The sequence below is a fragment of the Nonomuraea aurantiaca genome (genome assembly GCF_020215705.1).
Taxonomy (GTDB): domain Bacteria; phylum Actinomycetota; class Actinomycetes; order Streptosporangiales; family Streptosporangiaceae; genus Nonomuraea; species Nonomuraea aurantiaca.
Window position 1 is genome coordinate 1 of sequence record NZ_JAIWNB010000003.1, and the last position, 113,945, is coordinate 113,945.

The 113,945-nt window shown below is 69.7% G+C and carries 101 protein-coding genes and 1 pseudogene (1 of these 102 running past the window's edge); 53 read left to right on the plus strand and 49 right to left on the minus strand.

Features of this window, described 5'->3' with window-relative positions; all coding sequences use genetic code 11:
- Window positions 1-330: 330 nt before the first annotated feature.
- From LDL49_RS09580 to LDL49_RS09590, 3 genes are all read left to right on the plus strand, one after another.
- Entirely contained in the window at window positions 331-1,914 is a 1,584-nt protein-coding gene (locus LDL49_RS09580; protein WP_225290605.1) for a sensor histidine kinase, read from the plus strand.
- Window positions 1,911-2,552: a response regulator gene (locus tag LDL49_RS09585; protein WP_225290606.1), complete on the plus strand. Its 642-nt coding sequence runs from the start codon at window positions 1,911-1,913 to the stop codon at window positions 2,550-2,552. Before LDL49_RS09580 ends, LDL49_RS09585 begins: the two co-directional genes overlap by 4 nt.
- A 153-nt stretch (window positions 2,553-2,705) precedes the next feature.
- Entirely contained in the window at window positions 2,706-3,218 is a 513-nt protein-coding gene (locus LDL49_RS09590) for a DUF402 domain-containing protein (RefSeq protein ID WP_225290607.1), read from the plus strand.
- 122 nt (window positions 3,219-3,340) lie between these two features.
- Here LDL49_RS09590 and LDL49_RS09595 read toward each other — a convergent pair whose 3' ends face one another.
- Together LDL49_RS09595 and LDL49_RS09600 are read right to left on the minus strand one after the other, a co-directional pair.
- Window positions 3,341-4,675, minus strand: a complete 1,335-nt coding sequence (locus tag LDL49_RS09595; RefSeq protein ID WP_225290608.1) for a hypothetical protein — start codon at window positions 4,673-4,675, stop codon at window positions 3,341-3,343.
- Window positions 4,672-5,928 (minus strand): glucarate dehydratase family protein, encoded by a 1,257-nt coding sequence (locus LDL49_RS09600; RefSeq protein ID WP_225290609.1) that lies wholly within the window; start codon window positions 5,926-5,928, stop codon window positions 4,672-4,674. Before LDL49_RS09600 ends, LDL49_RS09595 begins: the two co-directional genes overlap by 4 nt.
- A 104-nt stretch (window positions 5,929-6,032) precedes the next feature.
- Here LDL49_RS09600 and LDL49_RS09605 point away from each other — a divergent pair, with 104 nt between their 5' ends.
- Complete coding sequence (locus LDL49_RS09605) at window positions 6,033-7,505, plus strand: aldehyde dehydrogenase (NADP(+)) (protein WP_225290610.1); 1,473 nt, start codon at window positions 6,033-6,035, stop codon at window positions 7,503-7,505.
- 229 nt (window positions 7,506-7,734) lie between these two features.
- On the opposite strand, the gene LDL49_RS09610 is transcribed toward LDL49_RS09605, so the two are convergent.
- Window positions 7,735-8,382: a maleylpyruvate isomerase N-terminal domain-containing protein gene (locus LDL49_RS09610; RefSeq protein WP_225290611.1), complete on the minus strand. Its 648-nt coding sequence runs from the start codon at window positions 8,380-8,382 to the stop codon at window positions 7,735-7,737.
- A 428-nt stretch (window positions 8,383-8,810) separates the two neighbouring features.
- On the opposite strand from LDL49_RS09610, the gene LDL49_RS09615 reads away from it, so the two are divergent.
- The 4 genes from LDL49_RS09615 to LDL49_RS09625 all read left to right on the plus strand — a co-directional run bounded on the left by LDL49_RS09615 (window position 8,811) and on the right by LDL49_RS09625 (window position 11,114).
- Window positions 8,811-9,038, plus strand: coding sequence for a DUF4158 domain-containing protein (locus LDL49_RS09615; RefSeq protein WP_225290612.1), 228 nt, complete (start codon window positions 8,811-8,813; stop codon window positions 9,036-9,038).
- 503 nt (window positions 9,039-9,541) lie between these two features.
- Window positions 9,542-10,330 carry an ISAs1 family transposase gene (locus LDL49_RS09620; RefSeq protein WP_308016100.1) on the plus strand — a complete coding sequence of 263 codons (789 nt, stop codon included), beginning with the start codon at window positions 9,542-9,544 and terminating at the stop codon, window positions 10,328-10,330.
- Complete coding sequence (locus tag LDL49_RS56765) at window positions 10,234-10,725, plus strand: ISAs1 family transposase (RefSeq protein WP_263654857.1); 492 nt, start codon at window positions 10,234-10,236, stop codon at window positions 10,723-10,725. The genes LDL49_RS09620 and LDL49_RS56765 overlap by 97 nt, the downstream gene beginning before the upstream one ends.
- A gap of 92 nt (window positions 10,726-10,817) precedes the next feature.
- Window positions 10,818-11,114, plus strand: coding sequence for a hypothetical protein (locus tag LDL49_RS09625; RefSeq protein WP_225290613.1), 297 nt, complete (start codon window positions 10,818-10,820; stop codon window positions 11,112-11,114).
- Between the two features lie 113 nt (window positions 11,115-11,227).
- On the opposite strand, the gene LDL49_RS09630 is transcribed toward LDL49_RS09625, so the two are convergent.
- The 3 genes from LDL49_RS09630 to LDL49_RS58275 all read right to left on the minus strand — a co-directional run bounded on the left by LDL49_RS09630 (window position 11,228) and on the right by LDL49_RS58275 (window position 12,905).
- On the minus strand, window positions 11,228-11,551 hold the full coding sequence (locus LDL49_RS09630) for an SAM-dependent methyltransferase (protein ID WP_225291010.1): 324 nt from the start codon (window positions 11,549-11,551) through the stop codon (window positions 11,228-11,230).
- Window positions 11,523-11,657: a hypothetical protein gene (locus tag LDL49_RS56770; RefSeq protein ID WP_263654858.1), complete on the minus strand. Its 135-nt coding sequence runs from the start codon at window positions 11,655-11,657 to the stop codon at window positions 11,523-11,525. The genes LDL49_RS09630 and LDL49_RS56770 overlap by 29 nt, the downstream gene beginning before the upstream one ends.
- Before the next feature lie 276 nt (window positions 11,658-11,933).
- Entirely contained in the window at window positions 11,934-12,905 is a 972-nt protein-coding gene (locus tag LDL49_RS58275) for an ArsR/SmtB family transcription factor (protein ID WP_225290614.1), read from the minus strand.
- A 368-nt stretch (window positions 12,906-13,273) separates the two neighbouring features.
- On the opposite strand from LDL49_RS58275, the gene LDL49_RS09640 reads away from it, so the two are divergent.
- Window positions 13,274-13,636, plus strand: a complete 363-nt coding sequence (locus LDL49_RS09640) for a hypothetical protein (protein WP_225290615.1) — start codon at window positions 13,274-13,276, stop codon at window positions 13,634-13,636.
- A gap of 112 nt (window positions 13,637-13,748) precedes the next feature.
- Window positions 13,749-14,513: pseudogene (locus LDL49_RS09645) on the plus strand (IS5 family transposase).
- A gap of 302 nt (window positions 14,514-14,815) precedes the next feature.
- Here LDL49_RS09645 and LDL49_RS09650 read toward each other — a convergent pair.
- The 6 genes from LDL49_RS09650 to LDL49_RS09675 form a co-directional block, all read right to left on the minus strand.
- Window positions 14,816-15,751, minus strand: a complete 936-nt coding sequence (locus LDL49_RS09650) for a proline dehydrogenase family protein (protein WP_225290616.1) — start codon at window positions 15,749-15,751, stop codon at window positions 14,816-14,818.
- A 966-nt stretch (window positions 15,752-16,717) separates the two neighbouring features.
- A complete protein-coding gene (locus tag LDL49_RS09655) occupies window positions 16,718-17,623 on the minus strand; it encodes a 5-dehydro-4-deoxyglucarate dehydratase (RefSeq protein WP_225290617.1) in 906 nt (301 codons plus the stop codon).
- A 317-nt stretch (window positions 17,624-17,940) separates the two neighbouring features.
- Window positions 17,941-18,702, minus strand: a complete 762-nt coding sequence (locus LDL49_RS09660) for an IclR family transcriptional regulator (RefSeq protein WP_225290618.1) — start codon at window positions 18,700-18,702, stop codon at window positions 17,941-17,943.
- A 67-nt stretch (window positions 18,703-18,769) separates the two neighbouring features.
- Window positions 18,770-19,633, minus strand: a complete 864-nt coding sequence (locus LDL49_RS09665; RefSeq protein ID WP_225290619.1) for a carbohydrate ABC transporter permease — start codon at window positions 19,631-19,633, stop codon at window positions 18,770-18,772.
- Window positions 19,630-20,556 (minus strand): carbohydrate ABC transporter permease, encoded by a 927-nt coding sequence (locus tag LDL49_RS09670; protein WP_225290620.1) that lies wholly within the window; start codon window positions 20,554-20,556, stop codon window positions 19,630-19,632. The genes LDL49_RS09665 and LDL49_RS09670 overlap by 4 nt, the downstream gene beginning before the upstream one ends.
- Window positions 20,553-21,860, minus strand: coding sequence for a sugar ABC transporter substrate-binding protein (locus LDL49_RS09675; protein ID WP_225290621.1), 1,308 nt, complete (start codon window positions 21,858-21,860; stop codon window positions 20,553-20,555). The genes LDL49_RS09670 and LDL49_RS09675 overlap by 4 nt, the downstream gene beginning before the upstream one ends.
- A gap of 139 nt (window positions 21,861-21,999) precedes the next feature.
- Between LDL49_RS09675 and LDL49_RS09680 the strand changes: the two genes are divergently transcribed.
- The 6 genes from LDL49_RS09680 to LDL49_RS09705 all read left to right on the plus strand — a co-directional run bounded on the left by LDL49_RS09680 (window position 22,000) and on the right by LDL49_RS09705 (window position 28,648).
- Window positions 22,000-22,794 carry an NAD-dependent epimerase/dehydratase family protein gene (locus LDL49_RS09680; RefSeq protein ID WP_225290622.1) on the plus strand — a complete coding sequence of 265 codons (795 nt, stop codon included), beginning with the start codon at window positions 22,000-22,002 and terminating at the stop codon, window positions 22,792-22,794.
- Window positions 22,795-23,033: 239 nt separating this feature from the next.
- A complete protein-coding gene (locus LDL49_RS09685; protein ID WP_225290623.1) occupies window positions 23,034-24,008 on the plus strand; it encodes a carbohydrate ABC transporter permease in 975 nt (324 codons plus the stop codon).
- Window positions 23,992-24,861, plus strand: a complete 870-nt coding sequence (locus LDL49_RS09690) for a carbohydrate ABC transporter permease (protein WP_225290624.1) — start codon at window positions 23,992-23,994, stop codon at window positions 24,859-24,861. Before LDL49_RS09685 ends, LDL49_RS09690 begins: the two co-directional genes overlap by 17 nt.
- Window positions 24,862-24,895: 34 nt before the next feature.
- Window positions 24,896-26,170 (plus strand): ABC transporter substrate-binding protein, encoded by a 1,275-nt coding sequence (locus LDL49_RS09695; RefSeq protein WP_225290625.1) that lies wholly within the window; start codon window positions 24,896-24,898, stop codon window positions 26,168-26,170.
- Window positions 26,171-26,232: 62 nt separating this feature from the next.
- Window positions 26,233-27,513, plus strand: a complete 1,281-nt coding sequence (locus LDL49_RS09700) for a Gfo/Idh/MocA family protein (RefSeq protein WP_225290626.1) — start codon at window positions 26,233-26,235, stop codon at window positions 27,511-27,513.
- Window positions 27,514-27,559: 46 nt separating this feature from the next.
- Window positions 27,560-28,648, plus strand: a complete 1,089-nt coding sequence (locus LDL49_RS09705) for a dienelactone hydrolase family protein (RefSeq protein WP_225290627.1) — start codon at window positions 27,560-27,562, stop codon at window positions 28,646-28,648.
- Here LDL49_RS09705 and LDL49_RS09710 read toward each other — a convergent pair.
- From LDL49_RS09710 to LDL49_RS09725, 4 genes are read right to left on the minus strand one after another with little or no spacing between them, the layout of a single operon-like run.
- Window positions 28,625-30,517, minus strand: a complete 1,893-nt coding sequence (locus LDL49_RS09710) for a DUF6807 family protein (protein WP_225290628.1) — start codon at window positions 30,515-30,517, stop codon at window positions 28,625-28,627. The genes LDL49_RS09705 and LDL49_RS09710 overlap by 24 nt on opposite strands.
- Before the next feature lie 2 nt (window positions 30,518-30,519).
- Window positions 30,520-31,569, minus strand: coding sequence for a mandelate racemase/muconate lactonizing enzyme family protein (locus LDL49_RS09715; protein WP_225290629.1), 1,050 nt, complete (start codon window positions 31,567-31,569; stop codon window positions 30,520-30,522).
- Entirely contained in the window at window positions 31,566-32,444 is an 879-nt protein-coding gene (locus tag LDL49_RS09720) for a 5-dehydro-4-deoxyglucarate dehydratase (RefSeq protein WP_225290630.1), read from the minus strand. The genes LDL49_RS09715 and LDL49_RS09720 overlap by 4 nt, the downstream gene beginning before the upstream one ends.
- Window positions 32,441-33,331, minus strand: coding sequence for an NAD-dependent epimerase/dehydratase family protein (locus tag LDL49_RS09725; RefSeq protein ID WP_225290631.1), 891 nt, complete (start codon window positions 33,329-33,331; stop codon window positions 32,441-32,443). Before LDL49_RS09725 ends, LDL49_RS09720 begins: the two co-directional genes overlap by 4 nt.
- A gap of 221 nt (window positions 33,332-33,552) precedes the next feature.
- On the opposite strand from LDL49_RS09725, the gene LDL49_RS09730 reads away from it, so the two are divergent.
- Together LDL49_RS09730 and LDL49_RS09735 are read left to right on the plus strand one after the other, a co-directional pair.
- The gene (locus tag LDL49_RS09730; RefSeq protein ID WP_225290632.1) at window positions 33,553-34,524 is read left to right on the plus strand and encodes a LacI family DNA-binding transcriptional regulator; all 972 of its coding nucleotides are present in this window, start codon (window positions 33,553-33,555) and stop codon (window positions 34,522-34,524) included.
- The gene (locus LDL49_RS09735) at window positions 34,521-35,462 is read left to right on the plus strand and encodes an aldose epimerase family protein (RefSeq protein WP_225290633.1); all 942 of its coding nucleotides are present in this window, start codon (window positions 34,521-34,523) and stop codon (window positions 35,460-35,462) included. The genes LDL49_RS09730 and LDL49_RS09735 overlap by 4 nt, the downstream gene beginning before the upstream one ends.
- Here LDL49_RS09735 and LDL49_RS09740 read toward each other — a convergent pair.
- Complete coding sequence (locus LDL49_RS09740; protein WP_225290634.1) at window positions 35,444-37,915, minus strand: SpoIIE family protein phosphatase; 2,472 nt, start codon at window positions 37,913-37,915, stop codon at window positions 35,444-35,446. The two genes, LDL49_RS09735 and LDL49_RS09740, sit on opposite strands and share 19 nt — an antisense overlap.
- Window positions 37,916-38,106: 191 nt before the next feature.
- Between LDL49_RS09740 and LDL49_RS09745 the strand changes: the two genes are divergently transcribed.
- The 7 genes from LDL49_RS09745 (at window position 38,107) to LDL49_RS09775 (ending at window position 45,354) form a co-directional block, all read left to right on the plus strand.
- Entirely contained in the window at window positions 38,107-38,727 is a 621-nt protein-coding gene (locus LDL49_RS09745) for a response regulator (protein ID WP_225290635.1), read from the plus strand.
- A 69-nt stretch (window positions 38,728-38,796) separates the two neighbouring features.
- Window positions 38,797-41,304, plus strand: coding sequence for a DNA translocase FtsK (locus LDL49_RS09750; RefSeq protein ID WP_225290636.1), 2,508 nt, complete (start codon window positions 38,797-38,799; stop codon window positions 41,302-41,304).
- Window positions 41,305-41,382: 78 nt separating this feature from the next.
- Window positions 41,383-42,147, plus strand: coding sequence for a helix-turn-helix domain-containing protein (locus tag LDL49_RS09755; RefSeq protein WP_225290637.1), 765 nt, complete (start codon window positions 41,383-41,385; stop codon window positions 42,145-42,147).
- 46 nt (window positions 42,148-42,193) lie between these two features.
- The gene (rimO, locus tag LDL49_RS09760; protein WP_225290638.1) at window positions 42,194-43,603 is read left to right on the plus strand and encodes a 30S ribosomal protein S12 methylthiotransferase RimO; all 1,410 of its coding nucleotides are present in this window, start codon (window positions 42,194-42,196) and stop codon (window positions 43,601-43,603) included.
- Window positions 43,600-44,172 carry a CDP-diacylglycerol--glycerol-3-phosphate 3-phosphatidyltransferase gene (gene pgsA, locus LDL49_RS09765; protein WP_225290639.1) on the plus strand — a complete coding sequence of 191 codons (573 nt, stop codon included), beginning with the start codon at window positions 43,600-43,602 and terminating at the stop codon, window positions 44,170-44,172. Before rimO ends, pgsA begins: the two co-directional genes overlap by 4 nt.
- A 2-nt stretch (window positions 44,173-44,174) precedes the next feature.
- On the plus strand, window positions 44,175-44,666 hold the full coding sequence (locus tag LDL49_RS09770) for a CinA family protein (RefSeq protein WP_225290640.1): 492 nt from the start codon (window positions 44,175-44,177) through the stop codon (window positions 44,664-44,666).
- A gap of 331 nt (window positions 44,667-44,997) precedes the next feature.
- Window positions 44,998-45,354, plus strand: a complete 357-nt coding sequence (locus LDL49_RS09775) for a helix-turn-helix domain-containing protein (protein ID WP_225290641.1) — start codon at window positions 44,998-45,000, stop codon at window positions 45,352-45,354.
- On the opposite strand, the gene LDL49_RS09780 is transcribed toward LDL49_RS09775, so the two are convergent.
- Both LDL49_RS09780 and LDL49_RS09785 read right to left on the minus strand, forming a co-directional pair.
- Entirely contained in the window at window positions 45,351-46,130 is a 780-nt protein-coding gene (locus tag LDL49_RS09780) for a DNA-formamidopyrimidine glycosylase family protein (protein WP_225290642.1), read from the minus strand. The genes LDL49_RS09775 and LDL49_RS09780 overlap by 4 nt on opposite strands.
- 211 nt (window positions 46,131-46,341) lie before the next feature.
- The gene (locus LDL49_RS09785; RefSeq protein ID WP_214638527.1) at window positions 46,342-46,791 is read right to left on the minus strand and encodes an RrF2 family transcriptional regulator; all 450 of its coding nucleotides are present in this window, start codon (window positions 46,789-46,791) and stop codon (window positions 46,342-46,344) included.
- Between the two features lie 235 nt (window positions 46,792-47,026).
- Between LDL49_RS09785 and LDL49_RS09790 the strand changes: the two genes are divergently transcribed.
- Window positions 47,027-48,208: an ROK family transcriptional regulator gene (locus tag LDL49_RS09790; RefSeq protein WP_225290643.1), complete on the plus strand. Its 1,182-nt coding sequence runs from the start codon at window positions 47,027-47,029 to the stop codon at window positions 48,206-48,208.
- Window positions 48,209-48,281: 73 nt separating this feature from the next.
- Here LDL49_RS09790 and LDL49_RS09795 read toward each other — a convergent pair whose 3' ends face one another.
- The 4 genes from LDL49_RS09795 to LDL49_RS09810 form a co-directional block, all read right to left on the minus strand.
- A complete protein-coding gene (locus LDL49_RS09795; protein ID WP_225290644.1) occupies window positions 48,282-49,721 on the minus strand; it encodes a glycoside hydrolase family 3 protein in 1,440 nt (479 codons plus the stop codon).
- Window positions 49,722-49,820: 99 nt separating this feature from the next.
- Complete coding sequence (locus LDL49_RS09800; protein WP_225290645.1) at window positions 49,821-50,672, minus strand: carbohydrate ABC transporter permease; 852 nt, start codon at window positions 50,670-50,672, stop codon at window positions 49,821-49,823.
- On the minus strand, window positions 50,669-51,676 hold the full coding sequence (locus LDL49_RS09805) for a carbohydrate ABC transporter permease (RefSeq protein WP_225290646.1): 1,008 nt from the start codon (window positions 51,674-51,676) through the stop codon (window positions 50,669-50,671). Before LDL49_RS09805 ends, LDL49_RS09800 begins: the two co-directional genes overlap by 4 nt.
- 4 nt (window positions 51,677-51,680) lie before the next feature.
- Complete coding sequence (locus LDL49_RS09810; RefSeq protein ID WP_225290647.1) at window positions 51,681-53,012, minus strand: extracellular solute-binding protein; 1,332 nt, start codon at window positions 53,010-53,012, stop codon at window positions 51,681-51,683.
- A 138-nt stretch (window positions 53,013-53,150) separates the two neighbouring features.
- Here LDL49_RS09810 and LDL49_RS09815 point away from each other — a divergent pair, with 138 nt between their 5' ends.
- Genes LDL49_RS09815 through LDL49_RS09825 form a run of 3 tightly spaced genes read left to right on the plus strand, consistent with a single transcriptional unit; the run spans window position 53,151 to window position 56,077 of the window.
- On the plus strand, window positions 53,151-54,296 hold the full coding sequence (locus LDL49_RS09815; protein ID WP_225290648.1) for an ROK family transcriptional regulator: 1,146 nt from the start codon (window positions 53,151-53,153) through the stop codon (window positions 54,294-54,296).
- Window positions 54,297-54,308: 12 nt separating this feature from the next.
- Window positions 54,309-54,968, plus strand: coding sequence for a M15 family metallopeptidase (locus tag LDL49_RS09820; RefSeq protein ID WP_225290649.1), 660 nt, complete (start codon window positions 54,309-54,311; stop codon window positions 54,966-54,968).
- A 23-nt stretch (window positions 54,969-54,991) separates the two neighbouring features.
- A complete protein-coding gene (locus LDL49_RS09825) occupies window positions 54,992-56,077 on the plus strand; it encodes a carboxylate-amine ligase (protein WP_225290650.1) in 1,086 nt (361 codons plus the stop codon).
- A gap of 4 nt (window positions 56,078-56,081) precedes the next feature.
- Here the strand turns inward: LDL49_RS09825 and LDL49_RS09830 are convergent, their stop codons facing one another.
- From LDL49_RS09830 to LDL49_RS09870, 9 genes are all read right to left on the minus strand, one after another.
- The gene (locus LDL49_RS09830) at window positions 56,082-56,831 is read right to left on the minus strand and encodes a sulfite exporter TauE/SafE family protein (RefSeq protein ID WP_225290651.1); all 750 of its coding nucleotides are present in this window, start codon (window positions 56,829-56,831) and stop codon (window positions 56,082-56,084) included.
- Window positions 56,828-58,639 carry a gamma-glutamyltransferase family protein gene (locus LDL49_RS09835; protein WP_225290652.1) on the minus strand — a complete coding sequence of 604 codons (1,812 nt, stop codon included), beginning with the start codon at window positions 58,637-58,639 and terminating at the stop codon, window positions 56,828-56,830. Before LDL49_RS09835 ends, LDL49_RS09830 begins: the two co-directional genes overlap by 4 nt.
- Entirely contained in the window at window positions 58,636-59,604 is a 969-nt protein-coding gene (locus tag LDL49_RS09840; protein WP_225290653.1) for an ABC transporter ATP-binding protein, read from the minus strand. Before LDL49_RS09840 ends, LDL49_RS09835 begins: the two co-directional genes overlap by 4 nt.
- Window positions 59,601-60,569: an ABC transporter ATP-binding protein gene (locus tag LDL49_RS09845; RefSeq protein WP_225290654.1), complete on the minus strand. Its 969-nt coding sequence runs from the start codon at window positions 60,567-60,569 to the stop codon at window positions 59,601-59,603. The genes LDL49_RS09840 and LDL49_RS09845 overlap by 4 nt, the downstream gene beginning before the upstream one ends.
- On the minus strand, window positions 60,566-61,441 hold the full coding sequence (locus LDL49_RS09850) for an ABC transporter permease (RefSeq protein WP_225290655.1): 876 nt from the start codon (window positions 61,439-61,441) through the stop codon (window positions 60,566-60,568). The genes LDL49_RS09845 and LDL49_RS09850 overlap by 4 nt, the downstream gene beginning before the upstream one ends.
- Window positions 61,434-62,393, minus strand: a complete 960-nt coding sequence (locus tag LDL49_RS09855) for an ABC transporter permease (RefSeq protein WP_225290656.1) — start codon at window positions 62,391-62,393, stop codon at window positions 61,434-61,436. Before LDL49_RS09855 ends, LDL49_RS09850 begins: the two co-directional genes overlap by 8 nt.
- Window positions 62,393-64,000: an ABC transporter substrate-binding protein gene (locus tag LDL49_RS09860; protein ID WP_225290657.1), complete on the minus strand. Its 1,608-nt coding sequence runs from the start codon at window positions 63,998-64,000 to the stop codon at window positions 62,393-62,395. Before LDL49_RS09860 ends, LDL49_RS09855 begins: the two co-directional genes overlap by 1 nt.
- 78 nt (window positions 64,001-64,078) lie before the next feature.
- Window positions 64,079-64,768, minus strand: a complete 690-nt coding sequence (locus LDL49_RS09865; RefSeq protein WP_225290658.1) for a GntR family transcriptional regulator — start codon at window positions 64,766-64,768, stop codon at window positions 64,079-64,081.
- A 79-nt stretch (window positions 64,769-64,847) separates the two neighbouring features.
- Window positions 64,848-69,560, minus strand: coding sequence for an ATP-dependent helicase (locus tag LDL49_RS09870; protein ID WP_372470352.1), 4,713 nt, complete (start codon window positions 69,558-69,560; stop codon window positions 64,848-64,850).
- 83 nt (window positions 69,561-69,643) lie between these two features.
- Between LDL49_RS09870 and LDL49_RS09875 the strand changes: the two genes are divergently transcribed.
- Window positions 69,644-70,132 (plus strand): VOC family protein, encoded by a 489-nt coding sequence (locus LDL49_RS09875; RefSeq protein WP_225290660.1) that lies wholly within the window; start codon window positions 69,644-69,646, stop codon window positions 70,130-70,132.
- A gap of 239 nt (window positions 70,133-70,371) precedes the next feature.
- Window positions 70,372-70,566: a DUF3046 domain-containing protein gene (locus LDL49_RS09880; protein ID WP_225290661.1), complete on the plus strand. Its 195-nt coding sequence runs from the start codon at window positions 70,372-70,374 to the stop codon at window positions 70,564-70,566.
- A 45-nt stretch (window positions 70,567-70,611) separates the two neighbouring features.
- Here the strand turns inward: LDL49_RS09880 and LDL49_RS09885 are convergent, their stop codons facing one another.
- A complete protein-coding gene (locus tag LDL49_RS09885; RefSeq protein ID WP_225290662.1) occupies window positions 70,612-70,893 on the minus strand; it encodes a hypothetical protein in 282 nt (93 codons plus the stop codon).
- A gap of 577 nt (window positions 70,894-71,470) precedes the next feature.
- On the opposite strand from LDL49_RS09885, the gene recA reads away from it, so the two are divergent.
- The 3 genes from recA (at window position 71,471) to rny (ending at window position 76,744) form a co-directional block, all read left to right on the plus strand.
- Window positions 71,471-72,571, plus strand: coding sequence for a recombinase RecA (gene recA, locus LDL49_RS09890; protein ID WP_225290663.1), 1,101 nt, complete (start codon window positions 71,471-71,473; stop codon window positions 72,569-72,571).
- A 333-nt stretch (window positions 72,572-72,904) separates the two neighbouring features.
- Complete coding sequence (gene recX / locus LDL49_RS09895; RefSeq protein WP_225290664.1) at window positions 72,905-74,128, plus strand: recombination regulator RecX; 1,224 nt, start codon at window positions 72,905-72,907, stop codon at window positions 74,126-74,128.
- Window positions 74,129-75,127: 999 nt separating this feature from the next.
- A complete protein-coding gene (gene rny, locus LDL49_RS09900) occupies window positions 75,128-76,744 on the plus strand; it encodes a ribonuclease Y (protein WP_225290665.1) in 1,617 nt (538 codons plus the stop codon).
- A gap of 505 nt (window positions 76,745-77,249) precedes the next feature.
- On the opposite strand, the gene LDL49_RS09905 is transcribed toward rny, so the two are convergent.
- The 10 genes from LDL49_RS09905 to LDL49_RS09950 all read right to left on the minus strand — a co-directional run bounded on the left by LDL49_RS09905 (window position 77,250) and on the right by LDL49_RS09950 (window position 88,599).
- Window positions 77,250-78,212 carry an ABC transporter permease gene (locus tag LDL49_RS09905; protein WP_225290666.1) on the minus strand — a complete coding sequence of 321 codons (963 nt, stop codon included), beginning with the start codon at window positions 78,210-78,212 and terminating at the stop codon, window positions 77,250-77,252.
- Window positions 78,212-79,201 (minus strand): ABC transporter permease, encoded by a 990-nt coding sequence (locus tag LDL49_RS09910; protein WP_225290667.1) that lies wholly within the window; start codon window positions 79,199-79,201, stop codon window positions 78,212-78,214. Before LDL49_RS09910 ends, LDL49_RS09905 begins: the two co-directional genes overlap by 1 nt.
- A complete protein-coding gene (locus LDL49_RS09915) occupies window positions 79,198-80,208 on the minus strand; it encodes an ABC transporter ATP-binding protein (protein ID WP_225290668.1) in 1,011 nt (336 codons plus the stop codon). The genes LDL49_RS09910 and LDL49_RS09915 overlap by 4 nt, the downstream gene beginning before the upstream one ends.
- Entirely contained in the window at window positions 80,208-81,230 is a 1,023-nt protein-coding gene (locus LDL49_RS09920; RefSeq protein WP_225290669.1) for an ABC transporter ATP-binding protein, read from the minus strand. Before LDL49_RS09920 ends, LDL49_RS09915 begins: the two co-directional genes overlap by 1 nt.
- Before the next feature lie 47 nt (window positions 81,231-81,277).
- Window positions 81,278-83,104 (minus strand): ABC transporter substrate-binding protein, encoded by a 1,827-nt coding sequence (locus tag LDL49_RS09925; RefSeq protein ID WP_225290670.1) that lies wholly within the window; start codon window positions 83,102-83,104, stop codon window positions 81,278-81,280.
- Window positions 83,105-83,313: 209 nt separating this feature from the next.
- Window positions 83,314-85,182 carry a S9 family peptidase gene (locus tag LDL49_RS09930; RefSeq protein ID WP_225290671.1) on the minus strand — a complete coding sequence of 623 codons (1,869 nt, stop codon included), beginning with the start codon at window positions 85,180-85,182 and terminating at the stop codon, window positions 83,314-83,316.
- Window positions 85,183-85,324: 142 nt separating this feature from the next.
- Complete coding sequence (locus LDL49_RS09935; RefSeq protein ID WP_225290672.1) at window positions 85,325-86,221, minus strand: amino acid ABC transporter permease; 897 nt, start codon at window positions 86,219-86,221, stop codon at window positions 85,325-85,327.
- Complete coding sequence (locus LDL49_RS09940) at window positions 86,218-86,889, minus strand: amino acid ABC transporter permease (protein ID WP_225290673.1); 672 nt, start codon at window positions 86,887-86,889, stop codon at window positions 86,218-86,220. The genes LDL49_RS09935 and LDL49_RS09940 overlap by 4 nt, the downstream gene beginning before the upstream one ends.
- A 61-nt stretch (window positions 86,890-86,950) precedes the next feature.
- Entirely contained in the window at window positions 86,951-87,808 is an 858-nt protein-coding gene (locus LDL49_RS09945; RefSeq protein WP_225290674.1) for a glutamate ABC transporter substrate-binding protein, read from the minus strand.
- Window positions 87,809-87,843: 35 nt separating this feature from the next.
- A complete protein-coding gene (locus LDL49_RS09950) occupies window positions 87,844-88,599 on the minus strand; it encodes an amino acid ABC transporter ATP-binding protein (protein WP_225290675.1) in 756 nt (251 codons plus the stop codon).
- Window positions 88,600-88,733: 134 nt separating this feature from the next.
- Between LDL49_RS09950 and miaB the strand changes: the two genes are divergently transcribed.
- Entirely contained in the window at window positions 88,734-90,224 is a 1,491-nt protein-coding gene (gene miaB / locus LDL49_RS09955; RefSeq protein ID WP_225290676.1) for a tRNA (N6-isopentenyl adenosine(37)-C2)-methylthiotransferase MiaB, read from the plus strand.
- A gap of 217 nt (window positions 90,225-90,441) precedes the next feature.
- On the opposite strand, the gene LDL49_RS09960 is transcribed toward miaB, so the two are convergent.
- Window positions 90,442-91,164, minus strand: a complete 723-nt coding sequence (locus tag LDL49_RS09960) for a hypothetical protein (RefSeq protein WP_225290677.1) — start codon at window positions 91,162-91,164, stop codon at window positions 90,442-90,444.
- Between the two features lie 183 nt (window positions 91,165-91,347).
- Between LDL49_RS09960 and LDL49_RS09965 the strand changes: the two genes are divergently transcribed.
- On the plus strand, window positions 91,348-91,881 hold the full coding sequence (locus LDL49_RS09965) for a hypothetical protein (RefSeq protein ID WP_225290678.1): 534 nt from the start codon (window positions 91,348-91,350) through the stop codon (window positions 91,879-91,881).
- Window positions 91,882-91,955: 74 nt separating this feature from the next.
- Window positions 91,956-92,699 (plus strand): isocitrate lyase/PEP mutase family protein, encoded by a 744-nt coding sequence (locus tag LDL49_RS09970; RefSeq protein ID WP_225290679.1) that lies wholly within the window; start codon window positions 91,956-91,958, stop codon window positions 92,697-92,699.
- A 12-nt stretch (window positions 92,700-92,711) separates the two neighbouring features.
- Here LDL49_RS09970 and LDL49_RS09975 read toward each other — a convergent pair whose 3' ends face one another.
- Window positions 92,712-93,107, minus strand: a complete 396-nt coding sequence (locus LDL49_RS09975) for a VOC family protein (RefSeq protein WP_225290680.1) — start codon at window positions 93,105-93,107, stop codon at window positions 92,712-92,714.
- 62 nt (window positions 93,108-93,169) lie between these two features.
- Between LDL49_RS09975 and LDL49_RS09980 the strand changes: the two genes are divergently transcribed.
- Window positions 93,170-93,628 carry a MarR family winged helix-turn-helix transcriptional regulator gene (locus LDL49_RS09980; protein WP_225290681.1) on the plus strand — a complete coding sequence of 153 codons (459 nt, stop codon included), beginning with the start codon at window positions 93,170-93,172 and terminating at the stop codon, window positions 93,626-93,628.
- 10 nt (window positions 93,629-93,638) lie between these two features.
- The gene (locus LDL49_RS09985) at window positions 93,639-94,511 is read left to right on the plus strand and encodes an LLM class flavin-dependent oxidoreductase (protein WP_225290682.1); all 873 of its coding nucleotides are present in this window, start codon (window positions 93,639-93,641) and stop codon (window positions 94,509-94,511) included.
- 1 nt (window position 94,512) lies between these two features.
- Here the strand turns inward: LDL49_RS09985 and LDL49_RS09990 are convergent, their stop codons facing one another.
- Window positions 94,513-95,415 carry a ribonuclease Z gene (locus tag LDL49_RS09990; protein WP_225290683.1) on the minus strand — a complete coding sequence of 301 codons (903 nt, stop codon included), beginning with the start codon at window positions 95,413-95,415 and terminating at the stop codon, window positions 94,513-94,515.
- Between the two features lie 141 nt (window positions 95,416-95,556).
- Here LDL49_RS09990 and LDL49_RS09995 point away from each other — a divergent pair, with 141 nt between their 5' ends.
- The 13 genes from LDL49_RS09995 (at window position 95,557) to LDL49_RS10055 (ending at window position 110,715) form a co-directional block, all read left to right on the plus strand.
- The gene (locus LDL49_RS09995) at window positions 95,557-96,072 is read left to right on the plus strand and encodes a methylated-DNA--[protein]-cysteine S-methyltransferase (protein ID WP_225290684.1); all 516 of its coding nucleotides are present in this window, start codon (window positions 95,557-95,559) and stop codon (window positions 96,070-96,072) included.
- A 45-nt stretch (window positions 96,073-96,117) separates the two neighbouring features.
- A complete protein-coding gene (gene miaA, locus LDL49_RS10000) occupies window positions 96,118-97,023 on the plus strand; it encodes a tRNA (adenosine(37)-N6)-dimethylallyltransferase MiaA (RefSeq protein WP_225290685.1) in 906 nt (301 codons plus the stop codon).
- A 9-nt stretch (window positions 97,024-97,032) separates the two neighbouring features.
- Window positions 97,033-97,845, plus strand: coding sequence for a diaminopimelate epimerase (gene dapF / locus LDL49_RS10005; protein ID WP_225290686.1), 813 nt, complete (start codon window positions 97,033-97,035; stop codon window positions 97,843-97,845).
- Window positions 97,846-97,896: 51 nt separating this feature from the next.
- Window positions 97,897-98,652, plus strand: coding sequence for an SCO6745 family protein (locus LDL49_RS10010; RefSeq protein ID WP_225290687.1), 756 nt, complete (start codon window positions 97,897-97,899; stop codon window positions 98,650-98,652).
- A gap of 19 nt (window positions 98,653-98,671) precedes the next feature.
- Window positions 98,672-100,948, plus strand: a complete 2,277-nt coding sequence (locus tag LDL49_RS10015; protein ID WP_225290688.1) for a tetratricopeptide repeat protein — start codon at window positions 98,672-98,674, stop codon at window positions 100,946-100,948.
- A gap of 1 nt (window position 100,949) precedes the next feature.
- Window positions 100,950-101,708: an SDR family NAD(P)-dependent oxidoreductase gene (locus LDL49_RS10020; protein WP_225290689.1), complete on the plus strand. Its 759-nt coding sequence runs from the start codon at window positions 100,950-100,952 to the stop codon at window positions 101,706-101,708.
- 121 nt (window positions 101,709-101,829) lie between these two features.
- Window positions 101,830-102,192 (plus strand): phosphomannose isomerase type II C-terminal cupin domain, encoded by a 363-nt coding sequence (locus LDL49_RS10025; RefSeq protein ID WP_214638474.1) that lies wholly within the window; start codon window positions 101,830-101,832, stop codon window positions 102,190-102,192.
- 254 nt (window positions 102,193-102,446) lie between these two features.
- Window positions 102,447-102,677, plus strand: coding sequence for a hypothetical protein (locus LDL49_RS10030; RefSeq protein ID WP_225290690.1), 231 nt, complete (start codon window positions 102,447-102,449; stop codon window positions 102,675-102,677).
- 215 nt (window positions 102,678-102,892) lie between these two features.
- Window positions 102,893-105,340, plus strand: a complete 2,448-nt coding sequence (locus tag LDL49_RS10035) for a GcvT family protein (RefSeq protein ID WP_225290691.1) — start codon at window positions 102,893-102,895, stop codon at window positions 105,338-105,340.
- Window positions 105,337-106,539, plus strand: coding sequence for a sarcosine oxidase subunit beta family protein (locus tag LDL49_RS10040; RefSeq protein ID WP_225290692.1), 1,203 nt, complete (start codon window positions 105,337-105,339; stop codon window positions 106,537-106,539). The genes LDL49_RS10035 and LDL49_RS10040 overlap by 4 nt, the downstream gene beginning before the upstream one ends.
- Window positions 106,539-106,784, plus strand: coding sequence for a sarcosine oxidase subunit delta (locus LDL49_RS10045; protein ID WP_225290693.1), 246 nt, complete (start codon window positions 106,539-106,541; stop codon window positions 106,782-106,784). Before LDL49_RS10040 ends, LDL49_RS10045 begins: the two co-directional genes overlap by 1 nt.
- Window positions 106,785-106,800: 16 nt before the next feature.
- Entirely contained in the window at window positions 106,801-109,983 is a 3,183-nt protein-coding gene (locus tag LDL49_RS10050) for a 2Fe-2S iron-sulfur cluster-binding protein (protein WP_225290694.1), read from the plus strand.
- Window positions 109,984-110,082: 99 nt separating this feature from the next.
- A complete protein-coding gene (locus tag LDL49_RS10055; protein WP_225291011.1) occupies window positions 110,083-110,715 on the plus strand; it encodes an HNH endonuclease family protein in 633 nt (210 codons plus the stop codon).
- Window position 110,716: 1 nt separating this feature from the next.
- Here the strand turns inward: LDL49_RS10055 and LDL49_RS10060 are convergent, their stop codons facing one another.
- The 3 genes from LDL49_RS10060 to LDL49_RS10070 all read right to left on the minus strand — a co-directional run bounded on the left by LDL49_RS10060 (window position 110,717) and on the right by LDL49_RS10070 (window position 113,647).
- Window positions 110,717-112,630: a zinc metalloprotease gene (locus tag LDL49_RS10060; protein ID WP_225290695.1), complete on the minus strand. Its 1,914-nt coding sequence runs from the start codon at window positions 112,628-112,630 to the stop codon at window positions 110,717-110,719.
- A gap of 62 nt (window positions 112,631-112,692) precedes the next feature.
- The gene (locus LDL49_RS10065; RefSeq protein WP_225290696.1) at window positions 112,693-112,905 is read right to left on the minus strand and encodes a DUF2277 domain-containing protein; all 213 of its coding nucleotides are present in this window, start codon (window positions 112,903-112,905) and stop codon (window positions 112,693-112,695) included.
- A gap of 4 nt (window positions 112,906-112,909) precedes the next feature.
- Complete coding sequence (locus LDL49_RS10070) at window positions 112,910-113,647, minus strand: IclR family transcriptional regulator (protein ID WP_225290697.1); 738 nt, start codon at window positions 113,645-113,647, stop codon at window positions 112,910-112,912.
- 45 nt (window positions 113,648-113,692) lie between these two features.
- Between LDL49_RS10070 and LDL49_RS10075 the strand changes: the two genes are divergently transcribed.
- Window positions 113,693-113,945 carry the 5' end (the start) of a VOC family protein gene (locus LDL49_RS10075; protein WP_225290698.1) on the plus strand. It continues 485 nt past the right edge of the window, so 253 of the gene's 738 nt are visible here — the first part of the coding sequence; the start codon lies at window positions 113,693-113,695; its stop codon lies beyond the right edge, outside the window.

Below are 113,945 nucleotides of genomic sequence, written 5' to 3' on the forward strand. Positions count from 1 at the left end.
CATCTGCTCGGCCCGGTGCAACCGGCGGATCTCCGCCCAGTCTTCCACCTTGATCACCCTCCAGAGTGACTGAAGGGGGTCAGTTTTCACCCGTCGCCACGGGGTCAGTTTTCACCCGTCGTCGACACGGTCACGTGGCCGGGCTCTATCTTGAAGGACAGATCGTCGACGGCGAGCGTGTCGCCGTAGCGTTTGGTCAGGCGGTTGAGTTCGATCACGCGGTTAAGAATGAAGTGCGGCGGGCGCTCACCACATCGGACCACGGTCCGAACCTCAAGGTCAGACCCTGGTCTGACGTGCGGGCCCACCTTCAACCACTACGGTCAACGCGTGAACGAATCCCCCTCCCTCTTCACCGCTCGCTTGAGCCGTCGCCAGTTGATCGGGCTGGACCTGCTGGCAGGGTTGGGCTTCTGTCTCATGTTCCTCACAGCATCGACGAGTGGGTGGGCCCTGCCGCCGTGGGCGCGATTGGCTCTTCTCCTGGGGCTGAGTTTGCCGCTGGCGATGCGCAGGGTGTGGCCGTTGCCGGTCTTCTGCCTCGTGCTGACGGTCTCCATCGTGGTCGCAGCGGTGTTAGGGGTGTCATCCGCTTATATCTCGCCTGCCTACGCGCTCTATATCGTTGCCCTGGCCGATGACCGGGGTGCGTGGGTTCCGTCCTCGGCGATCGGTGTGCTCACGCTGGTCACCCTGGTCGGGATGGTGGTCGCCGGCGGTGTGCCACAGCCGGCGGGCCCCGCGTGGTTGACGAATCTCGACCAGCCGCTCATCGGCATCGCCGCACTGGGCGGCGCGTGGACGGTCGGGCGAGCCGTACGCGAACGAAGACACTATGCGGCGCGCGATGCCGAGCGCCTGGCTGGACAGGCCGTGACAGAGGAGCGGCTGCGCATCGCCCGCGAGCTGCACGATGTCGTCGCGCACAGCGTGGGATTGATCGCGGTAAAGGCGGGCGTGGCCAATCATGTGATGGCCACCAGACCGGAAGAAGCACACGATGCGTTGCGGGTGATCGAGACCGCCAGCCGGAGCGCGCTCGTCGAGATGCGCCACTTGCTCGGCGTCCTCCGCTCAGACGAGACGCCCGAGCGTGGCCCCGCACCGGACCTCAGCGGCCTCTCTGGCCTGGCCGACCAGGCCAGGTTGGCGGGAGTGGAGGTGGAGTTGGACCTTCGGTTGGCGCCAGGGGGAGGCCGCGACAGCGGAGATGATGTCGCACCGCATGCGCGGGCTGATCGTGAGGCCGCCAGGGGCAAGCGCACGGCTGGGGCAAGTAGCAATCGCGCAGACCGGGACAGTACGGCTATGGATGGTGCCGAGGGTGTGACCAGGGATGGTGGGGGAGGCCAGCAGTGGCCTGGTGGCCTGAATGATGCCCAGGGCGGGGCTGCTCAGAAAGCTACGGGTGGGGCTGATCAAACGGTCCAGGGTGGGGCCAGCCAGAGGACCGAGGGTGGGGCCGCTCAACGGACCCAAGAGGGAGCCGCTCAACGGGGCCGGGACGGGGGAGGTCAAAGAGGTCACGACAGAGCCAACCAGAGGGCTCGGGACACAGACGAGGGCCGTCTAGGCATGCGCGGGGGAGAAGAGATCTCGCGGCTGGGGGTGCGGCTGCCTGAGGGTGTGGAGTTGTCGGTCTATCGGATCGTCCAGGAAGCGCTCACCAACGTGGTGAAGCATGCGGCACCGGCCCGGTGCTGGATATCGGTGGTGGCCGATGTGATGGAGGTGCGGCTCGAGGTGATCGATGACGGTCCTGGCCGTCGCACCCTGCCGATCGAGGGAACAGGGCACGGGCTGATCGGAATGCGGGAGCGGGTCATGATGTACGACGGAGTGTTCGAGGCCGGGCGTCTACCTGGGCGAGGGTTTCGGGTGTCAGCCCGGTTGCCTTACGGGGGCATTTCGTGATTCGTGTCCTTGTTGCCGATGACCAGGCGCTGTTGAGGGGCAGCTTCAAGGTGTTGGTCGACTCGGAGCCCGACCTGACGGTCGTCGGTGAGGCCGCGACGGGGGCCGAGGCGGTGACCGTGGCTCTGGAGCAGCGGCCTGATGTGGTCCTCATGGACGTGCGTATGCCGGAGATGGATGGCATCGAGGCCACTAGGCGGATCGGTGATGTGGCTCGGGTCCTGATCGTGACCATGTTCGACCTCGACGCCTACGTTTACGACGCACTCCGTGCTGGAGCCAGCGGGTTCCTCCTCAAAGACACTCCGCCGGCTGATCTGGTCGCCGCCATTCGGGTGGTCGCGGCTGGTGAGGCGTTGCTGGCTCCGAGGGTGACGCGCAGGCTGATCGAGGAGTTCACCCGCACGCCTGCGTCGTTACAGGTCAAGGGGCTGCATGGAGTTACGGAGCGGGAACGGGAGGTTCTCACTCTGATCGCTCGGGGCCTGTCCAACAACGAGATCGCTGCCCATCTTCACCTCAGCCTTGCCACGGTCAAGACCCATATCGGTCGGCTCCTGGCCAAGCTCGATGCTCGGGACCGGGCGCAGCTGGTCATCATGGCGTACGAGAGCGGGCTCGTCTCTGCTGTTCGTTGATCAGAGAGTTGGTTCGTTGGTCGGCGGGTTAGGAACGGGCGGCCCAGGGCTTTGGTCTGGGGAGGGAGTGCAGGTGGCGTGGTGAGTTGGCGGATGTTGAGCGGTTGATTGGCGAGCGCAGGATCCGGGAGATGGTCCGGTAGCGTCCCGGGAGTGACCGATGTGAGGATTGTCTTCCGGAAGTACGGCGGGGCGTTGCACTGGAACCATTCCGCGAAGGTGCTCGGCGAGGATGAGCATGGCGTGTGGGTCGCGGTGCCAGGCGGGACGGTTGCTCGTAAAGGGGACGGGCCGCCGGTTGTGTGGGAGACCACGGCCATCATGTTGTTCCCGCGCGACGGGTGGTGGACGGCGTCGTTCAACTCCCCGCCGCATCGGGCTGAGGTGTATGTGGACGTCACTACCGTTCCCGAGTGGCGTGATGGTGAGGTGACCATGCTCGATCTCGACCTCGACGTGATCAGGATGCGTGACGGGCGGTTGATTCTGGACGATGAGGACGAGTTCGCCGAGCACCAGGTGTTGCTGGGATATCCGCAACAGATGATCGACCGGGCCGAGGAGACGGCCAGGTGGTTGATGGGCGCGGTGGGCGGGCGGCAAGGGCCGTTCGGGGGTGCGCATTCGAGGTGGCTTGATCAGGTGGGCGCCAGCGGCACGAGCTGAGTGGCGGACGGTCAGTGGAGATGACCTTCCGCTGAGCGATGTAGTTTCTCACTCGCTCAGCCCTGGCCGCCCACCTGGGAAGTACAACGAGATCGTTGATCCACCACTGGGTGGACGCCACCTCAGCGGATGAGGCGTAGGGCTTCGGCCATGGCAGCGAGACGGCGGGGGGAGGCGAGGCCGGCATGGTAGAGGTGGAAATCCGTGGCGCCTGCCTTGGCGTACGTTCTGAGCTGTTCGGCGAGTGCCTGGCCGTCGGCGGGGCGTGGGGGAAGGGCCAGGACATATGCGCCCACTCGCTGGCCGGGACCGCAGAGTTCGCCGAGTCTGGCGAGGCGGGCGGCGTCCGAGGTCGGGTCGCCCCAGCAGTTGCCTACCAGCACCTCCGCTCCGGGCTCACCGGCGGGGAGGGCGGCGAACGAGCTGGCAGCCCAGGGGTCGGGGTTGGCGTGCAGGGTGATGGGTACGTTCGGCGCGGTCTCGCGGGCCACGGTGATGAGGCGGGTGCGCAATGATGCCGACAGGTCTACGCGTACGTTTCGGACATCATCGGCGAATGGGCCGAGGGCGGCCTCCACAGTCCCGGGGGAAGATGGCGAGCCAGAAGCCGGCGACGCAGCCGCTGGTGAGGCAGCGGTTGGCGATGCGGCTGCTGACGAGCCGGAAGCCCGCGACGCACCTGCTTGTGCGGCGGCAGACGGCGATGCAGGCGCAGGTGCTGGCGAGGTGGCAAACGGTGCGGAAGAGGTCGGTGCGGGAGATGTCGGGTCGTGCTTGCTCGACGCGGGAGAGGTTACGGCGCTAGCGGTAGGGCCGTCGATGGCCGCGCGTACGCGTTCCCTGGTGCCCTCCGGGTAACGGGGAGCGCAGGCCGTACAGAAGCAGAGCGTCAGCAGGTCACTGTCTACGGATGTCCAGTCGGCGCCGGCCGTCTTCTCGTGCACGCTCTGGTGCCCGAAGCCCATGGGTCCGCACGCCTCGAGGATGAGGCCATCCGGTTCTCCGACGGTCAGGATCTCGCTGACCAGACGCTCGCAGTACTCGATCACGTCCTCGAAAGCCGGACACAGCGCATATGGATAAGGATCACCGAATGCGTTACGTACCACCAGGTCAGGGTGCATGCCGCCCAGGAAGGAGTTGTGTGTCAACACCGTCCATGCGTGTACCTGCAGTCCGACGGCCTTCAGGGCGTCCCGTGCCTGCAGGTAGGCGTCCGTGGGTGTCCAGGTTGGGGAGGCCGGTGTCAGGCGTCCCCACGAGGAGGGCCGCACTGGCAGGTAGAAAGCCGATTGTGGGACATCCAGCACCCGGTGGGCGGGGTGATACGGCGTTGCCGCGCGGGTGGAGTGATAGCTGGCCGCCAACGCGACGGCCTCGACGCCCAGCTCCGCGAGGCGCGAAGGGGCCGACGGGTCGCCGACGATGTCCCAGGGGTAGGCGTAGGCCACGTTCACCAGCGCGGTCTCCTCGCAGTGAAAGCAGGCTCGAAGCGCTGCATATAGGTGGTGTCGTCGCGTTCGGTGATTCCGCACGCGAGATATTGCTCATGCATCACGGCCAGGGCGTCACGGTCCAGTTCGATGCCGAGACCGGGCCCCTCGGGCACGGGTACGGCGCCGTCGACGAACCGCAATGCGCCCGGCGCGACTACGTCCTGCCCGTTCTGCCACGGCGTGTGGGTGTCGCAGGCGTGGGTGAGGTTCGGCGTGGCGGCGGCCAGGTGGGTCATCGCGGCCAGGCTGATCCCAAGGTGCGAGTTGGAGTGCATGGACAGCTCCAGCCCGAACGTGTCACACAGCGCGGCGATATGCGAGGAGCGTACGAGTCCGCCCCAGTAATGATGGTCGAGCAGCAGCACGCCGATCGCCTTGGTGGCGATGGCGGGCGGAAGGTGCTCGGGCGTCACCACGCACATGTTGGTGGCCAGCGGCATCGGGACTTCGGCGGCGACCTTCGACATCCCGGGGATTCCGGGCGTGGGGTCCTCCAGATACTGCAGGCTGCCTTCGAGGGCTTGTCCTACCTGGATCGAGGTCTCGACGGTCCAAGCGGCGTTCGGGTCGAGGCGGAGGGGCACGCCGGGGAAGGCCTCCCGCAGGGCTATGATTGCCTCGACTTCTTCCTGGGGCGCGAAGACGCCGCCTTTGAGCTTGATCGACGCGAAACCGTACTCCTTGATCAGCATCGATGCCTGCTCGACCAGCCCTGCCGGGTCGAGCGCCGCGCCGAACCTGTCCGGCTCGCCGTCCGGATGTCCCGCCCACTTGTAGAAGAGATAGGCGCTGTACGGCACGGCTTCGCGTGCTCGGCCGCCCAGCAGATCGACGACGGGCACGCCGGCTGCCTTGCCGCGAATGTCCAGACAAGCCACCTCGAAGGCCGCGAACACCCGATCGATGCTCTTCTCCTGGGTTGCGGCCCCAGTCAAGCCGTGCATGTCGGTCACTACGTCGCCGACGATCGCGCTGATCCTGGCATACATCTCATTCGTGGCATGCACATCCACGCCGACCAGTGCCTCGGCGCATTCGCGTACCTTGGTGAGATGTCCCAGGTCACCGTACGTCTCGCCGAGGCCGCTCAGCCCCTCATCGGTGACCACCTCGACGATCGTTCGCAGCGCCCAGGGTTCGTGCACGCCGGCGGCGTTCAAGAGCGGCGGATCCTTGAAAGCTACGGGGGTGACGTGGATCTGCCTGATGATCATATGACCGCCGTCCATATATGTGAACAAGTGCCAGGTTTGTGGACAGGTTGTCGCAACTGTAAGAATCAATATGAAGAAGTGTCAAGACTCCGAAGGGCCATTCGATGATCTACGGACACAACCCCAGGACCGGCGAGACCGTGGGCAGTGCCCTGCCTGAAACCGACCGCGCCGGGGTCGACATGGTTGTTTCCGCCGCGGCCGCCGCAGGTGCGGCCTGGCGGGCGACTCCCGCCGCCGAGCGGGCCGAAGCGCTGGAGGCCGTCGCCGACGCTCTCGCCGCGAAGGTGGACGAGCTGTGGCAGATCGCCGACAGTGAGACCGCGCTGGGAGAGGTACGACTGCGCGGCGAGGTCGCTCGTACGGCCGGCCAGTTCCGGCTGTTCGCCCAGGTGATCAGAGATGGTGGCTACCTCGACGCCATCGTCGACCACGCCGACCCCTCGGCCACCCCGCCCAGGCCCGACGTGCGCCGGATGAAGCAGCCGCTGGCCGGCGTGGTCGCGGTGTTCGCGGCGAGCAACTTCCCGTTCGCGTTCTCCGTGGCGGGTGGCGACACCGCATCGGCGCTGGCCGCCGGTTGCGCGGTCGTGGTGAAGGCGCATCCCGGCCACCCCAACACCTCCGAGCAGGTCGCTCGCATCGTCCGCAAGGCCCTGCCGTACCCCGACCTGCTGGGACTGGTGCAGGGCATGCAGGCGGGTGCCGACCTGGTGCAGCACCCGAGCGTGGTCGCGGCCGGGTTCACCGGGTCGGTCCCGGGCGGCAAGGCGATCCAGGGGCTGATCGACCAGCGAGAGGTGCCGATCCCGTTCTTCGGAGAGCTGGGCAGTGTCAACCCGGTCGTCGTGCTGCCGTCCGCGCCTGTGGCGGAGGTGGCCACCGGGTTCGCTGCGTCGCTGACGATGGGGGTCGGGCAGTTCTGTACGAATCCCGGGCTGATGTTCGTGCCCGCGGGCGACGAGCTGCGCAAGGCGCTGGCCGAGGCCGTGGAGGGCACCACCGGCGGGCCGATGCTGGCTGAGCGGATCAGGGACGGCTACCTGGGCGGGCTGGAGCGGCTCGGCGAGCTGCCGGTGCTGGCCGAGGGCAAGGCGGGAGAGGGTAGCTTGGCCGTCACGCCCACGGTGTTCACCACGGATCTCGACTCGTTCGCGGCGAAGTTGCCGGGCATCGGCGAAGAGTGCTTCGGCCCGGCGTCGATCGTCGTGACTTACCGCGAGATTTCGGACCTGCGGGCGGTGCTGGAGCGGCTGGATGGGTCGCTGACGGCCACCGTGCACGCGACCGACCCCAGCGAGGCCGGTGAGGTCGCCGAGGTGCTCGGGCGTAAGGCCGGGCGGCTGATCTGGAACGGCTGGCCCACCGGCGTGGCGGTGTGCTGGGCGATGCATCACGGCGGTCCGTGGCCGGCCTCGACGTCGGCAGCGCACACGTCGGTCGGCGCGACGGCCATCGACCGGTGGCTGGTGCCGACGGCGTACCAGGACTGGCCGGGTGAGCTGCTTCCGGAAGAGCTCAGGGACGACAACCCGCTGGGTGTGCCCCGACGGGTGGACGGCGCGCTGGGGCGTTAGTTAGGAATGGGATGCGGCAGAGACGCGCCCTGGTGCTGGGGTGGGAGGGCGCGTCTTGCTGTCTCGTGTCGCGCACGGCTGTCTGGCATGTCCAGCACCAGGACCTGGGCATTCTTCATGGAGAAACGCCCAGGTCGGCGGTTGAGGAAACTTCGGGCTTGGTGAAGCTTCTGCTTCTTCGTCGAGGTTTTTGCAGTGGCGCTGAAGCCGAGGAGGCGTGCCCTGCGGGTCAGAAGGCGGTGATCGTGGCGGGGGCGCGCTCGACCCGGGTCAGGGCGCGAAGGACGGCGACGGCGCCGTGCCGTCGCGCCGCCAGGGTGGCGAGGATGCCGATGACTGTGTCGGTGGCATCCGTGGGCAACGCGGGAGTCTCCATGCCGGCGCTGACCGCCAGGTCGTCTATGTGAACGACGAGTTCCATCATGCGGTTGATCAGAAGGTCGTCCAGGAGAAGCGAGGGCGGCCCCCAGGGGAACTGGACCACCCGGTTCTGCGGTTGCCGCGGCAGTTCCTTGTGCAGCCGGTCGAGGACCGCCGTGATCCCGGCCGCCAGCGCGTCGGGTCCCTTGGCGGCGTAGTCGGCGCCGCTGCGCCTGATTGCCAGGTGGACCTCGCCTTCGTGATCTGCGTTGAGCCAGCGGGCGCGCAGGAAGTAGTCGAGCAGGCAGATGGGCGGGGTGTCAGGGTCCTGGCCATCGAGCGCTGTGGCCACCACGTTGATCTGGCCCGCCAGGTGTCCGGCCAGCCCACTGACCGTGTAGTGCATCAGCGCGCTCGGCCGGTCCCATGCGGCCGCCACGGCAGGCTCGGCGAGAAGTTTCGCCGCCACGTCGGCGACGGCGAGGTACTGCTCGCTGATGGAGCTATGAGTGATCACCACCGTAACTCTGGGGCCCCCGCGCGATGTCCGCAATCATTTGGCTGATGCTGTCGGGAATCTTCGAAAGTCTCGTGATCACCTGATTTCGCGCCAGGATCGGGAGCGGGCGATGCGGTCGAGGAACAAGACCCCGCCAGTCGTGACGAACCCAAGGGTCCAAACGCCCTATGAAGCTGAAGACCCCATGAGTTCATCCTGAAGACCCCTCAGGTCGCCTGAACTCTGGGATTTCAGCGGGGTTGAGCAGCATACGAACGAAAAGTCGCGTTAGGCGGCCCTCGGGGCTCGGCTTAGCGTGGATAGCCGTTCTGACGTGTTTGACCTGCGAAATCATGCAGTTCACGGGGTCGCCTGAGCTGTTTGCGGATCACAATTTGATCTTGCGCCTGGTCCGCTCTGGTGGATGAGTCCTACTTTCTGGGCCCATGCCGGTTGAGTTCTTGAGCGATGATGAGGCGGCCGCCTACGGCCGCTACGTAGGGGCACCGACGCGGGCCGAGCTGGAGAAGATGTTCTTCCTCGACGACGCGGACCGGAGGCTGATCGGGCGTCGCCGTGGCGATCAGCACCGGCTCGGGTTCGCCCTGCAGCTGACCACGGCCGGTTCGTGGGCCGGTTCCTGCCGGATCCGCTGGAGGTCCCGGCCGAGGTGATAGCGATCGAGGGTTGTCCGTCGGCGCAGGTCGGCGAGGCTGGGCGAGCGGAATCATGGCAGCTCCTGGTGCGTGTGGCTGACGGGGCTGCCGGTAGAGGAGGGCTCGGCGTTGGCGGGAGCCGCGGCGGCGGGGACTTCCCCTTCCGGCGGCGGCCGTCAGCGGCGCGGGAAGCTGTCCGCGCAACCGCCTGTGTCTGGCCTGGGCAAGGTCTTTTGCGCTAGCAAAAGACCTTGCCCAGGCCAGACCTCGCCCCCTTAGAGCCCCCGCTGCGCGGGGCGAGAGGGCGGTTGAGCGGAGCGGCGCCCCGTGACGCAGGCTGCGAAGTCGGAAGGGCAGGGCCCGCCCGTCCTGCAGGGGCGAAGCGTTCTGGCTGGTAGGACCTACGCGGGCTCGACGAGGCCGGGTGGTTGAGGGCACCCCCGGGGTGTGAATGACAAACGCGGCCCCTGATGATCGTTGGTTGTCTACGCCAGTCGATCAAGAACAGGCGCCGCGTTCGCGTGCCATCATCCCCGATCGACGTGCTCGCCCGCCACCTGGAGCACGTCGCCCTCACCGACCCACTGACCGACCTGCTCGATCTGCCGGCCCTGCCCGAGGTGCTGGACACGGTGCCCGACCCGCGCAGCCGCCGGGGACGCCGCTACCGGCTCGGCCCACTGCTGGCCTTATCCCTGCTCGCCGTGCTCGGCGGCGCAACTTCCCTGGCGAAGATCACCCGGGTCATCGCCGGATACGACCCACACCTTCGCGCCCGCGCCGGGCTGCCTGGCACGGCCAAGCTGGCCGCCAGCACCCTGGGGCGGCTGCTGTCCCGGCTGGACGGCGACGCCTTCGACACTGCCACCTGCGGCTACCTGGCCTCACTCGCCGCCTGCGGCCCGCCCTCCGACCGAACCCCGCTCATCGGCCTGGCCGTGGACGGCAAGACCCTGCGCGGCAGCCGCACCCCCGACACCACGGTGCACCTGCTGGCCGCCACCCGCCACGACACCCAGACCGTCGTAGCTCAGCGGCAGGTCGAAGCCCACAGCAACGAGATCCCCGCGTTCACACCCCTGCTGCCCGGACTCGACCTCACCCACACGGTGATCACCGCCGACGCCCTGCACACCCAGCACGAACACGCCCGCCACATCATCGCCGCCGACGGCCACTACCTGTTCTTATCGTCAAGGGCAACCAGCCCACCTTGCACCGCCGACTCAAGGCCCTGCCCTGGCGCGAAGCGATCCTCAACGACCGCACCGACGAGACCGGACACGGCCGCCGCGAGATCCGCCGCATGAAGATCTGCACCGTCCGCCCCGAGCTGCCCTTCCCCCACGCGGCCCAGGCGATCCAGGTCAAACGCGGCCGCACCGACCACCGCACCGGCAAGACCACCATCGTCACGATCTACGCCGTCACCAGCCTCCCACCAGGACGCATCACCCACGCCCAGCTCGCCGCGCTGATCCGCGGACACTGGAGCATCGAAGCCCTGCACCACATCCGCGACGTCACCTACCGCGAAGACGTCTCCAAAGTCCGCACCGGCACCGCACCCCGGATCATGGCCAGCCTCCGCAACCTGGCCATCGGCCTGGCCCGCCTGATCGGCTGGACCAACATCGCCGCCGCCACCGACCACTACCGCAGCCACCCCGCCGACGGCCTCCAGCTACTCGGTCTTACAACATGAGAACGCTTCGACCCTGGGCTGAAAGCGATCGGTGAGCGATCTGTAAGCGCCGTTTCCTACGGTTGCGGCATTCCCAACTTCGAGGAGAGTCGATGCGAGTATCCAAGCGAAAGCCGACGCGAGTATCCAAGCTGGCCGCCGGTGCGCTGATGGCCGCCGCGCTCGTCACCCCCGCCCTGGCGGCCACCCCCGCCCTGGCGGCCACCGCAGCGCAGGCGGCGCCGCCGCCGACCACGACGGACTGGACCCAGGAGGGGCCGTTCTCCACGTTCGACGCCTGCGATCACCGCAGGCGCTTCTGGGACCAGCTCGACGGGCGTTCGCACTACTGCCAATGGGCCGACGGCACCCACGAGAACCGCGGCTGGTGGATCCGCACTCGTGGCTGAGCCGCGCTAGCGCCGCCGCAGCAGGTACGTGTCCATGGTCCAGCCCTTGCGCGCGCGGGCCCGCGCACGCACCTGTTCGAGGTGGCCGGCCACCTCGGACAGCGGGCCGGCGATCAGGATCTCGTCGGGCGTGCCGGGGTAGGCACCCAGTAGATCGTGATGTCCTCGGCCGCGTATAGGGCGAAGGCGCACTGCGCGTCCAGCATCACCACGACGTCGTCCACGCCGGAGGGCCAGCCCTCGGCGAGGCGCCGCCCGGTGGTCACCACGAACGGCCGCCCGACCCGGTTCAACGCGACCCGGTGCCGGGCGGCCAGCGCCGCCACGCTGCTCACGCCCGGAACGACGGCGTACTCGAAGGCGATCTCGCCGCGCGCCAGGATGTCCTCGACGACGGCCAGCGTGCTGTCATAGAGGGCCGGGTCGCCCCAGACCAGGGTTGATGTCGATGCCCTTGACGGTGACCACCTGCTCACCCCACAGGCTGGCCCATAGGGTGACCCTGTCGCCCTGGAGCAGGTCCTCGGCGTTCTTGGACCCCATGTGATCTCCTTCGGTTACCTTGTACGACTAAGGATTTCACGGGGCTTGAGCAGCAACCGAGCGGCCAGTCACGATTAGGAGCTCGGCGGGCGGCTCTTACCGTGACTGGCCGTTCTGATGCGGGTAGCCTGCGGCGCTCTCGGATCCCAGCGCCGCGCCGCTAGCGCGGAGGCAGGTCAGACCTGCCCGGCACGTGCTCGCATTCCCACTGATCTTGATCAGTTCACGGTGCGTTGCTTTGCTTGATTGCTCAGGGAATCGAACGGATAGCGCAGCTCACCCGCCCATTTGGTCGCTCCGTTGGTAGATGACCGTTTGAGCCTGGCGTGTGCGCTTGATCAGTCCTTGCCGGTGCAGGGCTTGGAGATGGTAGGACACGGTCCCTGGTGACAAGTTCAGCCGTCGTGCCAGTTCCGTTGTCGAGGCCGGGGTGGTGATCTCCTGCAACAGTTGTGCCCGGGTCGCGCCCAGACGCGGCGGCCGGGTGCTGGATTGGGTCGGGGTCGTGTCGGCGATGGGATAGGTGATCATCGGTAGTCGGGGGCGTATAGCGCCCGGCGGGTCGATGGCGAAGGCGACCGGTCCCCGAAACAGGCCAGGTGCCAAGAGGAGCCCGTCGGCGCTGGCCGATCCTTCGTCGGCCGCGAGCGTCAGATCAAGGCCGCCGTCGCGCCACCGCAGCGATGGCGCCAGCCCGCTGAGCATGGTGGCGAGTCCGTCCCGGGCTGCTTGTGCACCGCGTAGGGCGATGTCGGCGTGCATCTGCTCTTTGATCCGTGGCCAGTGCGCGGCGAGGGCCCTGGTCCAGAACACCTTCAGCTCGGCGGCCAGGCGCCCAGCCAGCTCCTGTTCACCGTATTGGACCGCCTTGATCATCATCGGTGCCTGACCGAGTTTGCCTTTCAGGCACCACGGATGACCGTCGAGGATGATCGCGGCCTCGTAGGCGACCCGGTCGGTGGGGGCGGTCGCGACCCGGTGCAGTTGGTCGTCCAGGTCCTCATCGAAACAGGCCGGCTCGGGACTGATGAAGTCGGGGATGTATCCGGTCGCCGCCTGCGCGACCAGCGCGTTCAGCAGCGGCAGGCCCTGCTCGGCTAGCGCCGCGGCAGTCCGATGCCGCCACACCGCGGGCAGCACATATGGGTAGATGCCGAACTTCAGCAGCAGCTCCTTGGCCAGCTTCGTCTGCGACACCACGAAGCGCATCCCGGCTACACCCTCGGCATCCAACTCGACACGGATCACCGCGCCCGCCCCCAGCCATGATTCGAAATCGTCAAATCATCTTCTAGCCGACCATCTCTCCGAACAAGATCTGGAGCATGCACGGTCGGGCGGTACGGGAGGCTCTTGAGCCGATTGCGGACAGTGTCACCAGGACGTCGACGTTGACGGCGGCCAGGCTGGCCAAGCGGCGTTTGACGTGAGACCACGCGCCTTCGGTGGGCTGCTGACCACCGGCGGCAAGGCGCGCACGGAGTTGCACAGGATCCGTGCGTCACCAGGGTGTCGGCCCACCATCGATGACAGCAGCCTCACACCGAACCATGGCCGAGCAGTTCGCACCGGAGGTCCTGAAACACATCAGGCCCTTATATGCCAGGAGGTTGTCAATGAAAAGGAAAATCGCCGCAGCCGCCACGACCGGGGCGCTGGCCCTGACCGTGCTGGCCGGCACCGCCAGCGCGGCCACGGGGGACGGTGGCCCGCGGGGCCCGTTCGCCAACGCCGATCAGTGCGCCAGCTACGTCGCGGCGCACAACCAACTGGGCAACTGGGACTGCCAGGGGGTGGCGGGGCCTTTCGGTGGCTGGTGGGCGATCACCGGCTCCTGGACCGACAGAGGGCCGTACACCTCCGAGAGTTGGTGCTACTACTACGTCAGGGAGCAAGGGATGCTGGGCCACTGGGACTGCGAGCACGTCTACGGCGCCTACGCTGGGTGGTACGTCTTCAAGGGCTCGTACAGGCCCTAAGAGGTCCTAGCAGAATGATCTCTGTTGTGCTTTGATCTCTCGCTGTAGCCGAGCGAGAGGGGTCCGAGTGGCCAAGCTGAAGCCATGAGAGGTCAGCGACGAACTGTGGGCGATGATCGAGCCGCTGTTGCCCCAGCGTCAGCGGCGGTTCCGCCATCCTGGGCGCCAAGCGGCTGGATGATCGACTGGCGCTGCAGGGCATCCTGTTCGTGCTGCACACCGGGATCGCCTGGGAGCACCTGCCGCAGGAGCTGGGCTACGGCTCGGGCATGACGTGTTGGCGGCGGCTGGCTGAGTGGAACGCCTCTGGGGTGTGGCAGCGGCTGCGCGAGGTACTGCTGGACCGGCTGCGAGCCGCCGACGCGCTCGACCTCTCGCGGGCTGCTGTGGACTCTTCGCAGGTCAGGGCGTTGAAAGGGGGGCGCAGACTGGCCCGTCCCCGGTCGATCGGGGGCGGGCCGGCAGCAAGCACCATCTGATCACCGACGCCACCGGCATCCCGCTCGCGCTCATCTTGACCGGTGCCAACCGCAACGACGTTACTCAACTTCGCCCGCTGCTGGACGCCATCCCCAAGGTCCGCGGCAAACGCGGCCGGCCACGACAGCGCCCCGACGTCGTGCTCGCGGATCGCGGCTACGACCACGACAAGTACCGCCGCCTGGTCCGCGAGCTGCAGATCCGCCCGCTGATCGCCCGCCGCGGCACCGAACACGGCTCCGGTCTGGGCAAACAGCGATGGGCCGCCGAGCAGACCTTCGCCCTGCTGCACGCCTTCCGCCGCTTGCGTATCCGCTGGGAGGTTCGTGCCGACATTCATGAGGCCTTCCTCAAGCTGGCTTGCGCGCTCATCTGCTGGCGATTTCTGAGGGCTTGAGTAGCAAGCGAACGACCAGTGGCGTTAGGGAGCCGGGGCGGGCGAAGTTGCCGCCGTTCAGTGGTTCGAGGTGGGCGCGGGGCGTGGCCGTAGCCGAGGTGGGCGAGGGCGCGGTCGTAGCCGAGGTGGGCCCGGCCGGTGTGCGGGCCTGGCTGGCATTCCCTGCTCCGGTAAGGGCCTATGTGCGCTGGGTGGCGTCTACGCGTCTTGCTGTCTGGTGGTGTGGTGGGGATGGCCCTTGGTGTTGAGGTAAAGGGCGCCTTCGCCGTTTGGTGGGTGGCGCTCTCCGCTTCGGTAAGGGTCTATGCGCGCTGGGTGGCGTCTACCAGAGCCTGGAACAGGCGGGCCGGGTTCTCGGCGATGCGGTTGCAGACGTACAGCCACCACTGGGTGCCGAACACGACGTACTCCCTGACCGGATGCCCGCGATCCCGCATCGTCCGCAGCTGATCGATGCCGAGTCCCAGCAGCATCTCGACCTCGTAGGCGCCGGAATCCTGCCGCATGTGTGGCTGCAGTTCGTCGAGGAGGTCGAGGTCGTGGGTGGCGATCGAGCATAGGTGGCCGCTGTCCAGCAGGCGGGTCGCGTACGCGAGGTAGGCCGCCCGCAGCTCGCGGCTGTCGCGGGGGTGGGCGATGGACTCGGGTTCGAGGTAGGAGCCCTTCACCAGGCGGATGCGGCCGGGTCGCGTCAGCAGGCGGGGCAGGTCCTCGTCCGTGCGGTGCAGGCGGGCCTGAATGGTGACGCCGACGTGGTCGAAACGCCCGCAGAGGCGTTCGTGAGTCCACAGGATGAGGTCCGTACGATCGGTCCCCTCCATCGAGATCATCATCTCCTGGCCCGCGGCGGCGGTGGCCTCGGCCAGCCGGGTGGCGTTGGCCAGCCCCAGCTCGCGGTCCACCACGGAGCCGATGTGGGACAGGTCGAGGGACACCGAGCAGTTCACCCCGCGCGCTGCGGCCTGCCGTGACAGGTCCAGGAATACCTCGGTCTCGGCCGTGGCCAGGTCGGCGTCGCGGCAGCTCTCGCCCATGTAGTCAAGGGTGACGGCGCTGCCCTCCGCGTTGAGCAGGGCGGTCCGGGCGAGCGCCTCGCCGACGGTCTGGCCGCCGATGTACCGCTCGGCCACTCGCCAGGCCAGCTCGCGCAGTGCGGGATCTGCGGCGACCCGGTCCTTGAGGTCCTCATCAAGGGCCAGTGCCCGCATTGTCTGGGCCGCCTGCTCCATCACGATCATCGTCTTCCTTTCATCCGGAAGCCAGGACACTATCACCAATCTATATTTTTTTAGAAGGTGTCTGCCTTGCCGGTTGAGCGACCTCTCGATGCATCCGGCAGGAGGTGCGCGAACGCGCTTTGCGGGTAGCGGCCGCGCTGGAGACGCGCGGTGTAGGTGGAGGGGCACGTCGAACGCCTCAGGCAGGGAGGGGAAGGCGAAGTGCTCGGCGGCGTCGCGAGAGGGCCGTAGCCGCCGCTGATGACGTGTGCTTTCGCGGGTCCGTCGCTGTCCCGCTGTCCCGTCGTCCTGTCGTCTCCCTGTTCAGTCGTCCCGTCATCCCGTGGGCCAGTCAACGCGTCCGTCCCATCGGTGGTGCGGGTCGCTGGCGCGCACGTCCGTCAGTGGGCGGGTCGGTCGGGGGCGGCTGGCCCGTCGTCCCGTTGCCCCCCTGTTCAGTCGTCCTGTCATCCTGCCGGCCAGTCGCGTCCGTCCCATCGGTCGTGCGGGTCGCCGGCGCGCATGTTCGCTCGGTGGTGCAGGTCGCTGGCACGTACGTCCATCAGTGGGCGGGTCGGTCGGGGGCGGCGGGCCCGGCGTCGAGCCAGTCGGGGGACGGCTTCGAGACGGCGGCGACGCCGAGGTCGCCGTGGGGGGAAGCCGATCGCCGATGGAGACATAACCGCCCCCTGGTGGTGGCGTAGCACGCTGCCGACCGTCTGTTGGTCGCGGAGCGGGTGAAGGCAACTGCGGGTGAAGGCAGCTGCGTGGGAGGGGCGGATCGGTTGGAGGGTGAGGCGAAGCCTCGGATCGGTTGCGGGTGGGTGAGGCAGCCGAGGCGGGGTGGCCTGGCTGCGGTTGGGGGGTGAGGCGAAGGCCTGGATTGGTTGTGGGGTGGGTGAAGGCAGTCGGTGGAGGCGGAGGTCAGGATCGGTCGCGGGGCTGGGGGAAGCGCCGCAACTCTTGAAAAGCCTTCACAAGGACCGGTCAGGCCCCGGCGATCTCCAAGCCGATGGCCAGGATGCGCTCCAGCTCCCGCAGGTCCTCCGCAGAGGGATCGACCAGCGGAGCCCGTACGCCGCCGACCGCCAAGCCCCGCAACCGGACCCCTGCCTTGACCAGCGAGACCGCGTACCCCGGCACCCGGTCCCGTAGCTCCACCAGCGGCAGGTAGAAGTCGGTGAGCAGTCGCCGCACCAGCACCTCGTCGTCCCCGGTCACCGCCTTGTGGAAAGCCAGTGCGATCTCCGGGGCGAAGGCGAAGACGGCGCTGGAGTACAGCGTCACGCCCAGCCCTCGGTAGGCGGGGACGGTCAATTCGGCGGTGGGCAGGCCGTTGAAGAAGGTGAACTCCCGGTCCGTAGACCGCCGTACGGTCAGGATGATGCGCTGGAGCAGGTCGAAGTCGCCGAGTCCGTCCTTGAAACCGATGATCTCGGGCAGTTGGGCCAGCTCGGCCACCGCTGAGGGGGAGAAGCGGGCGGTGGCGCGGTGATAGATGATGACGGGCAGCCCACCGGCTGAAGCCACCTCACGTACGTAGCGGACCAGGCCGTCCGGGGGAGCGGTCACCAGGTAGGGGGGCATCAGCAGCAGGCCGTCGGCTCCGTTGTCCGCCGCCGCGCGGGCGAACGCCTTGGCGGTGGGGAGCGGGCCGCCCGCGCCCGCGAAGACCGGGACCCGGCCGCCCGTGGCCCTCACCGACGTGGCCACGACCTTGGTGTAGTCGGCGACGTCGAGCGCGTTGAACTCGCCTGTGCCGCATGCGGTGAACACTCCTCCGGCTCCGGCGGCGACCCCATTGGCGACGTGCTCCGCCATCGCCTGTTCGGCTATGTCGCCGTCAGTGCCATAAGGGGTCACGGGAAAGAAGAGAACACCATCTAGCCGCATCAACAATCCTTCCTAGCAAGCGGATGATCAGATAAGCGGACGCCGATAGGCCCGAAGTGGTTGTGCGGGTGGGTGGGCCCGAGGTGGGTGTGCGGGTGGGCCCGAGGTGGGTGTGCGGGTGGGCCCGAGATGGTTGTGTAGGTGGGCCCGAAATGGGTGGATGCGGGTCAGCCGAAGTGGGCGTGCCCGAAGTGGATGTCCGGGGATGCGGGTCAGCCGAAGCGGGTGTGCCCGAAGCCGAAGCGGGTGTGCCCGAAGCCGGTGCGCGTGAGCCCGCAGCGGATGCGGATCAGCGGAGCCCGATGACCCGGAGCCGATCAGCGGATGCCCTCCCGGCGAAGCGTGGCGGCCAGCTTGCGCGTGTGTCTGGTCACCGCTTCCGTGACCCGCTCGATCTCGTCGGGTGCCAAACCCGCCGGCATCGAGCAGCTGATCGCGTCCGTCGCCGGGATCCGGTAGTCGACGGCCACCGCCACGCAGGCCACGCCCGGAGTGCCCTGTTCGCGTTCGTAGGCCCAGCCCCGGGTGCGTACCTGGTCGAGTTCCCCGATCAGCTTGGCCGGATCGGTGAAGCTGTGCTCGGTGATCGGCGCCAGCGGGTCCGGCAGCAGGGCCGCGACCTCGTCGTCGGTGAGCTGGGCGAGCAGCACCTGGCCGAGCGCCGTGACGTGGGCGGGCAGCCGCCGGCCCACCCTGGGGATCACGTGGTGGGCCTCCCGCGACTCCCTGGTCGCCAGGTAGAGGACGTGGGCCTCGTCGCGGCGGGCGAAATGCGCGGTCTGGCCGGTCTCCGCGCGCAGGTCCTCCAGCGTCTCCTGGGCCAGGGGCAGCGCGGGGTCCTTGTCGAGGTACGCGGTGCCGGTCAGCAGCGCGTGCGGCCCGATGCCGAAGGCCGATCTGGCGGAGTCGGTCTCGACCCAGTTCAGCTCGACCAGGGTGCGCATCAGGGCGTGCAGGGAGCTGCGCGGAAATCCGGTGTGCTGCTGGAGCTCCGACAGTGTCAGGGTCTCGTGGGAGGCGGCCAGGGTCTCGAGGATGCGGACCGTCCGCTCGGCGGACTTGACTAGCTGGGGCTCCATACTCATCCCATCTTGACAGAGGCTTCAGTGTGTCAGCATATGGGATTCCATCCAGATACATGGACGCCTAGCCCTTGATGGCGCCGCTTGTCAGGCCGCGCATGAACTGCCGCTGGAAGGCCAGGAACGCGATGATCGACGGCAGCAGCGCGAGCAGTGATGCCGCGAGCAGTACGCCGATGCCGACCTCCTCGTCGGAGCGCAGGGAGCGCAGCGCGATGGGCAGCGTCCACATGCTGGACTCGGGCGCCACGATCAGCGGGAGCAGATACTGGTCCCAGATCATGGTGAAGCCGAAGACGCCGATGACGCCGAGCGCGGGCCGGCACAGCGGCAGGATGATGCCGAAGAAGATGCGCAGCTCGCCCGCGCCGTCGATGCGCGCGGCCTCCTCCAGCTCGACCGGCACCTCTTTCATGAACTCGGTCATGACCAGGATGGAGAAGCCCCAGGCGCCCACCGGGAGGATCATGCCCGCGTACGTACCGATGAGATCGGCGTGGATGATGGGCATGTCGGCGAGCACCAGCGAGAGCGGGATCGCGATGATCTCCTCGGGCAGCATCATCGTCGCCAGCATGATCAGCATCACGAACGCCATGCCCCTGAACTTCTTGCGAGCGAGCGCGTAGGCGGCGAAGACGCTGACGAGCATCTGGAGCAGCAGCCCGAACCCGACCACCACGAACGAGTTGAACAGGTAGTGGTAGACGTTCTTGTTGCCGGCCTGGACGAAGTTCTCCAGGGTGAAGTCGTCGGGCCAGAGCGTGAATCTGGTCGGGTCGAGCGTCTTGCTGAAGGCGCTGACCAGCAGCCCGACCAGCGGCCCGGTGAAGATGATCACCATGAAGGCGTAGACCAGCACCTTGAGGGTCGTGGCGAGAGGCCCCCGCCTGGACTCCAGGCCGAGAGCGCTGTCGAATCTCATCATGCGTTCTGCCTCCTGCGCATGACCTGGGTCAGCACCGTGAGCAGCAGGGTCACCGCGAACAGCACGATCCCGCCGGCCGACGCGGTGCCCAGGTCACCCTTCTGGAACCCGAGCTTGTAGATCAACGTCATCAGCACTTCGGTCGATCCGTTCGGCCCGCCGTTCGTCAGCACGTACACCTCGACGAAGACGCGTATGCCGCGGATGGCGGCGAGGGTGAACAGGATCCAGAACACCGGGCGCAGCGCGGGCAGCGTGATGTGCCGCAGCCGGTGCCAGGTGGTGGCCCCGTCGACGGCGGCGGCCTCGTACAGCGTGCGGTCCACGCCGACCAGGCCGGCCAGGAAGATCATCATGTCGTACGGCGTGCCGCGCCAGATGCTCATGCCCATGATCGACAGCAGCGAGGAGTGCTCGCTGGCCAGGAAGGGCTGCGGATCCAGGGAGATCCAGCCGAGAATGGTGTTGATCATGCCACTGTCGGCGGGGTGATACATGATCCGCCAGACCTCGGCCACCGCCGCCATCGTGGTCACCACCGGCAGGAACGCCGCGGTCCTGATGAACCACAGGTAGCGTGCCGGACCTTCGATGAGCAGCGCGAACAGCAGGCCGAGGACGAGCGAGCCCGCGGTCGTGCCCAGGGCCAGCACGATGCTGTGCCAGATGGCCGAGACGAAGGCGTCGTCGGTCATGATCGTGGCGTAGTTGTCGAGGCCCACCCATCGATCACCGACGTAGCGGACCTCGAAGAAGCTCATCCGCAGGCCCTCGAACATGGGGATGAACTTGAAGAACAGAAACAGCAGCAAGGCCGGCGACAGGAACGCCCACGCGATGAGAGTCCCCCGCCGCCGCATCCGCTTGGGACGGCGGCGGGGGGTCTCCGTGCGGCTCCGCGCCTGGGTGAGCGTGGGGGTCATGATGCTTTCTGGGTCTGCAGTTCCTGGGTGAGCTTGGTGCTCAAGGTGTCCATCGCCGTCTTGACGTTGGCTGAGCAGTCGGCCCACACCGTGTTGATGGAGTCGGCGGAGTCCTGGCGGATCGGCGCCCAGTTCGGCACCGGCGGCGCGTAGACGGCGTTGGCGTACGCCTCCTGGAACACCTTCCAGCGCGGATCCTGGCGTTCGGCGGCCATGTCGACCTGGGAGTTGACGGGCAGGCGGACGATGGCGCCGTTGGCGTCCTTGTTCATGCCGATGCGCTGGCCGTCGGGGGAGACCGCGAACTCGGCGAACTTCTTCTGGCCCTCGACGTTGTCGGAACCGGCCATCATGTAGACGTTCTCGCCCTCACCGAGGGTGCCGGGGCCGCCCGACGGGCCCTTGGGCACCGGTACGACCTCGATCTTGTCGGTCCCGATGCTCTTGACGAACCTGGCGAGCACGTACGGACCGACCAGGTAGATGCCGCCCTGCCCCTTCTCGAACACCTCGTGCGTGACGGTCGTGTCGTTGCTGACGGCGCCCGGGTTGACGGTCTTGGCCTTGCAGAACTGGTCCTGGAGGTACTGGACCGCCTCCACGGTCTTGGGGTCGTTCACGACGGGGCTGAACTTGCCGCCGCCGTTGGCCTTCACGAAGTCGCCGCCGTTGGCGTAGATCAGCGAGGAGGCGTACCAGGAGGCGTAGCCACGCTTGGTGCCCGCCGGGATCACGAAGCCGGCCGTGTCCTTCTGGCCGTTGCCGTCCGGGTCCTTGTCGGTGAAGGCCGCGGCCAGCTTGGCCAGGTCGTCCCAGGTCTTGGGCGGCTCCATGCCGACCTTCTCCCGCCAGTCCTTGCGGATGATCAGGGCGAAGGCCTGGGCGGAGAACGGCGTGCCGTAGTACTTGCCGTCGGAGCCCTGGGCGGCCTTCCATGCCTGCTCCGACACCTTGTCGGCGCCGGCCAGCTTGGCCTTGTCGACCTCCTGCAGCCAGCCCTGCGTGTGCATGTTGCCGAGTTGGGCCGTGTCGTTGATGACGATGTCAGGTAGCTTCTTCTGAGCTGCCTGCTGTTGAAGCTTCGTCTCGAAGTCATCGAAGAGTGCGACGACTTTCGTCTTGATACCGCTGGCCTTCGTGAACGCGTCGGCCAGTTTCACAGCCGTTTTGGCGGAGTCGGAATCGGGCGCCTGCCTGATCCAGATCTCCAACGCGTCATCCGAACTTGATCCCCCGGAGCCGCAGCCTGTCAGCGTTACGGCCAGGGCCGTCGCAATCGCGGCCCCGAGCAGCTGGCGTGACATCAGACCGCCTCCCGTTCACATATGTGGACACCTGTCGCAGACGTGGAGCCTGTCCGTGTGAACGTAACGAGTGACATAGGTCACGGTCAATATTCAGGAATGTGAATTTGGACCAGGGTTGTGTACAACAATGAGCCCTATGCGCATTCTCATGACCGGCGCCGCCGGCAAGGTCGGTACGCTGCTCCGCCCCCGCCTCGCCCGTGACGGCCGCACGCTGCGCCTATCCGACCTTTATCCGCTGGAGACCGCGCCCGGCGAGGAGATGGTGACGGCCGATCTCGTCGACGAGGCGGCCATGGCCGAGGCGATGAAGGGCGTCGACGCGGTGATCCACCTGGGCGGCCAGAGCCGGGAGCATCCGTGGGCCGACATCGTACGGGCCAACATGGACGGCATGCACGTCCTGCTCGAAGCCGCCCGGCGGGAGGGCGTCGAGCACCTCGTGCTCATGGGCAGCCACCACGCGGCCGGCTTCCACACCCGCCCGGCCGATGGCGCGGAGCTGCCCGACTACGCCTTCCCCCGGCCCGACACCTTCTACGGCGTGAGCAAGGTCGTCATGGAGGCCCTCGGCAGCCTCTATCACGACAGGTTCGGCATGAACGTGACCGTGATCCGGCTGGGCACCTGCAACGAGGCCTCGGGCGACACGCGCGGCCTGGCCACCTGGACCTCCCCTGACGACCTCGCCCGCCTGGTGGAGGCCGCGCTGACCGCGCCCGGCTACCACGTCGTCTGGGGCGTCTCCGACAACGCGCGCCGCTGGTGGTCGCTGGAGGAGGCCCGGTCGATCGGATACGTCTCGCGGGACGACTCGGAGGGCCAGGCCGCCGCGCTGATCGCCGAGCAGGGTGAGCCCGATCTGAGCGAGCCGCTGCACGACCGCGCGGGCGGCGTCTTCACGCTGAGGGACCTCGGAGGCAAGTGGTAGGACGTTTCCCCAGCGTGACGCCCCCACGGAGTGCGGTGCAACCGGTTGTATTCATCCACAAGACATTCATCCGACCCTTTCCTCTCGACCATCGATTGACCTGGTACGGCATAGATCACGATATATCGATAACGTCTATGTAACGTCTGCAAAGGGTTGACGAAACTTTTGGCACCCCTATAGGAAGGCGCTATCCGATCCCGCCGAGCCGGGCAAGCCCTGATACGAGGGGTGCATGAATGTCTGTAACCCCGGACAGCGCGGTTGCGACCGTGCCACCACGCGCGCAACCGCCCGGTGGGCGTCGCCGCATCTCACGCGTTAACGCTCACAAACGGCGTGAGGCCCGCACGGCCTACGTCTTCCTCGCCCCATGGTTCATCGGCCTGTTCGTGATCACGGTCGGCCCGATCCTGGCGTCGCTGTACTTGTCGTTCACCGACTACAACCTGCTCGAAGCGGCCAAGTGGGTGGGGTGGGACAACTACAGCAAGCTCTTCACCGTCGACACGCGGTTCCTCACCTCGCTGAAGGTGACCACGATCTACGTGGTCGTGTCGGTGCCCTTGCAGCTGGCCTTCGCGCTCGGGCTGGCCCTGGCGCTCGATCGCGGGCTGCGGGGTCTGTCGTTCTACCGTTCGATCTACTACCTGCCCTCCCTGCTGGGTGGCAGCGTGGCGATCGCCATTCTCTGGCGCAAGCTCTTCGGTAGCGACGGCCTGGTCAACGCCTTGCTGGACGTCTTCGGCATTCAGGGCGCGGGCTGGGTCTCCGACCCCGACACCGCGCTGGGGACGTTGATCCTCCTGCACGTGTGGACGTTCGGCGCGCCCATGGTGATCTTCCTGGCGGGGCTGCGGCAGATTCCGCAGAGCTATTACGAGGCGGCCCAGGTGGACGGGGCCGGCAAGCTCCGCCAGTTCCGCTCGATCACGCTGCCCCTGCTGACGCCGATCATCTTCTTCAACCTCGTACTCGAAGTGATCAAGTCGTTCCAGTCCTTCACCCAGTCGTTCATCGTCAGCAGCGGCACCGGCGGACCGGTCGACTCGACGCTCTTCTACACGCTCTACCTGTATCTGAAGGGCTTCAAGAGTTACGAGATGGGCTACGCGGCCGCCATGGCCTGGGTCCTCCTGCTCATCATCGCCGGCCTGACCGGCGTGAATTTCCTCGCGTCGAAGTATTGGGTCTTCTATGGCGACACGAAGTAAGCCGCTTCCGCTGCTGTTCCGCCCGCTCCCTCGCGGCAGCCGCGTCCTCAAGCACATCCTGCTGATCGCGTTCGGCCTGGTGATGCTCTATCCGCTGCTCTGGATGGTGTCCAGCTCGCTGAAGCCGGAGGACCTGATCTTCCGCGAGCCCGGCCTGTGGCCGAGCACCTTCACGCTGGAGAACTACAGCGAGGGCTGGACCGCGCTCAAGCACTCCTTCGGCTACTACCTGTGGAACTCCGCCGTCCTTACGGGCTTGACCGTGGTGGCGAATCTGGTCGCCTGCTCGCTGGCCGCGTACGCGTTCGCCCGGCTGGACTTCCCGCTGAAGAAGCTCTGGTTCGCGGTCATGCTCGGCTCGATCATGCTGCCGTACCACGTGACGGTCGTGCCGCAGTACATCGTGTTCTCCAAGCTCGACTGGATCAACACGATCTGGCCGCTGATCGTGCCCAAGTTCCTGGCCACGGACGCGTTCTTCATCTTCCTGATGGTGCAGTTCATCCGGACCCTGCCGAGGGAGCTGGACGAGGCCGCGGCCATCGACGGCGCGGGTTACTGGCGGGTCTTCCTCCAGGTGATCCTTCCGCTCTGCACCCCGGCGCTCGCGACGACCGGCATCTTCACTTTTATCTGGACGTGGAACGACTTCTTCAGTCAGAACCTTTACCTGACAAACTCGGACAATCTCACAGTGGCCGTTGCACTCCGCTCCTTCCTAGACTCCAGTGGCGAGTCGTCGTGGGGCCCCATGTTCGCGATGTCGATCGTGTCATTGGGGCCGATCTTCGGCTTCTTCCTTGCCGGTCAGAAATATCTGATTCGTGGTGTAGCGACCACCGGACTGAAGTAACACCCCCCGCAACTCTTCACCAGGAGGTAGAGCTGTGAAGCCTAGGATGATGTGGACGGTCGCCCTGCTGTCGGCGGCCGTGATGACGGCCGCGGCCGGCTGTGGCGGCGGTAGCGGCGACAAGGCGGGCGGCGACAAGATTCATCTCCGCTTCTCCTACTGGGGCAGTGACGCGCGGCAGAAGCTCACCGAACAGGTCATCAAGAAGTTCGAGGAGAAGAACCCGACCATCGACATCGAAGGCGACTTCTCCAACTGGGAGAGCTACTACGAGAAGCTGGCCACCAAGGTGGCCGCCAACGACGCGCCCGACGTCATCAGCATCGAGATCCGCGGCCTGAGCGAGTACGCCGGCCGCAACGCCTTAGCCGACCTGGCGGGCAAGGTCACCACGGGCGACCTCGACCAGCAGGTGCTCACCAGCGGCCAAGTGGACGGCAAGCAGTACGCCATCCCGAGCGGCGTCAACACCTTCTCGATGCTGGTCAACAAGTCGGCGCTGGACAAGGCCAAGCAGAAGCTGCCCGACGACAAGTCCTGGACCTGGGACGACTGGATCAACCTGGCCAAGCAGATCTCCGCGGCCGGCAACGGGGTCAACGGAGCCGAGTACAACTACAACCCCGCCTGGCTGCAGATCTTCGCGGCGCAGCGCGGCGAGAAGTTCTACGACGGCAACAAGATCGGGGTGACGCCCGAGACGCTCAAGGCGTGGTGGGGCATCCACCAGCAGCTCATCCAGACCAAGGGCTCCGCCGACGCCGCCAAGAGCGCCGAACTGATCTCCGTGGGCCCCGAGCAGTCGCTGCTGGCCACCAACGCGGGCGCGATGGGCATGTGGTGGAGCAACCAGCTCAACGCCCTGTCCAAGGCGTCGGGCCAGGAGCTGACCCTGATGCGGATGCCCAAGACGGCGGGTGCGACCACCGGCGGCATGTTCCTGCAGCCGTCGATGTTCTACACGGCCTCCGCCAAGTCCGACCACCTCGCGGAAGCCGGCAAGTTCATCGACTTCCTGGTCAACGACCCGGACGCGGCCTCGATCCTGCTGAGTGACCGTGGCCTGCCGACCAACGCCAAGGTGCTCGCCGCCGTCAAGGGCAAGCTGCCGGCCGTCGACCAGAAGACGCTGACCTTCATCGACGCGGTCAAGAGCGAGCTGAGCCCGATCGTCGCCCCGCCGAAGGGCGCCCTGCAGATGGAGGACATCCTCAAGCGCAACAGCGAAGAGGTCCTCTTCGGCAAGACGACACCGGAAGCCGGCGCGCAGAAGTTCCTGACCGAGGCCAACGCGGCCATCGCCGGCTGAGGTCTGATCCGGGCTGGGGGCACGACGCCCCCAGCCTCCACTCCACGACTCGGGGAGAGAAGTTGAGCACCAGGTACGCCTTCGTCGGACTCGGCCATCGCGCCCAGATGTACGTCGACGCCCTGCTGGGTGACTGGCGGGACACCGGGACGATCGCCGGCCTCTGCGACGTCAACCAGACGCGCATGAACTACTACGTCGAGCGCATCGGCGAGCCGGTGCCGTGCTTCACCCCCGACGATTTCGGCAAGCTGCTGGAGCTGGCCGACGCGGTCGTGGTCACCACGGTGGACGCGACGCACGCCCGCTACGTCGTCGCCGCCCTCGACGCGGGCCTCGACGTCATCGTGGAGAAGCCGCTCACCATCGACGCCGAGGGCTGCGAGGCCATCGCCGCGGCCGCCGAGCGCAACCCGGGCAAACTGGTGGTCACCTTCAACTACCGCTACTCGCCCCGCAACTCGGCGGTCAAGAAGCTGATCAGCGAAGGCGCGATCGGCGAGGTCACCTCGGTCCACTTCGACTGGGCGCTGGACACCATCCACGGCGCCGACTACTTCCGCCGCTGGCACCGCGACAAGGCCAACTCGGGCAGCCTGCTGGTGCACAAGTCCACCCACCACTTCGACCTGGTCAACTGGTGGCTCGCGGCGGCGCCGGAGCTCGTCTTCGCCCAGACCGACCTGCGCTTCTACGGCCAGGCCCTGCCCCGAGGCCCACGCCCCGCCCGCGGCCAAGGCGCGCCCGGCCTCGGCACCGACCCCTTCATCCTGGACATCTCCACCGATGAGCGGCTCAAGCGGCTCTACCTGGACGCCGAGCACGAGGACGGCTACATCCGCGACCAGGACGTCTTCGGACCGGGCGTGACCATCGACGACAACATGTCGGTCCTGGTCCGCTACGCCAACCGGGCCATGCTCACCTACTCGCTCACCGCGCACGCCCCGTACGAGGGCTACCGGGTCGTCTTCAACGGCACGGAGGGCCGGATCGAGCTGGAGGTCATCGAGCGGCCCTGGACGCCGGAGCAGGCCGCGATCGACCCGAGCGCCGCGGGCAAGGAGCACATGGCCGGCGCCGGGGAGAAGCTCATCCTGCACCGGCACTGGCAGGAGCGCGAGGAGATCGTGATCGAGCAGGGGGAGGGCGGTCACGGCGGCGGCGACCGGCTGCTGCTCGACGACGTCTTCCGCGGCCCCGGCGACGACCCGCTCGGGCGTCCGGCGGGTTACCGCGACGGCATCCGCAGCGTGCTGGTCGGCGTGGCCGCCACCCGCTCGGCCACCACCGGCACGCCCGTCCGCCTGGCGGCCGACGGCACCCGCCTCGTGGGCGCCTGACCGATGCGTGAGCTGCGCCACCTGCGGCCGTTCTCCGGGCCGGCCGATGCGTGAGCTGCGCCACCTCGGGCCGTTCTCCGGGCTGGCCGAGCTCGCGGAGCGCCGGCACGGCCTGTTTCCCGAGGCCGCGCCCGGCCCCGCGCTCAGGAAGGCCGCCCGCGAGGCCATCGGGACGCTCGACCTCGCCGTACGAGAGGTGCGGGTCGAGCGCTCCTGGACGACGCGCGACCTCAGCGGCGAGGAACTGTCCTGGTCGGTGGGGTTCGGCCCGCGTACCCACGCCTACCTGCTCAAGCCCCGCCACGCGGAAGGACCGCTGCCCGGCGTGCTCGCGTTGCACTGCCACGCGGGCATGAAGTGGGCGGGCAAGGAGAAGATCGCGGACGGCCCCGAGCCGGCCACACCCGAGGTGCTGCGGCTGCGCGAGCAGATCTACGGCGGCCGGGCCTACGCGAGCGAGCTGGCCAGGCGGGGCTTCGCCGTGCTCGTCCCCGACGCGATCGGCTGGGGCAGCCGCCGGTTCGACCGGGCGGACATGCCCGAGCGCGTGCTCGCCCAGGCGGACGATCCCGGCATGTCCGAGGCGGACCGCTACGACGTCGCGGCCGGGCACCACGAGCACGTGCTGGAGAAGTACTGCACCCTGCTCGGCACCTCGCTGGCCGGCGTGGTGGCGGGCGAGGACCTGGCCGCCGCGGCCTACCTGCGCTCACGCCCCGACGTCGGGCGGATCGGCTGCGTGGGGCTGTCGGGGGGCGGCCTGCGGGCGGCGCTGCTCGGCGCGTTCGACACCGGCGTCGCCGCGGTCGCCGTCGCCGCGATGGTCTCCACCTACCGCGAGCTCCTGGACGGCTACGTCGCCGGGCACACCTGGATGTTCTTCCCGCCCGGCCTGTCACGCGTCTGCGACTGGCCGGCGCTGGTCGCCGCCCGCGCGCCAGAACCGCTCCTGGTCATGTACGGCGAGCGCGACCAGCTGTTCCCGCCGGCCGGGATGCGGGCGGCGCACGAGGCCATCGCGCGCCGCCACCCGGACGGCGGCTACGAGGGGGTCTTCTTCGACGCCCCGCACGCCTTCGACGTCCCCATGCAGGAGCACGCCTTCACCTGGCTAGAGCGCCGCCTCGGCGGCTAGCCCGGCCGCCTCGGCGGCGGACAGGCGCCCGTCGGCCACGACCACGGACACGCCCCGGGTCAGCTCGTCCTCGAAGACCAGCGGCGTGTCCCAGGCCAGCGCGGTGCCCACACCGGGATACTGCGCCACCCTGACGAACCACGGATCGTCCCCCGCCCGGACGAACACCAGCGTCCAGTCCTCGCCCGCCAGCGCCAGCCACGGCGCACGGGAGCCGTGAACCCGCTCCTCGCCGTCCTCTGACGAGGTGAACACCCGCAACCCCCGCGACCCCGCCGGCGCCCGCCAGAAGAAGCCGCCGTAGCCCGCCCCGTCCCGGCCCTTGGTGGCCGAGCTCTGGATCGTCAGCGGCGCGCCCGTGAGGTTGCGCAGCGTGAAGCCGAAGTCCAGCGCCCACCCCCGCGACAGCGGGACGGCCCGCACGGTCCGCTCCTCACGGACCACCGGCTCCTCGCCCGGCCGCTGCCACAGCAGGGTCTCGGCGAAGCCCGAGGAGTCGCGCCCGGTGAACGACACATGCCGCTGGATCCCGTGGTCGTCCAGCCACTGAGGCCCCTGGTCCCTGACGAACGTCCGGCCGCCCCAGAAGTTGCGCCCGCCGACATCGGTCACGGCCACCCCGGCGCCGAGGTGGTGCGGGTGGTCCGCGGGCTGCAGCTCGGTCACCACCGTGCCGCACAGCGTGCGGACCGGGTGGAGATAGGGCCGCGGAGCCGCGGTGATCGGCAGGTCGGGCCGCGTGACGTACTCGGCGACCACCCGGTCGGCCACCATCAGCGGCACGGCCCAGCTCACGCCCAGCTCGGAGAAGAGCTCCAGCCGTTCCGCGCAGGACTCGACCATCTGGGCGATGCCGGGCAGCACCGGCCCGTCACCGGAGAGATCCTGGTGGTCCTGGTCGATCGGCAGCGGATCGGGCGCGACCCTGATGGCCTCCAGGACCTCCATGAACGCCCCGGTCCGGTGGATCGGCACGATCAGGCCGGCGCCGGAGCGTACGTGCTCGACGAGGTTCTCCAGCAGGTCGGCGCGGGGGAAGCGGCGCACGGGGCCGTCGCCGACGCGGACCTCGTCCACCGTGTACGTGAACGTGATGGTGCCCCGCTCACCATGGACGACCACGTACGGCTCGTCGCGGCCGGTGGCGCAGAGCGTCACGGCGGCCACGATCGGCGGCCCGTCCGCCAGGTGGATGCGGATGGCCGAGGTGTCGTCCGACTCGATGGCGTTGGCGTGGAACAGCTCCGCCTCGACCGACGTGACCGTGCCGCGCTCCTCGGCGCCCGCCACGGCGAGCGCGGTGGCGACGGCGTGCGCGAAGGGGTTGGTCAGCGCGCCGTCCACGATGTCCACGCCGTCGAGCCGACGCCGCCCCGACCAGGAGCTGCGGGTGAAGTAGGAGGCGGGCCGCGGCCACGCCCCCGCCACCCCGATGCCGGTCACGCGGCCGATCGTGTCCTCGGCGATCAGCCGGCGCACCTCCGGCAGGGCCGCGGACGCGAGACTCTGGAAGCCCACCTGGCAGGCCAGACCGGCCTCGGCGGCGGCCTGCTCCATGCGCTCGAAGTCGGCGAGCGTGGCCGCCGTCGGCTTCTCCACCAGCACGTGCGCGCCGGCCGACAATGCCGCCAGCGTCAGGTCCGCGTGCGTCGGGATCGGGGTCGCCAGGATGGCGATCTTCGCGCCGGTCCGCTTGATCAGCTCGGGCAGGTCGGTGGAGAACTCCGGCGTGCCGAGCCCGTCGAGGTCCTCGGGGGAGACCGGCCGCACGTCACAGACGCCCGCCAGCTCGATCTGGCCGGCCAGCTTCCGCAGCCGGTTGAGGTAGTGGGCGCCGAACCCGTGCGCTCCGGCGAGTACGACCCGCATGCTCATCTCCAGTGGAGGCCGAGCCCCCGGTGCTCACCGACGCGCACCTTCGCGTCGCTCACGTGGACGGGATACGGCTCGGCCAGCAGCCCCAGCGCGGCGAACGAGGCGTCCTCGACCTCCTCGGCCATGCACGGCAGCGGCAGAGCCAGCGCGAGCTGCGCCGACAGGTCGGGCAGCAGGTGCGGATAGACCGGTACGTCGAAGGTCCGGGCCAGCTCGGCGATGCGGAGGAACGGGGTGATTCCCCCCACCCTGACCACATTGGGCTGCACGATGTCGCAGGCCCCCGCCGTCAGCAGGTCGCGGAAGCCGTAGACGGTGTAGACGTTCTCGCCGACCGCGATGGGCACGTCCACGGACCGCCGCAGCTCCACGTGCGCGGCGACGTCGTCGGCGGGTAGCGGCTCCTCCAGCCAGTGCAGGTCGTACGGGGCCAGCGCCTCGACGGCGCGGCGGGCCCGGTGCAGGTCCCAGCGCTGGTTGGCGTCGATCATCAGCAGCGTGCCGGGGCCGACGACCTCGCGGACCGCGGCCACCCGCTCGACGTCCTCGGCGAGGTCGGGCCGGCCCACCTTCATCTTGATCCCGGGATAGCCCGCGGCCTTCCACCGCCCGGCCTGGGCGACCAGCTCCTCCAGCGAGTAATGCAGGTTCACGCCGCTGCCGTACACCGGAACCGTGTCCCTGCGCCGCCCCAGCACGTCGGCCAGGCCGCGCTCGCCGCAGCGCAGATCCCACAGCGCCAGGTCCACCCCGGCCAGCGCGACGGTGGTGATCCCGCCGGGCCCGGCCTCGCGCAGGTGCCGCCAGAGCCGGTCCCACACCACCTCGGGGTGGGGGTCCAGGCCGATGACCGCCTCGCGGATGTCGTTCTCCAGCAGCGCCTGTACGGCCCGCGCCCCGATCTGCGGCGTCCAGGAGAAGCCGGTGCCCGTCCGGCCGTCGTCGAGCGTGAGCTCCACGACCATGACGTGGTTGACGGGCACGTCCGGCCCCCACGGTCTGGACAGCTCGGCGGTGTGAGCGCTCACTTTCAGGTCGCGGATCATGAGACGCCTGCCAGCGACCGCCCGTGTTCGATCAGGGCCTTCAGTTCGGCCACGTGCTCGGGCGAGGCGTCGACCAGGGGTGGGCGCACCGGTCCCGCGTCCAGGCCGCCGAGCCGTACGCCGGCCTTGACCAGGGAGACGGCGTAGCCGGGGACCTTGGAGCGCAGCCGTACGAGCGGCTCGTAGAACTCGGTGAGCAGGTGGTCGGCGCCGTTCAGGAACGCGGTGGCGATCTCCGGCGCGAAGGCGAAGACGGCGGAGGAGTAGAGCTCCACGCCGATGCCCCGGTAGGCGCCCATCGTCAGCTCGGCCGTCGGCAGCCCGTTGAAGAACTTGAACTCCTCGCCGATCTCCCTGCGCACCGCCAGCACCGTGCGCTGGATGAGGTCGATGTCGCCCAGGCCGTCCTTGAGACCGATCACGCCCGGGATCCTGGCCAGCGCCACGACCTGCTCGGGAGTGGGCACCACCGCGTCGCGCTGGTAGATGATGACCGGCAGGATCGCGGCGACCGCGCGCACGTAGGCGGTGAAGCCTTCGTTGGGGCCCTTGGCCAGGTAAGGCGGCATGAGCAGCAGGCCGTCGGCGCCCGCCTCGCGGGCCGCGCGGGCCTGGGCGAGCGCCGACCCGAGCGGGCCGCCGGCGCCCGCGAACACCGGTACCTGGCCGGCCGTGGTCTCGACGGCCACCCGGACGACCGCGGCGTGCTCCGCCTCCGACAGCGCGGGGAACTCACCCGTGCCGCAGGCCGCGAACACCGCGCCGGGCCGATGCCGGAGCCCGCGCCTGATGTGCTCGGCCAGTACCTCCTCGGCGAGCCCGTGGTCGGGGTCGAAGGGGGTCACGGGGAAGAAGAGGACTCCGCTGAGGTTCATCCGGTCTCCAGTTCGGTGTGCCACGATCTCTTGGGCGTCCAGCCCAGCATCCGCCCGGCCTTGGCGGAGGTGAAGGCGGGAGCGGTCCCGGTGAGGTTCGCGGCCGCGGCGGCGGTCGAGGGGATGACGGCGGGGAGCAGCTCCGCCAGGGGCTCGCGGGCCAGCGCGTCGGCCGCCCCCGCGAAGAACACCTCGCCGTTGGGCAGGTCGGGCAGGCGTTCGAGGAGCACCGAGATCAGGTCGGAGGCGTCCCTGGCGTCGAGGTAGTTGAACAGCGAGGCCCCGGCGATGTCCGGCCGGTCCAGCCGTTCGGCGATCGTGTGGCCCGACTGGGTGGGCGCGCCCGTCCACTCCTCGGGAGCCACCACGAAGCACGGCCGCACCGCCGCGAACCGCGTCTCCGAGCCGCTGCGCGCGAACGACGCCATCGTCTGCTCGGCCACGACCTTGGACAGGTTGTAGGCGTTCCACGGCGCGACGGGGTGCTCCTCGTCGATGGGCAGATAGCTGGGCGTCCAGCCGCCGGGCGCGCCGTAGCCGATGACGGTCGGGCTGCTGGCCACGACCACCTTGCCGACTCCGGTGTTGCTCGCCGCCGCGCACACGTTGAAGGCGAGCTGGGTGTTGGTACGGAAGGTCAGCCCGTCGGTACGGCTGAAGGGGGTCGCGATCGCGGCCAGGTGGATCACCGCGTCGGGCCGGAAGCGGGCCATGACGTCATACGCCTCGCCCAGGTTCGTCAGGTCGGCGGGCAGGGTGACCGCGGCCTCGGGGGGACTGCCCGGGGTGACGTCGATGCCGATCACCTCGTGACCGGCCTGAGCCAATGAGGCGACCACGCTGCGCCCTAGCCGGCCGGCGCTGCCGGTCACCAGTGTTCGTGTCATCGGTCGTTCACCACTCCTGCTTGGGATACGGCAACCGGTTGCAGAAAGTATCGAGCCAGGGCCGGGAGAACGTCAAGCGGCACGGCCTTCTCCTACCAGGAGGTCTGGCCATATGAAGAGATATGGTGGGGATTTAGGTGAAAAATCCGGCGGAGATGGCTGATTGACAGTGATACAAACGATTGCACTAAAGTACTAGGTACGGTCGGAGGAGGCCAAGCGTGGCGGTGACGATTCGTGACGTGGCTGAGGCGTCGGGCGTGCATGTTTCCACGGTGTCCCGGGCGTTCTCCGCGCCCCACCTGGTCAACCCCGAGACGCGCACCCGCGTGCTCGCCATCGCCGAGGACCTCGGCTACCGGCCCAACCGCGCCGCCCGTGCGCTGACCACGGGCCGCACCCACAACATCGGCCTCATCGTGGCCGACATCGCCAACCCCTTCTTCCCTCCGCTGATCAAGGCCGCCCAGGCGCAGGCCAGGCTCCGTGACTACCACGTGTTCGTGGCCGACACCGACGAGGACCCGCAGGTGGAGGAGGATCTGATCCAGACCCTCACCAAGCAGGTCGACGGCGTGCTGCTGTGCAGCCCGCGCCTGACGAACCGGACGATAGAGCGGCTGCGCGAGGAGGTGCCGTTCGTCGTGGTCAACCGCCGGGCCAAGGGCATGCCGACCGTGCTCATGGACGTGGGCCGCGGGGCCAGGCAGGCCGTCGAGCACCTCACCGCGCTCGGGCACCGGCGCATCGCGCTGGTCACCGGGCCCAGCGGCTCGTGGACCAGCAAGGAGATGCAGGAGGCGGCCGCCGCGATGAACGACGTGGACGTCGTCTTCCTCGGCCCCAACCCGCCGACGGAGCTGGGCGGCCTGGCCGCGGCCACCGACGTCATCGCCTCGGGCGCGACGGGCGTGCTGGCCTACAACGACCTGGTGGCCATCGGCCTCATCGAAGGGCTCGCCGAGCGGGGCAAGAACGTCCCCGGAGACGTCAGTGTCATCGGCGTGGACGACATCGTGCCGGGCCGGCTGAGCCGCCCGAAGCTGACCACGATCGCCATGCCCACCGCCGCCGCCGGCCGCATCGCCGTAGACCTGCTGCTCCAGTCGGTCGATTCGGCGGCCACCGCCGCCGCCACGATGCTGGAGACGGCCCTGATCGTCCGCGAGTCCACGGGAAAGGCACACAGATGATGTTCGGAACGCTGCCGTCGGGTGAAGAGGTCGAGCGCGTCGAGCTGTCCTCGGGACGGCTGCGCGCGAGCGTGCTCACGTACGGCGCCATCCTGCAGTCGCTGGAGGTGTCCGGCGTCAACGTGGTGCTCGGACTGCCCACGCTGGAGGACTACCTCACCCGCAGCCGCTACTTCGGCGCCGTCGTCGGCAGATACGGCAACCGCATAGCGGGCGGCCGCTTCACCCTCGACGGGGTCGAGCACCGCCTGCCGCTCAACAACGGGCCCAACAGCCTGCACGGCGGTAACCACGGCTTCGACCGCAAGGTGTGGACGGTCTCCGCGGCCACCGGCTCCTCCGTGACGCTCACGCTGACCAGCCCCGACGGCGACCAGGGCTATCCGGGCACGCTGACCGCCTCGGTCACCTACACGCTCGAGGACGACGCCCTGCGCCTGGACTACACGGCCCAGACCGACGCGCCCACCGTCGTCAACCTCACCAACCACTCCTACTTCAACCTGGCGGGCGGCGGCGACGTGCTCGGGCACGTGATCCAGATGGATGCCGAGCACTACCTGCCCGTCGACGAGGACAAGATCCCCACGGGCGAGCCGGCGCCGGTCAAGGGCACGCCGTTCGACTTCACCACGCCGCACGCGGTGGGCGAGCGCTACGACGGCGGCTACGACCACTGCTTCGTGCTCGACGGCGGCATCCGGGTGACCGAGCCGGTCGGCGGCCTGACCATGGAGGTCACGACCACCGAGCCGGGCGTCCAGTTCTACGCGGGCGGCATGCTCGACGGGGTCGCCACGCCGTACGGGCCGCACGCGGGTCTGTGCCTGGAGACGCAGCACTTCCCCGACTCGCCCAACCAGCCGCAGTTCCCCTCGACCGTGCTGCGGCCGGGCGAGACCCGCACCTCGACGACCTCCTACCGGTTCACCACCTGACCGCCCGCTCGCAGCGCGGTCGTGGCCCGGAGCACCAGCAGCGCCACGTCGTCGTGTGACGGCTCGGTGGCGAACGACTCGACCGCCTGCCGGATCCGCTCGGCCACGGCGTGCGCGCTCAGCCCCGAGCAGCCCGACAGGATCGCGGTCAGCCCGTCGTCGTCATCGAGCAGCCGGTCGCCGTCGCGCCGCTCGGTGACGCCGTCGGTGACGCACAGCAGCAGCTCCTCGGGCAGCAGCTCGAACGTCTCGGTGTAGAACCGCGCGTCGCCGTCGATGCCCAGCAGCAGCTGCGAGGTGGCGACGGGCTGGACCTCGCCGTTCGCGCGCAGCAGCAGGGGCGGGGGATGGCCCGCCGAGGCGAGCGTGCACAGCGCGCCGCCCTGGGGCAGCGGCGTCAGCTCGCCGCAGAGCAGGCTGAGGAAGCGGCCGTCCTCGCCCTCGTCGAGCAGCGTCTGGTTGAGCCGGTCGAGGATGTCGGCCACGGTGTAGTTCTCCTTGGCCAGCAGCCGTACGGCGTGGCGGGCCAGCCCGGTCACCGCGGCGGCCTCCGGACCGCTGCCGCAGACGTCGCCGAGGGCGAAGCACCAGTGGTCGCCGACGGTGAACAGGTCGTAGAAGTCGCCGCCGACGTGCGCACCCTCTTCGGCGGGCTCGTAGACGACCGCCGACTCCAGCCCCGGCATCGGCGCCACCCGCATGGGCAGCAGGCTGCGCTGCAGCACGCTTGACGTGGTCGCCTGCCGCGAGTAGAGCATGGCCGTGTGGAGGTTGAGTGCCACCAGGCGGCACAGGTCGGCGAGCAGGTCGGCCAGCTCCAGCGGCAGGGTCGGCTCGACGCGCCCGATCACCAGCGCGCCGTGCGAGCGGCCCTGGGTGAGCAGCGGGAACGACAGCACGCTCTCCGGCCCGACCGGCCAGGTCACCTCGCCCAGCGCCGAACGCGGGATGACGGGCAGGACCTGGCGCAGCTCGGCGTTGTGGCGTTCCTCGCTGTGCCACACGTGCGCGAGCCTGGTCATGCCTGCCAGGTCGGTCAGGTAGACCGCCGCCCAGGTGGCGATCTTGGGTACGACCAGCTGGGCCGTCAGAGCCGCGATCAGCTCCTCGTCGTGTACGCCCGCCAGCAGTTCGCCGGCCTCCGCCAGGAACGACAGCCGGCCCCGATGCGCCCGGTCCCGCTCGGCCAGTCGCTCGCGCTGCACGGTCACCGCCACCTGGTCCGCGATGTACTGCAGGCTCGCGGTGAGCGCCTGGTCGAACCGGCCGGGCTCGGCGGCGGTCGCCACGAGGTAGCCGGTCACCTCGCCCGCCACCATGAGCGGCGCGCACGCCAGCGACCTGGCCTGGAGCCGCTGGGCCAGCTCGACGTCGGTGGCCAGCAGGTCGTCGAACATCGCCGGCGCCTTCTGCTCCACGCCGAACACGCCCGCGGTCACCACACCCACCAGCCCCGCCGTCGCCCCGGTGCCCGCCGCGACGCCGAACCGGTTGCCGCCCTCGGCCCGTACCAGCACATAGGCGGCGTCGGCCGCGCTGGACAGCTGGACGATCTGCGCGATGGTGTCGAGCAACTCGTCGAGCGGCATGTCGTTGTCGAGCAGGTCCTTGATGCGGCCGCCCGGCTCCCGCTTGAGCGGGGCCGGTGGGGAGGCCAGGACGTAGCGGTGGTCGCTGGACACCACGATCCAGATCGACCGGCGGTCCTGGGCGCGGCCGTCGGTACGCAGGTGGGAGATGTAGACCGGGAGCAGGTCCCCGTCGCGGTGCCGCATCCTGGACTCGCCGCGCCAGCGGCCGAGGCCGAGCGTGTCCGACAGCGACAGCGCGCACGGGCCGTGCCTGCGCCAGGCGACCAGCTCCGCCAGCGGCCGGCCGGCGACCTGGGCGGCGGACCAGCCGAGCAGCGCCTCCGCCTCGGCGTTCCAGGTGACGATCCGGCCGTCGAGGTCGCTCACGATGACGGCGACGTGCAGGGTCTCCGTGGAGGCGGCGATCGCGGCGGCCTTCGTGGCGGGGATGCCGGACGCGCTCTCGTGGCCGCACCCCTTGTCGAGCTCCATGCGGACCCAGACCCGCTTGGCGGCGCCCGTGTACGTGACGCCCCAGGCGTCGGCGAGCATGCCCGCCAGCGCGAGCCCGCGCCCCGTGGTGGCCATGCCGTCGGGCGGTGGCGACTCGGCGGCGGGCACGATCAGGGTCGGGTGATGGTCGTCGACCTCGATCTCCAGCCTGGTCGGGACGGCGTTCGGGTCGAGCCGGCAGGTCAGCTCCAGCCCCGTTCCCGCGTGCACCACGGCATTGGTGACGAGTTCGCTGGTCAGCAGCACGGCGTCTTCGGTCAGGTGGCTCAGCTGCCATTCGCCGAGCACCTGACGTACGAAGCGCCGTGCGGCCGCGGGGGCCTGCGGGGTGCCGTCGAAGGCCGTGCTCGACACGCGGGTCGTGTCCACTATGCGTCCTAGAACATCACTCGATGTGGCAGTTCGGTCACTCTCAGAGTGGCAGACTGGACGGCTCCAATACCCCCACTTGCAAAGAAGGCCTCCATGGTCGTGCTGTTGGAGCCCCTGGCGGTGAGGTATGGACGGGTCTCGGATGGTCTCGGCTGGTTTCAGGTGATTTCGGGGAAAGGAAGGTCGTGATGAATCGCCGGGTGAAGATCTTGCTGGTCGACGACAAGGACGAGAGCCTGGTCGCGCTGGAGGCGGTCTTACGCCCGCTTCAGCAGCAGCTGTTCAAGGCCAGGTCGGGGCAGGAGGCGATGAAGCTGATGCTCCGCCACGACTTCGCGGTGGTGCTGCTCGACGTGCTCATGCCCGGCATGGACGGCTTCGAGACGGCCACCCACATCAAGCGGTTCGACCAGGCGCGTGACGTGCCCATCATCTTCCTGACCAGCACCGAGCCGGGATCCGGCGCCACGTTCCGGGGCTACGCCGTGGGGGCGGTCGACTACATCACCAAGCCGTTCGATCCGTGGGTGGTGCGCTCCAAGGTCGCGGTCTTCATCGAGTTGTTCCGCAAGAACGCGGTGCTGCGCGAGCAGTCGGCCCTGCTGGGCGACCTCGTGAAGAACGACGCGGTGCTGTCGAGGAACGCGCAGGTGCTGTGCGGATTCTCCGAGCGGCTCGGCGCCGTCGAGGCGCGGCTCGACGAACTGGCCCGCTCCTGCGCCGACGACGAGGCGTTGCGGGAGGCGATCAGGGACACGGCCGAGCTGGTCGCCGACATGCAGGCGGCCTTCGACACGGTTCGGCTGTGACGGACTCGGGGTAGGACACTCGGCGAGCCTGTGTGCGTTCCGCGGTGTCTCCGTCGTACCTTTGGCATCATGGCCACCCGTACGCCGAAAAGCGCATCGAAGGGGCCGGCGAAGCGGTCGACCTCCGCCCGCTCGACCCCCGCCAAGCGCGCATCCAGCTCGACCGGGCGGCCGAGGGCGAAGGGGGCCGGGTCGGCCCGCAAGCCGGGCCTGACCCACCATGACCCGATCACGTGGGTCTTCACGATGATCGGCAAGCTGATCGTCGGGCTCTGGATGCTGCTCGCCAACGGCATCGGCAGCACCGCCCGGGCGCTCGGCAAGAACGCGCGCGACCTCGATCCGGCGCACCGGCGCGACGGGGTGGGACTGTCCGTGCTCGCCGGCGCCATCGTGCTGGCCGCGATGACCTGGCGCCAGGCAGACAGCACGGTCTCCGGCGTGGTCAACGTCACCGTGCACAGCGTGTTCGGGTCGCTGGCGTGGGCGCTGCCGCTGCTGCTCGGCCTGCTCGCCTGGCGCTACCTGCGCCACCCCGACCAGAACGCCGACACCGGGCGCATGGTGATCGGGTGGAGCGCGCTGCTCGTCGGCGTGCTCGGCGTCATCCACGTCGCCAACGACACGCCCTACCCCGCCGGCACCGCCAACGACGGCATGGAGCGGGTGTCGCAGGCGGGCGGCATCATCGGGTTCATCGTGTCGGCGCCGCCGATGAGCATCCTGCCCGCCTGGATCACGATCCCGCTGCTGCTGATCCTTTCGGGCTTCGGCGTGCTGGTCATCACGGCGACCCCCGTCCACCGCGTCCCGGAGCGGCTGGCCGAGCTCACGCACCTGCTGTTCGAACGGCACGCGCTCGCCGAGCAGGCGACGCCCGTCAGGAAGCGGCCCAGGACCAAGAAGGGCGAGACGGGCGACAAGCCGGATCTCGTCAAGCCGTACGACACGCCGGTGCTCTCCGAGCAGGACAAGCGGGCCGAGCACTCGCCCGAGATCGTGCCGGGGCTGACGGACGAGGAGGAGCCGCCTCCCGCGCCGGTCAAGAAGGCCGAGCCGCCGGAGCCCACTCCCGCGCCCCGCAAGGTCGAGCAGCTGGTGCTCTCGCCCCAGGCAGGGCCGTACAGTCTGCCTGATCTGCAGTTCCTCAAGCCGGGCAGCGCGCCCAAGCCGCAGACCAAGGCCAACACCGTCGTCGTCAACGCGCTGACCAGCGTCCTTGAGCAGTTCGTCATCGACGCGCAGGTGATCGGGTTCACCCGCGGCCCGACCGTGACCCGCTACGAGATCGAGCTGGGCCCCGCGGTCAAGGTGGAGAAGGTGACGGCGCTCACCAAGAACATCGCTTACGCCGTTAAATCGGCAGATGTTCGGATCTTGTCGCCGATTCCGGGGAAGTCGGCGATCGGGGTGGAGATCCCGAACGCGGACAAGGACCTGGTCTCCCTGGGCGACGTGCTGAAGTCCCAGGTGGCGCAGAGCGACCACCATCCGATGATCGTGGGACTGGGCAAGGACGTCGAGGGCCGCACGATCGTGGCGAACCTCGCCAAGATGCCCCACCTGCTCATCGCGGGCGCCACCGGCGCCGGCAAGTCGGTCTGCGTCAACGGCCTGATCACCTCCATCCTGATGCGGGCCACGCCCGACGAGGTACGCATGGTGCTGGTCGACCCCAAACGGGTGGAGCTGTCGGTCTATGAGGGCATCCCTCACCTGATCACGCCCATCATCACCAACCCGAAGAAGGCCGCGGAGGCCCTCGAATGGGTGGTGGGGGAGATGGACCGTCGCTACGACGACCTGGCCGCCAGCGGGTTCCGGCACGTCGACGAGTTCAACAAGGCCGTACGGGCCGGCAAGCTGCAGCCGCCGCCGGGCAGCGAGCGGGTCTACCAGCCCTACCCGTACCTCCTGGTGATCGTCGACGAGCTGGCCGACCTGATGATGGTCGCCCCGCGTGACGTCGAGGACTCCATCGTGCGCATCACGCAGCTCGCCCGCGCGGCCGGCATCCACCTGGTCATCGCCACGCAGCGGCCCTCCGTCGACGTGGTCACCGGCCTGATCAAGGCGAACGTGCCCTCGCGGCTGGCCTTCGCCGTGTCGAGTCTCACCGACTCGCGGGTCATCCTCGACCAGCCGGGCGCCGACAAGCTGGTCGGCCAGGGTGACGCGCTGTTCCTGCCGATGGGCGCCAGCAAGCCCATCCGCATCCAGAACGCGTTCGTCTCGGAGAAGGAGATCGCCGAGATCGTCACGCACTGCAAGACGCAGATGCAGGCCGAATACCGCGACGACGTCGCCGCGGCGCCGGTCAAGCGGGAGATCGACGGGGACATCGGCGACGACCTCGACCTGCTCGTCCAGGCGGCCGAGCTGATCGTGACCACGCAGTTCGGCTCGACCTCGATGCTGCAGCGCAAGCTCCGCGTCGGCTTCGCCAAGGCGGGCCGGCTCATGGACCTGCTGGAGAGCCGCAACGTGGTCGGCCCCAGCGAGGGTTCGAAGGCCCGCGAAGTGATCGTGAAGCCCGATGATCTGCCCGGTTTGCTAGCTGACTTGCGTGGCGAATGACCCCAATGCACGTTCGCCCGACGACTACTGATTGAATGTGAATCATTACAGAACGTCGTGGGACGGAAGGCGCTAGCCATGCCGGAACAGAGCACAGGGGCCATGCTGGCGGCGGCCCGGCGGTCAGCCGGGCTGACGGTCGCGCAACTGAGCGAGACCACCCGCATTCGCGAGGCGATCATCTACGCGATCGAGCGTGACGACTTCTCGCAGTGCGGTGGTGATTTCTATGCGAGGGGACATGTCAGGGCCGTAGCCAAGGCCGTCGGGCTCGATCCCGTGGCGACCGTCCACCTCTATGACGAAGAACACAGCGGGGCGGTCACGCCCATCCGGGCCGCGGCCGTGTTCCAGGCCGAGCGCAAGATCAGGATCAACGAGCGGCGCGGTCTCAACTGGACGATGGCACTGGGCGTGGCCCTGGCCATCACCATGGTCTTCGGGGCGGTCAGGGTGCTCGGCGGCGGCACGTCGGACGAGATGCGCACCGCCGACTCCCACCTCATCCCGCCGAACGTCCCGATCAACGAGCACGCTCCCAAGCCGTCGCACGCCAAGGGGAAGGCGTCCAACGCGGCCGCCAAGGACGTCGTCGTCGTCAAGGTCAAGGCCAAGCGCCCGTCATACCTGAACGTCAGCGACGACAAGGGGCGCAAGCTGTTCTCGGGCACGTTGCCGGCGGGCAAGAGCAAGACCTACCGGTCCGACACCGAGGTCCATCTTCTGATCGGCGACGCGGGCGCCGTGTCGTTGCAGGTCGACGGCAAGGACCTGGGTCATCCGGGGGCTCTGGGGGAGATGGTGACGCGCTCGTTCAAGCCTTCCAAGGCACAACCTAGGTAGCCCGTGCGCCCGGTGGTGGCCAACTGCCGATACCGTAGTGTTCACCATGTCATCCCGCCGAACCGCATCGCTGATCACTCTGGGCTGCGCGCGCAACGAGGTCGACTCCGAGGAGCTGGCCGCGCGACTCGAGGCTGCCGGTTGGCAGCTGGGCGACGACGACCCCGATGTCGTCGTCGTCAACACGTGTGGCTTCATCGACTCGGCGAAGAAGGACTCCATCGACACGCTGCTGGCCGCGGCCGACTCCGGGGCCAAGGTGGTCGCCGCGGGCTGCATGGCCGAGCGCTACGGCAACGAGCTCGCCGACGCTCTGCCCGAGGCCAGCGCCGTCATCTCCTTCGACGACTACACCGAGATCGGCGGCCGACTCGACGACGTGCTCGCCGGCCGGCCGCTCAAGCCGCACACGCCAAGAGACCGCCGCACCCTGCTGCCCATCTCTCCGGTGGATCGTGCCAGCGCGCACACGACCGCCATTCCCGGCCACGGCGACCTGCCCGACGGGCTGGCGCCCGCGAGCGGGCCGCGCGTGCTGCGCAAACGGCTCGACGAGAGCCCCGTGGCCTCGCTCAAGCTGGCCTCCGGCTGCGACCGGCGCTGCACGTTCTGCGCCATCCCGGCCTTCCGCGGCGCCTACGTCTCGCGCGACCCTGAGGAGCTCCTGGCCGAGGCCGACTGGCTGGGCCATCGGGGCGTCCGTGAGCTCGTCCTCGTCAGCGAGAACTCGACGTCCTACGGCAAGGACCTGGGCGACCTGAGGGCGCTGGAGAAGCTGCTGCCGCGGCTCGCGGCGGTCGAGGGCATCGAGCGGGTGCGGGCCAGCTACCTGCAACCGGCCGAGCTGCGCCCGGGGCTGATCGACGTGCTCGCCGGCACCGAGGGCATCGCCCCCTACTTCGACCTGTCCTTCCAGCACGCCAGTGGCACCGTCCTGCGCCGGATGCGCCGCTTCGGCGACCCTGAGCGCTTCCTGGGACTGCTGGACAGCATCCGTGAGGGCGCGCCCGAGGCGGGCGTGCGCTCCAACTTCATCGTCGGCTTCCCCGGTGAGACCGAGGAGGAGTTCGGCGAGCTGGTCGGGTTCCTGGAGCAGGCCAGGCTCGACGTGATCGGCGTGTTCGGCTACTCCGACGAGGACGGCACCGAGGCGGCCGGCTTCGCCGGCAAGCTCGACCAGGACGTCATCGACGAGCGCGTGCGCGTCCTGACCGAGCTCGCCGAGGAGCTGACCGCGCAGCGCGCGGAGGAGCGCATCGGCACGGAGGTCGACGTGCTCATCGACGACGACCTGGGTGACGGCGGCTATGAGGGACGGGCCGCCCACCAGGGTCCCGAGGTCGACGGGTCCGTCACGGTCCAGGGCATCGGCCTGGTCCGCGGTCAGATCGTGCGCGCGGTGGTGGTCGACGCCGAGGGGGTTGACCTGATCGCGCGCATCAAGGCCGGTCCATGACCAAGGACGAGCGCCGCGTGGTGAGCCCGTGGAACATCGCCAACGTCCTCACGGTCCTCCGGTTGGTGCTCGTCCCCTTCTTCGTCGTCTGTCTCCTGCTGCCCGGCATGGGCTGGCGCCTGGCCGCGCTGGCGGTGTTCGCCGTGGCCTCGCTCACCGACCATCTGGACGGCGAGCTGGCCAGGCGCTACGGGCTGATCACCGATTTCGGGAAGATCGCCGACCCGATCGCCGACAAGGCGCTGACCGGCGCGGCCCTGGTGTCCCTGTCGATCCTAGGCGAGCTGCCGTGGTGGGTGACGGTCACCGTCCTGGGCCGCGAGCTGGGCATCACCGCCCTGCGGTTCGTGCTGCTCCGGCACGCGGTCATCCCGGCCAGCTACGGCGGCAAGGTCAAGACCGTGCTGCAGATCGCGGCCATCGTCCTCTACATCCTGCCCGGCGTGCCCGACCCGATCCGCTGGGTGGTGATGGGCGCGGCCCTGGTCGTCACGGTGGCCACAGGCGTCGACTACGTGGTGCGCGCGATCAAGCTACGACAGGTGGCCAGACGGGCTCGCGGGGAGTGATCATGGTGGGTGCCGCGGAGGTTCTCTCCTTGCTCGTACGCCGGGCCGCCACGCTCGCCGTGGCCGAATCGCTGACCGGCGGGCTCATCGGGGCGGCGTTCACCTCGGTCTCGGGGGCCTCCAAGTCGTTCAGAGGCGGGGTCATCTCCTACGCCACCGATCTGAAGCACCGGCTCCTGGAGGTGCCGGACGAGCTGCTGCGCCGGGAAGGGGCCGTGCATCCTGAGGTGGCGGCGGCGATGGCGGCGGGGGTCGCCCGGCTGTGCGAGGCGACATATGGCCTGGCCGTGACCGGTGTGGCGGGGCCGGAGCCACAGGACGGCAAGCCCGTCGGCACCGTGCATGTGGCCGTCAGCGGACCCGGCGATCAGATTTGGCGGAGACAGTTGAGGCTTGAGGGGTCTCGCGAACGTATCAGGGTAGAGACGGTGGACGAGGCTATCGATCTACTGGCAAGTGTGCTGAAGGGGAACAATGGGGAACATACCGGGTGATTACCGTGTTACGTCCCCAGCGAACATCCGAGGCACGGTCTCACACGGTGTCGGTTGATACGGGTACGGTGGAGCTGTGAGTGAGGTCCGTGAGCCATCTGCAAGCACCGAGCGCCCGGCAGGCGGGCCTAACGAGTCACGTAACGAACCTTCACGTAATGAGCTGTCACGCACTGAGCCATTGCGCAATGAAGGAAGCGCGGCGGGGCAGGGACGGAGACGTCCGATGATGACGGCGAGGAGCATGTACGAGCCGAAGAAAAAGACCGGACGGCACGATCCGACCGCGCGGGGCGTGGTGAAGCCATCCACGCCGGGGAGGGAGCGACAGATGATTCTGCTGCGTCAGCTGCTCGGCGACGTGCTGAGGCGGTTGAGGGTGCGGCAGGGACGCACTCTTCGTGAGGTGTCCACGCTGGCGCGTGTCTCGCTTGGCTACTTGTCCGAGGTTGAGCGCGGTCAGAAGGAGGCGTCATCGGAGCTGCTGGCGTCGATCTGTGGCGCTCTCGGAGTGCCGCTGTCGCAGGTGTTGCGTGAGGTGTCCGACCAGTTCGCGCTGGCGGAGCTCCAGGCCACCCCTGTGCTCGCCGACGCGCCGGAGCACGAGCGCATCCCCCTTCCCGAGACGGTGCCCGGGTCGATCTCCGACTCCGTGTTTCCCGACGTCAAGGACATGGTGGCCGCCTAACGCGGTTGGCAGTCACCACACCACAGGATGAGGCGTTCCTGTGGTTGTGCTCCCATCTCCCCGCGACTGATGCGCGTACCGCATCGGCGGCAGGGTCGGCCTGCCCTGCCGTAAACCCACGTCTGGCCGGCCGGTCTGCGGTCGCCCGTGGTCACTGTGGCGGCGTGTGTCCTGTTCGCCGCCAGAAGCCGCTGGGCGAGTGTCACGAGCGCGTCCAGGTCCTCGATGTCGCCGACCTTCCGCCATGGCCAGATGCCGCGCAGGAAGAGTGTCTCGGCGCGATAGATGGTGCCGATTCCCGAAAGATTGCGCTGATCGAGCAGCGCCTCCCCGATCGTCCGTTCCGGCGCCTCGCGCAGACGGCGCACGGCCTCGGCCGGATCCCAGTCGTCGCCGAGCAGATCGGGCCCCAGATGCCCCACGACGCGATGCTCGTCGGCGGTCTTCAGCAGGTCCACCACCCCCAGCCGCACACCCACGGCCTGCCACTGCTCGTTGGCCAGCACCAGCCGGACCTGGTCACCGGGGGCGGTGCGACGGCCCGCGGGCAGCACCCGCCAGCTGCCGTCCATGCGCAGGTGGGTGTGCACGGTCAGGCCGCCCTCGACCCGGGTCAGCAGGTGCTTGCCGCGTGAGAGGCTCTCCAGGACCGTCCGGCCGCTGAGGTCGGCTGTGGCGTGCCGGGGGACGCGAAAGTCCGAACGGGTCAGGACCCGGCCGTCGAGCGCGCCGCGGAGCCGTGCGGCCGTGCGGTAGACGGCATCTCCTTCGGGCATGCCCCCAGTCTAGGAACCCGGGCCGACCGGCCGGTCGCACGGCGTCCCGGCTGAGCCGCCGCGCGGGGTCGGTCCCAGGCGGCGAGCTGGCCGCGTTGTACGGAGTGACTCGCAGAGAACGAGTTGGCCCGGCGGGCGGGGTCAGTCTCAGGGCGGCGAGTTGGCCCGGCGAGTGGTCTGCCAGGGCGGCGAGCTGGCCCGGCGGGTGGGGTCAGTCCCAGGCGGCGGGGTCGGCGGCGAGCTGGCGGACGCGGTCGGGGAGTGCGCCGCTGGCCACCTGGTCCAGCGTGACCTCCTCCAGGATGGCGCGTTCGGTGGCCCGCAGGGCGATCCACACCTGCTGCAGCGACTCCGCCGGTCCCCGGTAGCCCACGTGCTCCGGACGCTCACCTCGTACGTTGGCCAGTGGCCCGTCCACCGCCCTGATGACGTCGGCGAGGGAGATCTCCGCGGCGGCCCTGGCCAGGACGTAGCCGCCTTCCGGACCCCGCTGGCCGCGGACCAGCCCGGCCCGGCGCATCTGCAGCAGGATGTTTTCCAGGTATTTGGGGGGCATGTCCTGCTCTTTGGCGAGCTCGCCCACGGTGGTCGGGCCGGCGCCGGCCGCGGCGAGTTCGGCGGCAGCACGGAGGGCGTAGTCGACACGAGCGGAAAGGCGCATGTTGTCGATTATCCCTCCTGGTCAACACTGGTTATGCGCACCGCCGCCAGAATGGGCGGTCGATCCCGGTGTGGCAGGCGCGGTGCCTGGGCGGACACCGTGATCAGTGTGTTGTCGGGGCGCCGCAGGACGGATGGGATGATCGTGAGACATCCTCGCGTTCACCTGCGGTGATAAGCAAGGTTCAGGACGCTAAACTTCCAACAACCTTTTCGATTTGACGGTGGGATTCAGCGTGGAGCGACGCCCTGGTGTGCCCAGACTGCTCAGGGAGATCAACGACCGGGCCGCGCTGGAGTTGTTGCTGGCCACGGGCCCGATGACGCGGGGGCAGATCGGCGATCGGACCGGGTTGTCCAAGGTCACCGCTTCGCAGACGCTGTCCAGGCTGGAGGAGCGCGGGCTGGTCGAGGTCGTCGGCACGCAGGCCGGCGGGCGCGGCCCCAACGCGGCGCTCTACTCCGTCATCCCCTCCAGCGCCTACGTGGCCGGGCTCGAGGTGGGGCCCGAGCTGATCTCCGCGGCCGTCGCCGACATCCACGGCCGGACGATCGCCGAGGTCACCGTCGACCCCACCGACCTCGACGACCCGGTCTCGGTGGTGCACGGCGCGATCATGAAGGCCTGCCGCAGCGCCAAGATCAGCATCGGCCGGCTGCGCGGCGTGGTCATCGGCACCCCTGGCGTGGTCGATCCGCGCAGCGGCGACGTGCGCTTCTCCTTCGACTTGCCGGGCTGGCACGAGGGCATCCACGAGGCGCTCGCCGGTGACCTCAAACGCGAGGTGACGATCGAGAACGACGTCAACCTGGCCGCGATCGCCGAGCGCGCCGACGGCGCCGCCCAGGGGCTCGACGACTTCGTGCTGCTCTGGTCCGCCCGTGGCCTCGGTCTCGCGGTGATGCTCGGCGGCAAGCTGCACCGGGGCCGTTCGGGCAGCGCGGGCGAGATCGGCTACCTGCCGGTGCCCGGCGTACCCCTGCCCGAGGACATCCGCACCGAGCCGGGCCGCCTGCCCTCGCTCGCGGGCGGTCTGCAGTCGCTCGTCAGCGCCGAGGCCGTGGGCGAGCTGGCGGGGAGCTACGGGTTCACGGCGGAGAGCGCCGGGCAGTGCGTGAAGGTCGCCGTGGCGGCCGGAGCCGAGGGCGAGCCCTTTCTGGACGAGATCGCGCACCGGCTCGCGCTCGGTGTGGCCTCGGTCTGCGTGATCCTCGATCCGGGCCTGGTCGTGCTGGCGGGCGAGGTGGGCCAGGCCGGTGGCACCGCGCTGACGGCCCGGGTGGAGGAGGCCGTGGCGCGCATCTGCCCCGTACGCCCCCAGGTCGTCACCACCACGGTCACCGACAAGAACCCGGTGCTGCGCGGCGCCGTCCTCGCGGCCCTGGACCAGGCCCGCGAGGCCCTCCTCAAGCCGTGACCGGTCCGGCCCGGGCCACGAGGGGTCGGGCTCGGGCCACGATCTGCCCGGCTGAGACGGTGAGCAGTCCGGCTCAGACGGTGAGCAGTTCCACGGCCGCCTGGGCGTTCGCCCGGGCCGCGCCGTACGTCGCGATGTAGGCCGCGCTGTCCGGCCGCCAGACCGGCAGCCCCATCTCGATCACCGTCGCGTCGGGCCGGGCCGCCACCAGGGCGGAGACCAGCTCGCGGCTGGCCTCATTGCGGTGCGCGTCCTTGATCACCAGGACCAGCGACCGGTGCGTGGCCTTCGCCAGCAGCACCGGCACGTCCGCGTCGGCCGGCTTCACCCGGATGATCTCGGCCTGGGGCAGCCACGGCCCCACGCCCCAGGGCACGTCCCCGACGGCGATCGTCGGCGGTGTGTCCACCTCGATCACCAGCGGCTCGACCAGCGGTCTTGTCACGCCCGTGAGCCGCACCGCGCGCCTGGCGGCGTGCAGGCCGACCCCGTTCTGCTCGGCCGCGGGCGAAGCGGGCGAGCCGAACCACTCGCGCAGTGCCGCCAGCCGGGCCGCGGCCTCCTCCAGCCGGGCCGCGGGCAGCCGCCCCTCCCGTACGGCCGTGACGATCTCGTCGATGATGTGCCGCACGTCGTCGTAGGAAGGCAGCGGGCCCAGGCAGAGCAGATCGGAGCCCGCGGCCAGCGACAGCACGGCGCCACCGGCCAGGCCGACGCTCTTGGTGATCGCGTGCATGTCCATCGCGTCGCTGATGACCGCGCCGTCGTACCCGAGCTCGCCCCTGAGCAGTTCGGTGAGCGCGGCGGGCGACAGCGTCGCCGGCGTCGGGCCGGTCAGCGTGGGCACCGCCACGTGCGCTGTCATGATCGACTTGGTCCCCGCGCCGATCGCCGCCCGGAACGGCACCAGCTCGCGGGCGCGCAGCACGTCGAGCGTGACGTCCACGACGGGCACGGACACGTGCGAGTCGACCCGGGTGGCGCCGTGGCCGGGGAAGTGCTTGACGCAGGCGGCCACGTTCACCGACTGCAGGCCCTGGACGGCGGCCACCGTGTGCCTGGCCACCAGCTCGGGGTCGTCGCCGAACGATCTGGTGCCGATCACCGGGTTGTCGGCCTCGGTGTTGACGTCGGCATCGGGCGCCATGTCCAGGTTGATGCCGCAGGCGGCCAGCTCCGAGCCGATCGCCCGGTAGACCCGGTGCGTGAGCTCGGTGTCGTCCACCGCGCCCAGCGCCGCGTTGCCCGGGTACGGGCTGCCGACGTGGTAGGCCAGGCGGGTGACGTCGCCGCCCTCCTCGTCCAGCGAGATGACGGGCTCGCCGGCCGCGCGCAGGGACGCGGTCAGTGACCGCAACCGGTCCGGGTCGGCGACGTTGAAGCCGAAGAGGGTGACACCACCCAGGCCGTTCTCGAGCTCGCGCAGCACCCAGCCGGGCGCCGTGGTGCCCTGGAAGGCGACGAGCAGCGTGCCGGCCGCGAGACGGCGCAGCCCCCGATCACTCTGACTCATAGCTCCTCATCAATGGGACGTTCAGGCATTCAAGTTCAGGCATTGGAGTTTCAGGCACGGTCAGGGCGCGGCGAGGCCGCACGAAGAACCGTGGATGGGTCAGCCCTTGACGGCCCCGGCCACCAGACCGGAGACCATGCGGCGCTGAACCAGCAGGAAGAAGACGACGACCGGGATGGTCATCATCGTGGAGCTGGCCATGATGGCGCCCCAGTCGGTGCCCTTCTGCCCGAAGAAGTACTGCATGGCGACCGGCATCGTGTAGCCCTCCGAGCCGCTCATCAGGACCAGCGCGAAGATCAGCTCGTTCCACGCGGTGATGAACGAGAAGATGCTGGTGGCCACCAGTCCCGGCGCGACCAGGGGGAAGAGCACCTTCCAGAACGTGGTCATCCGCCCCGCGCCGTCGATCCAGGCCGCCTCCTCCAGCGACTTGGGCACGGCGGCGACGAACGTGCGCAGCATCCAGATGCCGAAGGGCAGCGTGAGCCCCACATTGACGACGATCAGGCCGGCCAGCTGGTCGTACAGGCCGAGCCGCTTGACGCTCAGGAACAGCGGGATGAGCAGCGCCTCGGAGGGGATCATCTGCACGATCAGCAGCAGGATCAGGAACGTGTTGCGCCCCTTGAACCGGAAGCGGGCCACCGCGGTCGCCGCCAGCAGGGAGAAGACCGCCCCGATGAGCACGGTGCCCACCGCCACGATCGCGCTGTTGCGCATGTAGAGCCAGATCGAGTGCCCGGCCACGCCCTCGCTCAGCACCCGGTCGACGTGCTCGAAGGTGAAATGGGTGGGGAACGGGATGAAGTCGGTGGTGAAGATCTGGTCGTTGGCCTTGAACGAGGTCGAGGCCATCCAGTACACCGGGAAGATCGCGATCAGGAACACCAGCAGCCCGGCCGCGTTCAGCGTGATCTTGCCGAGCCGTTTGCGGGCGAGCGGGGTCACATCTCCTCCTGCTTGATGAGCTGCCTGACGTACACCGCGGTGACGACGAGCAGGATCGCGGTCAGCACCAGGGCGATCGCCGCGCCGGAGCCCATCTTGGGCGGCGGCCGGAACGCCTCGGCATAGGAGTAGATCGACAGGTTGAACGCCTCACGGTTCGACGGCCCGCCCATGAGCACGTAGAGCTGGGCGAAGACCTTGAAGTCCCAGATGATCGACAGTACGGTCAGCACCGCGAAGACCGGCTTGAGCAGCGGAAAGGTGATCTTCCTGAACGTCCGCCATGCCGACGACCCGTCCACCCGCGCGGCCTCGTACAGCTCGGCCGGGATGCCCTTGAGCCCCGCCAGCACCGACACGGCCACGAACGGGAAGCTCGCCCAGACGACGCAGATGATCAGCACCATGTAGATGGACCACGCGTCGTTGAGCCAGGGCTGGCCGGTCCAGTCGGTCCGGCCGAAGAGCAGGCTCGACAGCCAGTCGGGCAGCAGGTTGAGTGCCCAGTTGATGACCCCGGCCTCCGCGTCGAACAGCCACTTCCAGATGATTCCCTGCGCCACCGGCGGCACGGCCCACGCGAACATGATGCCGACCACCACGAACGTGGACATCTTTCTGCCGAGCTTGTTGAGCAGGACGCCCACCGCCGTGCCGACGATCAGCGTCAGCGACACCGTGACGACGGCGAAGACGAGCGTGTTGCGCAGTGAGGACCAGAAGATCTCGTTGTCGAAGATGCGGGTGAAGTTGTCCCAGCCGACCCAGGTGGCGGGCTTCTTGCCGCTGATCTGGACCAGGCCCACCTTCTGGAAGGCGATGATCCCGACCTGGAACAGCGGGTAGAGCAGGAGTGCCCCGATCACCAGCAGGCCGGGGATCAGCAGCACGTACGGCACCGACCAGGTGGGCAGGCCGCTGGCCCGGGCCGGGCGGTGGGAGTCGGGCCGCCGCGGGGTGGCGGACTGGCCGCCACCCCTGGCGAGCGTCGAGGTGTTCGTCATAGGGCTAGGAGGCGGCGTTGAGGATGTCTTCGAGCTCCTTGTTGGCCTTGGCCAGCGCGTCGTCGGCCGACGACTTGCCCTCGATCACCGTGCGGGCCGCGTTCTGCAGCACCGCCTTGGTCTCGTTGGCCTCGGTCCAGTGCGGGCTGGCCGGGAAGGCCTTGGCCTTGGCGAAGGCGGCGGCGAACGGCGCCTGGGCCGGGTCGCTGGCCAGCGCGGCCAGGGCGTCCGGGTAGACGGGGAGCAGGCCGCCGTCCTTGGCGTACTTGTCGCCCCACTCCTTGCCGGAGGCCAGCTTCACGAACTCCTTGGCCGCGTCCTTCTCCTTGGCGCCACCCCACACGGCGATGTCGTTGCCGCCGAGGAAGGACTGCGCCTCGCCGCCGTCCTTGGACGGGAGCGGGAAGAAGGCCAGCTTGTCGCCCTTGAGCTTGCCCTTGCTGTCCTCGGCGATGCCCGGCAGGTCCCACGACGCGGTGAGGTACATGCCCACCTTGTTGTTGGCGAAGCGGGTGCGGATGTCCGTGGTGTTCTGGGTGAGCCGCGACTTGCTGGACAGGCCGTCGGTGACCAGGCCGGTGTACTGGGCGAAGCCGGACTTGAAGGCGGGGTCGGTCAGCTTGCCGACCCACTTGTCGCCCTCCTTGACGGCGTAGTCGCCGCCGGCGGTCCAGGCGAGGGCGCCCAGCAGGTGGTTGGCGTCGGAGCCGCCGTTGAAGGCGAACCCGTCGACGTCCTTGCCCTTCTTGGACTGGATCTTCTTGGCCGCGGCGACCAGGTCGTCCCAGGTCTTCGGGACCTCGAGCTTGAGCTCCTTGAACCAGTCGGCCCGGTACAGGACCGCCCGGCTGCCGCCGCCCCACGGCACGGCGTAGGTCTCACCGTCGATCGTCTCCAGGCCCATCAGGTTCTTCGGGATCTGCGCCTGGTCGCCCGAGGCGACGATGTCGGTGACGGGTTCGAGGGCCTCCTGGCTCTGCCACAGCGGCACCTGGTCGTTGCCGATCTCGGTGACGTCGGGGCCGGTGCCACCGGCCGCCGCGGCGGTGAACTTGTCGTTCACCTGCGGCCACGGGATCCACTCCACCTTCACCTTGGCGCCGGTCTGCTGCTCGAAGGCGGCGACCAGCTCGTCGGTGTACTTCTGTGCGGCGGGGTTGCTGTCGCCCAGTCGCCAGAAGGTCAGCTCCTTGCCCGCGTACTTGGGGCCGGACGCGGGGGCGGAGGCCGCCGCACTCGGCGAAGCCGCGGGCGTCCCGCCGGAACCACAGGCGGCCAGGCCCAGGGCCAGAGCGGCCGTGGTGACCGTAGTGGCGGTGATCTGCGCGATCCTCACAGGGTTCTCCCTTCCCGGGTGCTCGCTTGCGGTCCGCACCAGGCTGATCTGCATGTCCGAACGACTGCTGCTAAACTAACAAGAAACTTTCTTAAAAAAAACGCCCGTTAGCCATTCGTGACGAGAGGGAGCGCGTCGATGAGCCGAAGCCCGGGGACCCCTCGGCTGCTCCGCCGGTTGAACGACCGCACGGCACTCGAACTCCTCCTGGAGGACGGGCCGCTGACCCGTGCGGAGCTCGGTGAGCGGACCGGCTTGTCCAAGGTGACCGCAGGTCAGCTGCTCGCCCGGCTGGAGGAGCGGGGGCTGGTCCGGGTGGCGGGGGAGCGGGCGGGCGGCAGGGGTCCGCACGCGGCCCTGTACGCGGTGAACCCGTCCAGCGCGTACGTCGCCGGGCTCGAAGTGCTGCCCGACAGCCTCACCGTGGGTGTGGCGGACATCACAGGACAGATCGTGGTCGAGGTCACCGTCAACCCGGCGGACGGGGATCCGGTCAAGGCCGTGCACTCCGCCGTCCAGCGGGCCTGCGCCTCGGCTCGCGTCAGCCTGTCACAGCTGCGCGCCTTCGTGATCGGCACCAGAGGCGTGGTCGATCCGGGCAGCGGCGACGTGCGCTTCTCCTACGACCTGCCGGCCTGGCACGTCGGCGTGCTGGCCAGCCTGCGCCAGACGCTGGGCGTCCCGGTGATCATCGAGAACGACGTGAACCTGGTCGCGCTGGCCGAGCACCGCTACGGCGCCGCCGCCGGATACGACGATTTCGTGGTCATCTGGGCGGGTGTCGGCCAGGGGCTGGGCGTCATGCTCGGTGGCCGGCTGCACCGGGGCATCACCGGGACGGCGGGTGAGATCGGCTGGCTGCCCGTGCCGGGCGAGCCGCTGCCCGTCGACGTGTCGCAGCCGACCTCGGGCTCCTTCCAGCGGCTGGTCGGGCACGACGCGCTGAGCGGGCTCGCCACCGCGCACGGCGTGCTCGGCACCACGGTCCCCGACCAGGTACGCAACGGCTGCGACGGGTACCTGGACGAGGTGGCGGCCCGCCTGGCGGTGGGAGCGGCGGCCGTGACGGTCGTGCTCGACCCGGGCCTGATCGTGCTCAGCGGCGACGTCGGGCGGGCGGGCGGCGAACGCCTGGCCGCCAAGGTCGAGGAGGCCGTCGCCCGGGTCTGCCCGACCCGGCCCAAGGTCGTCACGACCGGGGTGGCGGGCAATCCGGTGCTGCGCGGCGCCCTGGTCGCGGCTTTGGCGCAGGCCCGAGATCAGGTTTTCTCCGACACTGTGTGAGAATTTCTGCCTATGTGGCAGCCCACGAGCGACATCGTGTTGATCTCTGATCCCCGCGTCGCCGCGATCCCGGTGCGCGACAACGGCGAGGAACTGGCGGACGTACGCGGCCGCCTGCGCGTGGACGAGCGGATGGCCGACCACGCGGGTGCCTACGCGCACCTGCGGTCCGGGCTGCTGGCGCGGCTGGAGCGGGCCGAGCGGCGGCTGCCCGACGGCTTCCATTTGCTGGTCGTCGAGGGCTATCGGCCGATCGACACGCAGCGCCGCATCTTCGAGGAGTACCGCGACGGGCTGCGCGCCGCCTTCCCCGACATGTCGCCTGACGAGGCATATATCGCGGCAAGTCGGTATGTGTCGCCAGTCGAGGTGGCCCCGCACACCGCCGGAGCCGCCGTCGACCTGACGCTCAGCGCGCCCGACGGCACGGAGTACGACATGGGCACCCAGGTCAACGACAACCCGGAGGAGAGCGACGGCGCCTGCTACATGGAGGCCACGAACATCTCGGCCGACGCCCGCGCCCATCGCAAGATCCTCGCTGACGCCCTGGAGCCTGTCGGCCTGGTCAACTACCCGACGGAGTGGTGGCACTGGTCCTTCGGCGACCGGTATTGGGCACTGGCCGAGGGAAGACCGTACGCACTCTATGGCCCACACCGCTTTGCCTAGCGGAAAAGGGGCATAAAAGGGATGTGACTCCTCTTATCGGGATCGAGGAGGAGTACCTCATCGTCGATCCCTGGTCGCGCCACGTGGCTCCCCGGGCGGCAGAGGTGTTGGCCGCCGCGACGGACGTCCTAGACGTCGTTCACGAGATCACCCGTTTCCAGGTCGAGGCCCGTACCGCTCCTTCGGCCGACCTCGGTGAGTTAGGCACGCGGCTGAGGGCCGCGCGCAAGGAGGTGTCCCAGGCGGCCCGCTCGTGCGGGCTGGCCGTGGTCGCCAGCGGCATTCCCGTCCTCGGTGACGTCGTGCCGATTCCGCTCACCGACGACGTCCGTTACGAGCAGGGCCGGATCCTCTACCGCGCGCTGCAGGACGAGCTCACCATCTGCGCCCTGCACGTGCACGTGGACGTCCCTGACGAAGAACAGGCCGTCTACGTCGGCAACCATCTGCGCCCGTGGCTGCCCACGCTGATCGCGCTGGCCGCGAACTCGCCCTTCTTCGTGGGGCGCGACACCGGCTACGCGTCCTGGCGGGTGATCAGCTGGGGCCGCTGGCCGGTCTCGGGCGCACCGCCGTACTTCCCGTCGTACGCCGACTACGAGCTGGCGCTGCGCGCGCTGTCGCAGTCGGGCGCGCTGATGGACCCCAAGACGGTGTACTGGGACGCGCGCCCGTCACCCTCGCTGCCGACCGTCGAGGTGCGCGTCGCCGACGTGCCGCTGGACGTCAGCGACAGCCTCACCATCATCGGGTTGATCCGCGGTCTGGTCGTGACCGCGCTGGCCGCCGTGGCGCGCGGTGACCGCGGCCTGCCGATCCCGTCGGAGGTCGTACGGGCCGCCTACTGGCGAGCGGCCCGCGACGGCCTGGGCGGCCACAGTCTCGACGTACGCGAGGGTGCGCTGGTGCCGGCGCGGGTGATGGCGGGCCGTCTCCTGGATCACGTACGGGACGCCACGGCCGAGGCCGGTGACCTGCCGTTGGTCGAAGAAGGGCTGGACCGGCTGCTCGGCAGGGGTTCCGGAGCGGAGCGGCAGCGCAGGGCGCACGCCCGCACCGGGCACCTGGCGGCGGTCGTGGACGACCTGATCGAAGCCACTGTCGCCTGACCGGTCAGCGCAGGGCGAGCACGGTTGCCACGCCGAGCCCGAAGACGACCACCACGCCGCGCAGCACCGCGGGCGGCATGAGCCGGGCCAGACGGGTGCCGAGGAAGCCACCCGCCAGGCTCGCCGGCGCGACCACCGCCACCGCCTCCCACCGCACGGGCCCGAACAGCGAGAACGCCACCACCGACACCGTGCTGATCACCAGTGACAGGGTGGCCCGCACGGCGTTGACCCGATGCAGGTCGTCATGGAGGAACAGCCCGAGCACCGCCAGCAGCAGCACCCCCATGCCGCCGTTGAAGTAGGCGCCGTAGCAGCCGCCCAGGAACACCCCGACGTGGACCAGCCCGCTGGTGCCCTGCCGCCCGTCACCCTCGAAGCGCCCGCGCAGCCACGGCTGGGCCAGCAGCGCCAGGCTGGCGAAGGCCACCAGCCACGGCACCAGCGAGTCGAACAGCCGCCCCGGTGTGAGCAGCAGCAGCGAGCTGCCCGCGATCGCGCCGAGCACGGTGGTGGCCGAGAGCACGGTGGCCCGGCGCCGCTGCCCGCGCAGCTCGGCCCGGTAGCCCAGGACGCCGCCCAGGTAGCCGGGCCACAGCGCCACCGCGTTCGTCACCGAGGCGGTGATGCTCGGATAGCCGAGCGTCAGCAGCGCCGGGAAGGAGATCAGCGTGCCCCCGCCGGCCAGGGCGTTGACCGCCCCGGCCAGCAGTCCCGCCCCGGCCAGGAAGGCCAGCTCGGACAGCTCGATCATCGGCCGGCCGCGTAGCCCTGGGCGCCGCGCGGGTTGGCGGCGGCCTTCAGGAAGCCGCCGTCACGGGCGACGGCGCTGAGCCGGCCGAGCGACCACGGCCCCTGCACCTCCACCTGGTGGCCACGTCGCCGTAGCTCGGCGACGACCGCCGGGTCCACCCGGTTCTCGATGTGCATGACGCCCGGCCGGGAGCCGCGCGGGAAGAACGAGCTGGGGAAGTGCTCGGAGTGGAACATGGGGGCGTCGACGGCCTGCTGCAGGTTGAGCCCGCCGTTGGCGAGGGAGCCGTGGACGAGGGAGAGGAAGAAATTCAGGCTCCACTGGTCCTGCTGGTCGCCGCCGGGCGTGCCGAACGCCAGCCACGGCTTGCCGTCGCGCAGCGCGAACGACGGCGACAGCGTGGTGCGCGGGCGCGTGCCCGGTCGCAGCGAGGCGGGCAGCCCCTCCTGCAGCCAGAACATCTGCGCCCGGGTGCCGAGGCAGAAGCCCAGCTCGGGAATGGTGGGCGAGCTCTGCAGCCAGCCGCCGCTCGGCGTGGCGGAGACCATGTTGCCGTGCCGGTCCACGACGTCCACGTGACAGGTGTCGCCACGGGTGGAGCCGTCGGAGCCGACCGTGGGCTCGCCCACACCGGACCGTACGCCCGAGATGCCCGGCGCGGTGCTGCCCGTGCCGGCACCCGGGAACACCCGCAGCCGAGGCGTGCGCCCGCCGGGCGCGCCCGGCCGCAGCTCCATGCTGGCCTCGACGCCGATGATCGCGCGCCGCTTGGCGCTGTACTCGTCATCGAGCAGGTCGGCCATCGGTACTTCGGTGTCGCCGTACCAGGCTTCGCGATCGGCGAAGGCGAGCTTGGCGCTCTCGATCACCGTGTGCACGTAGTCGGCGCTGAGCTGCCCCATCCCGTCCAGGTCGAACCCCGACAGCAGGGCGAGCTGCTGCAGGAAGACCGGCCCCTGCCCCCACGGGCCCGTCTTGCAGACTGTGTGCCCGTGGTAGTCGAAGGTGACCGGCTCCTCGACCGACGCCGACCAGCCCGCCAGGTCGTCGCCGGTGAGCAGGCCGCCGTGGACCTCGCCCGAGCTGTCGCGCCAGGCGGTCTCGGCGCTGAACCGGGCGATCGCCTCGGCGACGAACCCCTGGTACCAGGCGTCGCGGGCGGCCGCGATCTGCCCCTCGCGGGTGCTCGACGCGGCCCGCGCCTCAGAGACGAGCCGGCGGTAGGTGGCGGCGAGCACGGGATTGGTCAGCTTGGCTCCTGGTACCTTCCCCTGCGGCAGCCAGGTCGCGGCGGACGTCGGCCAGTCCTCGAGGAAGAGGCGCTCGACCGACGAGACCGTGGCGGCGATCCGGTCGAGCACCGGGACGCCGTGGGTGGCGTAGTGGATGGCGGGTTCGAGCACGTCGGCCAGCGTCCAGGTGCCCCAGCGCTCCAGCATGAGCATCCAGCCGCCGAACGCCCCGGGCACGGTGGCCGCCAGCAGCCCGGTGCCGGGCACCACGTCGAGCCCCAGGCCGGTGAACCGGTCGATCGTGGCGGCGGCGGGGGCGACGCCCTGCCCGCACACGACCGACACCTGCTCCTCGTCCTGGCTCCACAGCAGGATGGGCACCTCGCCGGCGGGCCCGTTCAGGTGCGGCTCCGCCACCTGAAGGACGAACCCGGCGGCGACGGCCGCGTCGAAGGCGTTGCCGCCGCGTTCGAGCACGCTCATGCCGGTAGCGGAGGCCAGCCAGTGCGTGCTGGCCACCATGCCGAAGTCTCCGGTCAGCTCGGGCCTGGTGGTGAACAAACTGCGTCCCTTCATCGATTGACGGCTGCGTCGGGTACGTGATCCGCCGTGACCAGGTGACAGGCGACCGGGTGGCCGCTCGTACGGGGGTCTGTCAGTGCCGGCTCGCTCGTCCGGCAGGCGTCGTACGCCAGCGGGCACCGGGTGTGGAAGCGGCAGCCGGCGGGCGGATCGACCGGGCTCGGCACGTCGCCGCCCAGCACGATCCGGCGCCGCTCGCGCTGCCTGACCGGGTCGGCCACCGGCGCCGCCGACAGCAGCGCCTGGGTGTAGGGGTGGCGGGGTTCGGCGAAGATCTGGGCCGTCGGCCCGGACTCCACGATCTTGCCCAGGTACATCACCGCGACCCGGTCGGCCAGGAACTCCACCACCGACAGGTCATGGGTGATGAACAGGCAGGAGAAGCCCATCTCCCGCTGCAGGTCGGTGATCAGGTTGAGCACCGACGCCTGCACCGACACGTCCAGCGCGGACACCGGCTCGTCGGCCACCACCAGCTTGGGCTCCAGGATCAGCGCGCGGGCCAGCCCCACCCGCTGCCGCTGCCCGCCGGACAGCTCGTGCGGGAAGCGCGACCTCATCTCCGGGCGCAGCCCGACCTGCTCCAGCATGGCGGCGACCCGCCCGCCCGCCTCGCGGCGGCTCGCGATCCCGTGGTGCAGCAGCGGCTCGCCGACGATCTGCTCGATCGTGAAGCGCGGGTTGAGCGAGGAGTAGGGGTCCTGGAAGACCATGTGGACGTCCCTGCGCAGCGGGCGCATGGCCCGGCGCGACAGGTGGGTGATGTCCCGGCCGTCGAGCCGGATGCCGCCCGAGGTGGGCTCGGTCAGCCGCAGCACGCACTTGCCGACGGTCGACTTGCCGCTGCCAGACTCGCCGACCAGGCCGAGCACCTCGCCCTGGCCGATGCTCAGCGACAGGCCGTCCACTGCGCGTACCTGGCCGTAGTGCTTGACCAGATTGTCGATCTCCAGGATCACGACTGCCCTCCCGGGTGGAAGCAGGCCGCCAGATGATCGTCCGGCTGCTGGGGCTCGAGCTGCGGTCTTTTGCGGCGGCAGTCGTCCTGCGCGCGGGTGCAGCGCGCCTGAAAGGCGCACTCGTCGGGGTCCGTCAGCGGCGAGGGCACCATGCCGGGGATCTCGGCGAGCCGGCCGTTCACGGCGGCCGACGGCAGGGCGTTCATCAGGCCGAGCGTGTACGGATGGCGCGGCCGCGCGAACAGCTCCGTGACGGGCGCCTGCTCGACGGCCCGGCCCGCGTACATGACCACGGCCCGGTCGGCGATGTCGGCGACCACGCCCAGGTCATGGGTGATCAGGATGACCGCGGTGCCGAGCCGGTCGCGCAGGTCGCGGAACACGTCGAGCACGCCGGCCTGGATCGTCACGTCCAGCGCGGTCGTGGGCTCGTCGGCGATCAGCACCCGGGGCGAGCAGGCCACCGCGATCGCGATCATCACCCGCTGGCGCATGCCGCCCGAGAGCTGGTGCGGGTACTCCTTGATCCGGCGGGCGGGCAGCGGGATGCCGACCAGTTCGAGCAGCTCCACCGCGCGGTCCCGCGCGGCCCTGCGGGAGAGTCCCTCGTGCCGGCGCAGCACCTCGGTGATCTGGTAGCCGACCGTGAACGACGGGTTGAGCGAGGTCATCGGCTCCTGGAAGACGACCGACACGTCCTTGCCCCTGATCTGCCGCATCCGCGACTCGGGCAGCGTGGTCAGCTCGCGGCCGTCGAGCTTGACCGAGCCCGACAGCCGGGTCGTGTCCGGCGGCAGCAGCCTCGGCACGGACATCGCGGTGACCGACTTGCCACAGCCCGACTCGCCGCACAGCGCCAGGATCTCGCCCTCGCCCAGTTCGAGCGAGATGCCTCTGACCGCCTGCACCAGGCCGTCCTCGGTGTCGAAGTCCACGGTCAGGTCGGTGATCTCGAGTAGGCTCATCGGCCGCTCCTCGGGTCGAGAACGTCACGCAGCCCGTCGCCCAGCAGGTTGAAGCCGAGCGTGGCCAGCGCGATCATCAGTCCCGGCCAGATCGCCAGCCACGGGGCGACGTCCAGGTACTGCTGGGCGGTGGTGAGCATCACGCCCCACGACGGCGTCGGCGGCTGGACCCCCAGGCCGAGGAACGACAGGGTCGACTCACCGATGATCGCCGCCGGGATCGCCACCGTGGCCTGCACGATGAGCGGGCTGGAGCAGTTCGGCAGCACGTAGCGGAGCAGGATGTGGCGGTCGGTCGCGCCGTCGGCGATGGCCGCGGCCACGTAGTCCATCTCCCTGATCGCCAGCACCTCGCCGCGGGTGATCCGGATGACCGCCGGCAGCTGGGAGAAGCCGAGCGCCAGCACCACACCCTTCAGCGAGGGGCCGATGATCGCCGCCAGCCCCACCGCGAACACCAGGAACGGGAAGGCCAGCGTCACGTCGACCAGCCGCATCACGACCGGGTCCAGCCAGCGCCGGTAGAACCCGGCCACCAGCCCGATCGGGATGCCGATCACCATGGCCAGCAGCGTGGAAAGCACGCCGGCCTGTAGCGAGACCTGCGCCCCGTGCGCGATCCTGGCCAGGGCGTCGCGGCCCAGGTCGTCGGTGCCGAGCGGGTGCGCACCCGAGGGCGGGGCGAGCGTGGCGGTGTAGTCCTGCGCCGACGGATCGCCGGTCAGCAGCGGTCCGAGCAGCGCCAGCAGCAGGAACCCGGCGACGAGCACCAGCCCCGCCATCGGCATCGGGCGCCGCCTGAAGCGCCGCCACAGCCTGCGGCGGCGATCGGCCCGGCCCGTCGTCACCGGTACGGCGAGCGCGTCAGCCATGCCCGCCTCCCGACAGCCGGATGCGGGGGTTGAGGAAGGCGTACGCGATGTCGACCAGGAGGTTGACCAGCACGTACCCGATGACCGTGATCAGCACCACGGCCTGGATGACGGGGTAGTTGCGGGTGAGCACGGCGTCCACGGTCAGCTTGCCGAAACCGGGGATGACGAAGATCTGCTCCGTCACCACCGCGCCGCTGATCAGCGCGCCGAGCTGCAGGCCCAGGACGGTCACCACGGTCGTGAGGCTGTTGCGCAGCGCGTGCGCGCCCACCACCTTGGCCTCCGACAGGCCCTTGGACCGGGCGGTCCGTACATAGTCGGCCGACAGCGCGCCCAGCATGGCCGAGCGCGTCTGCCGCATCAGGATCGCCGCGAACCCGGTGCCGAGCACCAGGGCCGGAAGGATCATGCGCTGCAGGTTCTGGCCGGGGTCCTGGGTGAACGGGACGTACCCGGAGGCGGGCAGCCAGCGCAGCGTCACCGCGAACAGCAGGATGCCGAGCAGCCCCAGCCAGAAGTGCGGCACGGACAGCCCCGCCAGGCCGAAGCCGGTGGCCACGTAGTCGGGCAGCCGGCCCCGCTTCATCGCGGCCACGATGCCCGCGCCCAGGCCCACGACGATCGCCACCAGCAGGGCCAGCGCCGACAGCTCCAGCGTCACCGGCAGCCGCTCGGCCAGGATGTCGGCCACCGGCAGCTGGTCCTGGGTGGAGCGGCCGAGGTTGCCGGACAGGGTCTGGCCGACGTAGTCGACGTACTGGGCCAGCAGGGGCTTGTCCAGGCCGAACTCGTGGCGGATCGCCTCGACCATGGCGGGCGAGGCCTCCTCGCCGGCCATCACCACGGCCGGGTCCCCGGGCAGCGCCCTGATCCCGAGGAAGATCAGGATGCTGGCCAGGAACAGCACGATCACCGCCGAGCCCGCTCTGCGGAGGATGAACCAGACCATCAGGCGGCGAACCCAGCGGTGACGAAGCGGGGCAGGCCATCCTTGAAGTACTGGACACCGGCGACGGTCTTGTTCATGCCCAGGTAGTACTTGTTGTGGTACAGGTACACCACGCCGCGCACCTCGGCCGCCCGCTGCAACGCCTTGGCGTACAGCTCGGCGCGCTGGGCCGGCTCCGTGACCGCCGCGGCCTCCTTGATCGGGTCGTCGATGCCGGGGTCGGACATGCCGCTGTAGTTGTTACTGCCCCGGCTGGTGATCAGGTTCGACAGGTTGCCGTCCGGGTCCACCCGGCCCGACCAGCCGTTGAGCACGGTGTCGAACTTGCCGGCCTTGCCCTGCTCCAGCGTGCTGACGAACTCGGCCGTCTGCACCGTGACGGTGAAGCCCGCCTCCTTGGTCATCTGCTGGATGACCTGCGCCAGGCGCTGGTTGGTGGCGTCGTTGGGCGTGGTCAGCGTGACCGGGATCGGCGTCGGCACACCGGACGCCTGCACCAGCTGCTTGGCCTTGGCCAGGTCGCGCTTGGCGCACTGGAGCGCGGGCGAGCGGTAGGGGCTGTCGGCGGGCAGCGGGAAGCAGTCGGCCTCGTACAGGCCGTTGTAGACGGTCTTGTTGATCTGGTCGCGGTCCAGCGCCAGCTCGAACGCCTCCCGCAGCTGCGGGCTCTTGGCCAGCGGGGTGTCGACCGTGCCCGGCTTCTCGGTGGAGCCGTTGGCGTTGCCGGTGTTGATCGTGAGGCCGTAGTAGCCGAGGCCGCCGCCGGACACGACGGTGAGGTTCGGGTCGGCCTGCACGCCCTTGACCGTGGTCGTGGCCAGCTGGTCGGCCACCTGGACGTCGCCGGACTTCAGGTTCGCGGCCCGTACGTTCGGGTCGACGATGATTTTGTATACGAGCTTGTCGAGCTTCACCTTGGCGGCGTCGTAGTAGTCGGACGCCTTGTCCAGCACGATCTGGCTGCCGGAGGTGCGACTGGCGAACTTGAACGGCCCGACGCACACCGGGCTGGCGCCGAAGTTGTCGCCCGCCGCCTCCAGCGCCTTGGGCGACATGATCATCCCGGCGCGGTCGGCGAGCTGCGCCGTCAGCGGCGTGAACGCGCGCGCCAGCGTGAGCTTGACGGTGGCCGGATCGACCACGCTCACCTTCGACACGGCGGCCAGGTCGGCCTGGCGGGCCGACTTCTCCCAGGTACGGTGGCGATCCAGCGACTTCTTGACCGCCTCCGCGTCGAAGGCGGTGCCGTCGTTGAACTTCACGCCCTCGCGCAGCTTGATCGTCACTTCCCTGCCGTCGGCCGAGACCTCGGGCAGGGCGGTCGCGAGCTGCGGGACCAGCGCGGCCTTCGCGTCGATGTCGAAGAGCTTCTCGCACATGCTCGCGAACACCTCGCGGCCCACCAGCGTGGTGGACACGCTCGGGTCCAGCGCGTCGGGGTCGGCGTTGAGCGCGATGTTCAGGGTGCCACCGCTCTTGACGGCGCGGCTGTCGGACGAGGCGTCGGCCACTGACGGGGCGACGGGGGTGCCGCTCGAACCGCCTCCACCGCAAGCCGTCAGGGCTATAGGGAGTACGGCGAGCGTCAAGACCAGCCTGGGTCTCATGGTGCCTCCGGGGGAACGAACTTTAGGAGACTGTATACAAGAACCGAGATTTCAGCGGTGTTTCGTCACCGCATGTTGTTATCCGACCGTTTTCTCATCATGCTGGGCCTTCGCCGGGCGTACGGCGGCCAGAAACGACCGCCTGGCCGCGGCCACGTGCGCGACCGCCCTGGCCTGGGCCTCGTCCTCGTCGCCCGCCGCGATGGCCTCGCACAGGCTCAGGTGCTCCGACCAGGAGTGGGGTCCGCGCGCGGCCGCGGTCTGCCGGAACACCCACTGAGCCCGCAGCAGCATCGGCGCCATCATCAGATTGAGGTAGGAGTTGCCCGCCACCTCACCCACAGCCAGGTGGAAGGCGGTGTTGAGGTCGGCCACCCGTTCGAGCCGGCCCTCCTCGACCGCCTCTTTGGCCGAGCCGAGCACCAGTCGCAGCCGCGCGGCCGTCTCCGGGGTCCGCTTGCGCGCCGCCAGCCGGGCCGCCAGACCCTCGATCGCCATCCGCACGTCGAAGAGCTCCTCGGCCTCGGCCGGCGACAGCCGCGCCACGGTGGCGCCGATCCTGGGGATGACCTGCACGAACCCCTCGGCGGCGAGCACCCGGATCGACTCGCGCACCGGGTTGCGCGACACGCCCAGCCGGGCGGCCAGCCGGTCCTCGACCAGGCGTTCACCCTGGGCGAGCTCGCCGGAGATGATGAGTCGGCGGATCTCCGCGGTCACTTGGTCGCGAAGCGGGAGGTGGGCGCCGCCCAATGTCAGCTCAGTCATTTGAGGGAATCGTATACAAAGTCACGGCCGTTTCCGGTGCTGTCGCGGAATCCGGAGGGCGCGCAGCCTTCTCGGTCGGTCAGGCGCGCAGGCGTAGACCTCGTGGTGTCGGGTGGAAGCCGGCTTCCTCCAGGGCCGCCGCCAGCGGTGACTCGCCGATCGAGGCGCCGTCGGCCCGCTCGACGGTCAGCTTCCCGAGCGCCCCATCCCGTACGGCCAGCGCCAGCGCGTCCACGGCCGGCCGCAGCCGCTCGTCGTCAGCGAACGACAGCAGCGTCTTGCCGCCCCGCTCCACGTACAGCACGAGGAACCCGTCCACCAGCACCACCAGCGCGCCCGCCTTCCTGCCGGGTTTGTGCCCCACCTCGCCGGGATGCGCCGGCCACGACAGCGCCGCCCCGTAGGGGTTGGCCGGATCAGCCGCGGCCAGGACCACCGCCCGCCGATCACCGCCGGCGGCCTGCCCGAATGTGCCCGCGCCCGCGGCATCGCCCGAACCGGCCGGCGCGACGCCCGGGGCCATGGCGCGCATCCGGTCCACCGCCCCCGGCAGCGCGAACTGCGCACCCCCCAGCCCTTCGACGAAGTAGCCCCGGCGGCACCGCCCGCTCTCCTCGTAGGCCCGTAGCATCTGGTAGACCGGCGTGAACCCGCCCGGCAGTCGCTCCGAGGTCACCGCCCCGCGCGTCACCACCCCATGCCGTTCGAGCAGCACCTCGGCCTGGGCCTGCGCCCGCTGGGTGGCGTCCTCGGCGGGTGCGGGAAGCAGCCACCAGCGCCCGCCCACCGTGGGCGGCCCGCTCCTGCTCGGCAGCACGGCCCGCCGCCGGCGCGTGGTGGCCGGCCGGTGCGCGGGCCGGCCCGACCCGAGCGTGGCCCGCAGCGGCGCCAGCGTGTCACCGGACACGCGTCCCGACCACACCAGATCCCACAATGCCGACACCAGTGTCGCGTCGTCGAGCGAGCCGAGCTGGTCGGAGATCCCCCGGAAGAACAGCGCTCCGCCGCCGCCCAGCACGTCGAGCACCTGCTCGTGCACCGGGGTCATCGTGATCTGGCCGGGTTCGGGCAGCAGCAGGGGGGCGGTGTCGGCGAAGTAGAGCGATACCCAGCCGTCGCCGCCGGGCAGCGAACCCTGGCCCACCCACATCACCTCGCCCGACGAGGTCAGCTCGTCGAGCAGCGCCGGGTGATAACCGGGCACGCGCGACGGCAAAACCAGCGTCTCCAGCGCCGACGCGGGCACGGTGGCTCCCTGGAGCTGCTCGACGCTATGGATCAGCGCGTCCATCGCCCGCGCCGCGCCGGCCGCGCCGCCGCGTGGCGCCGCGCCGCTGCCGTCGGTGCCGCGTGGCGTCGAGCCGGTGATGCCGTGCCAGGCGGGCATGAACAGCGCGAGCGTCTCGGGCGGGACTGGTTCGATCTCTTTGCGCAGCCGCGCCAGAGACCTGCGCCGCAGCATCCGCAGCACACCGGCGTCGCACCACTCCTCGCCCCGGCCGCCCGGCCGGAACTCGCCGTTGACCACCCGCCCGGCCGCCGCCAGCCGGCGCAGGGCGTCGGTCACCACGGCCACGCCGAGGCCGAACCTGGCGGCGGCGGTGCCGGCGTGGAAGGGCCCGCGCGTACGGGCATGGCGGGCCACGAGGTCGGCCAGCGGATCGGCGACCGGCTCCAGGAACGCGTGCGGGATCCCGACCGGCAGCGGCGCGCCCAGCGCGTCACGCAGCCGGGCCGCGTCCTCGATCGCCGCCCACTGCTCCTCGCCCGCGATCCGCACCTTGATCGCCCGGCGGGCTCGTTCGAGCTCCGCCAGCCAGGCCGGATCGCCGCCGCGCAGGCTCACGTCGGGCACGAGCAGCGGCCCGTGCGAGCGCAGCAGGTCGGCCAGGTCCTCGGCGTCGCGCAACGGACGGTCGAGCCTGGCCAGCTCGCGTTCGGTGTCGGAGATGACCTCGGGGTCGAGCAACTCCCGCAGGTCGGCCTCGCCGAGCAGCTCGGCCAGCAGGGTCATGTCCAGCGCCAGCGCCTGGGCCCGGCGTTCGGCGAGCGGCGCGTCGCCCTCGTACATGAAGGCGCCTATGTAGTGGAACAGCAGCGAGGCGGCGAACGGCGACGCCTGCGACGTCTCCACCTCCACCACCCGCACCCGGCGCGCGGCGATGTCGCGCATCAGTGCCACCAGCCCGGGCACGTCGAACACGTCCTGGAGGCACTCGCGCATCGTCTCCAGCACGATCGGGAACGACGCGTATTGAGAGGCCACCCCCAGCAGATGGGCGGCCCGCTGCCGCTGCTGCCAGAGCGGGCTGCGCCGGCCGGGCGTGCGGCGCGGCAGCAGCAGGGCCCGGCCCGCGCACTCCCTGAACCGGGAGGCGAACATCGCCGAGCCGCCCAGCTCCTCGGTGACGATCCGCTCGATCTCCTCGGCGTCGAACGCCGCCACGTCGGTGGGCGGCTCGACCAGCGTGTCGGGGATCCGCAGCACGATGCCGTCGTCGGAGTGCACGGCCTGGACGTCGAGGCCGTAGCGCTCGCGCAGCCGCCGGTTGATCGCCAGGGCCCACGGAGCGTGGATCCGCGCGCCGTAGGGGGAGTGGATGACGACGCGCCAGTCGCCGAGCTCGTCGTGGAAGCGTTCGACCAGGAGGGTGCGGTCGTCGGGTACGTAGCCGGTGGCGTCACGCTGCTCGTCGAGGTACGCGCGCAGATTGTTGGCGGCGTATTCGTCGAGTCCGGCCGCCCGCATGCGGTCGTTGGAGGTGTTTCCGGCGTGTTCGCGGAGGAACGCGCCGATCGCCTTGCCCAGCTCGGCCGGCCTGCCCGGCGCGTCGCCGTGCCAGAACGGCAACTTGCCCGGCTGGCCGGGCGCGGGGGAGACCAGCACGCGGTCGGCCGTGATGTCCTCGATCCGCCACGAGGTCGCGCCCAGGACGAACACGTCGCCGACGCGTGACTCGTAGACCATCTCCTCGTCGAGCTCGCCCACCCTGGACGCCTTCTCGCCCACCAGGAAGACGCCGAACAGCCCTCGGTCGGGGATCGTGCCGCCGTTGGTCACCGCCAGTCGTTGCGCGCCCGGACGGCCCTGCAGCGTACCCGTCACCCGGTCCCAGACGACCCGCGGCCGCAGCTCGGCGAACTCCTCGCTCGGGTAGCGGCCGGCCAGCATGTCGAGCGTGGCCTCCAGCGCGGTGCGCGGCAGCGTCGCGTAGGGGGCGGCCCGCTTGACCACGGCCTCCAGCTCGTCGACCGTCCACTCCTCCAGAGCGGTCATCGCCACGATCTGCTGCGCCAGCACGTCGAGTGGATTGCGCGGGTAGCGCAGCTCCTCGATCTGGCCGCTCATCATGCGTTCGGCCACGACGGCGGTCTGGATCAGGTCGCCGCGGTATTTCGGGAAGATCACTCCCTTGGACACCGCGCCCACCTGGTGACCGGCCCGGCCGATGCGCTGGAGCCCGCTCGCCACGCTCGGCGGCGCCTCCACACACGCGACCAGGTCGACGGCGCCCATGTCGATGCCCAGCTCCAGGCTGGACGTCGCGACCACGGCGGGCAGCCGGCCCGACTTGAGCGCCTCCTCGATCTGCGCCCGCTCCTCCTTGGACACCGAGCCGTGGTGCGCGCGGACGATCTCGGTGACTACGCCCTTGCTCGCCCCGGCCTGCGCCATCATGTCGGCGGGCGCCCGCCGAGGCGGATCTCCCGGCAGCGGCGTCTCCCAGATCGACAGGTCGACGGCCTCGGGCCCCTGTACGCGCTCGTAGGCGAGCTCGTTGAGCCTGGTGCAGAGGCGTTCGGCCAGCCGTCTGGAATTGGCGAACACGATCGTCGACGAATGCGCCTCGATCAGCTCGAACAGGTGGTTTTCGACATGCGGCCAGATCGATCGGCTGGACGGCTCAGGCTCTCCGCCGTCGCCGAACCCCGGCTCGCCGTCGGTGGATCCCGGCCTGCCCTCCATCTCCGTCATGTCCTCGACCGGGACGACCACCTCGACCTCGATGACCTTGTCGGAGGGCGGCTGCACGACCGTCGCGGGGCGGGACCCGCCGAGGAAGGCAGCGACCTCGCTCACCGGCCGTACGGTCGCCGACAGCCCGATCCGCTGCGCGGGCCGTTGGAGCAGGGCGTCGAGCCGCTCGAGGCTGAGCGCCAGGTGGGCACCGCGCTTGGTGGCGGCCACCGCGTGCACCTCGTCGACGATCACCGTCTCGACGCCCCGCAACGCCTCGCGCGCCTGGCTGGTGAGCAGCAGGAACAGCGACTCCGGCGTGGTGATGAGGATGTCGGAGGGGTGGGCGGCGAACCGCCTGCGGTCCTCGGCCGGGGTGTCGCCGGAGCGGATCGCCACCGAGATCTCCGGCACCGGCAGACCGAGCCGGCGCGCGGTCTGCTTGAGCCCGGCCAGCGGGGCACGCAGGTTGCGCTCAACGTCGACGGCCAGCGCCTTGAGCGGCGACACGTACAGGACCTTGGTCTGCCTCTTGACCTGCTTGGGACCCGCCTCGACCTGCTTCGACCCCGACTTCGGCCTCGATCTCGTACCGGCGTCGACCTGTGCCGGGTCCGTCGGCGTGGTGGGGTGGTGGTCGGGGGCCAGGCGATCGAGGGACCACAGGAAGGCCGCCAGCGTCTTGCCCGACCCGGTGGGTGCCACCACGAGGGTGTTGTCGCCGCGCGCGATGGACTCCCACGCGCCCTCCTGCGCGCTCGTGGGCGCCTCGAACGCTCCGGCGAACCACTGCCTGGTGGTGTGGGAGAAATGTTCCAGCGAGCTCACCAGCACATACTGCCTCGTCGCACCGACAGAAAACTCATTGTGGCGGCGGTGCGCGATTGAGGCGGGGGCGCTGCGGACATAGAGCGAGCGTGGGCATCGACTACGCAGCCATTGAGAGCCGCCGCGAGGACATCAGGGAGCGCTACCTCTTAGCGCACCGGCCATCCAGTAGCGCGCGCGGCCTGCACCACTTCGCCCTGCTGTCGTCGGACGTGGAGCGGACGGTCAAGTTCTACCAGGAGCTCCTTGAGTTCCCCTTGACGGAGATTTTCGAGAACCGTGACTTCAAGGGCTCCAACCACTTCTTCTTCGACATCGGCAACGGCAACCTCCTCGCCTTCTTCGACTTCCCGGGGCTCGACCTCGGCCCCTACCAGGAGGTGCTCGGCGGGCTGCACCACATCGCGATCTCCGTCGACCCCGCCACCTGGGAGCGGCTGCGCGGCAAGCTCGAGGTGGCCGGCGTGCCGCACCAGATCGAGAGCGGCGCCTCCATCTACTTCAAGGACCCCGACGGCGCCCGGCTGGAGCTGCTCGCCGACCATCTGGGTGAGATGTACGGCTCGCGCGTGATGTGATCTACCGTCGCGACGCTCTACGCGTGCGCGGTGTGCCCGCCCGAGGTTCCTGCCTGATGCCCGCGTGCCTTTCGGCTCTTTCCGATTTCTCCTGCTGTACGGCTAAGCGCTGGGTTAACCGGAGCTGACGGCGCTTCTTTCGGTTGGCTTTGCACTCGGCGGACTTGGGCGGGGAGGACTTGGGGGTCTTTGCCATGGGGGTGTCCTACCCACCCTTCAGGCGGTTCCATACTTGTGTGATGCGGCTGACCGAGTTCTGGAGACGGATGCGCGCCCACTTCGGGGAGTCGTACGCCGACTCGTGGGCCCGCGACTATGTGCTCGCCCCACTCGAAGGGCGGACGGTCGACCAGGCGCTGGCGGACGGCGAGAGCGCCAAGACCGTCTGGCGCGCGGTCTGCCAGGTCGAGAACGTCTCCTCCCGCCTCCGCTAACCTCCCGCCTCCGCTAACCTCCTGGCTCGCTAACCTCCTGGCTCGCTAACCTCGTTGCTCGTCATCCTCCATGCTCACTTTCAGTGAGCGGGCCGTCAGATGCAGGTCGTCGGCGGTGCCCTGACCGCCGGGTGACCACAGGAACTGCCACCCACGACCGGCCGGGGTGGCGAAAACGAGCGTCTGCTTGCCGGTGCGGGGATGCCACGCCCACAGCACCGGGTCCTCACCGCCGATCATGCGGCTCGCCAGCCCGTGACCGGGCAACAACTTGGCGAGTGCTTCCAGATGGGTGCGTCGTTCCCCGGTGTACGTGCTGCTCGTCACGTCGCCGCCTCCAAGCCTCTGGTCCAGAGTCTCCCCAGCTCACGGTGCGTGACAACACGTAAGGCGTTTTGCTGATGAATGTCGGGTGTGTGGGAACGCTGTGAAACCAGGCGGGGCGTTGTGCGGCTGTCCACGCTGGGTCGTCCCTTTCGACAGCTGGTGTCGTGTGGGCAAGCGTCGACCGGTGCCATCTGGCGTCGGTTGGTCTCGTGGGCGTCCACCGGCGTCGCCTGGTGTCGGCTCGGCAGCGGGGCAGCGGGACGGTCTGGCGCCGTAGGGCGGGAGGACCTGGCGCCGTACGGCGGGACAGCGGGGCAGCGGGACAGCGGGACAACGGACAGTCTGGCACCGTACGGCCGGAGGGCCTGGCACCGTACGGCCGGAGGGCCTGGCACCGTACGGCCTTGGACCGCGCGTACTGAGTGTTCCGCGTGTTCCGGATGTGATCGAACAGCCGTTCGGCTACGATAGAACCTGCCAGGCCACGCCCTCCCCCCGACGATTCCACAAAACTGTCGGTGGCAGGCCGTAGCTTTCACTCGACTGATCGGACCACAACCCTCCAGGGGGAGTTCCCATGGCTATCAACGACCGCGAGAAGGCCCTCGAGACCGCCCTCGCTCAGATCGAGAGGCAGTTCGGCAAGGGCTCCGTCATGCGCCTCGGCGACGACGTCCGAGCCCCCATCGAGGTGATCCCTACGGGTTCGATCTCCCTGGACGTCGCGCTGGGCATCGGCGGGTTGCCGCGTGGCAGGATCGTCGAGATCTACGGCCCGGAGTCGTCGGGTAAGACCACGGTCGCCCTGCACGCGGTGGCCAACGCCCAGCGCGCGGGCGGCATCGCGGCGTTCATCGACGCCGAGCACGCCCTTGACCCCGAATACGCCAAGAAGCTCGGCGTCGACACCGACGCCCTGCTCGTCTCCCAGCCCGACACGGGTGAGCAGGCGCTCGAGATCGCCGACATGCTGATCAGGTCGGGCGCCGTCGACATCATCGTCATCGACTCGGTGGCCGCCCTGGTCCCCAAGGCCGAGATCGAGGGCGAGATGGGCGACAGCCACGTCGGCCTCCAGGCCCGTCTGATGTCCCAGGCCCTGCGCAAGGTCGCCGGCGCGCTGAGCAACACCGGCACCACCGCCATCTTCATCAACCAGCTCCGCGAGAAGATCGGCGTCATGTTCGGCTCGCCCGAGACCACGACCGGTGGTAAGGCGCTCAAGTTCTACGCCTCGGTCCGCCTCGACATCCGCCGCATCGAGACGCTCAAGGACGGCACGGAGGCGGTCGGCAACCGTACGCGGGTCAAGGTCGTCAAGAACAAGATGGCCCCGCCCTTCCGGGTCGCCGACTTCGACATCCTCTACGGCGTGGGCGTCTCCCGCGAGGGCGGCCTCATCGACATGGGCGTCGAGCACGGCTTCGTCCGCAAGTCCGGCGCCTGGTACACCTACGAGGGCGACCAGCTCGGCCAGGGCAAGGAGAATGCCCGCAACTTCCTGAAGAACCACCCCGACATGTCCAACGAGATCGAGAAGAAGATCAAGGACAAGCTCGGCGTCGGCCCCCGCTTGGACGCCCCCGCCGAGGCCCCCGCGGCCCCGGCCGCCCCAGCCGCCGCTCCCTCGGGCCGCGGCGCCAAGGCCGCCGCCACGCCGAAGCCCGGTGACGTCTGATCGGTCGCCGCATGAGTGACTCTGATCGGTCATCGCATGAGTGACAAGGACCTGTCGCAGGCGCCCCACTCCCACGACTGGGGCGCCTGGCCCGACCTCCCCACCCCACCGCCCGGCCGCCGCCGCAACTCCAGCGCCAACCTCTCTCGGCGGCCGTCAACCCCGGAGGACACCTCGCCCTCCCAACCCTCCTCGGAGGACTCACCTAGAGGCCGGAAACCATCCAGGAGGAAACCGTCCAGCGCAAAGCTGACCGGTAGCGAACCGGCTGGCGGGAGGCCGCCCGGCGGCGAACCGTCAGGCGGGAAGCTGGCCGACAGTGAACCGTTCGGAATGAAGCCATTCGGCGGCGAACCGTCTAGCGGGAGGCTGCCCGGCGAACCATCCGGTGGGAAGCCGCCTGGTGGGAAGCTGCCCGGTAGCGAACCGTTCGGCGGGAAGCTGTCTGGCGCTGAACTATCCAGTGGAAAGCCGTCCGGCGGGGAGCCGTCGGCAGGGTGGCCGTCGCTCAGCGAATGGCGCCAACGACCCCGTCCCCCGGCCGACCCACCACCCGTCCAGCCCACTCACGCACCTGCCGAGCCGAGCTTCGAGCTGGGCGCAGCATCGACCGCTGAGCCGTCCGGTGATTCGGGTGACGAGGCGGGCGGTGAGGCGGGCAGTGGGCAGAACGACGAGCGGCGCTCAACCGCGCCCCAAGAAGCCGTCTGGCCGCCCGCCCAGAGCCACTCACCGCCCACCGCAGGCAGTGCGTCTCCCTGGGGCGACGACGTGCCTCCGCCTGGCCCAGGCAACTCACCGTCTACTGCAGATAGCCCCTCTCCCCGAGGCGACGGACCGTTCTCCCAGGACGGGCCGCTGGCCCAGGACGGGGCGTTGTCCTACGAGGGCACCGATAGCGGTCAGCCTGATGGCAGTGGCCGGCGTGGGGAAAAGCGCTCCGGTAGAGGGCGGCGGTCAGGTGGGCGGGGTGGGAAAGGGGCACGTTCGGCGGGTTCGCGGGGGCGTGGTGGATGGCTTCCCGACGGGCCCGACGAGGGGTCGGCCGCCGGTGCCGCTCCCAACGCCGACCCTGAGTCGGTGGCTCGGGCCATCTGCCTCCGTCTGCTCACAATGGCTCCCAAGACGCGAGCCCAACTGGCCGAGGCGCTCCGTAAGCGTGACGTACCGGATGAAGCCGCAGAGACGGTCCTCGACCGCTTCTCCGAGCTGGGGCTGATCAACGACGAGGCATTCGCCGAAGCCTGGGTCGACTCCCGCCACCACGGCCGTGGGCTCGCCAAACGCGCCCTGGCCGCAGAGCTTCGCCACCGCGGCGTCGACTCCGAGACCGTCAACGAGGCCGTGGACCGCCTCGACCCCGACCAGGAGCTGGAAACGGCACGCCGCCTCGTCGAACGCAAACTGTCCTCCACCCGCGGCCTCGACCCCCAGGTCCGCACTCGCCGCCTCGCCGGGATGCTGGCCAGAAAGGGGTACGCCCCAGGACTGGCCTTCCGCGTCATCCGCGAGGCACTGGAGACGGAGGGCGTCGAGATCGAGGACGACTTCTCCTGACCCCCGTCGGGCGGGGATGCTCGGGCCTGTTCCAGTACAGGCGCCTAGCCTGTTCGGGTACGGGCGCCTAGCCTGTTCCGGTACGGGCTGCTAGGTCTCTTCCGGTACGGGCTACGGAGCCTCCATCGGGATATCGAGCCTCGATCACGATATCGAGCCTCGGTTTGGCGCATGGGTGCGGTTCGTCGAGGTGGCATCCAGGCTCTGGGGCGGGTTGTTCGGTTCCTGCGGGCATCCGGGTGCGGTTTTGTTGGAGTGGGGGCCAGATTCTTGGGGGGCGGCCAGCTTGGTTTCTGGCGGTATTGGGGTGCTGGTCGGCCGAGGTGGGGTGCCTGGCCTTTTGGAGCGGGATGTTTGGTTCCTGCGGGTCTCGGGGTGCGGTTCGTCGAGGTGGGGCGCTCAGGTTCTTGGGGTAACCAGCTTGGCGTCCTATCGGCACTGGGGTATGAGCCGTCCAGGGTGGCGTATTCGGTCTCTCGGGGTGGGGCTCGGTCTCTCGGGGTGAGGCTCGCCTTCTCAAGGTGGGTGCTCGGTCTCTCGGGGGCCCTCGGCTTCTCGGGTGGGGCGTTTGGGTCCTGCCGGTAGCGGGGCGGTCCTCTTTCTGGTGGGGCTCGGGGTTGGTCGGAGGGCGTGCGTAGTTGCGTGGGGAGCGGCATTTCGGGGCAGAAGCGGGAAATCTGGCTGAATGAAGAGATGCAAGCCCGTAAGACACGCTTGATGACTCGTTTGCTTGCTCGTGACTTGTTCGACGCATAACCTCGACGGCAGTGAGGAGTTACTCCGCGCAGTGCGGATTGCCATACCGGTGATTGACGGACGAACGAGCTCGGTGGATCGAGGCAGGCGAGGTGTCGGCTACCCCAGTCGACGCCCGGTCAGTCTTGGTTGGATATCGGTCGTGGTGAAGATGCCGATTGGGCGATCAGCGCCGCGCATGTGACCCCTCCCGTTTTGAGGGCGCGTTACGAGTCTTGACGACGCGAGGAGGGCGGGGAGCACATGGGGCCGCTTGTCGTGGTGCTGTCGGTGGCGGTGCTCCTGCTGGCGTTCGGGATGATCGCCGCGTTGCTCATCGTCGTCCGCCGCACATCGGGCAGCGGTTCGCGAGTGCTCAAGCCGAGCCCCGAGCAGTTGCAGGCCGTACACGAGGAGCTTGAGCTGGCTCGTGAAGAGGCCGGGGAGATCCGGGGCAAGGCCGAGTCCGACGCTGAGGAGATCCTGCGCAGGTCGGCGGCCGCCGCCGAGAGTGCGGCGCAGTTGCGGCGCGAGGTCGAGGAGGAGGGGCGGATCCTCAAGGCCGAGCTCAAGGAGCTCCGGGCCGACCTCGAACGCAGGGAAGGGCGGCTGGCCGAGCGCGAACAGCGGCTCGATGAGGAGGCCAGGCGGCAGGCCGAACGTGATCGCAAGCTGGGCGAGACCGAGGTCGAGCTGGCCGACAGGCGCGCGGAGCTGCTGCAGGTCGAGAACGAGCGGCGGGTGATCCTCGAGCGCGTCGCCGGGCTCACCGGTGAGCAGGCCAAGAGCGAGCTGGTACGCGAGATCGAGAACCAGGCCAAGCGCGAGGCCGCGCTGATCATCAGGGAGATCGAGGGCGATGCGCGCAAGGAGGGCGAGAAGCGCGCGACCAAGATCGTGACGCTGGCCGTGCAGCGGATGGCGGCCGAGCAGACGGCCGAGTCCGTGGTGAGCGTGCTGCACCTGCCCGGCGACGAGATGAAGGGCCGGATCATCGGCCGTGAGGGGCGTAACATCCGGGCGTTCGAGACGACGACCGGCGTGAACCTGATCATCGACGACACACCGGAAGCGGTGTTGCTGTCGTGTTTTGACCCGGTACGCCGGGAAACTGCCCGGCTCACGCTGGAGAAACTGGTACTCGACGGCCGCATTCACCCCCAGCGCATCGAGGAGGCGCACGAGCGCAGTCGTGCTGAGGTGCAGGAGCTGTGCGCACGGGCGGGTGATGACGCGCTGGTCGAGCTGGGCATCACGGACATGCACCCCGAGCTGACACTGCTGCTCGGCCAGCTCCGCTACCGCACCTCGTACGGACAGAATGTCCTCAAACACCTCATCGAGTCCGCGCACATTGCCGGAATCATGGCCGCCGAGCTCAAGATGGACCAGTCGCTGATGAAGCGCTGCGCCCTCCTGCACGACATCGGCAAGGCCCTGACGCACGAGGTCGAGGGCAGCCACGCGCTGATCGGGGCAGAGATCGCCCGCAGATACGGCGAGCAGGAGGACGTGGTGCACGCCATCGAGGCGCACCACAACGAGGTCGAGGTCCGCACGGTCGAGGCCGTGCTCACGCAGGCGGCCGACGCGATCAGCGGCAGCCGCCCGGGTGCGCGACGGGAGTCGCTGGAGGCGTACGTCAAGCGGCTGGAGCGGCTGGAGGAGATCGCGCAGTCGTATGATGGGGTGGAGAAGGTCTTCGCCATGCAGGCGGGGCGGGAGATCCGGGTGATGGTGAAGCCGGACGCGATCGACGACATCCAGGCACAGGTGATCGCGCGGGATGTGGCCAAGCAGGTCGAGGAGGAACTGACCTATCCGGGGCAGATCCGCATCACCGTCGTCCGGGAGTCGCGCGCGACCGAGTTCGCGCGCTGACAATCGCGCTTCGTTTTCTGTACGGCTGAGCACGGTGACCCCCCCGCCGTCCGGGGGACTGTCCGGGGCATGCTCCTCCGGTGGAGGGGGTGCCGACTTTCAATGATCTTTTACGGCAGGCCCGGTGGGCCCCACTCTCTGTGCGTGGCTGGGTCTGTCCAGGGGCACGCTCCTCCGGTGGAGGTGGCTGGGCGCCGTGACGTGCGTCTTCTTGACGCCGGTCCGCTCATCCGCTTGACCCCGGTCCGCCCATCCGCGGATTGAGCTCCTGTGACAGGCGCCGGAATCCGCCGTGCCACGGCTCGCCGACGCGGCGCTCGGGATAGCGGGGCGGGGGAGCGGACAGCGGGGCCGGGGAGCGAAAGGTGGGAGGGAGAGGGATGTCCCGCCTGCCGACATGGCGCTCGGAGGGCGGGGCGGGGAGTAGAGAGCGGGGCGGGGGGAGCGGGTGGGGCGTGGTCGGGCGGCGAGAGGCACATTCCCGGGCACAGGTTCTGTGGCCGGGTCAGGTCAGGCGGATGCGGGGGTCCAGGAGGCCGTAGGTGATGTCCACCAGGAGGTTGGCCACGACGACGGCGGTGGTGGCGAGGACGACGACGCCCATGATGACCGGGAGGTCGCCGCTGACGAACGCCTGCACCACCGCCTGCCCGATGCCGCCCAACCCGAAGACCGACTCCGTCACCACCACCCCGCCGATCAGTGTGCCCACATCGACGCCGAGTTGCGTCACCACCGGTGTCAGGGCGGCGCGTAAGCCGTGCCGGTAGATGACCCGGCCTTCGGGGACGCCCTTGGCGCGGGCCGTGCGGATGTAGTCCTCGCCGAGGATGTCCAGCATCGACCCCCGTGTTAGGCGTACGTAGGAGGCGGCCTGGACCATGGCCAGCGTGATCCAGGGCAGGATCAGGTGGCGGGCCCACTCCCCGGGGCTGTCGGTGAGCGGCACGTACGAGTCCGGCGGCAGCAGCGGCGCTCCGGCCATGGAGAGCTGGAAGAACAGGAAGTACAACAGCAGCAGGCCGACCACGAAGGTGGGCATGGACACGGCGGCCAGGGCCAGGAACGTCACGACGCGGTCCAGCAGCGAGCGCGCCCGGGTGGCGCTGATGACTCCGGCGCCCACGCCGATGACGACCCAGAGGATCGCGCCGCCGATCACGAGCGAGGCCGTGGGCGGGAAGTCCTGGGAGAGGAGCTTGCCGATGGATTCGCCGGAGAAGTACGACTGGCCGAGGTCGCCGTGGATGAGGCGATTCAGGTAGTCGAGGTACTGGACGAGGATCGGGCGGTCCAGGCCGAGGTTGTGGCGGATGAGCTCCACCTGTTCGGGGGTGGCCTGGCGGCCGGCCAGCGTTCTGGCGGGATCGCTGGGGGCGACGAAGAACAGCAGGAACGTGCCCAGCGTGACGAGCCAGAGGACGAGCACGCCCAGCAGCGCCCGACGGAGGAGGAAACGGCGGAGCATCAGGCCCCCTTACGACGGCGGCGGCGGTCACGGCGGTCACGGCGGTTGCGGCGGCCGCGGCGGCTGAACAGGCGTTCCATGCGTGGGTCGATGGCATCCCTGATGCCGTCGCCGACCAGGTTGAAGGCGAGCGTGGTGAGCAGCAGGGTGGCCGCGGGGAAGCCCAGATACCAGTAGGCGACCCGGTAGAAGCCCTGCGCCTCGCTGAGCAGGTTGCCCCAGGAGGGGGTGGGCGGCACGATGCCGAGTCCGAGGAACGACAGCGTCGACTCGAAGACGATGGCCGCCGGCACGAGCAGGGTGGTCAGGACGATGACCGGGGCGAGCAGGTTCGGCAGGATGTCGACGAACATGATCCGGAGATCGCCGCAGCCGATGGACCGCGCGGCCTCGACGTACTCGCGTTCCTTCAGCGAGAGCGTCTGGCCGCGTACGACCCGCGCGATGGCCGCCCACGAGTAGAAGGCGATCACCCCGATCGTCGCGGTCAGCGACGGCCCGGCGATCGAGACGACCGCGATCGCGAAGATCAGGTACGGGAACGACAGCACCACGTCCATGAGCCGGGACAGCACGGTGTCGATGACGCCGCCGTAGTAGCCGGCCAGCAGGCCGACGAGGACGCCCACCAGCGCCGCCAGCCCGGTGGCGACCACGCCGACCAGCAGCGAGACGCGCGCCCCGTACAGAACCCTGATGAACAGGTCGCGGCCGAGCCGGTCGGTGCCGAACCAGAACGTGCCGTTCGGCGCGATCGGCAGCCCTTGCGCGGTGATGCCGGTGTCGCGGAACTGCTCGTCCGGGTCGTGGCCGTTCCAGGCGGCGATGAGCGGGGCGGCCAGCGCCAGCAGGCAGAGCAGGACCACGGTCAGGCCGGAGACCAGCGCGACCTTGTCGGTCCTGATCCTGGCCCAGGCGAGCTGCCACGGGCTGCGGCCGGCGATCGTCCGGTCGGTGACCGCGTCCGGTCTGATCTCGGTGAGCGTCATGCGGGCCTCCCCCCGGAACCGGAAGTGGTCAAGTCCTCGCCTGCCTCGACGGGGAAGTGGCAGGCCACCAGGTGGTCCCGGAGCGCCGGCGGCGGCTCCTCCGAAGAGCAGCGCTCCCGCGCCTTCGGGCACCGGGGATGGAAGCGGCAGCCGGACGGCGGGTCGATCGGCGAGGGGACGTCGCCCGTGAGGATGATGCGCCGCCGCCGTTCGGCCTCGTCCGGGTCGGCCACCGCCGTGGCGGAAAGGAGGGCGTTCGTGTAGGGATGCCGGGGATGTTCGTGCAGCTCGTCGGCCCCCGCGAGTTCGACGATCTTGCCCAGGTACATGACCGCGATCCGGTCGCTGATGTGCCGCACCACCGACAGGTCGTGCGCGATGAACAGGTACGTCAGCCCGAACTCGTCCTGCAGGTCCTTCAGCAGGTTGAGGATCTGCGCCTGGATGGACACGTCCAGCGCGGACACCGGCTCGTCGCAGATGATCAGCCGGGGCCGCAGCGCGAGCGCCCTGGCCACCCCGATCCGCTGCCGCTGCCCGCCGGAGAACTCCGCGGGGAACCGGTTGTAGTGCTCGGGATTGAGCCCCACCCGTTCCATCAGCTCCTGCACCGTACGGCGCAGCTCGGTGCCGCGGCTCACCCGGTGGACCACGAGCGGGTCGGCGATGATCGAGCCCACGCGCCGGCGCGGGTTCAGCGAGCCGTAGGGGTCCTGGAAGATGACCTGGATGTCGCGCCGGTAGGCCCTCATCCTGGCTCTGGGCAGGTTCGTGATGTCGTCGCCGTCGAAGCGGACCCGGCCCGAGGTGATCGGATGCAGGCCCGCGACGCAGCGGGCGAGCGTCGACTTGCCGCAGCCGGTCTCACCGACCAGCCCGAGCGTCTCGCCCGGCGACAGGTCGAAGCTCACCCCGTCGACCGCCGACACCTGCCCGATCGTCTGCTTGACCAGCAGGCCGGTGGTGATGGGGAAGTGCTTGACGACGTTCTCGACTTCGAGGAGCATCAGGCCTCCTTCGCCTGCAGTCGCAGCGCGTCGGCCTCCGGGCCGAGCCCGACCGCCTCGTGGGGCAGCCAGCAGGCCGAGGCGTGCCCGCCGCCGCCCGTGACCTTGGCCGGCGGCGGCCGCTCGGCCGCGCAGACCGGCATGGCGTACGGGCAGCGCGGGTGGAAGGCGCAGCCCGAGGGCAGGTCGATCAGCGACGGCGGGGAGCCGGGGATGGGCCGCAGCCGGTCGCCCCGCGTCCCGGTGCTGCCCGGGATCGACTCCAGCAGGCCCTTGGTGTAGGGGTGGTGCGGGCGGTAGTAGAGGGTGCGGCGGTCGGCCCGCTCGGCCACCAGGCCCGCGTACATGACCAGCACCTCGTCGGCGATGCCCGCCACGACGCCGAGATCATGGGTGATGAGGATGAGCGCGATGTCGAACTCGGCCTGGACTCGGCCGATGAGCTCGAGGATCTGCGCCTGGACGGTCGCGTCGAGAGCGGTGGTCGGCTCGTCCGCGACGATGAGCTTCGGGTTCAGCGCCAGCGACATGGCGATCATCGCCCGCTGACGCATGCCGCCGGAGAACTGGTGCGGGTAGTCGTCCACCCGCCGGTCCGGTCGGGGGATGCCGACCAGGCCGAGCAGCTCGATCGCGCGCTTACGGGCCTCGGCGCGGCTGGTGTCGGGCCGGTGGACGTGGAAGAGCTCCTCGATCTGCCGGCCGACCTTGTAGAGCGGATGCAGGCTGGTCAGCGGGTCCTGGAAGACGACGCTGATCTCCGCCCCGCGGATGCGGCGTAACTGCTCGCGGTCCAGTTCGAGCAGGTCCACCCCTTCGAACAGGGCGGTGCCGGATATGTCGGCTCCGGGGGAGAGGCCGAGGATGGCCTGGGTGCTCACGGTCTTGCCGCTCCCCGACTCGCCGACGATCGCCAGCGTCCGGCCGCGGTCGACGGTGAACGACAGTCCCCGCACCGCCTGGACCAGGCCGTCGGAGGTGGGGAAGGACACCTTCAGGTCCGTCACCTCTAGCAGGCTCATGTTCCTCCTCACAGCGCCCCGCGGGAGTCCCGCGGGGCGCCGCACGGTCATGGCGAGTTGGGGTCAAGCCAGAGGCTGGTGATGTCGTAGACCTGGAACGCGGGCAGGTACAGCGCGTTGCGCACCCGCTTGCTCTTGTAGATCGGCGTGTTCTGGTTGCCGAACGGCACGATCACCGCGTCGGCCATCACCGTCTCGTCGACCTGGTGCCAGAGGCCGGCCGCCTTGGTCGCGTCGGGCTCGGCCAGCGCCTGCTTGATGAGGGCGTCCACCTTGGGGTTGCTGTAGCAGCCGTAGTTGCTCGTGCCCGGGGTGCAGTTGGTCTGGAACAGCGGCTGGGAGACCGCGCGGCCGTTGTTGCCGTACCAGTCGGGCACCCAGCCGGGGGCCGAGATGTCCCACTTGCTGTCCTTGGCGATGGTCGGGTTCTGGAGGAACGCCCCGTAGTAGTCGCCCTGCCGTACGGGCAGGCCCTTGACGGTGATCCCGCACTTCTTCAGGTCGGCCGAGTAGGACTGGAAGTTGGCCGGGTGGTTGCCCGCGTTGCGGAACGCGCCGATGAGCGTCATCCCGTTCGGGTAGCCCGCCTCGGCGAGCAGCTGCTTGCACTTGGCCGGGTCACCCTGGTCGCCGGGCGTCGGGTACGGGTTGTACTCCTGGTAGCCGATGTTGCCCGGCGGGATGGCCGTGTGCAGCGGGGTCGCCACGTCGGCACCGCCGTAGATCTTGGCGATGGCCACCTTGTTGATGGCGTACTCGATGGCCTGGCGGACCTTGACCTTGCCCATGGCGCCGTTCTCGTTCTTGCTCTGCTGGTTGAAGACGAGATACGGGTTCGTCACGGCGCCCGGGAAGATCTTGAAATTGGGGTCGCCGCTCTTCAGGCGCGGGATCTGGGCGGTGGGCACCGGCAGGTCCCAGGACAGGTCCGCGCTGCCCGCCTCGATCTGCTGCTGCACCGCGTCGGGCTCGGTGACGCCCATCTTGACGTCGACGGCGTTGGCGTACTGGTGCCTGATCGGGTCGGCCGCCTGCGTCCAGGCGGGGTTCCGCTCCAGTCTGATCGACTTGGTGGCCACGTACTGGGTGATCTTGTACGGGCCGTCGGAGATCACGTGCTGGCGGAAGGTGGCGTCGTCCGGCACGTACTGGTCGTACTCCTGGGGTGCGGCCGAGGAGAAGTTCAGCGACAGGATGTTGAGGAAGTCGCTCGCCGGCTGGACCAGCGTGAACACGATCGTCTTGGCATCCTTGGCCTGCACACCGGCGATGTCGTGCGAGTTCTGGAAGGCCGCCAGTGCCGCCGCCGTGGGCTTGTCCTTCTCGAACGCCTTGGCGTAGGCCGCGCAGTAGGCGGCCATGCCCTTGATCGTGCTGGTGTAGTAGCCGGGCGCGCCTGCTCCGGCCACCGGGTTGCAGAGGCGCTTGAAGCCGCGGACGAAGTCGCCCGCGGTCACCGCCCGCGGCGGCTGGGTGTCCCACTGGACGCCGTCCCGCAGCTTGATCGTGTACGTGAGCTGGTCGGCGCTGAGGCCGCCATTGGCGGTCGTCGGCAGCTCGGCGGCGACGTCGGGAACGACGGCGAAGCCCTTGGTGGTGTCGGCCTCCTTGGCCACGCCGCTCAGGTTGAACAGCTGGCGCGCGTAACCGCGCATGATGCCGTTGGTGACCGTGTAGTAGGCGCTGGTGGGATCGAGATGGTCGACGTCGCCGCCGCCCACCAGCCTGATCGTGCCGCCCGACAAGGGCTTGCCGGTCTCCTGGGCCGCTGTCGGCGGCGCCGAGCCGTTCGTACCGGTGTCCGTGGCGCAGGCGGCGGCGAGCAGACTTGCCGCGGCCACCACGGCGATGCTGAGATGGCGCAAGCTGGCCATCTGGCCCTCCCTCGTGCCGAGTGGGGATATGTGGCTGGCCAGTGGGGCGCGCTTCGTGGCCGCGAGGCGCGCCCCACGTGCTGCTCCTTCGAGCAACCCACTTGGGGAGGGCGGTGTCGAGGACGGTTATTCAACCGTTGGCGAGTAGCGACCACGGAGTGATACCGGTTCTGTCCAAGAACCGTGATTGATGGCGACGAAAGCGAGAATCAGCTGAAAATCTGCTGGTAGAACGCCAGCTCCGCGGCCAGCGCGGTGGCCCGTGTCTCGGTGCGCCGGAAACCGTGCGACTCGCCCTCGAACGCCAGATAGGTGCACGAGACGCCGCGCACGGCCAGCGCGTCGGCGAAGGCCGCCGACTGCTCGGGCGGCACCACGGGATCGTCGAGCCCCTGGAGCAGCAGCATCGGGCAGGAGACGCCGTCGACCAGCGCCAGCGGCTCGCGCTCGGCGTAGAGCCGCGGGTCCTCCGGGCCGACCAGCCACTCCACGTAACGTGACTCGAAATCATGCGTGTGGGCATGGAGCGGGGCGAGCGCGCTGACGCCGTAGTAGGACACGCCCCCCGCGAACACGTCCGAACGGCAGCAGGCCGCCATCACGGTCCAGCCGCCCGCGCTGCCGCCGCGCACCGCGATGCGCCCGGGATCGGCCAGCCCCTCGGCCACCAGCCATTCGGCGGCCATGATCGTGTCCTCGACGTCGACGACGCCCCACTGCCCCTTCAGCCGATCGCGGTAGGCCCGGCCGTAGCCGCTGGACCCGCCGTAGTTGACGTCGAGCACGCCGATGCCGCGTGAGGTGAGGTACGCCTTCTCCAGGTCGAGCGCCGTGCCCTCGTGCGCCGTCGGACCGCCGTGCACGAACAGCACGTACGGAGGAGCGTCCTCCGAGTCCTCGGCGGCCGGGTTGGACGGCGGATAGAGGAAGCCGTGCACCCGGTGCCCCATCTCCACCGGCCGTGGCGTGGGCAGGCAGGCGAGGTCGGGCAGCTCGTCGATGTCGAGCCTGAGGGTCTCGGCCTGGCCGGTGACGGTGTCGACGCGGATGAGCGTTTTCGGGACCGCGGCGCCGTACGCGATGCCGGTCACGCTGGTGCCGTCGGCGGCCAGCGCCGGATCCCACCCGTCGCCCGGCGGATCGAGGTCGGCGAGCCGGCCCGTCTCCGGGTCGAGGATGCCGAGCCGCAGGTCGCCGCGCCCGTGCAGCACCGCGAGCCGTCCGTCGCCGAGCACGACGTAGGGCAGGCCGCCCAGCGTCCACGGCGGCCAGGCGAACTCCTCCTCCAGGGGATGGAGCGGCTGTGGCGAGAGGTCGTGGAGGCCGGTCCGGTAGAGGTTCCACCAGCCGGAGCGGTCGGAGATCAGATAGAGGTGGCCGTCGTCCTTCCAGCTGGGCGCGAGCACGGACTCCGACGGGCCGCCGCCCACGGTCCACGAGGTGCCGTCGGACAGGCGGGTGACGCGGAGCTCGGTGCCGGTCCACGGCATGCGCGGATGATTCCAGGTGATATAGGCGAGATGCCGTCCGTCGGGGGAGATGGCGGGGGAGGCGTAGAAGTCGCCGCCGGTGACCCATTCGCGGGTCTCACCGTCGCCGATCGGGACGGAGACGATGGCCCTGGTCGTCTTCCCGTCGTCGGTGTGCCGCTCGCGTACGCACCAGACCTGGCCGTCGCGGACCAGCAGGTCGGCGTAACGGTCGCCCTCGGGGGTGAGCGGTACGGGCTCGCCGGCGTCGGTGCGGTCGGCGAGATCGGTGCGGTCGGTGCGGCCAGCTTGGTTGGTGAGCAGGTAAAGGCGCTGGTCGGCGAGACAGGCGAAGATCACGTGGCCCTCGGGGGTCACCGCGTAGGGCCGCCCGCCGTATTCGTGCACGCGGGTGCGGGCGCTCCACGGCTCGGGCAGCAGCTCACGGCAGGTACCGTCGGCGGCGCGATGCATGATCGTGCTGCGTCCGCCCTGGTCAGGGCGGTCCTCCGTCCACCACACCTGGCCGTCGAGCGCGGTCGGCCAGCCGAGCCGCCGGCCGGACCGGGCGACGTCGGTGGTCGAGATGGGGGAGCGCCAGAAGGGCATAGACGCATCCTGCCGGAAGATCGGCAAGAGTGCGGGGTGATCACCTCACTCCGGTGACCACCCCGCTTCGATCACCGTAGTCCGGTGACCACCCCACTCCGGTCACCCGTTCACCGCGGTGACCTGCTCGATGACCTCAGCCCTAGACCACGGCTCCGTCGGGAGCCGGTCGGCCGGACGGCAGGCCGGCCACCGCGCCCGGCGGCTCTATCGGCCTGGCCGTGGTCTTGCGGCTGCGGCGGCTGCGCTTCTCCAGCCAGGTGGCGAACGCGCTGAGCGCCATGGCCATGACGATGTAGATGACGCCGATGACGACCGCCGACACCAGCTTCGTGCCGGGGTAGACCGACGGCAGGGTCTTGAAACCCATGTTCAGGAGGTCGACGTAGACGATGAAGTAGCCCAGCGCGGTGTCCTTGAGCAGGACCACGAGCTGGCTGACCACCGCGGGCATCATCACCGTGAGGCCCTGCGGCAGCAGGATCAACCGCATCACGCCGCCCTTGCGCAGCCCGACCGCGTACGCCGCCTCCGACTGGCCCTTCGGGATCGAGTTGATGCCCGCCCTGACCACCTCGGCCAGCACCGAGCCGTTGTAGAGGGTGAGCCCGAGCACGATCGCGAACAGCGCGTAGTCCCCGCCGCCGAACAGGTCGGGCGACAGGAACCAGATGAAGAAGATCAGCAGGAGCAGCGGGATCGCCCGGAAGAGCTCCACGATCCAGGCGGCGGGAATCCTGATCCACCGGTGGTCGGAGAGCCTGGCGATGCCGAAGACCGCACCGAACAGCAGCGCGAAGACCGCACCCAGCGCAGCGGCCGTGAGCGTGCCCACCAGCCCGGGCAGGATGAAGTCCACCCAGACGGTCTCGGTGGTGAACGGCTCCCAGAGCTTGCCGTCGAACTGGCCCTTCTCGTTGAACTTCAGCACCATCCAGCCGAGGACCGCCAGCAGGGCGAGCGCGGAGATCCCGGTGATCAGGTGGTTGCGCACCCGGCCGCGCGGGCCGGGAGCGTCGAAGAGGACGGACGTGCTCATCGGGCCACCGCCAATCTCCTGGCCAGCCAGCCGGTGTACCAGCCGATCGGCAGGATGAGTACCAGGAACGACAGCACGATGCCGATGAAGATGGGGATCGAGACGCCGGTGGTGTCGAACGTCTCCCTCATCTTGGCGGCGACGTCCACGGTGTAGCCTGCGGCCGCCACCACGGTCGTGTTCTTGATCATGGCGATCAGGACGCTTCCGAGCGGGGCGATGACCGCCCGGAAGGCCTGCGGGAAGATGACAAGCGTGATCGACTGGCTGAAGGTGAGCCCGATCGCGCGGGCCGCCTCCGCCTGTCCCATGGGCACGGTGTTGATGCCGGATCGCAGCGCCTCGCAGACGAACGCCGCGGTGTAGGCCGACATGCCCAGCACGGCGAGCCAGAACGAGTTCGTCAGCGGCACCTCGGTGGAGAAGATCAGCCCGAGGGTGTCGCTGAGCCCGAGGTAGCAGAAAGCCAGCACCAGCGTCAGCGGGGTGTTGCGCACCACGTTGACGTACGCCGTGCCCGCGGCCCGCAGGACCGGGGTGGGAGAGACCCGCATGGCGGCCAGGATCGTGCCGACGATCAGCGAGAACACCGCGATGATCAGCGAGAGCTTAATGTTGTTCAGGAATCCTTCGCCCAGGTCGGGCGCGTACTGAATCAGTTCGTCCATCGTGCTCCACCAGAGAGAATGGCGGCGGCGGCCGGGTCACCGGCCGCCGCGGGCTTGAGGATCAGGCGCAACCCTCGGCCGGTGGGGCCTCCTTGGGCAGGTCCAGGCCGGTCTTGCCGAACCACTTCGTGAGGAGCTGGGTGGCCGTGCCGTCCTGCCACATCTTGGCGACGGCCTTGTTGACGGCCTCGCAGGTCGTCTTGTCGCCCTTCTTCAGGCCGATGCCGTACTTCTCGTCCGTGAACGGGTCGTTGAGCAGCTTGTACTTGCCCGGGTCCTGGCTGGCGAAGCCGGCGAGGATCAGGTTGTCGGTGGTGACCGCGTCCAGGTTGCCACCACTGAGCTTCTGCACGCACTCGGAGTAGTTGCTGGCGCCGACGAGCTTGGCGGGCAGGTTGAGCTTGCCGTCCGGCGGCGGGTCGGTGATCCGCTTGTAGGAGTTGGAGCCCTGCGCCTGGCAGATCCGCTTGTCCTTGAGGTCGGTCGCCTTGTTGATGTCCGCGGCGTCCGCACGGACCATGGTGTCCTGGTGGACGACGACGTACGGGCCGCCGAAGGTCACCTTCGGCTTGCGCGCGTCAGTGATGGAGTAGGTGGCGAAGATGATGTCCACGGTGCCATTGGCGAGCAGCGCCTCCCGGTTGGACGAGGGCGACTCCTTCCACGTGATCTTCACATCCTGACCGCCGGCCAGCTCCTTCACGATGTACTTGGCGACGTCCACGTCGAAGCCCTCAGGGTCACCGCCACCCTTCTTCAGGCCCAGGCTCGGCTGGTCCCATTTGGTGCCGACGGTGATCTCCTTGGCTCCCTTGAGCTTGTCCACGACGTTGGTGTAGCTGCCTCCACCGCCACACGCGGCAAGACCGACCGCCATGGCCGTGACGGCGAACACGGCCCCAGTTCGACGCATCTGCATAGTGGTTACCTCAATCTTCCTGCTGCGGACTGGGATCAATGCGTGAGGATCTTCGAAAGGAAGTCCTTGGCCCGGTCTGTCTGGGCGTTGGTGAAGAACTCATCGGGGGTGTTCTCTTCGACGATCTGCCCGTCGGCCATGAACACCACCCGGTTCGCGGCTCTTCTCGCGAACCCCATCTCATGCGTGACGACCATCATCGTCATCCCGTCGCGAGCCAGCCCGATCATGACGTCGAGCACCTCCTGGACCATCTCCGGGTCCAGCGCCGACGTCGGCTCGTCGAACAGGATCATCTTCGGGTCCATGGCCAGCGCCCTGGCGATGGCGACGCGCTGCTGCTGCCCGCCGGAGAGCTGCGCGGGGTATTTGTCCGCCTGCGCGGCGATGCCCACCCGTTCGAGCAGCTCCATGGCGCGCGTCTCCGCGGCGTCGCGGGCCTTCTTGCGCACCTTGATCGGCCCCAGCGTGACGTTCTCGCGAATCGTCTTGTGGGCGAACAGGTTGAACGACTGGAAGACCATGCCCACTTCGGAGCGGAGCTTGGCCAGCGCCTTGCCCTCTTCCGGCAGCGGCTGGCCGTCGAAGATGATCTGCCCGCCGTCGATGGTCTCCAGCCGGTTGACGGCCCGGCACAGGGTGGACTTGCCGCCACCCGAAGGGCCGATCACGACCAGGACCTCGCCACGGGAAACGGTCAGGTTGATGTCCTTCAGGACGTGCAGTGCCCCGAAGTGCTTGTTGACGTGCTCCAACTTTACAAGTGGAGTGACGTCCCCGTTCTCCGTCATGTGCAAAACCTAGGGGCCAATAGGACGCTGGTCACTAACCGAGCGGTACCGATCCGATCACATCATGCCATCAAGCTGGTGTTTTAGATCCTACGACCGTCGCAAGCCGGACAAGGACTACCCTTGGACGTGCGATGACTGTGACCCAGGAGAGCGCCCGCACCTATGAAGTGCGCACATACGGGTGCCAGATGAACGTGCACGACTCCGAGCGCCTTTCCGGCCTGCTGGAGGACGCCGGCTACGTGGCCGCGGCCGAGGGCGATACCGCCGACGTCGTGGTGTTCAACACGTGCGCCGTGCGCGAGAACGCCGACAACCGCCTCTACGGCAACCTCGGCCACTTGCGACCGGCCAAGATGAGCAACCCCCGGATGCAGATCGCCGTGGGCGGCTGCCTGGCCCAGAAGGACCAGGGCGAGATCGTCCGCAAGGCGCCGTGGGTCGACGTGGTGTTCGGCACCCACAACATCGGCGCCCTGCCGGTGCTGCTGGAGCGGGCCCGCATCCAGGGCGAGGCGCAGGTCGAGCTCAAGGAGTCGCTCGAGGTCTTCCCCTCGACGCTGCCCACCAAGCGGGAGTCCGCCTACGCCGCCTGGGTCGCGATCTCGGTCGGGTGCAACAACACCTGCACCTTCTGCATCGTGCCGTCGCTGCGGGGCAAGGAGAAGGACCGGCGTCCCGGCGACGTTCTCGCCGAGGTCCAGACATTGGTGGATCAGGGCGTTCTCGAGGTCACGCTGCTCGGCCAGAACGTCAACACCTACGGCGTCGAGTTCGGCGACCGCCTGGCGTTCGGCAAGCTCCTGCGCGCCTGCGGCACCATCGACGGGCTGGAGCGGGTCCGCTTCACCTCGCCGCACCCGGCCGCCTTCACCGACGACGTGATCGCCGCCATGGCCGAGACGCCCAACGTCATGCACCAGCTCCACATGCCGCTGCAGTCGGGCTCCTCGCGCCTGCTGAAGGCGATGCGCCGCTCCTACCGGGCTGAGCGCTACCTCGGCATCATCGAGCGGGTCCGCGCGGCCATGCCCGACGCGGCCATCTCCACCGACATCATCGTCGGCTTCCCCGGCGAGACGGAGGAGGATTTCCAGGCCACCCTCGACGTCGTACGCGAGAGCCGCTTCGCCAACGCCTTCACCTTCCAGTACTCCATCCGGCCCGGCACGCCCGCGGCGACCATGGACGACCAGATCCCCAAGGCGGTCGTCCAGGAGCGTTACGAGCGCCTGGTCGCCCTGCAGGAGGAGATCTCCTGGGCGGAGAACCGCAAGCAGGTGGGACGGACGCTGGAGGTCCTGGTCGCCGAGGGCGAGGGCCGCAAGGACGACGCCACGCGGCGGCTGTCCGGTCGCGCGGCCGACAACCGTCTGGTGCACTTCGCGGTCGGCGACCATACGCCGCGGCCGGGTGACATGGTGACGGTCGAGGTCACGTACGCGGCCCCGCACCACCTGGTGGCCGACGGGCCGGTGGGGTCGGTGCGCCGTACGCGGGCGGGTGACGCCTGGGAGGCGCGGCAGGGTGCTCCGGCTCCGGCCAAGGGGGTCTCGCTCGGCATGCCCACCATCGGCCGCCCGCCGTCGGTGCCCGCCGCGGGGGCGTGCTCGGCCTCCTAGGGCGTCGGCTTTCTCGCGCGGTGACCATAGGAGTCCGGGGATGGTCCGTCACACGACCGTCTCGATCCCTGTGACGGTCCATTGTGGCAAGGGGCCTTTTCGGAGGGATCCCCCTTCGGGGGAACGGATGAAGGCGGTCCGTCGTGATGGGAGTGCTCCCTTCGGGGGATGAAGCCGGTCCGGGGTCCCGGTGGACGGATTCCCCCTCGGGGGAGAGTCATCGGCCGAGGCGGTTGAGGAGCCGGTAGCAGTAGTCGCGGCGGAAGTCGAGGAAGGTCGCGCACGGGTCGGTCCCCAGGCGCGCGGAAGGCGCCGGTCTTTGCGTGGACGCGCTCGTCCTGGTGGCCTGGGTGGCTTGTGCGGTGGCCACGGTCGCCGGTGCGGCCGGTTCGGGGTCCGTGCTCTGCGGCGGGGTCGGCAGGGATCTGGGCGCCCGTGTCCTCCCCGCCGGGCCGCTCGGGGTGGCGCTGTCCCTCCGCGTGGGCGGTTGTAGTGCCTCGCCCACTCCCGGGCTCGGTGAGGGGACGGGCCGCGGGCGAGCCTCGATCTCCTTCGGCGCCAGGTCTTCCCTGGGCGTGAGGTCCTTCTCGGGCGCGAGGCTCTCTTCGGGTGCCCGGCCGTCTTCGGGTGCCCGGCCGTCTTTGGGCGTCAGGCCCTCTTTGGGCGTCAGGCCCTCTTCGGGCGTCAGGGCCTCCTCGGGAGTGAGGCCCTTCTCGGGGGTCGGGCCGTTCTCCGGGGGCGGGCCGCTGTCCGCGGCCAGGCCGTCGGCCGAGGTCGGGTACGAGGGCCACGAGGTCGGGAGCGGAGGACGACTCGCCGGCGTAATGCTCGATCCATGGGAAAGCCCGCTTTCCTGATCATTTTCCGGCGCCTTTTCGGGCCCGGGACTTTGCGATCCCATGAACGCCAGGAAAATACCGAGCGCGGCGATGACGATCACCCCGGCCACACCTGCCGCGGCTGCCAGGCGGTCACGACGACCTGGTCGAATGGCATGAAGTGGGGACAAGTCGTGATTCCTTTGTGATTGGTGCGCGAGCATTCCACTCCTGCGGCTAGTGTGGTCCATCACCCGCGGAAGCCGGCGAGCTTTCCCGATACGACCGCAGGGAGTCACAGCACCATGCAAGATCCGATGGAGCCGGATCGCCAGGAGATCCTCACCGGGCCGGGCGATATGCCGAGACCTGCCAGAAAAGCCAGGTCCACCACGAACAAGAAGACCGTTGTCATCGCCGCGTCGGCCCTCGTCGCCGTGCTCGCGGCGGGCGGCATCGGCTTCGCGCTGGCGGGCGGTCCCGCCCAGCCGGCACCGCCGGGCCAGTCGAGCCAGGCCACCACCGCCGACGAACTGCAGCAGGACGAAGAGGCGTCCATGGGCGACGCCAAGACGGACGCCCCCGACGCCGGCACCCCGTCCGACGTGGCCGACGAACCCTTGGCCGACGCCGACACCGGCACCGCCGACACGGGTAAGGCGGACACGGGCCTCGACAAGGGGTCGGCGGGCACCGACTCGCGCACCACGCCTCCGGTCCAGAACGGCAAGAAGCCCACCTCGGCGCCGACCACCCCGGCGCAGGAGTCCGCGGGCGAGAGCCCGGCGGACGGCCCGGCGGGCCAGGTCATCGGGCAGTGCTCGAAGAGCGGCTGCTGACCGGCCAAGTGGTTTGGCGGTTCCCCGGGCCATTGGCTCTTTGGTGGGGGTCGCTTCCTTCCTAGGCTGCCCGCATGACCACTGACAAGGCGGCTCTGCTGCGCGCCCTCCACGTGCCCGGCAACCCGCTGGTGCTGCCCAACGTCTGGGACGCGGCGTCCGCGCGAGCCGTACAGGAGGCCGGCTTCCCGGTGATCGCCACGGGAAGCGCGGCCGTCTCCCAGGTGCTGGGCTACGAGGACGGCGAGGGTACCCCCGTCGACGAGATGATGGCCGCCGTGGCCCGCATCACGCGCGTGGTGGACGTGCCCGTGACGGCGGACGTCGAGCGCGGCTACGGCCTGAAGCCGGCCGAGCTGGTCGAACGCCTGGCCGCGGCCGGCGCGGTCGGCTGCAACCTGGAGGACTCCGACCCCCGCACGGACGCGCTCGTCGACATGGAGGCGCAGGCCGAGTTCCTGGCCGGTGTGCGGGCCGCCGCCGGGCGGGGGTTGGTGATCAACGCCAGGGTCGACACCTATCTGCACGGCGACGCGACACGGGAGGCGGCCGTGACGCGGGCGCGGCGCTACCTGGAGGCCGGCGCCGACTGCGTCTACCCGATCGGCCTCGGCGACGCGGAGGAGATCCGGGCCTTGGTGAGCGAGGTCGGCGGCCCGGTGAACGTGCTGTTCCGGCCGGGCGTCCCGGATCCGGCCGGGCTGGCCGAGCTGGGGGTGGCCAGGGTCAGCTACGGGGGCGGTCTGCAGCGGGCGGCGTACGACTACGCTCGCGGCCTGATCCAGGCGATCGACGAGGGCCGCAGCCCGTACGAGTGACCGCGTACCCGCTCAGTAGGACTGGAACTCCACCAGATTGCCTTCCGGGTCACGGACGTGAGCGGCGCGCACGCCCCAACCGGGCCGGTCCGCGGGCTCGGCGACGGACCGGCCGCCGTGGGCCAGGCAGACGGCGTACGCCCGGTCGACGTCGGTCACCCGGCTGACGAGCATGACGCGATCCTGGGCGGCGTCCTCCGGCAGGGCGCCGGTGCCCGCGACCTCGGGCATGAAGCCACGGTCGAGCATCGACAGCACCCCCTCGGAGCCCACGTCCCAGTGCGCGTAGGGACCGTCCGGGCCACCCTTCACGAGGCTCGCCCCGAGCACCTCTGGCAGGACCGCGTCGTAGAAGGCGAAGCACTCCGCGAACGCCGAAACCAGCAGCCGAGGATGCAGCACGTCCATCCGGAATTCTCCTAAAATAGTGGGTTGAGACCTATTATTGGGTGAACCCTACAATATCCAGGATGGAAGCGCTGCCGCCGAGCCTGCTCGGACTCACCACGTACCTGCTGTCCAAGACCGGGAAGGCGGCCAGAGGCCGGCTGGCCGCGCGGCTGGCGGCAGACGGGCTGCGCATGTGGCACATGGCCGTGCTGGCGGCGTTGGCGGACTTCGGGCCGCACGCTCAGCGCGACCTGTCGGCCAGGCTCGGCATCGACCCCAGTGACGTGGTCAAGGTCCTGGACGAGCTCTCGGCGCCCGGCTTCGTCGACCGCGCCCGCGACCCCGCCGACCGCCGCAGAGTCACCGTCACCATCACCGCCGGGGGACGGCGCGAACTGACCCGCCTGACGCAGGAGGCGCGAGCCATCCAGGACGAGCTCCTCGCCCCCCTCGACACCGCCGAACGCGACCAGCTGCACGACCTGCTCACCCGGATCCTGGTCCAGCAGCTGTTGTCCGGTCCGGGTGCGGGCGGGTAGGAAAGATCTCATGACTGCTCTCGGTGCCGTGTTCCGGCCTCAGGTCCCTCCCGAACGGATGCGCGGCGTGGCCCGCGCCGCGGAGGAGGCGGGGCTGGACGAGCTGTGGCTCTGGGAGGACTGCTTCTCCCAGAGCGGCATCGCCAGCGCGGCCGCGGCCCTGGCCTGGACCGAACGGCTGCGCGTCGGCGTCGGCCTGCTTCCGGTGCCCCTGCGGAACGTCGCCCTGACCGCCATGGAGGTGGCCACGCTCCACCGGTTGTTCCCGGGGCGGGTGGTGCTGGGCGTCGGCCACGGCGTGCAGGAGTGGATGGCGCAGGCCGGCGCGCGGGTGGACTCGCCCGTGACCCTGCTGCGCGAGTACCTCGTGGCCCTGCGGGCGCTGCTGCGCGGCGAGCGGGTCACCGTGGAGGGCCGGTACGTGCGGCTCGACGACGTCGCCCTCGACTGGCCGCCGGAGACGGCGCCCCCGGTGCTCGCCGGGGCGGTCGGGCCGCGTTCGCTGCGTCTGTCCGGCGAGGCCGCCGACGGCACCATCCTCGTCGCCGGCACCCCGCCCGACGAGATACGGCGGGCCCGCGGGCTCATCGACGAGGGGCGGGCGGCGGCCGGGCGTACCGACCGCCATGAGGTGATCGCCTACCTGCACGCGGCGACCGGGCCGGACGGAGCCGGGCGGCTCAAGGCCGAGCTCGAGCGCTGGGGCGACGGTGCCAAGGCGGACGTCGGAGTCGCCGGGGACGCGGGCACGGTGGCCAAGGCCGTACAACGGCTGGCGGACGCCGGGGGTGACACCGTGGTGCTCCAGCCGACGGCCGACGAGCCCGACCTCGAGGGGTTCGTCCGGTTCGTGGCCGAAGAGGTACGCCCGCTGGTCCCGTGACCTACGGGTGCCGTCGTCGTGGCACGGGGATCTTCATCAGGTCGCGGGCCAGGATGACCTCGCCGTCGAAGCTACGCCGTACGTCGGCGAGGAAGCCGGGCTCGTCGGCGAAGCCGTAGCGCTCGGAGAAGTGGGTCAGCACCAGGCGGCGCACCCCGGCGTCGGCGGCGACGAGACCGGCCTCGAACGCCGTCAGATGGCCGTACTCCTTGGCCAGGGCGCTCTCGGCGGACAGGAACGTCGACTCGATCACCAGCAGGTCGGCGCCGGAGGCGAGCTCGAAGACGGCGTCGCACAGGCGGGTGTCCATGATGAAGGCGGCGCTCTGGCCCGGCTTGGGGACGCTGCACTGGTCGAGCGTGATGCCGCGTACGGACCCGGTGCGCTGGAGCTCGCTGATTTCCGGCCCGCGAATACCGAAAGATGCCAGCTTGTCGGGCAGCATGCGCCGGCTGGACGCCTCCTGGAGACGGTAGCCGTAGGACTCGACAGGGTGGGACAGGCGGCGGGCGGTCAGCGGGCCGATGGTGACCTGCTCGCCGCTGACCGGCTGCTCCTCGATGACCGTGGTGTCGGCGAAGACGGCGGCATGCCGGAGCCGCTGCCAGTAGCCGGCGCCGGAGGCGGGGTAGACCGCTCGTACGGGATGCCGGACCTTGTCGCGCGCGATGCGCTGCACCACGCCGGGCACGCCCAGGCAGTGATCGCCGTGGAAGTGGGTCAGGCACAGCCAGTGGATGTCGTTGGCGCTGACCCCCGCGTGCACCATCTGCCGCTGCGTGCCCTCACCCGGGTCGAACAGGAACCCCTGGCCGTCCCAGCGCAGCAGGTAACCGTTGTGGTTGCGGTGGCGCGTGGGCACCGCGCTGGAGGTCCCCAGGATGACGAGTTCACGGGATGACACGAGCGCGATCGTAGACCGTCAGCCGGTGGGCGTGCGCAGGCCGGTGCGGGCCGCTTCTTGCGCCGGTTGACGCGGACTGCCACATGGCCATCCCGGAGTCGCCTAGTGTTTATGCCGGGAGCAATTCCCCCAGGGGAGGACATGATGGGTACGGTCGCGTACGCGGAGGTGCCGACGCCGGTAGGGCCGTTCGTGCTGGCGGTGACCGAGGTCGGCCTGGCCGCCACGGGATGGGGCTCCCGGACGCATCCGGGGGAGCGGCTCTCGGACCTGGCCGAGGTGGACGACCCCGAGCGCACGGCCTTCGCCGTCGCCGAGCTGAACGCCTACTTCGCCGGCGACCTGCGTACCTTCGAGACCCCGATCGACTGGCGCCTGACCTCCGGGTCGCGGCGGCAGGTGCTGAAGACCCTGCACGGCATCCCGTACGGCACCGCCGTCACCTACGGCGAGCTGGCCGAGCGGAGCGGTTCGCGGGTGCCGGCCCGCGGCATCGGCTCGATCATGGGCTCGAACCCGATCCCGATCGTGGTGCCCTGCCACCGCGTCGTCGCGGGCAACGGGCTGGGCGGCTTCAGCGGCGGCGAGGGCGTGGAGACCAAGCGCTGGCTGCTGACCCACGAGGGATACCTGCAGCCGACGCTCCTCGACCTCTAGACACTCTGTCCCATCCATACCCGGACAGTTGACACACTTGTCGGTGTGCGTCAGCAGCCAGTCATCGCCGTCGTGGGCCCCACGGCCGCCGGAAAGTCCGATCTCGCCGTGGATCTCGCGCTCCGGCTGGGGGGCGAGTGCATCAATGCCGACTCGATGCAGCTCTATCGAGGCATGGACATTGGCACGGCGAAGCTTTCCCCGGCCGAGCAGCGGGGGGTGCCGCACCACCTGCTCGACATCTGGGACGTCACCGAGACCGCCAGCGTGGCCGAATACCAGAAGCTGGCCAGGCCGCTCATCGAGTCGCTGGCGGCCCCCGTGCTGGTCGGCGGCAGCGGGCTCTACGTGCGCGCGGCCATCGACGACCTGGACTTCCCCGGCACCGACCCCGAGATCAGGGCCCGGCTGGAGGCCGAGCTGGCCGAACGCGGCCCGGCGCCGCTGTACGAGCGGCTGCGGGAGGCCGATCCGGCCGCCGCGTCGGCGATCCTGCCGAGCAACGGCCGCCGCATCGTGCGCGCGCTGGAGGTGATCGAGCATTCCGGCCGCCCGTTCTCGGCCACCATGCCGTCGTTCGAGGCGCTCTATCCGAGCGTGCAGATCGGGCTGGAGGTGCCCAGGCCGGAGCTCGACGAGCGGATCGAGGTCCGGGTCGGGCGCATGTGGGCGGCGGGCCTGGTCGACGAGGTGCGGGCCCTGCTCGGGCAGGGCTTGGCAGAGGGACGTACGGCGAGCCGCGCGCTGGGTTACGCCCAGGTGGCGCGCTACCTCGACGGCGAATGGACCGAGGAGCAGGCGTACGCCGAGACCGTCCGGGCGACCAGGCGCTTCGCCCGCCGCCAGGAGTCGTGGTTCCGCCGCGATCCGCGGGTCCACTGGCTGCCCTACGACGCCCCTGACCTGCTGGAGCGGTCCCTGGCGCGGATCGCCGGCCAAGGCTCCGCATAAAATGGTCAAATGCGCTTCCTTAAGGGTCACGGCACCGAGAACGATTTCGTCATCCTCCCTGACCCCGAGGGCGAGCTCGACTTGTCCGCCGTGCTGGTCGCCAAGATCTGCGAACGGCGCTCCGGGATCGGCGCCGACGGCGTCCTGCGCGTGGTCCGCACCAAGCTGAGCCCCGAGGTGGCCGACCAGGCCGCCACGGCCGAGTGGTTCATGGACTACCGCAACGCCGACGGCAGCATGGCCGAGATGTGCGGCAACGGCGCGCGCGTCTTCGCCCGCTACCTCGTCGAGACGGGGCTGGTCGGGGAGAGCGAGTTCAACGTGGCCACCAGGGGCGGCGTCAGGAGGATCCGCATCGAGGACAACGGCGACGTCGCCGTCGACATGGGCAAGCCCGTCGTCCGCGGCCGCAGCGTCACCACCGTCGCTGGTCACGAGTACGAAGGCGTCCACGTCGACATGGGCAACCCGCACCTGGCCTGCCCCATCGGCGACCCCGTCGTCCAGCTCGACCTGAGCCACCAGCCCGGCTTCGACCCGGGGGTCTTCCCCAGCGGCGTCAACATCGAGTTGTTCAACGCGGTCGGCCCCAGCCGCGCGGTCATGCGCGTCTACGAGCGCGGCTCGGGCGAGACCCGCTCCTGCGGCACCGGCACGGTCGCCACCGCCGTCGCCGCCGCGGGCCTGCGCGGGGAGACCACCGGCAAGTGGACGATCGAGGTGCCCGGCGGCACCGTCGTCGTCACGCTCACCGAGGAGACCAGCTATCTGACCGGCCCCGCCGTCATCGTCGCGGGCGGGAACCTGATGCTTGCAGAATGATGTTCTCCTGAGGGATGCTGAGTCCACTTGGCGAACTGAGGGAAGGTGGACATGGCGGACCCGAGAACCACGGCGATGCGCGTCAAGGCCCCCATCGGCCGATACGGCGGCGGCTTCATGGTTTCCAGGGAGGCCAAGGCCCGCTGCGCGGAGTACGGCCTCGGCCCGCGTGAGTTCTACTTCCGCGGGCGCTGCGGAGTCCTCGGCGAGTGCGCGGCCGACGTCGTCACCTCCGTCGCGGTCTTCTTCCCCGCCGCCCACGTCGAGGAGAGCTGGTACGGCGGGCGCAAGCTGAGCGTCGAGCGGGCCGTCGAGGTCTACACCGAGGTCTGCCACGAGTGGGGGCGGCGCAGGCTCGGCGGCTACGACGGCTGCGCCAGGCTCGCGGAGCTGCTCGAACCGGTCGTCGCCCAGGCCCCGGCCGCCGGGGCGCCGCTGTTCGCCGGGTGGCGGGCCGTACCTCTGCCCGACGACGCGCCCGCGCGGGCCACGCAGCTCATGCACGTCGTACGGGAGCTGCGAGGAGGGCTGCACGCCAACGCGGTGATCGCGGCGGGCCTCGACCCGCTGGAGGCGATGCTGGCGGCCGACCACGACGGCACTCCTTTCGGACACGCTTCTGGTGAGGTGATGGCCAAGTTCTTCACCTGGCCTGAGCCGTACCAGAAGCCGTCTCCCGCCGTCGTCGCGAAAAGGGTCGCGGTCGAAGAGGCGACCGATGATCTGCTGGCATCTGTATTTTCGGCACTGAACAATGACGAATCGGACGAGCTCATCGAGCTTCTGCGTTTTGGGCACGGTGATTGACCTGGCAGACTGACTGCTCATGGACGTGGACATCTGGGCCTGGGTCGGTGAAACCCAGCAGCAGCTTTCTGAGGCGGGCAACGTGGGGCTCGCCATGGCGCTGGGAGACCTGCCCGCACAGGCCTACGAGGGGCGATACCCCCAGCTAGACGTGATGGCTCCGGCCATCGCCCAGCAGGCGGAGGCCCTGGAGCTCCCGTGGCTCGAGTTCTACGCCCGCTACTGGCACCTGCTCGGCCGCGTGGGCGACCGTGCGCAGGGTGCCGTCGCGATCGGTGACGCCGAGCACCTGCTGTCGTTCGCTCAGCGCGAAGAGGTGCGTGACTGCCCGGCCACCCCGGCCGCGGTCGAGGCGCTCGCCCTGGCGTGGGCCAACGCCGACGGTCCGGGCTACGCCACCGAGCGCCTGGAGACGCTCGACGCGGTCATCCAGGACCTGCAGCCGGACAACCCCGCCTACACCGGGCTGGTGACGCAATACGTCGCCGCGCTCATCGACGCGGGCCGGGCGGGAGAGGCCGTCACCTACGCCGAGACCGCCGTCGAGCGGCTGCGCGCCGCCGACCGCGAGGCCAGCTGGGAGCTCGGCGCCGAGAGCGCCCGCGCGCTGCTCGCCGCCGGACGCGGTGAGGACGCGCTGGCCGCGCTCCAGGCCGCGGCCGACTTCCAGGCCGACGACCCGGTGGCCAAGGAGCGCAACGACGGCGTACGCCGCGCGCTGATCCTGGCCACGCTGGGCCGCATCGCCGAGGCCGTCGACGCGCTGCCCGACCTCGACGTGGTCGGCGAGCACCCGCGCTCGTGGGTGGAGTGGACACACGCCGTCGCCAAGCTGGCCGGCTCCTCGCAGATCACCAACACCTGGCAGCTCGGCCGCGTGCTGCGCCAGTGGATCGACTACTACGGCATGATGGGCGGCTACCGCGCCCGCTTCGAGCTCTCGCTGGTCGCGGGCGAGCTGGCCATCGCCAGGCAGAGCGTCTGGCAGGCGCGGCTGCTGGCCGACCTGGCCCAGTCGGCCGCCGCCGAGCTGCGCGACAGCACGGGCGTGGCCGAGCGGATCGCCGCCCTGCGCGCCGCCGCCGACGCGACGACCGAGCCGCCCGCGCCCTGCCCGGTCGAGGAGCGGGTCGCCTACTTCGACGCCGCCGACGGCCACAACGCCGACCCCGAGCGGTGGACCGGCTGGCTGGCCCCGAAGTCCGGCGAGGACCTGGAGACCACCCGCCGCCACACCACCACGCTCGGCTTTCTCGGCTACCCGGCGACGGGCGCCGACATCTACTGGAAGCTGCTGGTCGACTCTGGCGACATCGCCACCGCCGACCCCGACGACGTCTCCACGCTGACCACGCTGCTCATCGAGGCCCGCCAGGACGAGCGGCTGGAGCAGATGGCGGCGCTGCTGCCGCACGACACCCAATACCTCGCGATGGCCCGTCTCCACAGCGCCCGCGAGCGCTGGCCGGAGGCGCTGGAGGCGGCCGAGCACGCCGTGGCCGCCGGGGGCGGCGTCGAGGCGCGCCGCCTGGTCGCCACCGCGGCCCAGCAGCTCGACGACAACGCCAAGGGCGCCAGGGCGCTGCTCGAAGTGATCGACGAGATCACCGAGGAGGACACCTGGCGCATGATCGTCATGGCCACCTCCAGCGAGGACTGGGACATCGTCCGCAAGGGCACCGCCAAGATCGGCATGCCGGTCAAGTCGACCGAGGGGCCGATCGAGGAGGAGATGGGCCTGATCCGGGTCATCCTCCCCGCGCCCGACGGCGGCCAGCGCCAGATCCTGTCCATCCGCACCGGCCCGGCCACCGCCCGGCTCGCCCTGCCGCAGCCGCGCGGCATGGACTACAACGCCGGCGACCTGGTCGTGTTCGACCCGCAGCTGCTGGAGCCGGTCCCCGACGACCCCGAAGAGCAGCAGAACTTCGTGCCGCCCTTCGCCGCGGTGCGCATCCTCCGCCCCGGCGGCTACACCAGCTACTTCTTCGACGGCGCCGCGCCGAGCGAGGAGGACTGGGCGGAGTTCACCGAGGTCATGGCCGAGCGCGGCTGGCCGATGTGGGTCTACAGCGACGAGAACTACATGGTCACCCACCCGACCGGCGGCGAGCCGCTGCCCGGCGTGTTCGGCTGGGTCGCGGTGCCGCCGGACGTGTCGCCGACCGAGGTCGACGCCCTGCTCGACGACGCCACCGAGCGCTGGTCACACCCGCTGGCCTGGCTCGACCTGGCCAAGGAGGTCGACGTGGAGGTCGAGCGCCACGAGCGGATCGTCAAGGAATACGGTCTCTAGGATGCTGCAACGCTTCAGCCTCGACGGGAAGGTCGCCATCGTCACCGGCGCGTCGTCGGGGCTGGGCGTGGCCTTCGCCCGCGGGCTGGCCGAGGCCGGGGCCGACATCGTGATCGGGGCCCGGCGGCAGGATCGGCTGGACGAGACGCGGCGGCTGGTCGAGGAGACCGGCCGCCGGTGCCTGGCCGTGCCGACCGACGTGACCAAGGTCGAGGACTGCCAGGCGCTGGTCGCCGCGGCCGTGGAGACCATGGGCGCGGTCGACGTTTTGATCAACAACGCCGGGGTCGGCACCGCCGTGCCGGCGCTGCGGGAGACGCCGGAGGAGTTCCGGCAGGTGGTCGACATCAACCTGCACGGCACGTACTGGATGGCGCAGGCGTGCGCGCGGGTGATGCGGCCCGGCTCGTCGATCGTCAACATCGGCAGCATCCTGGCGGAGACGACGGCCGGGCTGCCGCAGGCCGCCTACAGCGCGTCGAAGGCGGCGGTGATCGGGCTGACCCGGGACCTGGCGCAGCAGTGGACGGGGCGGCGGGGGATCCGGGTCAACTGCCTGGAGCCCGGGTTCTTCGCCTCGGAGATGACGGTGCAGTTCAAGCCCGACTACCTGGAGCGGATGGTGGCGCAGCGGGTGGTCATGGGGCGGGTGGGGGAAGCGGCGGAGCTGGTGGCCGCGGCGGTCTTCCTGGCGAGTGACGCGTCGTCGTACATCACGGGCGTCGTCCTGCCCGTCGACGGCGGCATCCTCATCACCTGACGAACTCGACCGGCCGCGCGTCCTCGTCCGGCCGTGCGTTGCCGGGCCGCGTACCGCCTGATCAGTGGGTTCCTGGTAGTTTGAGCGCGGGTTTATGGCGTGACTTTTCCATGGAGGGGCGATGCAGGACATCGACAGGCTGGCGGCTGTGATCCGTGATGAGCGGCCTTGGGGTGGGTTCGAGCGGTTCACCCTGAATGAGGTGTCCACCGTTAAGATCATCGAGGTCTCGCCGGGGCAGCGGCTGAGCCTGCAGCGTCATGAGCACCGCTCGGAGCTGTGGGTGGCGCTCGACCCGGGGTGCGTGTTCGAGGTGGACGGGAAGCGCATCGAGCCCGCTGTGGGGGATCGGGTGCTGATCCAGCAGGGGCAGACGCACCGGCTGAGCTCGTCCGGGCCCGCGACGCGGATCCTCGAGATCGCCTTCGGTCACTTCGACGAGGACGACATCGAGCGCCTTGAGGACTCCTACGGGCGCTCGTAGTCGCCCGGCTCTCCCAGCGTGAGGGATCCCGCCTCTATGGCGGGATCCTTTTTTACGGCCGGCCAGGCTCGGATGCAGATTTAGCGGAATTGTAGCGTTTATATGGTGGGCCGCGGCTACATTAAGCGTCAATGGTGGAGAGAAAAGGAGGCCTAGATCCGGCAGCCCGTCAGTGCAAGGGCTGACTCCCCGGAAGGTTGCAAATACCGAAGGGCGTTCCAGCAATGCCAATTCCCGCAGAATGGAGAGCGCCGATGCGTCGAAAACTGGCCGTTATTCTCCTCTCATTCGCCATAACCGCCGGCGGGGGCATCGCCCTGTCGGCGCCCGCCTGGGCGGAGTGGAGGCTCATTCAGGTCTACGCCAAGGGTAGCGACTGCGAGATCGCAGGGCGGTACTACGTCAACCACACCGAAGCCATCCATTATTACTGCACATGGGACAGCCCCGGCTTTGCACTCCACGTCTATTACCCCGACACCTGACACGGCGGCGCGATGCGACCGCAGCGCGTATCGCACAAGCTTCCCGAGAGGCTCGGCTGGGACATCCCAGCCGGGCCTCTTTCGTGGTCTTGGGGTCCAACCCCCTCCCCGGGTGACATGTGACCTTGCCGGGGCCTTGTCCGGGGATGCCGTGGGCTCTATGTTCGTTGCGTAGTCCGGTGCTTGTTGCGTATGAGGGAACAACCGGAGGGCGCATGGTGAGCCGGCCTCGTTTGGTGATCATTGGAGCCGGCATCGTGGGCTGTGCCCTGGCCGACGAGCTCACCGGGCGGGGGTGGACCGATGTCACCGTCGTCGATCAGGGGCCCATGTTCGCCGCCGGCGGGTCGAGCTCGCATGCTCCCGGACTCGTGTTCCAGACGAACCCCTCCAAGGCCATGACCGAGTTCGCCTCCTATACCGTGCGCAAGTACAGCGGTCTGACCCTGGCCGGGCGGCCCTGCTTCGAGCAGGTCGGCGGCCTGGAAGTGGCCACCACCGAGGAGCGGTGGACGGATCTGCACCGCAAGCTGGGATGGGCCGAGTCCTGGGGTGTCGAGGGGCGGCTGGTCGACGCCGACCGGTGCGTGGAGCTGTGGCCGATGCTCGACAGGGGCAAGGTGCTGGGCGGCTTCCACGTCCCCACCGATGGGCTGGCCGCGGCCGTGAGCTGCGGTGAGGCGCAGGCGCGGCGGGCGATCGAGCGGGGCGCCAGGTTCCTGCCGCACCACACGGTCGTGGGCGTCGAGCAGCAGGGCGGCCGGGTGACCGGCGTCGCCGTCGAGGTCGGCCGGCCGGAGGCGGGCGAGGTCGAGTATCGGGTGCTGGCCGCCGAGGTGGTCGTGTGCGCCGCCGGGTTCTGGGGGCCGGCGATCGGGCGGCTGGCGGGGCTGACCGTGCCGCTGCTGCCGCTGGCCCACCAGTACGCCAAGGCGCGGACGCCGGGCGTACCGGACGGGCCCATCCTGCGGCACCAGGATCGCGACCTGTACTTCCGCGGCCACGGCGACCGCATCGGGATCGGCTCCTACGCCCACCGGCCGATGCCGGTCCGGCAGGACGAGATCGGGCCCAAGGGCACGGTGATGCCCTCGGTGCAGGCGTTCACCGAGGAGGACTTCGATCCCGCGTGGCGGGACGCGGTCGAGCTGCTGCCGGCGCTCAAGGAGTCCACCTACGAGGACGGCATCAACGGGATCTTCTCCTTCACCCCCGACGGGTTCCCGCTGATCGGCGAGGCGCCGCATCTCGACGGGTTCTGGCTGGCCGAGGCGGTCTGGGTCACCCACTCGGCGGGCGTGGCCAGGGCGGTGGCCGAGCTGCTGGTCCACGGGCGGTCCAGCTTCGACCTGCATGAATGCGAGCTGAGCCGGTTCGAGCCGGTGCAGCTGGCGCCCGCGTACGTCGAGGAGCGCGGTAAGCAGAACTTCGTCGAGGTCTACGACGTCATCCATCCGCTCCAGCCGATGGAGTCGCCGCGGCCGATGCGGACCAGCCCGTTCTATGTCAGGCAGCGCGAGCTGGGCGGCTACTTCCTGGAGGCGGCCGGCTGGGAGCGTCCGCAGTGGTTCGAGGCGAACCTGCCGCTGCTGGAGGAGGACCTGGTGCCGCGGCACGACAGCCAGGCGGCCGAGGCGCTGCTCGGTGTGGCCCAGCGCGACCAGTGGGCCGGTCGCTACTGGTCGCCGGTCGCCGCCGCGGAGTCGCACGCGACCCGGGAGGGCGTGGCGCTGTACGACATGACCTCGCTCAAGCGGATCGAGGTCGGCGGGCCGGGATCGGCGGCGTTCCTGCAGTACCTGACCACCAACAACGTCGACAAGAAGCCCGGCTCGGTCACCTACTCGCTGCTCCTCGACGCGAGCGGCGGCGTGCGGTCCGACCTGACGGTGGCGCGGCTGGCGGAGGACCGGTTCCAGATCGGCGCCAACGGCAACCTCGACCTCGACTGGCTGACCCGCCACGCCCCCGGCGGCGTGTACGTCCGGGACATCACGCCCGGCACCTGCTGCGTCGGCGTGTGGGGGCCGCGGGCCAGGGAGCTCCTTCAGCCCCTCACGGACATGGACCTGTCCCATGAGGGCTTCCGCTACTTCAGCCTCAAGACCGGATATGTCGGGCACGTCCCGGTGACCGCGATGCGCGTCTCCTATGTCGGCGAGCTGGGTTGGGAGCTGTACACCAGCGCTGACCTGGGCCTCAAGCTCTGGGACACACTGTGGGCGACGGGCCTGCCGGTCGCCGGGGGCCGGGCCGCGTTCAACAGCCTCCGGCTGGAGAAGGGTTATCGGCTCTGGGGCGTCGACATGACCCCGGAGCACAACCCGTACGAGGCGGGGCTGGCCTTCGCCGTCAAGGACGGCAAGGACTTCCTCGGCCGGGACGCGCTGACCACCGAGATCACCCGCAAGCTGGTCCCGCTGCTCAGCACGGAGGTCGTGATGGGCAAGGAGCCGGTACGGCACGCGGGCCGCACGGTCGGTTACGTGACGAGCGCCGCCTACGGGCACACGATCCGGCGGCCGATCGCGTACGCCTGGCTGCCGATCGAGCTGACCACCCCCGGAACGAATGTCGATATTTCGTACTTCGGGCGGCGTGTCCCGGCCGAGGTCGCCACCGAGCCCCTGTTCGACCCCAAGATGGAGAAGATCAGAAGGTGACCCACCCGGACTTCCTCTGGCGCAACCCCGACCCCAGGCCCGCCTATGACGTCGTCATCGTCGGCGGCGGCGGGCACGGCCTGGCCACCGCCTACTACCTGGCCAAGAACCACGGGATCACGAACGTCGCCGTACTGGAGAAGGGCTGGCTGGCCGGCGGCAACATGGCGCGCAACACCACGATCATCCGCTCCAACTACCTGTGGGACGAGAGCGCCGCCATCTACGAGCATTCGCTCAAGCTGTGGGAGGGCCTCAGCGAGGAGCTGGACTATGACCTGCGGTTCAGCCAGCGCGGCGTGCTCAACCTGGCGCACAGCCCGGGCGACGTGCGCGAGGGCAGGCGGCGGGTCAACGCCAACCGGCTCAACGGCGTCGACGCCGAGTGGCTGGACGCCGACGAGGTCAAGAAGTTCTGCCCGGTCATCAACGTCTCCGAGCGCGCCCGCTACCCCGTCATGGGCGCCACGCTGCAACGGCGGGGCGGCATCGCCAAGCACGACCACGTCGCCTGGGCCCTGGCCCGCAAGGCCGACGCCTATGGCATCGACCTGATCCAGGGCTGCGAGGTCACCGGCTTCGAGATCACCGGGAACCGGGCGGTGGCCGTACACACCTCCCGGGGGCGGATCGCGGCCGGGAAGATCGCGCTGGCGTCCGCCGGTCACACCTCGGTGCTCGCGGCCGAGGCCGGGATCCGTCTGCCGCTCCAGTCGCATCCTTTGCAGGCGCTGGTGTCGGAGCTGCTGGAACCGGTGCTCGACTGCGTGGTGATGTCGAACGCCGTGCACGTCTACGTGAGCCAGGCGCACAAGGGCGAGCTGGTCATGGGCGCGGGCATCGACTCCTACAACTCCTACGGCCAGCGGGGCGCCTTCCACGTCATCGAGGCGCAGATGGCGGCGGCTCTGGAGCTGTTCCCGATCTTCAGCCGGGTGCGGGTGCTGCGGACCTGGGCCGGCAACGTGGACGTCTCGCCCGACGCCTCGCCGATCATCGGGCGTACGCCGGTGGACGGGCTGTTCGTCAACGCCGGCTGGGGCACGGGTGGCTTCAAGGCCACGCCGGGCTCCGGGTGGGTGTACGCGCACACGATCGCGCACGACGAGCCGCATCCGCTCGCCGAGCCGTTCGCGCTGGAGCGGTTCACCACCGGGGCGCTCATCGACGAGCACGGCGCGGCGGCGGTGGCGCACTGATGCTGCTCATCGACTGCCCCCACTGCGGGCCCCGCGACGAGAACGAGTTCCGCTACGGCGGGCAGGCCGGCATCGCCTACCCCGAGACGCCCGCCAGTGCCACGGACGCGGAGTGGGCCGAGTACGTGTTCCTGCGGGACAACCCCAAGGGGTGGTTCGACGAGCGCTGGTTCCACGTGCACGGCTGCCGGACCTGGTTCACGCTCCGGCGGCACACCGTCACCCACGAAATCTGGAACCCATGAGCTCGGGAAAGGCGCCATGACCCGTCTGGACAAGGGCGGTCTGGTGGACCGCTCCGTCGTGCTGTCGTTCAGCTTTGACGGTCGCCGCATGGAGGGGCATCCCGGCGACACGCTCGCCTCCGCGCTGCTGGCCAACGGGGTGCGCGTGGTCGGCCACAGCGTCGAGCTGGGCCGCCCGCGCGGCATCTTCTCCGCCGGCCCCGAGGAGCCGAACGCGCTGGTCCGCGTGGGCGCCGACCCGATGCTGGCGGCCACCACCGTCGAGCTGTACGAGGGTCTGGAGGCGTGGAGCCTGCGCGGCAAGGGCCGGGTGGACCTGGACGCGACCGACGATCGCCGCTGCGACAAGGGCTACCTGCACTGCGACGTGCTGGTGGTCGGCGGCGGCCCGGCCGGGCTGGCCGCCGCGCTCAGCGCCGGGGTGGCGGGCGCCCGGGTGATCCTCGTCGACGACCAGCCCCGGCTCGGCGGCGACCTGCTCAACAGCCGGGTCCGCCTGGACGGCTCCCGCGCGCTCGACTGGGTGGCTTTGGTACGGGCCCGGCTGGCGTCCATGCCCGACGTGCGGGTGCTCACCAGGACGACGGCGATCGGCTACTACGACCACAACTACGTGGTCGCCGTCGAGCGCCGCCCCCGGGGTGAGCGGCTGTGGCATCTGCGCACGGCCCAGGTCGTCCTGGCGACCGGCGCGCAGGAGCGGTCGCTCGCCTTCCCCGGCAACGACCGGCCCGGCGTGATGCTCGCCTCGGCCGCCCGCACCTACGTCAACCGGTACGGCGTACGGCCCGGCCGCCGGGCGGTCGTCTTCGCCTGCGCGGACTCGGGTTACGAGGCGGCGCGCGACCTGCGGGCGGCCGGCGTCGAGATCGCCGCCGTCATCGACCCGCGCCCGCAAGCCCCTGCCGAAGCGCTTGCGGGGCAGGTCGTCACGGGGACCGTGGCGGATGCCGACGGTCTGCTCACCGAGGTCCTGGTGGGTGACCGGCGCTTCGAGGCCGACCTGCTGGCCGTCGCCGGCGGCTGGAACCCGGTCGTCCACCTGTTCAGCCAGTCGCAGGGCCGGACCGTGTTCGACGAGGAGGCGCAGGCGTTCGTGCCGGGCGCCTCCGCGCAGGCCGAACGGTCCGCCGGGGCCTGCCGGGGCCGGTACGGCACGGCGGAGGCCATCCAGGACGGCTACGCGGCAGGCTGCCAGGCGGCCCGGCCGGCGGGCAAGAGGCAGGGGGGCGGCTTCCGGGTGCCGGAGACCGACGAGCTCCCCCTGCGGCCCCCGGCTGCTGTCTGGCTGGTCGAGCCACAGTCCACCGACGCTCCCGACGTTTTCGCCGATCTGCATCGGGACGTCACCGTGGCCGATCTCGCCAGGGCCGCGGGCACCGGCATGCGGTCCGTGGAGCACGTCAAGCGCTACACCACCGCCGGAACCGGTGCCGACCAGGGCAAGACGTCAGGTGCCGTGGTGGCGGGGGTGATGTCCGCGCTGCTCGGCGCCGCCCCCGGTCAGGTGGGTACGACCACGTTCCGCCCGCCGTACACACCCGTGTCCTTCGCCACGCTCGCCGGACGTGACCGGGGCGCGCTCTCCGACCCGGTCAGGACGACCGCGCCGCACGCCTCGCACGTCGCGCGGGGCGCGGTGTTCGAGGACGTCGGGCAGTGGAAGCGGCCCCGCTACTTCCCGCTCGGCGGCGAGACGATGGAGCAGGCGGTGCTGCGCGAGTGCCGGGCGGCCCGTACGGGCGTCGCCGCCATGGACGCCTCCACACTCGGGAAGATCGACGTCAGGGGCGCCGGCGCGGGGGAGTTCCTCGACCGGATCTACACGAACATGTACTCCACGCTGCGCGTTGGCTCGTGCCGCTATGGGGTGATGTGCACCGCCGACGGGATGGTGTTCGACGACGGCACGACCACGCGGCTCGCCGACGATCACTACCTGATGACCACGACCACCGGCAACGCGGCGGCCGTGCTCGACTGGCTGGAGGAGTGGCGGCAGACCGAGTGGCCGGGGCTGGAGGTGTCGTTCACGTCCGTGACGGACCACTGGGCGACGGTGGCGGTGGTGGGACCGAAGGCGCGGGAGATCATCGGGCTGATCGCGCCGGGGGCCGAGGAGCTGGCGTTCATGACGTACGCGGCCACGAAAGTGCTGGGCGTCGACGGGCGGGTGTTCAGGATCAGCTTCTCCGGCGAGCTGGCCTACGAGGTCAACGTGCCCTGGTGGTACGGCCGGTCGCTCTGGGAGACCGTGCTGGACCTGGGCGCGGTGCCGTACGGGACCGAGACCATGCACGTGCTGCGGGCCGAGAAGGGGTTCGCCATGGTCGGCCAGGAGACCGACGGCACGGTCACCCCGCAGGACCTCGGCATGTCGTGGCTGGTGTCGAAGCGCAAGCCCGACTTCGTGGGCAAGCGCTCGCACGCGCGCCCCGACACGGCGCGTGACGGGCGCAAGCGGCTGGTGGGGCTGCTCGCCGACGATCCGGCCGCGTTCGTGGCGGAGGGCGCCCAGCTCGTGGGCCCGACCGGGCCGATGCTGGGGCATGTGACGTCCAGCTATGTGAGCGCGGCGCTCGGGCGGAGCTTCAGCCTGGCCATGGTCCGTGGCGTGGCCGTCGGAGACCGGCTCTCGGCGGTGTCGGGGGAGTCGGCCGTGCCCGTGACGGTGGTCGAGCCGGTCTTCTATGACCCCGGCAACACCCGGCGCGACGGTGATCCGGCTGTGCGGGCGGTCGCCGGGCGTGCGGCGGGCTGCCGTAAGGAGAGTCCGGCCGCCGCGTTCGCCGGGCGCTTCGAGGCCGCCGGTTCCGAGCGGGTACGCCTGCGCGAGGTGCCCTTCGTACGGATGTGGGAGGTTCGCGGGGCTGATCCCGGCGTGGGACTGCGGCTGGGACCCGACTGGTGGCTCGTGACGGGGGACACCGAAGAGCGGCCCGGGTGGGTGGACGTGTCGGGTCAGCGGACCGTGCTGGAGCTCACGGGGCCGGGCGCGCTGGACGTCCTGATCACCGGCTGCCCGATCGACCTGCACCCGGCGGTGTTCCCGGGGCACGCGCAGACGCTGCTGGGCAAGGCGGCCGTCCTGCTCGAACGGTTCTCCGAGCCGGAGGGGGAGGGCGGCTACCGGATCTACGTGCGTTCTTCCTTCGCCACTTACCTCGCCGAATGGTTGCTTGACGCACTTGAGGGATAAATAGGCGCTTAGGGGTAATTGCTCTACCTAGACTTTACGAAAACATATGTCTGGGGGTAGAGCGTGCAGCTTCGGGTGGTTTTGGCCGGTTTGGCCACAGTGGGATTGCTCGCCGGATGTGGGCAGCTGGAAGCGCAGACACCTCGGGCCGACACGGGCAAAGCTCCGTCGGCCGACGTGGGGGACGCCCGCAAGAAGCTGGCCAAGCTGGCCGTCAAAGGCCGCGCGCCGCGTACCGGGTTCGAACGGGAGAAGTTCGGCCCGGCCTGGGCGGACGTCGACCACAACGGCTGCGACACGCGTAACGACATCTTGAAGCGCGACCTGAAGGACGAGACGTTCAAGTCGGGCACGCACGACTGCATCGTCCTCACCGGCGTGCTGGACGACCCCTACAGCGGGAAGACCATCACGTTCAAGCGCGGTCAGGACACCAGCACCGCCGTGCAGATCGACCACCTGATCCCGCTCTCCGACGCCTGGCAGAAGGGCGCGCAGCAGTGGACGGCGGACAAGCGCAAGCAGTTCGCCAACGACCCGATGAACCTGATGGCCGTGGACGGGCCGCTCAACGGACAGAAGAGCGACTCCGACGCCGCGACCTGGCTGCCGCCGCGCAAGGCGTACCGCTGCACGTACATCGCCAAGCAGATCGACGTGAAGGCGAAGTACGACCTGTGGCTGACCACCGGTGAGAAGGACGCGATGACCGGCATCCTCGACTCCTGCTGAGTCAGGTCTCAGCGCTCAGGGCCGCCTTCGTGAGCTCGGCCTGCCGCCTGATCTGCCCCATGACGATGGGGTTGACCCCCTTGGCCTGGAACAGCGCGACCATCTTGTCCATCACCGCGTTCGCCCGATCGAGGTCGCCCTGCCGGGCTTCGGCCCTGGCCAGGCGGCGCAGCACCATGTTCAGGGTGATGTTGTCGACGCTGGCGTCACGGGCCACCGCGGTGAGCTGCTCGATGCCCTGCTTGAGGTCCGGCGGCCGGATCCGCACCTGCTTGGCGGCGGTGATCGCCTTGAACTCCCGCTCGGCGTTGAGCCCCTTGACCATCCGGGCGTAGACGGCCAGCGGGTGGCCGCCGTACCTGTCGATCACCTCGTCCAGCGCCCGGTTGCCCGAGCTCAGCGTCGGCGAGTCGGAGCCGAGCAGCGAGAACAGCTTGCCCTGCTCGTCGCCGAGCATCAGCTCGGCCACCCGGTGGTCGTCCGCGCCCACCGGGTAGCGGACCTTGACCAGGCAGGCGGGGGAGACGATGCGGGATCCGTCGGCGGCGATGTACTGGCCGCGCACCTGATACTCGCCGGGCTGCTGGAAGTAGTGCCCGTCGCGGCCGTGCCCGATGTAGGCGCTCCGGTACATGGCCGGGTTGCCCGAGTCGAGGCGGATGTCGGGTGAGGTGTCGACGCAGTGCCGCATCATCGGCCGGTAGAGCACGGTCCTGCCGGTCGGCTGGGTGATGGTGACCTGGGTGAACTCCGTGTCGGGGTGGAGGTGGCCGTGCGTGGTGCGCGGCTCCCCGGTCGTGGACAGCTTCAGCTCCACCACGACCGGCTCGCCGAAGCCGAACGACTCCTTGGCCCGCAGTTCGAGCCGCAGCCCGGACCGGTCCACGACCGGCTGCTCGAAGGGCGCGATGTCGGCGGCGCCCGTGCCGAAGGCGTTCGCGCCCATGGCCACGTCCCGGTAGAAGCCGTGACGAAGGTGCACGAGCTCGGGGTCGGTGAACTGGAAGGGGAAGGCGGCCCAGTAGCCCTGCTCGCCGCCTGGCTGGTAGTTCTGGACGTAGTTCATCCAGGACAGGTCGCCGAAGCCGCCGTTCGGGCCGAGCGGCTGGGGTGGGTTGCCCAGGTTCTTCTGCCACGAGTGCAGCAGGTTGAAGGCGTGGCCGAGCTCGTGCACGTACGTGCGCAGCTGCGCTCGCTGCGCCTGCGGGGTCCTGCCCTTGATCGCGTCGTAGAAGACCGCGGACCCCTGCCGCTGGTGCGCGTCGTCGTAGTCGAACATGATGCCCCGGTAGCCGCCCACGTGCTTGCTGGCCACCAGCAGCCACACCCGCCAGGCCGGCACGTCCCCGAACGCGCTGAACTGCTGCGTCATCGCGTGATGCAGCTCGGCGTCGTCCCACGCCAGGTCCGCGCCCGACCCGTCGACCGGGATCACCCGGGGCGGGTTGACGGTCAGGCGGATCCCCGCCTCGTCGTAGGCGGCGGCCACGCTCAGCTCCCTCGCCGGCGAGCCGGTCGGGCCGGGCAGGGTCCCGGTGTCGTACTTCTCGAACGGTTCGGTGCCCGCCACCGAGTCCTGTTCCAGGAGCACGGTCCGGAAGTGGCGGCCGGAGAAGGTCAGCTGATAGGTCTGACCGGCGACCTGGGCGGTGCCCACCGTGCCGCTGATCGTGACCGTCACGTCCTTCGCCGGGGTGTCGAACGAGAACGTCCCGCGCCCGGTGATCTTCGTCCCCGCGCCCTCGGCCACCGCCGCGGCCGTGTTCACCACGAACGAGCCGGCGTAGGACGTGGTCGCGCCGGCCGTGGTGAACAGGTCCCCGCTCACTCGCCCGGTGGGCCGCGCCCCGTCCACGTCCACCCGGAGTTCGAGGCGCGAGTCTCCGTCCGTACCCTGATACAGCCCACTGATCACGGGGTGCCCCCTGGCGAGATGGATGCGGTTACAGGGGACACTTCTCCCACCAGGGGGTCGTGTCAACGCCCTCCGCGCACCTGCAGCGCCGCGAGCAACTCCTCCGAGGCCTTGGTGATCGTCTCGACCGCCCGGTCGAACGCCTCGGCGTTGTGCGCGGCGGGCGCGCGGAACCCGGAGATCTTGCGTACGTACTGGAGCGCCGCCGCCCGTACGTCGTCTTCCGTCACGTCCTCGGTGTACGGCGGGCGCAGGGTCTTGATGCTTCTACACATGCCGTCAACGGTAATAGCCGATGCGCTGACTTATCTCCCTCGCGCCCTCGGCCAGGAGCGCCCCGACTTCGGGCAGCCGCTCGGGCGTGAGCCGGTAGGACGGCCCCGAGACGCTCACCGCGGCCACCACCGAGCCGTCACTGCCCCTGATCGGCGCGGCCACCGCGTTCAGGCCCACCTCCAGCTCCTCCACCGTGGTGGCCCAGCCGCGCTCCCTGATCTCGGCCAGCCTCAGCCGACCGGCCTCGGTGAGCGTCGAGGGCGTGTAACGCGCCGGCTCGGCGGGCAGCCGCAGCGCCCCGAACGCCAGCAGCACCTTGCCGCTGGAGGTGGCGTGCGAGGGGGTGCGCTGGCCCACCCAGTTGTGCCCGCTGATCGCGGCGGGGCCGCGGACCTGGCTGATGTTCACCGCGTCGCCGTCCTGGGGCACCGCGATGTTGACGGTCTCGCCGACGGCCTCGGCCAGGCGCAGGCACACCGGGCGGCTCTCCTTCGACAGGTCGAGCTGCGCGGTGGCCGCGCCCGCCAGCCGTACGACGCCGAACCCCAGGCGGTAGCGGCCGCGATCACCGCTCTGCTCCACCAGGCCGCCCTGCTCCAGCGCGGCCAGCAGCCGGAAGGCCGTGGACTTGTGCACGTCGAGCTGGACGGCGAGGTCCGTCACCCGCGTCGCGCCTTCGCGCGCCAGAATCTCCAGGATGGCGATGGCCCGATCGACCGACTGAACGGACGTGTTGCTCATAGCGCAACAGACTAATGTGTCGGGGGCCTGTGACACGCTGCGGTCATGGCAGACAGAACCGCTTATCCCGACGGCGCGCCCTGCTGGGCCCAGCTTCTCACCCGCGACGCCGTCGCCGCGCAGCGTTTCTACGGCCAGCTCCTCGGCTGGGACTGCCGCGACCAGGGCGGCTGGAGCATGTGTCACGTCGACGGCAAGCCCGTGGCGGCGATCACCCCCGACCCTGAGGCGGCCGACCCGGCGGCCTGGACCGTCTACCTGTCCACCTCCGACCTCGCCGCCTCGATGGCGAAGGTCG

Excerpts from the sequence above, each read along its gene's own strand:
- LDL49_RS09705 (WP_225290627.1), top strand. The coding sequence starts at position 27,560 with ATGCGTGAGCTGCGCCACCTCGGGCCGTTCTCCGGGCTGGCCGAGCTC.
- LDL49_RS09865 (WP_225290658.1), bottom strand. The coding sequence starts at position 64,768 with ATGACTGAGCTGACATTGGGCGGCGCCCACCTCCCGCTTCGCGACCAA.
- LDL49_RS09905 (WP_225290666.1), bottom strand. The coding sequence starts at position 78,212 with ATGCTCCGCCGTTTCCTCCTCCGTCGGGCGCTGCTGGGCGTGCTCGTC.
- LDL49_RS10020 (WP_225290689.1), top strand. The coding sequence starts at position 100,950 with ATGCTGCAACGCTTCAGCCTCGACGGGAAGGTCGCCATCGTCACCGGC.
- LDL49_RS09965 (WP_225290678.1), top strand. The coding sequence starts at position 91,348 with ATGCAAGATCCGATGGAGCCGGATCGCCAGGAGATCCTCACCGGGCCG.
- LDL49_RS09845 (WP_225290654.1), bottom strand. The coding sequence starts at position 60,569 with ATGAGCCTACTCGAGATCACCGACCTGACCGTGGACTTCGACACCGAG.
- LDL49_RS09830 (WP_225290651.1), bottom strand. The coding sequence starts at position 56,831 with ATGATCGAGCTGTCCGAGCTGGCCTTCCTGGCCGGGGCGGGACTGCTG.
- LDL49_RS09805 (WP_225290646.1), bottom strand. The coding sequence starts at position 51,676 with ATGACGAACACCTCGACGCTCGCCAGGGGTGGCGGCCAGTCCGCCACC.
- LDL49_RS09855 (WP_225290656.1), bottom strand. The coding sequence starts at position 62,393 with ATGGTCTGGTTCATCCTCCGCAGAGCGGGCTCGGCGGTGATCGTGCTG.
- LDL49_RS09985 (WP_225290682.1), top strand. The coding sequence starts at position 93,639 with ATGACTGCTCTCGGTGCCGTGTTCCGGCCTCAGGTCCCTCCCGAACGG.
- LDL49_RS09785 (WP_214638527.1), bottom strand. The coding sequence starts at position 46,791 with ATGCGCCTTTCCGCTCGTGTCGACTACGCCCTCCGTGCTGCCGCCGAA.
- LDL49_RS10045 (WP_225290693.1), top strand. The coding sequence starts at position 106,539 with ATGCTGCTCATCGACTGCCCCCACTGCGGGCCCCGCGACGAGAACGAG.
- LDL49_RS09710 (WP_225290628.1), bottom strand. The coding sequence starts at position 30,517 with ATGCGGGTCGTACTCGCCGGAGCGCACGGGTTCGGCGCCCACTACCTC.
- rny (WP_225290665.1), top strand. The coding sequence starts at position 75,128 with ATGGGGCCGCTTGTCGTGGTGCTGTCGGTGGCGGTGCTCCTGCTGGCG.
- LDL49_RS09920 (WP_225290669.1), bottom strand. The coding sequence starts at position 81,230 with ATGAGCCTGCTAGAGGTGACGGACCTGAAGGTGTCCTTCCCCACCTCC.
- LDL49_RS09770 (WP_225290640.1), top strand. The coding sequence starts at position 44,175 with ATGGTGGGTGCCGCGGAGGTTCTCTCCTTGCTCGTACGCCGGGCCGCC.
- LDL49_RS09675 (WP_225290621.1), bottom strand. The coding sequence starts at position 21,860 with ATGTCACGCCAGCTGCTCGGGGCCGCGATTGCGACGGCCCTGGCCGTA.
- LDL49_RS56770 (WP_263654858.1), bottom strand. The coding sequence starts at position 11,657 with ATGGGGTCCAAGAACGCCGAGGACCTGCTCCAGGGCGACAGGGTCACC.
- LDL49_RS09910 (WP_225290667.1), bottom strand. The coding sequence starts at position 79,201 with ATGACGCTCACCGAGATCAGACCGGACGCGGTCACCGACCGGACGATC.
- LDL49_RS09980 (WP_225290681.1), top strand. The coding sequence starts at position 93,170 with ATGGAAGCGCTGCCGCCGAGCCTGCTCGGACTCACCACGTACCTGCTG.
- LDL49_RS09615 (WP_225290612.1), top strand. The coding sequence starts at position 8,811 with ATGCCGGTTGAGTTCTTGAGCGATGATGAGGCGGCCGCCTACGGCCGC.
- LDL49_RS09725 (WP_225290631.1), bottom strand. The coding sequence starts at position 33,331 with ATGACACGAACACTGGTGACCGGCAGCGCCGGCCGGCTAGGGCGCAGC.
- LDL49_RS10015 (WP_225290688.1), top strand. The coding sequence starts at position 98,672 with ATGGACGTGGACATCTGGGCCTGGGTCGGTGAAACCCAGCAGCAGCTT.
- LDL49_RS09935 (WP_225290672.1), bottom strand. The coding sequence starts at position 86,221 with ATGAGCACGTCCGTCCTCTTCGACGCTCCCGGCCCGCGCGGCCGGGTG.
- LDL49_RS09605 (WP_225290610.1), top strand. The coding sequence starts at position 6,033 with ATGATCTACGGACACAACCCCAGGACCGGCGAGACCGTGGGCAGTGCC.
- LDL49_RS09715 (WP_225290629.1), bottom strand. The coding sequence starts at position 31,569 with ATGATCCGCGACCTGAAAGTGAGCGCTCACACCGCCGAGCTGTCCAGA.
- LDL49_RS09850 (WP_225290655.1), bottom strand. The coding sequence starts at position 61,441 with ATGGCTGACGCGCTCGCCGTACCGGTGACGACGGGCCGGGCCGATCGC.
- LDL49_RS10010 (WP_225290687.1), top strand. The coding sequence starts at position 97,897 with ATGGCGGACCCGAGAACCACGGCGATGCGCGTCAAGGCCCCCATCGGC.
- LDL49_RS09815 (WP_225290648.1), top strand. The coding sequence starts at position 53,151 with ATGAGCCGAAGCCCGGGGACCCCTCGGCTGCTCCGCCGGTTGAACGAC.
- LDL49_RS09795 (WP_225290644.1), bottom strand. The coding sequence starts at position 49,721 with ATGAGTCAGAGTGATCGGGGGCTGCGCCGTCTCGCGGCCGGCACGCTG.
- LDL49_RS09745 (WP_225290635.1), top strand. The coding sequence starts at position 38,107 with ATGAATCGCCGGGTGAAGATCTTGCTGGTCGACGACAAGGACGAGAGC.
- LDL49_RS09640 (WP_225290615.1), top strand. The coding sequence starts at position 13,274 with ATGAAAAGGAAAATCGCCGCAGCCGCCACGACCGGGGCGCTGGCCCTG.
- LDL49_RS09670 (WP_225290620.1), bottom strand. The coding sequence starts at position 20,556 with ATGACCCCCACGCTCACCCAGGCGCGGAGCCGCACGGAGACCCCCCGC.
- LDL49_RS09655 (WP_225290617.1), bottom strand. The coding sequence starts at position 17,623 with ATGCGGCTAGATGGTGTTCTCTTCTTTCCCGTGACCCCTTATGGCACT.
- LDL49_RS09835 (WP_225290652.1), bottom strand. The coding sequence starts at position 58,639 with ATGAAGGGACGCAGTTTGTTCACCACCAGGCCCGAGCTGACCGGAGAC.
- LDL49_RS09930 (WP_225290671.1), bottom strand. The coding sequence starts at position 85,182 with ATGCCCTTCTGGCGCTCCCCCATCTCGACCACCGACGTCGCCCGGTCC.
- LDL49_RS09690 (WP_225290624.1), top strand. The coding sequence starts at position 23,992 with ATGGCGACACGAAGTAAGCCGCTTCCGCTGCTGTTCCGCCCGCTCCCT.
- LDL49_RS09685 (WP_225290623.1), top strand. The coding sequence starts at position 23,034 with ATGTCTGTAACCCCGGACAGCGCGGTTGCGACCGTGCCACCACGCGCG.
- LDL49_RS09970 (WP_225290679.1), top strand. The coding sequence starts at position 91,956 with ATGACCACTGACAAGGCGGCTCTGCTGCGCGCCCTCCACGTGCCCGGC.
- LDL49_RS09650 (WP_225290616.1), bottom strand. The coding sequence starts at position 15,751 with ATGATCGTGATGGAGCAGGCGGCCCAGACAATGCGGGCACTGGCCCTT.
- LDL49_RS09665 (WP_225290619.1), bottom strand. The coding sequence starts at position 19,633 with ATGATGAGATTCGACAGCGCTCTCGGCCTGGAGTCCAGGCGGGGGCCT.
- LDL49_RS09820 (WP_225290649.1), top strand. The coding sequence starts at position 54,309 with ATGTGGCAGCCCACGAGCGACATCGTGTTGATCTCTGATCCCCGCGTC.
- LDL49_RS09950 (WP_225290675.1), bottom strand. The coding sequence starts at position 88,599 with ATGACGGAGAACGGGGACGTCACTCCACTTGTAAAGTTGGAGCACGTC.
- LDL49_RS09750 (WP_225290636.1), top strand. The coding sequence starts at position 38,797 with ATGGCCACCCGTACGCCGAAAAGCGCATCGAAGGGGCCGGCGAAGCGG.
- LDL49_RS09995 (WP_225290684.1), top strand. The coding sequence starts at position 95,557 with ATGATGGGTACGGTCGCGTACGCGGAGGTGCCGACGCCGGTAGGGCCG.
- LDL49_RS09775 (WP_225290641.1), top strand. The coding sequence starts at position 44,998 with ATGATTCTGCTGCGTCAGCTGCTCGGCGACGTGCTGAGGCGGTTGAGG.
- LDL49_RS09720 (WP_225290630.1), bottom strand. The coding sequence starts at position 32,444 with ATGAACCTCAGCGGAGTCCTCTTCTTCCCCGTGACCCCCTTCGACCCC.
- LDL49_RS10050 (WP_225290694.1), top strand. The coding sequence starts at position 106,801 with ATGACCCGTCTGGACAAGGGCGGTCTGGTGGACCGCTCCGTCGTGCTG.
- LDL49_RS09940 (WP_225290673.1), bottom strand. The coding sequence starts at position 86,889 with ATGGACGAACTGATTCAGTACGCGCCCGACCTGGGCGAAGGATTCCTG.
- pgsA (WP_225290639.1), top strand. The coding sequence starts at position 43,600 with ATGACCAAGGACGAGCGCCGCGTGGTGAGCCCGTGGAACATCGCCAAC.
- rimO (WP_225290638.1), top strand. The coding sequence starts at position 42,194 with ATGTCATCCCGCCGAACCGCATCGCTGATCACTCTGGGCTGCGCGCGC.
- LDL49_RS09600 (WP_225290609.1), bottom strand. The coding sequence starts at position 5,928 with ATGATCATCAGGCAGATCCACGTCACCCCCGTAGCTTTCAAGGATCCG.
- recA (WP_225290663.1), top strand. The coding sequence starts at position 71,471 with ATGGCTATCAACGACCGCGAGAAGGCCCTCGAGACCGCCCTCGCTCAG.
- LDL49_RS09780 (WP_225290642.1), bottom strand. The coding sequence starts at position 46,130 with ATGCCCGAAGGAGATGCCGTCTACCGCACGGCCGCACGGCTCCGCGGC.
- miaB (WP_225290676.1), top strand. The coding sequence starts at position 88,734 with ATGACTGTGACCCAGGAGAGCGCCCGCACCTATGAAGTGCGCACATAC.
- LDL49_RS10065 (WP_225290696.1), bottom strand. The coding sequence starts at position 112,905 with ATGTGTAGAAGCATCAAGACCCTGCGCCCGCCGTACACCGAGGACGTG.
- LDL49_RS09625 (WP_225290613.1), top strand. The coding sequence starts at position 10,818 with ATGCGAGTATCCAAGCGAAAGCCGACGCGAGTATCCAAGCTGGCCGCC.
- LDL49_RS09925 (WP_225290670.1), bottom strand. The coding sequence starts at position 83,104 with ATGGCCAGCTTGCGCCATCTCAGCATCGCCGTGGTGGCCGCGGCAAGT.
- LDL49_RS09945 (WP_225290674.1), bottom strand. The coding sequence starts at position 87,808 with ATGCAGATGCGTCGAACTGGGGCCGTGTTCGCCGTCACGGCCATGGCG.
- LDL49_RS09755 (WP_225290637.1), top strand. The coding sequence starts at position 41,383 with ATGCCGGAACAGAGCACAGGGGCCATGCTGGCGGCGGCCCGGCGGTCA.
- LDL49_RS09660 (WP_225290618.1), bottom strand. The coding sequence starts at position 18,702 with ATGGAGCCCCAGCTAGTCAAGTCCGCCGAGCGGACGGTCCGCATCCTC.
- LDL49_RS09975 (WP_225290680.1), bottom strand. The coding sequence starts at position 93,107 with ATGGACGTGCTGCATCCTCGGCTGCTGGTTTCGGCGTTCGCGGAGTGC.
- LDL49_RS10025 (WP_214638474.1), top strand. The coding sequence starts at position 101,830 with ATGCAGGACATCGACAGGCTGGCGGCTGTGATCCGTGATGAGCGGCCT.
- LDL49_RS09735 (WP_225290633.1), top strand. The coding sequence starts at position 34,521 with ATGATGTTCGGAACGCTGCCGTCGGGTGAAGAGGTCGAGCGCGTCGAG.
- LDL49_RS09880 (WP_225290661.1), top strand. The coding sequence starts at position 70,372 with ATGCGGCTGACCGAGTTCTGGAGACGGATGCGCGCCCACTTCGGGGAG.
- LDL49_RS09680 (WP_225290622.1), top strand. The coding sequence starts at position 22,000 with ATGCGCATTCTCATGACCGGCGCCGCCGGCAAGGTCGGTACGCTGCTC.
- dapF (WP_225290686.1), top strand. The coding sequence starts at position 97,033 with ATGCGCTTCCTTAAGGGTCACGGCACCGAGAACGATTTCGTCATCCTC.
- LDL49_RS10035 (WP_225290691.1), top strand. The coding sequence starts at position 102,893 with ATGGTGAGCCGGCCTCGTTTGGTGATCATTGGAGCCGGCATCGTGGGC.
- LDL49_RS10070 (WP_225290697.1), bottom strand. The coding sequence starts at position 113,647 with ATGAGCAACACGTCCGTTCAGTCGGTCGATCGGGCCATCGCCATCCTG.
- recX (WP_225290664.1), top strand. The coding sequence starts at position 72,905 with ATGAAGCCATTCGGCGGCGAACCGTCTAGCGGGAGGCTGCCCGGCGAA.
- LDL49_RS09915 (WP_225290668.1), bottom strand. The coding sequence starts at position 80,208 with ATGCTCCTCGAAGTCGAGAACGTCGTCAAGCACTTCCCCATCACCACC.
- LDL49_RS09860 (WP_225290657.1), bottom strand. The coding sequence starts at position 64,000 with ATGAGACCCAGGCTGGTCTTGACGCTCGCCGTACTCCCTATAGCCCTG.
- LDL49_RS10030 (WP_225290690.1), top strand. The coding sequence starts at position 102,447 with ATGCGTCGAAAACTGGCCGTTATTCTCCTCTCATTCGCCATAACCGCC.